The organism is Chitinivorax sp. PXF-14, assembly GCF_040812015.1.
Taxonomy (GTDB): domain Bacteria; phylum Pseudomonadota; class Gammaproteobacteria; order Burkholderiales; family SCOH01; genus JBFNXJ01.
In genome coordinates, this window is record NZ_JBFNXJ010000008.1 from 1 (window position 1) to 114,824 (window position 114,824).

A 114,824-nucleotide genomic window follows, 5' to 3' on the forward strand; every position below is an offset into this window, starting at 1 on the left:
ATGACGAGTCAAGCCAGAGTTTACGTTGCGCTAATAGCATCAGGTGGCCATCGACGCTAGCCAAGTCAATGAGGCAAAACCTGTCGACTTTGGCTCTCTGCACTACGGCCATGCCGCGATCAGTCGAGTTCATGGGAAAGCTGGGTGCCAGCCACCCCGGTGGCTTGATGGTGCAGGAAGGCCTGCGATCGACTGAGCACGCGCTGGGTGTCGATGAATTTCTTCACCGCCGTACGCCACTTGATGCCAGACTATCCTGTTATCGGTATAATCGCCGCCACTGATACAGGCTTCCTTATATCAGTTGTCACATCAGCCTGCTTCCTTGATGTGGTAATGCACTGAAAAAAAGAAAAATATTGTGTCGCCCATTGGTGGGTGACATTGGAAGCGGATCGTAATTGCCTGCATTCCTAATGCAGAAGCAGTATTTTTAGCTCCCTGTAGTTAAATGGATATAACTTTCCCCTCCTAAGGGAAGATTACAGGTTCGATTCCTGTCGGGGAGGCCAGCTTGGCTGGAGATGGATACAAAAAAAGCGGATCGATCGATCCGCTTTTTTCATTGGCCGAAGCCGCTTACGGCAGCAGGTGCTTGACGCCGTCGCGCTCTTCGAGCAGCTCGTTCAGCGTGAAGTCCATGCGTTCACGCGAGAAGGCGTCGACTTCCAGGCCTTCGATACGTGTGTATTCACCGTTTTCGCAGGTGACCGGTACGCCGTACATGATGCCTTCCGGAATGCCGTAGGACCCATCGGACGGAATGCCCATGGTGACCCACTTGCCGTTGGTGCCCAGCACCCAGTCACGGATGTGATCGATTGCTGCGTTGGCAGCAGAAGCCGCCGACGACAGGCCGCGCGCTTCGATGATCGCGGCGCCGCGCTTGCCAACCTTGGGAATGAAGGTTTCCTTGTTCCAGGCTTCGTCGTTGACCTTGGCCTTCAGCGATTGGCCGTTAACGGTCGCGAAGCGGTAGTCCGGGTACATGGTTGGGCTGTGGTTGCCCCAAACGACCAGGTTCTCGATATCGGCAACGGCAACGCCAGCCTTGGCGGCCAGTTGCGACAGCGCGCGGTTGTGGTCGAGGCGCAGCATTGCGGTGAAGTTCTTCGCCGGCAGATCCGGTGCGCTCTTCATGGCGATGTAAGCATTGGTGTTGGCAGGGTTGCCGACAACCAGCACCTTCACATCACGGCTGGCAACCTTGTTCAGGGCAGCGCCTTGAGCGGTGAAGATCTTGGCGTTTTCCAGCAGCAGGTCCTTGCGTTCCATGCCGGGGCCACGCGGACGGGCGCCAACCAGCAGGGCCACATCGACATCCTTGAATGCAACTTCCGGATCATCGGTACCAACCATGCCAGCCAGTAGCGGGAAAGCACAGTCTTCCAGCTCCATCATCACGCCCTTCAGTGCGGCTTGAGCCTTTTCCATCGGCAGTTCGAGCATTTGCAGGATGACGGGTTGATCCTTGCCCAGCATTTCGCCGCTGGCAATACGGAACAACAGGCTGTAACCGATCTGACCAGCTGCACCGGTCACGGCAACACGAATAGGACGCTTCATGTTAACTCCCGAGAATCTATGTGTTTCAGGTTGAGTAGGGGAAGTCCTGCGCGGCTGGCGAGCCTGCCAAGGCGGTGGCCCAATTTGGGCAACTGCCTGCAAACCCGCAACCAGAGCGGAGATCGGCGACAACATACGAAACGTACGCTGTGCTAAATCTTTTAAAGTCTAACATAAAGGAAAACCCGGATGTATGCCGATTGTTGCACTGCGATGAATGGATAATCTTGTGTCTTATATAAGACATGTGTAGACGGTCGAATGTCGTGGTGGTAAAAAGTACGCCATGAAACACGCCGCACCCCGCCGCGCGCCACTCTATCAACAGGTAAAGATACTGTTGCTGGAGGCGCTGGAGTCCGGGGAGTGGTTGCAGAACGATGTGTTGCCGAGCGAATTCGAATTGGCTGCGCGCTTCGAAGTCAGCCAGGGTACGGTACGCAAGGCTCTGGATGAACTGGTGACGGAGCGGGTGCTGTATCGCCGCCAGGGCAAGGGTACTTTTGTCGCGGCGTATCTTGACGAATGGGATCGTGCCGGCTTTGTGCTGTCTGGGTTCAATCGCACGCAGGAGGTTGAGAAGGTTCAGCCTGAATTGCTGACGTGCATGCGCGCTAACGCCAGCGAAGAGGTGTCCGAGGCGCTGGGCGTGAGGCGCGGCGCGCCGGTGGTGTTCGTCAAGCGTCTGCTGCGGCTGAATGGCCGGGTGATGGCCATGGATGACGTGGTGCTGCCTGGCGACCTGTTCGACGGCCTGGATAGCAGGAAGATTCGCCAGAACGGTGGTGCGCTGTATGAGCTATACCACCGTGTATTTGGTGTGCGGGTGGTGCGCACGCGAGAGCAGTTGCGGGCCGAGCCGGCCGCCTCCGATGAGGCGAGGTTGCTTGGGGTGGACAAGGGGTCGCCGCTATTGTGTGTGACCCGGGTTGCATATGCCGCCGAAGATAAGCCCGTCGAGTGGCGGCGCAGCTGGATCAACACCGAACAGCATGCCTACAGCAGCACTTGATGTGGATGGATGTAAGAGGCAACCCTGGTGCATTGCATCAAAAAAATGGCTTGAAGGCTATTTTACGGGTTAATGAGCATGGCGTTTTTTGCTAAACTTGCATAGTTTGGCCCGACTCTAGCCTGATTGTCGCGAAGGGGTGCCCACAAGGCGGACCGAAGCACGGCTGGCAGGGGTGGGTTAGCGCAGGAACAGCCCGTCTGGCTTGGGTCAGATGGGTTGGTACTTGAGAGGGAAGCTCGGTTTGCGGTTCGCTGCAGGCCGTTAAAAAGGGAATCAACGATGCAAAAACAAAGACCCAAGCACCTGGATCTGCCCAAGATCAGGTTGCCCATACCCGGGGTGGTGTCCATTTTGCACCGCGTCAGCGGCGCAGCAATGTTTCTGTCCATTCCATTCGTGATCTGTCTGCTGCAGGGCTCGCTGAGCTCGGCCGAACAGTTTCAAACTTTTAAGGCCGTTGTCGGCCATCCCTTGATCAAAGTCATTCTTCTCGGGTTGCTGTGGGCGTTCATGCACCACGCGGCGGCTGGCGTGCGTTTCCTGTTTCTGGATATGCACAAGGGCACCGAGCTGCACACTGCCCGGGCGACTGCCAAGGCTGTGATTTTCGTTAGCCTGGTGCTGACCGTCATCGTGGGGGCAATCCTATGGTAAACCGTGTAGTAGTGGGGGCTCACTACGGCCTAAGCGACTGGCTCGCGCAACGCATCACCGCTGTCGTGATGCTGGCGTATGCGGCCGGACTGGTATTGCTTCTGTTGTCGGCGGCAGGCCAGGACTATGAAGGCTGGAAGAACCTGTTCCAGCAAACCTGGGTGCGAACGTTCAGCACCGTGACGGTGATGGCGCTGCTGTTCCATGCCTGGGTCGGTGTGCGCGACATCTGGATGGATTATGTGCAGCCCGTCGGCATCCGCCTGACCTTGCATGTGCTGACCATCCTGTGGCTGGTTGGCTGTTTTGTCTATTCCGTTAAAGTGTTGTGGGGTGTGTAATGGCCGTCACTGTTCGTCAATTTGATGCAGTCATCGTTGGCGGTGGTGGTGCCGGTCTGCGTGCCGCACTGCAACTGTCCGAGGCCGGTCTCAAGACCGTCGTCCTCTCCAAGGTATTCCCGACCCGCTCCCATACCGTTGCAGCACAGGGCGGCATCTCCGCCGCATTGGGCAACGTGCAGGAAGACAAGTGGGAATGGCATATGTACGACACCGTCAAGGGGTCGGACTGGCTGGGTGACCAGGATGCCATCGAGTTCATGACCCGCAATGCGATCGATGCGGTGATCGAGCTGGAACACTTCGGCATGCCGTTCGACCGTGTCGATTCCGGTCGTATCTATCAGCGTCCGTTCGGCGGCCACACGGCTAACTTCGGCAAGACGCCGGTTCAGCGCGCCTGTGCCGCAGCCGACCGTACCGGCCACGCCATGCTGCACACGCTGTATCAGCGCAACGTCCGCGCCAAGACCCAGTTCTTCGTCGAATGGATGGCACTCGACCTGATCCGCGACAGCGAGGGTGACGTCGTTGGCGTGACCGCGCTGGAAATGGAAACCGGTGAGATCATGATTCTCCATGCGAAGGCCGTGTTGTTCGCGACCGGCGGCTCGGGCCGTATCTTCGCTGCCTCGACCAATGCTTTCATCAATACCGGTGACGGCCTAGGTATGACAGCTCGTGCCGGCATCCCGCTCGAAGACATGGAGTTCTGGCAGTTCCACCCGACGGGTGTGGCTGGCGCCGGCGTGCTGATCACCGAAGGCGTGCGTGGCGAAGGCGGTATCCTGCTGAACGCCAACGGCGAACGCTTCATGGAACGCTACGCGCCGAACCTCAAGGATCTGGCTCCGCGTGACTTCGTGTCGCGTTGCATGGCGCTCGAGGTGCTCGAAGGCCGCGGCGCGGGCAAGGAAAAGGATCACGTGCTGCTGAAGCTGGATCACCTCGGCCCGGACATCATCAAGCAGCGTCTGCCGTCGATCCGCGAAATCGCGATCAAGTTTGCCGGCGTCGACCCGATTAAGGAACCGATTCCCGTTATCCCGACCTGCCACTACCAGATGGGCGGTATTCCGACCAACTACCTGGGCGAAGTCGTGGCACCGAAGGGCGACAACCCCGAAGTACGCGTCAATGGCTTCTATGCGGCCGGTGAGTGTGCATGTACCTCGGTACACGGTGCAAACCGTCTCGGCACCAACTCGCTGCTCGACCTCGTGGTGTTCGGCAAGTCTGCTGGCAACAGCATGATCGACTACATCCGCAAGGAAATGCCGGCGCACAAGCCTCTGCCCGAGAATGCAGCCGATTTCAGCCTGTCGCGCGTCAATCGCATCGACACCCAGACCGGTGGCGAAGATGTTGCCGCAGTACGCACCGCGATGCAGAAGGTGGTCCAGGCACGTGCCGGTGTATTCCGTACCGACAAGAACCTGGCGCTGGGCGTTGCCGAGATCAAGGAAGTGGCAGAACGTGCCAAGCGCACCCAGATCAAGGACAAGAGCAAGGTGTTCAACATGGCTCGCGTCGAAGCGCTGGAAATGGAAAACCTCATCGAGGTTGCCGTTGCCACGCTGATCTCTGCCGAGGCCCGCAAGGAATCGCGCGGCGCCCACGCTCATGACGACTACCCGACCCGTGACGACGACAACTGGATGAAGCACACGCTGTACCACGCTGCGGATCGCAGCCTGAGCTACAAGCCTGTACACACCAAGCCGTTGACAGTCGAATACATCCCGCCGAAAGAGCGGACGTTCTAATCGGTTGGGAAGGATAGCAAGATGAAAGTCAAATTCAGTATTTACCGCTATAACCCGGACGTCGACGCCAAGCCCTATATGCAGGACTACGACGTCGAGCTTGAGCCGTCTGACAAGAAGCTGCTCGATGCGCTCATGCGTCTGAAGAGCATCGATGATTCGCTGAACTTCCGCCGCTCCTGCCGCGAAGGCGTGTGCGGCTCCGATGCGATGAACATCAATGGCAAGAACGGCCTGGCGTGCATCACCGATGTCGCCTCGCTGAAGCAACCGATCGAACTGCGCCCGCTGCCTGGGATGCCGGTCATCCGCGACCTGATCGTGGACATGACCCAATTCTTCAATCAGTACAATTCGATCAAGCCGTATGTACAAAACGACGAACCGGCCCCGCAGCGCGAACGCCTGCAGTCGCCGGAGGAACGCAAGGAACTGGATGGCCTGTACGAGTGCATTCTGTGCGCGTGCTGCTCCACTTCGTGCCCGTCGTTCTGGTGGAACCCGGACAAGTTCGTCGGCCCCGCCGGCCTGCTCGCCGCTTACCGCTTCATCGCGGATACGCGTGACCGTGCGACCAACGAACGCCTCGACAACCTCGAGGATCCGTATCGCCTGTTCCGTTGCCACACCATCATGAACTGTGTCGATGTTTGCCCGAAGGAGCTCAATCCAACGCGCGCCATCGGCAAGATCAAGGACCTGATGGTAAGACGCACGGTGTGAGTGGACTGAATCATGAGTGATTTGGACCGCATCCGCTGGCGCTCACGGCGGGGATTGCTGGAGCTGGACCTGATCTTGGAAAAGTTCGTGGCACAGTATCTGGACCAGCTATCCCCCGAGGAACTAGAGTCCTACAAGGATATCCTGTTCCTGCCCGACAACGACCTGCTTGACATGGCGAACGGCAAAACCGACCACCCTGACGGGCGTTTGCAAGCCCTGCTTGAAAAGATAAGAGCTTGCTGAAGTAGGACAGACGTCGAGACCAGATTTCGACGCTATAACGTAAAAAAACAGAATCGTCCGGGCTCGGGAGAGCCCGGCTTACAGGTTACTCTCAAGGAGCTTTACCACATGGAAAACCGTAAAGTCACGCTTTCGTATGAAGATGGAAAATCGATCGACTTCCCCGTGCTGCCCGGCACGCTGGGTCCGGACGTCGTCGATATCCGTACGTTCTCCAAGACCGGTATGTTCACCTTCGACCCCGGTTTCCTGGCCACTTCCGCTTGCGAATCGAAGATCACCTTCATCGATGGCGACCTGGGCCAACTGTACTACCGTGGCTACCCGATTGAACAACTGGCTGAACACAGCGACTTCCTCGAATCCTGCTACCTGCTGCTGAACGGCGAGCTGCCGAACGCAGAGGAAAAGAAGAACTTCGACTACACCGTCCTGCGCCATAACATGCTGCATGACCAGATCCTGTCGTTCTTCAAGGGCTTCCGCCGCGATGCACACCCGATGGCCGTGATGGTTGGCGTGGTGGGCGCACTGTCGGCGTTCTACCATGATTCGCTGGACATCAACGATCCGCATCACCGCGAAGTTTCGGCATTCCGCCTGATCGCCAAGGTGCCGACAATCGCTGCCCAGGCCTATCGCTACAACAAGGGCCTGCCGTTCTCGTATCCGAAGGCTGGCCTGACCTATGCCGAGAACTTCCTGCACATGATGTTCTCGACCCCGGTCTCCGAATACAAGGTGAACCCGGTTCTGGCCCGCGCGCTCGACCGCATCTTCATCCTGCACGCCGACCACGAACAGAATGCCTCGACCTCGACCGTCCGTCTGGCTGGCTCGTCGGGCGCCAACCCGTTCGCGTGTATTGCAGCCGGTATCGCTTGCCTGTGGGGCCCATCGCACGGCGGCGCCAACGAAGCCGTACTGAAAATGCTGGACGAGATCGGCTCGGTCGACAACGTTCCGGCCTTCATGGAAGGCGTGAAGAACAAGACGCACAAGCTGATGGGCTTTGGCCACCGCGTGTACAAGAACATGGACCCGCGCGCCAAGATCATGAAGCAGACCTGCGACGAAGTTCTGAACGAACTGGGTCTGCACAACGATCCGAAGTTCAAGCTCGCCATGGCGCTGGAAAAGATTGCCCTGGAAGACCCGTACTTCATCGAGCGCAAGCTGTACCCGAACGTTGACTTCTACTCCGGTATCGTGTTGTCGGCCATCGGCATCCCGGTTTCGATGTTCACGCCTATCTTCGCGCTGGCTCGTACCGTGGGTTGGATCGCACACTGGACCGAAATGATTGCCGACCCCGGCATGAAGATCGGCCGTCCGCGCCAGCTGTACACCGGCGCGGTGCGTCGCGACTACGTTCCGGTCGCAGAACGCAAGTAATCGCTTTGACCGCTGGCGGTCCATCGGGTCGCCAGCCTGGTTGCAGCATATGTGCGTGATCGAGTGGGTGCCTCTCCCCGACGTAGTCGGGGCCGTCTTGGTATGCCTGTCAGGGCAGGGCGCCGCTCACCCTTCGTTTTTGAAAAACGGAGGTCGTATGTAGCTGTTTGTTGAAATAATTTGAGATAAGCCTTGAAAGGGGCCTCCGCCATGATGAAAACCATGATGAGCAATTCCTACCTGTTTGGGGGGAATGCGCCGTTTGTCGAAGACCTATACGAACTCTATCTGGCAGACCCCAGCGCCGTCACGCAGGAGTGGCGGGATTATTTCGACAAACTGCAACAGCTCCCGGGCGCGGCGGACCGTGATGTTCCGCACCTGCCCATCCAGCAGTCCTTCGTTCAGCTCACCAAGCAACCTCGATTTGCTTCCGGTCAGAGCGTCGCCACCCAGCAGCAAGCCGCGCAGAAGCAGGTTCAAGTCCTGCGCCTGATCAGCGCCTACCGCATTCTCGGCAACCGCAACGCCAATCTCGATCCGCTCAAGCGTTACGACCAGGTCCATGTACCTGAGCTCGACCCGGCCACCCACGGCTTGACCGCCGAGGACATGGCAGTCACCTTCAATACCGGCTCGCTGCAAGGTATTGCCAAGCAGGCCCCGCTGTCCGAGATCGTCAGCGCGCTCAAGCAGACCTACTGCGGCAGCGTCGGCCTCGAATACATGCACATCATCAGCTCCGAGCAGAAGCACTGGATTCAGGAACGCTTCGAAGGCGTGCGTTCGCGCCCCGACTTCGATGCAACCAAGAAGAAGCGTATTCTGAAGAAGATCACTGCTGCGGAAACGTTGGAGAAATACCTCCACACCCGTTATGTTGGCCAGAAGCGCTTTTCGCTGGAAGGCGGCGAGAGCATGATCGCCGCGATCGACGAGCTGATCCAGTTCGCAGGTCAGAAGGGCGTGCAGGAAATGGTCGTCGGCATGGCTCACCGCGGCCGTCTGAACGTGTTGGTGAACACGCTGGGCAAGCTGCCGCGCGATCTGTTCTCCGAATTCGAAGGCAAGCACAGCGATGATCTGTCTTCCGGCGACGTGAAGTACCACAACGGCTTCTCGTCGGACATTCCGACGCCTGGCGGCCCGCTGCACGTGTCGCTGGCGTTCAACCCGTCCCACCTCGAAATCGTCAACCCAGTAGTCGAAGGTTCGGTGCGTGCCCGTCAACAGCGCCGTGGCGACCGTACCGGCGATCAGGTGATCCCGCTGCTGTTGCATGGCGATGCCGCATTTGCCGGCCAGGGCGTGGTCATGGAAACCCTGGCACTGTCCAACACCCGTGGCTACGGCACGGGTGGCACGATCCATTTCGTGATCAACAACCAGATCGGTTTCACCACCTCGGACCCGCGCGACAGCCGCTCCACGCTGTACTGTACCGACATCGCCAAGATGGTCGATGCGCCGATCATCCACGTCAATGGCGATGACCCGGAAGCGGTGGTATTCGTCATGCAGGCGGCACTCGATTTCCGCATGCAGTTCAAGAAGGATGTCGTTATCGATATGGTCTGCTTCCGCAAGCTCGGCCATAACGAGGCGGATGATCCGTTCGTGACGCAGCCGATGATGTACAAGAAGATCCAGAAGCATCCTGGCACGCGCAAGCTCTATGCAGACAAGCTGGCCAGCGAAGGCGTGATCGCCGCAGGTGATGCCGATGCGATGATCAAGAATTACCGTGATGCGCTCGACCGTGGCGAACACGTCGAGCAGACAACGCTGTCAGACTACCAGCGCAGCTTCGCGATCGACTTCGGCCAGTTCCGTGGCACGCACTGGGCGCACCCGGTCGACACGACCCTCCCGATGAAGGATCTGCAGCGCCTGTCCGAAAAGGTCACCACCATTCCCGAAGGCTTCAAGCTGCACCCTGGCGTGCAGAAGAACGTCGTCGAGGCGCGCCGCAAGATGGGCCGTGGCGAGCTTGCGCTCGACTTCGGCATGGCCGAGACCCTGGCCTACGCCTCGCTGCTCGAAAGCGGCTACGGCGTGCGCATTTCGGGTCAGGATACCGGCCGTGGCACGTTTACCCACCGCCACGCGGTGTATCACGACCAGGCTCGCGAGCGCTGGGATCAGGGCGCGTTCGTGCCGCTGCGCAATCTGTCGGATAAGCAGGCCAACTTCCTGGTGATCGATTCGCTGCTGTCCGAAGAGGCCGTGCTCGGCTTCGAATATGGCTATGCGTCGGCAGAACCGAACGAGCTCGTCATCTGGGAAGCGCAGTTCGGCGATTTTGCCAACGGTGCGCAGGTCGTCATCGACCAGTTCATCACCTCGGGTGAAACCAAGTGGGGCCGTTACTGTGGCCTGGTGATGAGCCTGCCGCACGGTTACGACGGCCAGGGGCCCGAGCACTCGTCCTGCCGCGTCGAGCGCTATCTGCAGATGTGTGCCGAGCACAACATTCAGGTCGTGATGCCTTCCACCGCGGCCCAATGGTTCCACGTGCTGCGCCGCCAGATGCTGCGCCCCTACAGGAAGCCCCTGATTGTCCCGTTGTCGAAGCGTCTGCTAAAAGCCAAGGAAGCGTCGTCGGATATCGCCGACCTCACCAATGGTGGCTTCAAGACAGTCATCGGTGAAGTCGATGCGACGATCGATGCCAAGAAGGTGAAACGCGTTGTCGTATGTTCAGGCCAGGTTTACTACGACCTCGTCAACGCACGTAAGGAACGCAAGGTGACCGATATTGCCATCGTGCGTCTCGAGCAGCTCTACCCGTTCCCGACCGATACCTTCCAGGAAGAGCTGGCCAAGTTCAGCGCAGCCAAGGAAGTGATGTGGGTGCAGGAAGAGCCGCGTAACCAGGGTGCCTGGCTGTCGATTCGCCATCGCCTGGAAGCGGGTCTCGGGCCGAAGCAGACACTGACCTACGCTGGTCGTCCGTCGTCTGCGTCGCCTGCGGTGGGCTATATGAGCAAGCATGTTGCACAGCTCAAGGCCTTCCTCGAAGACGCCATGACGCTCAAGAAATAAGCCACCAAAGTGATGCCAACACCGGGCCGAATACGAAGCGGCCCGGGCAAAGAATCAAGAATCGGAGATAACGATGCTAATCGAAGTTAAAGTTCCGCAACTCCCTGAATCCGTGGCTGAAGCTACCCTGGTGGCCTGGCACAAGAAAGAGGGCGAGTATGTCGAGCGCGACGAAAACCTGATCGATCTGGAGACCGATAAGGTCGTGCTGGAACTGCCGGCGCCGCAAGCTGGCGTGCTGGTGAAAATCATCAAGAAGGACGGCGAGAGCGCCGTCAGCAACGAGTTGCTCGCGCAGATCGATACCGAAGCCAAGGCCGGCGCTACCGCCCCGGCGGCTGAGGGCAAGGTTGCCGCAGCGGCTGCGGAAGTAGGCATCCCGGCCTCGGCTGTCGGCTTCGGCACGGCCGTCATGCCGGCCGCACGCAAGCTCGCCGACGAGCAGGGCGTGGACACCAGCAAGGTTGAGGGCACCGGCCGTGGTGGCCGTGTCACCAAGGAAGATGTGACAGCCGCCACAAGTGCCCCCAAGGCTGCGGCACCGGCTGCTGCCGCCCCGGCCAAGGCGCCACTGGCTGCCGCACCGGCTGTTCAGTTGTCCGGCGCCCTGGGTGATCGCCCCGAACAGCGCGTGCCGATGTCGCGCCTGCGTGCCCGCGTTGCCGAGCGTCTGGTGCAGTCGCAGCAGACTAACGCCATCCTGACCACGTTCAATGAAGTGAACATGGCGCCGGTGATGGAGCTGCGCAACAAGTACAAGGATCGCTTCGAGAAGGAGCACGGCATCAAGCTCGGCTTCATGGGTTTCTTCGTGAAGGCGGTCGTGCATGCGCTGAAGAAGTACCCGATCGTCAATGCCTCGGTCGACGGCAACGATATCGTCTACCACGGCTACTTCGACATCGGCGTGGCGGTTGGCAGCCCGCGTGGCCTCGTGGTGCCGATCATCCGTAATGCCGACCAGCTGAGCCTGGCCGAGGTCGAGAAGCAGATCGCCGATTTCGGCAAGCGTGCGCAGGAAGGCAAGCTCGGCATCGAAGAGCTGTCGGGCGGCACCTACACCATTTCCAATGGCGGCACCTTCGGCTCGATGATGTCGACACCGATCATCAACCCGCCGCAGTCCGCGATCCTTGGCATGCATGCCACCAAGGAGCGCGCCGTGGTCGAAAACGGCCAGGTTGTCGTGCGCCCGATGATGTACCTCGCGCAGTCCTACGACCACCGCATCATCGATGGCCGCGAAGCGGTGCTGAGCCTGGTCGCGATCAAGGAAGCGATCGAAGACCCGGCCCGCCTGCTGCTGGATCTGTAATACAGCCCTGAGCGGGGTGGTCACGAGCCACCCCGTGTTTTTCACCTGCTTATCAAACAGAGGGACCCATGTCCAAATCCTTCGACGTCGTCGTGATCGGCGCAGGCCCCGGTGGCTACGTGGCCGCCATCCGCGCAGCCCAGCTTGGCTTTTCCACCGCTTGTATCGACGAGAACAAGAGTGCTGCGGGCAAGCCGGCCCTGGGCGGCACCTGCCTGAACGTCGGCTGCATCCCGTCCAAGGCGCTGCTCGAATCGTCCGAGCAATTCCACAAGATCCAGCACGAAGCGGAAGTGCATGGCATCAGCGTGTCCGGCGCGTCGGTCGATGTGCCGAAGATGATTGCCCGCAAGCGCAAGATCGTCGACCAGTTCACCGGCGGTATCACCATGCTGTTCAAGAAGAACAAGGTGACCAGCCTGCACGGCCACGGCAAGATTCTCAAACGCGAGAACGAGAAGTGGTTGATCGAGGTGGCGGGCGACGCGGCTGAAGTCGTCGAGGCCAAGCACGTGATCATCGCATCGGGCTCCAAGCCGCGTTATATCCCCGGTATCGACGTCGACAACGTGGACATCCTCGACAACGTCGGCGCACTGGAACTGCAAGCCGTGCCGAAGCGCCTGGGCGTGATCGGCGCCGGCGTGATCGGCCTGGAAATGGGTAGCGTATGGAAGCGCCTCGGCGCCGAAGTGACGGTGCTCGAAGCGATGCCATCGTTCCTGGCCGCAGCCGACGATGAAGTGTCGAAGCTTGCTCTACGCATCTTCACCAAGGACCTGGGTCTCGACATTCAGACCGGCGTGAAGATCGGTGAGGTGAAGAAGTCCAAGAAGGGCATCAGCATCAATTACACCGATGCCGCCGGCGCTGCCCAGGCGCTCGAGGTCGACAAGCTCATCGTGGCCGTTGGCCGCGTGCCCAACACCGACGGCATCGCTGCGCCGGAAGTCGGCCTGCGTTTCGATCAGCGCGGCTTCATCGAAGTCGACGGCCACTGCCATACCGGTATTCCCAACATCTGGGCGGTGGGCGACGTGGTGCGTGGCCCGATGCTTGCGCACAAGGCATCGGAAGAGGGCGTGGCAGTTGCCGAGCGGATCGCAGGGCAGAAGCCGCACCTCGATTTCAATACCGTACCGTGGGTGATCTACACCGCACCGGAAATCGCCTGGGTCGGCAAGACCGAGCAACAGTTGAAGGCAGAGGGCGTCGAGTACAAGAAGGGCAGCTTCCCGTTTGCTGCCAATGGCCGTGCGCACAGTCTGAACGCGGCACAAGGCTTCGTGAAGATGCTGGCCGATGCCAAGACCGATCGCATCCTCGGCGTGCATATCGTTGGGCCGGTGGCGGGTGAGCTGATTTCCGAAGCCGTGGTCGCGATGGAATTTGCCGCGAGCAGCGAAGATATCGCCCGCATCATCCACGCCCACCCGAGCCTGGCGGAAGTCATGCACGAAGCCGCGCTGGGCTGCGACAAGCGCGCCATCCACAACTAATTCAGGAGCGAGGCGTGGGGCGCCGCAACAAGCGGTGCTCTGATCCTCACCCCTCAATCCTAACTCCTTTAAATACGAGGAATTTGCAATGAATCTGCACGAATACCAAGCGAAAGAGCTGCTGGCCAAATATGGCCTGCCGGTTCAACAAGGCATTCTGGCCAACACGCCGGAGGAAGCTGCCAATGCCTTCCGTGGCCTCGCTGGCAAGTTTGCCGTGATCAAGGCTCAAGTCCACGCTGGTGGCCGCGGCAAGGCCGGTGGCGTGAAGGTGGTAAAGTCGGCAGATGAGGCCGCTGAAGTGGCCAAGGGCCTACTCGGCACCCGCCTGGTGACTTACCAGACTGATTCCAACGGCCAGCCGGTACACAGCGTACTGGTGTGCGAGGACATGTATCCAGTTCAGCGCGAACTCTATCTGGGCGCAGTGGTAGACCGCTCCAGCCGTCGCGTGACCTTCATGGCCTCGACCGAAGGCGGCGTCGAGATCGAAGAAGTGGCGCACAACACGCCGGAAAAGATCCTCAAGGTAACGGTTGACCCGCTGGTTGGCCTGCTGCCGTTCCAGGCTCGTGAAGTCGGCTTCCAGCTCGGCCTGAACGATGACCAGATCAAGCAGTTCACCAAGCTGATGATGGGGGCCTACAAGGCCTTCGTTGACAACGATTTCGCCCTGTTCGAAATCAACCCGCTGGCGATCCGTGGCGATGGCAGCCTGTGCTGCGTCGATGCCAAGGTTGGTATCGACTCCAACGCGATGTTCCGTCAGCCGGCCCTGGCCGCTGCGCGCGACAAGTCGCAGGAGAACGAGCGCGAGCTGAAGGCTTCCGAATTCGACCTGAACTATGTCGCACTCGAAGGCAACATCGGCTGCATGGTGAACGGTGCCGGCCTGGCCATGGCGACCATGGACATCATCAAGCTCTACGGCGGCCAACCGGCCAACTTCCTGGACGTTGGCGGCGGTGCAACCAAAGAGCGCGTGATCGAAGCGTTCAAGCTGATCCTCGCTGACCCGTCGGTACAGGGCGTGCTGATCAACATCTTCGGCGGTATCGTGCGTTGCGACATGATTGCCGAGGCGATCATCGCTGCGGTGAAGGAGGTCAACGTGACCGTGCCGGTCGTGGTTCGTCTGGAAGGCAACAATGCCGAACTGGGCGCGAAGATCCTGTCCGATTCCGGCCTGACGCTGATCCCGGCGCAAGGCTTGGCCGATGCGGCACAGAAGATCGTTGCAGCGGTTAAAGCTGCCTAACCTCACCAGCATTAGGAGTTCGAAATGAGCGTATTGGTCAACAAAGATACGAAAGTGCTGGTGCAAGGTTTCACCGGCAAGAATGGTACTTTCCACTCGGAACAGGCACTGGCCTACGGCACCAAGGTAGTCGGCGGCGTTACCCCGGGCAAGGGTGGCACCACCCACCTGAACCTGCCGGTATTCAACACCATGCGCGATGCGGTCAACGCCACCCAGGCTGACGCTTCCGTGATCTATGTGCCGGCCCCGTTCGTGCTGGATTCGATCATCGAAGCCGTCGACGCCGGCGTGAAGCTGATCGTCACCATCACCGAAGGCGTGCCGACACTGGACATGCTGAAGGTGAAGCGCTACGTCGAAGCCAGCGGCTCGCGCCTGATCGGGCCGAACTGCCCCGGCATCATCACCCCGGGCGAGTGCAAGATCGGCATCATGCCAGGTCACATCCACAAGCCGGGCCGTATCGGCATTGTGTCGCGCTCCGGCACGCTGACCTATGAAGCCGTCGCGCAGACCACCGCGGCCGGCCTGGGCCAGTCGACATGTATCGGTATCGGCGGCGACCCAATCCCGGGCACCAGCCACATCGATGCGCTGCAACTGTTCCAGGACGACCCGCAGACCGAGGCGATCATCATGATCGGTGAAATCGGCGGCACGGCGGAAGAAGAGGCTGCCGAGTACGCCAAGGCTCACGTGACCAAGCCTATCGTCGGCTATATCGCTGGCGTGACGGCACCGAAGGGCAAGCGCATGGGCCACGCCGGCGCGATCATCTCCGGCGGCAAGGGCACGGCGGAAGAGAAGTTCGCCGCGTTCGAAAAAGCAGGTATCGCCTATACCCGCAGCCCGGCAGAACTCGGCTCGACCATGGTCAAGCTGCTGCAGGAAAAGGGTATGCTGTAAGCCAGTCTTACGGCAGGCAAACAGAGACAACGCCACCTTCGGGTGGCGTTGTTTTTTTGGGTGGCGGCTTGATGGCTGCTGAGCTATGAATCAATAGTCGTTCAAGGTGTTCGGGTAGCAGGCGTTCGAGGCAGGGCGAATCCAAGGAGTGCCGACATGAACAGGCGGTGGCTGGCCGCAGCATTGCTGTTGAGTGCGAATCAGGCCTGGGCGGACATCACGCCCATCTTCGACGAGAACCTGGAAGCGCAGGCAGGGCAGGAGGGCATTTCGATCATCCTGAACATCCGCGCGCACCTGGCGTCCATCCAGTGGTTTGACGATGGCGACATGCTGACCTTTGGGGATGTCGCCTTCGGTAGTGGCCCGCTGCAGCGCCGTGTGCCGGTGCTGGATCCCTCCGCGCCACTGGCGTTTCGCGCGGGCGGGATGGACTACCAGAATCCGATCGACTTTGCCGGCCCGATCCGAATCGATGCCATCTTGCTGGAGAGCGCAACATTCGAATCGACCTCTGCCAGCGGGACGCAGCTTACCCAAAGCTATGTGGACTGGTTCAGGCAGACTGCACAGGATATGAATCTTGCACAACCCGACGTCGTTACCGGCACGCAGACGATCATGATCGATCTGCCGCGCATCAGGCTCAGCATGCGCTTCGGTTCCATCTCGGTGGGGGCAAACGGCGCCTCCATGGGGGCGCTGGAAGTCAAGGCGCTGGAGTTGAGTCCGACGACCGTGGCAATCTGGCCGCATTGATCGCCAGGGCAAAAAAATACGCAGCAAGCAGAACTTGCGGCGTATTCCGGAATTTGGTGCCCAGGAGAGGACTCGAACCTCCACAGTGTTGCCACCGCTAGGACCTGAACCTAGTGCGTCTACCAATTCCGCCACCTGGGCAATTACATCTTGATCATACAGACCGGACACTCAAAAAACAGCTTTGGTGCCCAGGAGAGGACTCGAACCTCCACAGTGTTGCCACCGCTAGGACCTGAACCTAGTGCGTCTACCAATTCCGCCACCTGGGCCTGTATAATCGCTGCAGCGCAGTACTGCACACCGCAGAGACTGCGCATTATATAGAGGAAGTCAGCTTTGTCAAATAAAAAGTCAAAAGAACCGAATAATACAAATAATCCCGCCAAAGAAAGCCTGCGCCTCAATGACCCCTTCCTGGCACGCGAGCAGGCAAATTATCCAAATCCCCTGCCGAGCCGGGAATTCATTCTGCAGTTGCTGACGGACAAGGGCGTGCCGATGGCCGCCAATGAGCTCTCGGGCCTGCTCGACATCACCGAAGAAGAACAAGTGCTGTTCGAGCGCCGCCTGCGCGCCATGGAGCGCGACGGCGAGATCATGGTCAACCGCAAGGGCGCCATTTGCATGCCGGAGAAGCTGGAGCTGATCAAAGGCCGCGTGCAGGGACATGCGGACGGCTTTGGCTTTCTCGTACCCGACGACGGCAGCGCCGATCTGTTCCTGAGCCCCAAGGAAATGCACAAGGTGCTGCACGGCGATCGTGCCCTGGTGAAAGAGCTCGGAAAAGACTTCAAGGGCCGCCGTGAAGGCCGTGTGGTCGAAGTGATTGAGCGTGCCAACAAACGGTTGGTCGGCCGCCTGTATACCGAACGGGGCGTGATATTCGTCGTCGCGGAAGACAAGCGCATCAACCAGGACATCCTGATCGGGCCGGAGGACGGCGCCGGCGCGCAGGCCGGGCAAGTGGTCACGGTAGAGATACTGACCCAGCCTAACAAGTATGCCCAACCGATCGGCCGTGTCGTCGAAGTGCTCGGCAATTATGCCGACCCCGGCATGGAGATCGAGATCGCCTTGCGCAAGCATGACTTGCCATTCGAGTTCTCCGAGGCGGCCGAGGCACAGGCCAGGAAAACCCCGAAGAAGGTCCGCAAGGCCGACTGGAAGCCCGATGAAGGGCTGAAGCGGGAAGACATCACCGATCTGCCGCTGGTCACCATCGATGGCGAAACCGCCAGGGACTTCGACGATGCCGTGTATTGCGAGCCCGCCGGCAAGGGCTGGCGCCTCGTCGTCGCGATTGCCGACGTCAGCCATTATGTTCGCCCCGGCGATGCGCTGGATGTGGCTTCACGCGAGCGCGGCAACTCGGTCTATTTCCCTCGGCGGGTGATCCCGATGTTGCCGGAGGCATTGTCCAACGGCATCTGCTCGCTGAATCCGGAAGTCGAGCGCCTGTGCATGGTGTGCGACATGCAGGTGTCGGCGAAGGGGAGCATCAAGCGTTATCGTTTCTACCCGGCGGTGATGCACTCCAAGGCGCGGCTGACCTACACCAAGGTGTGGGACATGCTGCAGAACCCGAAGGGCAAGGACACCAAGCAGTACAAGAAGCTGTTGCCCCACCTCAACGATCTGTACACGCTGTTCAAGGTCTTGCTCGGCGCGCGCCAAAGCCGCGGTGCGATCGACTTCGAAACCACCGAAACGCAGATGGTGTTCGACGATCAGGGCAAGATCGAGAAGATCATCCCGGTGATGCGCAATGACGCCCATCGCCTGATCGAGGAGTGCATGCTGGCGGCCAACGTCTGCGCGTCGGATTTTCTGGAATCCAACGAGCACCCGGCGCTGTATCGCATCCATGAAGGGCCGACACCGGAGAAGCTCGAAAACCTGCGCGCCCTGCTGCGCGAGTTCGCGTTGACGCTGCCTGGCGGCGACGAGCCGCATGCCAAGGACTACGCCAAGCTGTTGCTGCAGGTCAAGGACCGGCCCGAGGCCGCGCTGCTGCAGACGGCCATGCTGCGTTCGCTACAACAGGCCGTTTACAGCCCAGACAACGTCGGCCATTTCGGCTTGGCCTATGACGGCTATACGCATTTCACCTCGCCGATCCGCCGTTACCCGGATCTGCTGGTGCATCGGGCCATCAAGGCTGTTCTGCGCAAGGACAAGTACAAGCCGGGCATGAAGTGGTCGGAGCTCGGCGAGCATTGCTCGATGACCGAGCGTCGCGCCGATGACGCCAGCCGTGACGTGCAAAACTGGCTCAAGTGCTACTACATGCGCGACCGGGTGGGTGACAGCTTCGATGGCACGATCAGCGCGGCTACCGGCTTTGGCATCTTCGTGCTGCTCGACGAGGTGTATGTCGAGGGCCTGGTGCATGTGTCCGAGCTCGGCAGCGACTATTTCCGCTATGAGCAGGCGCTGCATAGCTTGATCGGCGAGCGTACCGGTAAGCGCTACCGTCTCGGCGACAGGGTCCGGATCAAGGTGGTGAGGGTGGACATGGAGTCGAGCCGCATCGATTTCGTGCTGGACGAGCCAGTCGAGGAGCCCGCCCCGGAGACTCCGGCACGTCCCCGTCGCCCAGCCCGCAAGAAGCAGTAGTCGCCACCATCCACAGCTTTTGGGGAAAAAGCTGTGGATGGCTTGTGGGTAAATGGCGTAGCGAGCTGTCCGGGCACGGGATTTTCTGGGGTGCACATGAATTAATCAGCTCATGCTGATACACTAAAAGGCCTGAAAATCCAGCTGTGTCAAGCCTTGCTGTGTTCCGGACATGCCAGCCTTATCCACGGTTTGTCTGGACAGCCATGTGAACTGGCTGTGGATAGTTTTGCTAAGCATCTGGCAGGATTGGCTTTTCATCTGGCTGCTCAATAAACCGCCATCTCCATTCCCGCGCCATCAATCCAGTTGTTTCATGAGGCTATACGAGCAAGCCGGGCAGGCACTGCTGTGCCGTGACATCGATGCCAAGTTGGCGCAGACAGATGCACTTCATCGCGGCTGGCGGCTGGGGCGGGTCGAGCTCGAAGATGACTGCTCCGTCCATCCGGTCGACAACCCCGGCAGGCCCGAGCGGCCGTTGCTGGTGCATCCCAGCAAGGTCGAACGGCGCAAGCTCGGCTCGGTGGAGGGCCGGGCGGTGCTGATATACGACATCGCCCACATCGAGTTCAATGCGGTCAATCTGGTCCTGGATGCGGTTCATCGCTTCCGCGGTTTGCCGCCGGACTATTACGGTGACTGGCTGCGCGTTGCACAGGAAGAGGCCAGCCATTTCCGCTTATTGCGTAGCCGGCTGACTGCGCTCGGTTTTCAATATGGAGACTTTACCGCCCACGATGGCTTGTGGGCGATGGCCGTCAAGACCGCAGACGACCCACTGGCGCAGATGGCGTTGGTTCCCCGCATCCCGGAGGCGCGCGGGGCTCAATGTGATGCTTGGCATCAAGGCCAGGTTACGCAGGGTGGGTGACGCGGAAACGGCGGGCATGCTTGATATCATCCTGCGTGACGAGATCGGCCATGTGGCGATCGGTAACCATTGGCTCCACTATCTCTGCGAGTCGTGCGGGCTCGATCTGATCGAGTCTTTCAAGACGCTGCGCCGCGAACGAGGTGGCCCGGGTATCGTTGGCGAGTGCCCGCATCCAGGCTGGATTTGACGAAACGGAATTGAGGCTGCTGGCCGCTGGTTGCGCATAGAAAGAAAGCCGCTGGTGCGGCTTTCTTCGTGACGGGCTGATCAGGCGATCTGGTTCAGCCCCTTGGGGAGGGAGAACACCACGTTCTCTTCTACTCCCTGTAGTTCCGCCACTTCGCTCGCGCCAAGCTCGCGAATCCGGGTGATGACGGCCTGCACCAGGACTTCCGGTGCCGAGGCGCCGGCGGTCACGCCCACCCGTTGCTGGCCTACAAACCATTCCGGCTTGAGCTGGTCGGCGTTATCCACCATGTAGGCTGGGCGCCCCAGGTTCTCCGCCACTTCGCGCAGGCGGTTCGAGTTGGAGCTGTTGGGCGAGCCAAGCACGATGACCACATCGGCCTCTGCCGAGAGCTTCTTCACGGCATCCTGGCGATTTTGCGTGGCATAGCAGATGTCGTCCTTCTTCGGGCCGACAATCGCCGGGAAGCGCTGGCGCAGCGCGTCGATGACCGTTGCGGCATCGTCAACCGACAGCGTGGTCTGCGTGACATAGGCGAGTTTGTCGGCGTCGCGCACGGAGAGGTGTTCGACGTCGGCGGCGGTTTCGACCAGGTACATGCCGCCGTCAGCTTGTCCCATGGTGCCCTCCACCTCGGGATGCCCTTTGTGGCCGATCATCACGATCTCGAAGCCGTTTTCACGCATCTTCTTGACCTCGACATGCACCTTGGTCACGAGCGGGCAGGTCGCATCATAAACCTTCAGGCCGCGCGACTCGGCCTCCTGGCGGACGGCCTGGGAAACACCGTGGGCGCTGAAGATCAGTGTGCTGCCGGCCGGCACTTCGGCCAGATCCTCGATGAAGATGGCGCCCTTGCGCTTGAGGTCCTCGACCACGAACTTGTTGTGGACCACCTCGTGGCGGACATAGATGGGCGCGCCGAACTGCTGCAAGGCGCGTTCGACGATGGCGATGGCGCGGTCGACACCGGCACAGAAACCACGCGGGTTGGCGAGGAGAACCTGCATAAAGTCGTCTTGTCTTGAAAAATCAGTGGCTTATTGTAACGCGTGAGCCCGCCTTCCGGCGAGCCCACACGAAAGGCTTACTGTGGCTGCCGTTTCAGGCTATCGAGGACCAGCAGCACTGCGCCGACGGTAATCGCGCTATCCGCCACATTGAAGGCTGGCCAGAAATAGCTGCTGTAGTAGACCTGGATGAAGTCGACCACGTGGCCGTAGGCCACCCGGTCGATCAGATTGCCGAGCGCTCCGCCGAGAATCAGGCTGAGCGCCAGGCTCAGCAGCCTGTTCTCATGGTGCCGGCGCAATACCCAGACGATCGCGCCTGAGGCAACAACGGCGATCAGGCTGAACAAATGGCGCTGCCAGCCGCTCTCTTGTGCGAGAAAGCTGAAGGCGGCGCCCTTGTTGTAGGCAAGGACCAGATTGAACGACGGCAGCACGGGGATCACCTGACCGTAATGCAGGGCGCTATCGACCCAGAGCTTGGTCAGCTGGTCGAGAACGATCACGACCAGCGCCAGGGACAGCCACTTACGCATGAACACGAGCCTCTCCCTTGCCATGCAGATTGCTCACACAACGACCGCAGATCGCCGGGTGGGCGGCATCCTGCCCAACATCGGCACGATAGTGCCAGCAGCGCTCGCACTTTTGCTGCGCGCTCGCGTTGACGGTGATCTCGAGGGCCTCGCCTTTGTCGACGCGCGCTGCGGAGGTGATCAGTACGAAGCGCAGATCGTCACCAAGCGATGTCAGCAGATCGTAAAGCTCGCCGCCTGCGGTCACCGTGACTTCGGCCTGTAGCGACGAGCCGATGGCGCCCGCCACACGGACTTCCTCGATCTGCTTCTGCACCTGCGAGCGCAGTTCGCGCAGTTGACCCCAGCGTGCTTGCAGGCGCTCGCCGATGGTCACGTCCACCACCGGGAACTCATACCACGTATGCAGGAAGATGGAGTCATCGTGTTTGCCGGTGAGCCAGCTCCAGGCTTCTTCCGCGGTGAAGCTCAGGATCGGTGAGAGCAGTCGGACCAGGCTGTGGGTGATGTGATGCAGCGTGGTCTGTGCCGCGCGTCGAGCCTTGGAATCGACGCCCGAGGTATAGAGGCGGTCCTTCAGGATGTCGAGGTAGAACGCGCCGAGCTCTTCCGAGCAGTAGGCCGTCAGCTCCTGCACCGCATGGTGGAAGGCGTAGCGCTGGTAATGGCTGGCCGAATCGCGCCCGGCGAATTCAGCCAGACGCTCCTGCAGCGACTTGGCCTGCACGATTGCGTACTGGTCGATTTCGAGCAGCTGGTCGAAAGGCAGCAACTGTGTCTTGGCGTCGAAGTCGCTCAGATTGGCGAGCAGGAAGCGCAAGGTGTTGCGGATGCGGCGGTAGGCCTCGGTCACACGCTTGAGGATCTCGTCGGAGATGGCCAGATCGCCCGAGTAGTCCGTCGACGCAACCCACAGACGCAGGATGTCGGCGCCGAGCGTGTCGTTGACCTTCTGTGGTGCCACCACATTGCCCTTGGACTTGGACATCTTCATGCCCTGGCCATCGACCACGAAGCCATGCGTCAGCAGTTGCTTGTAGGGTGCGTGACCAAAGGTGGCGCAGCCGGTCAGCAGCGAGGACTGGAACCAGCCGCGGTGCTGGTCCGAGCCTTCGAGATAGAGATCAGCCGGGAAATCATCGCTCGGGTCGAGGCGGGCCATATCCTCGCGCTGCTTGACCACCGCGTAGTGGGTCGAGCCGGAATCGAACCAGACATCCATGGTGTCATTGAGCTTGCGGTACTGATCAGCCTCGTCGCCGAGCAGCTCTTTCGGGTCGAGCGCGAACCAGGCCTCGATGCCGCCAGTCTCGATGCGCTTGGCCACGGCTTCCAGCAGCTCTTGCGAGCGGGGGTGCAGCTCGCCGGTTTCCTTGTGCTCGAACAGGGTCATCGGCACGCCCCAGTAGCGCTGGCGCGATACGCACCAGTCCGGGCGGTTGTTGATCATCGCTTCGAGGCGGGCGCGGCCCCAGGCCGGGAAGAACTGTGTGTCCTCAACGGCTTTCTGGGCGCGGGTGCGCAACGTTTTGCCGTCGGCCACCTGCTTGTCCATGCCGATGAACCACTGGCTGGTGGCGCGGAAGATGACTGGGGTTTTGTGGCGCCAGCAGTGCGGGTAGCTGTGGTTGAGGCGCTTCATGACGAGCAGGGCGCCATGTTGTTCGAGCGCTTCGACAACGGTCTTGTTGGCGTCCCAGATCAGCTGGCCACCGAATTGCGGCAGGCTCGTCACGTACTTGCCATCCGGGCCAACCGGGTTGTTGACCGGCAGGTTGTAGTGCTGGCCGACCAGGTAATCCTCCAGGCCATGTGCGGGGGCGGTGTGGACCAGTCCGGTACCGGCCTCCAGCGTCACGTGCAGGCCGCAGATGATCGGCACTTCCTTGTCGTAGAACGGGTGCTTGAGCTTCAGGTGCTCGAGCGCGGCGCCCTTGCACTGGCCCACGACTTCGACCGATTCAAAGCCGTAGCGCTGGAGCGCAAACTCGGCCAGATCGCGGGCCAGGATCAGCAGGCCTTTTTCGGTTTCGATCAGGTCGTAGATAATTTCAGGGTGCACCGACACCGCCTCGTTGGCGGGCAAGGTCCACGGGGTGGTGGTCCAGATCACAGCATAGGCGGCTTCGCCATTGACGGACGCACCGAATGCCTGACGCAGGGCGGCATTGTCGACGACGCGGAAGGCGACGTCGATTGCCGGCGAATTCTTGTCCTGGTATTCAACTTCGGCTTCGGCCAGCGATGAACCGCAGTCAAGGCACCAGTACACCGGCTTGGCGCCCTTGAACAGGTAGCCATTGTTGTGGATGTGGCCGAGGGTGCGCACGATGTCGGCCTCGGTTCTGGTGTTCATGGTTTTATAGGGGTTGTCCCAGTCGCCCAGGATGCCGAGGCGGATGAAATCGGCCTTCTGGCGCTCGATCTGGCCCTCTGCATACTCGCGGCACAGCTTGCGGAAGTCATTCGGGTCGAGATGCTTGCCGTGCACCTTCTCGATCTGGTGTTCGATCGGCAGGCCGTGGCAATCCCAGCCCGGCACGTAGGGGGCGTCGAAACCGGCCAGGGTCTTGGATTTGACGATGATGTCCTTCAACACCTTGTTGACCGCGTGGCCGATGTGGATATCGCCGTTGGCATAGGGCGGGCCGTCGTGCAGGATGAACTTCGGGCGCCCCTTGGCGGCATCGCGGATCTGCTTGTAGAGCTGGCGTTGCTGCCATTGCTGGATCATGCCGGGCTCGCGTTTGGCGAGGTCGCCGCGCATCGGGAAGCCGGTATCGGGAAGGTTGAGCGTGTTCTTGTAATCAGCCATGGTTCAAATCCACATTGAATTCTGTTGTTTGCCGCTGCATGGGGCGGCGTGTCGCGGCAGCCGGGTCACCCTTGCTGCCGCGAGGCAAAATAGGCGCGTGTATTGGCCACGTCGCGCGCGATGGCATGCGTGAGCTCATCGAGGCCGTTGTATTTTTCCTCGTCGCGGAGCTTTTTCAGGAAATCCACGCGCAAATGCTCGCCATAAATACTGCGCTCGAAGTCGAACAGATTGACTTCGAGCGTGGTCCTCCCGTTGGCGGTGACGGTAGGGCGCAGGCCCAGGCTCGCCGCGCCCTGGTAGATGCGATCGTCGAGGCCATGGACCTCGACCACGAAGATGCCCTTCAGCGGCGGCTGGTTGTGCTTGACCTGGATGTTCGCCGTCGGAAAGCCGAGCGTACGGCCCAGCTTGTCGCCATGCATGACACGGCCGCTGATCGAATAGGGCCGCCCAAGCAGGTGGCCGGCCAGCTCGCAATCGCCGTTCGCCAGCGCCTCGCGTACGGCCGTGCTGGATACGCGCAAATCGCCGAAGGTAACGCTGTGCATGGCATCGGTAGCGAAGCCATGCACCTGGCCTGCGGCGGTCAATGTGTCGAAGTTGCCGGCGCGCTTGGCGCCGAAACAGAAGTCGTCACCGACCAGGACATAACGCGTGCCGATGCGCCGCACCAGTACATCGTCAACGAAGTCTTGTGCGGATAGGGAGGCAAATTCACGAGTGAAGCGGCAGACGAACACGCGATCAATGCCGAAGCCGGCTAGCAGTTCGAGCTTCTCGCGCAGGCTGGTCAGCCGGGCCGGGGCCGCGTCGGGCGTGAACAGCTCGCGCGGATGCGGCTCGAAGGTCATGACCGCTGAATGGATGCCACGCCGGGCCGCTTCATCAACGAGTTTCCGCAACATGGCCTGGTGTCCGAGATGGACGCCATCGAAGTTGCCAATGGTCAGCGCACACGGCGTGCCATCCGTCACAAAAGGCGAGCGAATTACCTGCATGAAATCCGTGAATATTCAAAGCCCGATGAGGGCCTGGAGCTTGCTCTCGGCTGTGGCAAACTGCGCCCAGCGAGCAGGCCCCAAAAATGATTCAAAAGGATTGAATTGTAACGGCTTGGGGGGAGGGGGTCCAGCCGGGCGCCGCTTACCAGCCGGGTGTCGGGCTGCGCGTCAGTGCGACTGCCACGATATAGGCGAAGGTCAATAGCGCCAGTGCAAACGCACCGGCCCTGACGGGCTTGCTGCGCCCACGTTTCAGCGCGACCATCCCCAGGCCGATGTAGGCGAGCAGTGCCAGCACCTTCGCTGTCAGCCAGGGCATGACGAAGGGGTACTGGTGAGACCAGACTGCCAGCGTAATCGCCGCCGTCAGCAACAGCGTATCGTTGATGTGCGGCGCAATCTTTACCCAGCGGCGCGTCAGCATCGGTGAGTCAGTCAGCATCCAGATGCCGCGGGTGATGAACAGGCTGATGCTGATGCCCGCGCAGAGCATGTGGATGTGTTTGATGGCGAGATAGCTCATGTCTATTTTTCTTGATCGTGATTGTCGTGTTCGCCCAGCAACTGCCAGACGGCTCGCTCGATGTGAATCCCGAGCGGGAAATGCTCGAGAAAATCGGCGCGCAGGTCTGGTGCGAACACATCGAGATAGCGATCGAGCATCGCCTGATCGGCAGCCTTCGCCCGGATGCGCAGGCGCCCCGCAGCACTTTCGAGTGTGATGCCGGCAAAGCAGTCGGTATCGAGCATATCGAGTACCGTCAGTTGCGCATGAGCCGACACCGCGTCGAACCATTCGTCTTCTATAGTGAGCGTCAGCTCGTAAATCAGCATGGCCAGCCCTGCAAACCGTATAATCGCGGAATTTAAGCGAAATCCGCTCATGCCTGCAAATCCGCGTTCATTTCTTGTCTACTGCCGTCCCGGTTTCGAGCGCGAAGCCGCGTCCGAACTGGTTGAGCAGGCTTCCATGATCGGGCTCGACGGCGAGGCAAGCGCAGAAGAAGGGCAGGGGTTCGTCTCCTGGCAAGGCCAGGGGGTAAACCCTCGCCGCATGCAGGAGCTTCGTTTCGATCAACTGATCTTCGCACGCCAACTGCTGCAAGCCTACGATTGCTTGACACTGCCGGAACAGGACCGCTTGTCGCCACTCCTGGCCGCCATCGCCGAGATTCCCGACAAATTCTCGGATGTCGTGTTCGAAGGCCCGGATACCAACGACGGCAAGGCGCTGTCGGGCTTCTTCAAACGCTTTCAGCCGAAACTGATCGAGTCGCTGCAGGCGGCAAAACGTCTGGCCGAACCGAGCAAGGCGGCACCCAGGTTGCACCTGTTCTGGCTCGACAAGCAGCACTGCCTGCCGGCCTTGAGCTACCTGCACAACCGCAGCGAATGGCCGATGGGGATCCCTCGCCTCAAGATGCCGCACGAAGCCCCGAGCCGATCCACGCTCAAACTCGTCGAAGCCCTGCACACCCTGATGAGCGACAACGAGTTGCGCGAGCGCATGCGGGCAGGGCAGCGCGCGGTCGATCTGGGCGCCGCGCCGGGCGGCTGGACCTGGCAGCTGGTCAACCGTGGGCTGAAGGTGATCGCCGTCGACAACGGCCCACTCAAAGGCAGCCTGGTCGACGATCCGCTGGTCCAGCACCTGCGCGAGGATGGGCTCAGGTATCGACCACGCAAGGCCGTAGACTGGGTCGTCTGCGACATGGTGGAAAAGCCGTCCCGCATCGCCCAGCTCATCGCCGGCTGGCTTGCTGACGGTGCGGCTCGCCAAGCGATCTTCAATCTGAAACTACCGATGAAAAAGCGCTATGACGAGGTTCATCGGTGCTTTGCCATCATTGATGACATCCTGGATCGCGCTGGCCTGTCCTATATCTTGCGGGCAAAGCAGCTGTATCACGATCGCGAGGAAATCACCTGTTTCCTCGCCAAAAAATAGCCTGTACGCCACGCCTGCGGCGGATATACTGACGCGGAAAGCGCATCAGAGCTCACCAACAATATCAAACCAACCACAAGGGGATACCGCTATGTTTAAGGAATTCAAAGAGTTTGCCATGCGTGGGAACGTCGTCGACCTAGCCGTCGGTGTCGTGATCGGCGCTGCATTCGGCAAGATTGTCGACTCCTTGGTCAAAGACATCATCATGCCGCCCATCGGCCTCATCCTGGGCAAGGTCGACTTTTCCAACATGTTCCTGACGCTCAAGGACGGCAGCAAGCTCGCCGGCCCCTACGAAACACTCAAAACAGCTCAGGAGGCCGGCGCCGTCACACTGAATGTTGGCCTGTTCGCCAATGCGCTGGTCAGTTTCATCATCGTCGCTTTTGCCATCTTCCTGGTAGTGAAGGCCATCAATCGCCTGAGGCGTGAAGAAGAAGCCGCACCCGAAGCGCCGGCGCCAACACCAGAAGACATTGTGCTGCTGCGAGAAATTCGGGACAGTCTCAAGAGCAAATAACGCAGGAATTAGTGTGTGATTGGTGAGGCCGCCACTTGGCGGTCCCGCCGTGAAATGTGGCGGTTGGGAATGATTTCAATAGTTCGCATAATGTATATTATGTCAAATCGCCAATCAAGAATTCGCCGCGCTTCGATTTTATATTTTCCCGCGCCTTCGGCGACAATGCACGCTGGAGGCGTGGCACGGGCTGTACCTGCGGCTTGGTTCTCCAGGTTCCTCGCACACGCAACATCTCTCTTGAAAATGCAGGCGTCCACTTGGGCGATGTTCTGACTCGACAATGCCAGATACTTGTTGCGGAGGGTAAGTAATCGCTAGCTGCAGGCGCAATACCTGGCGATGGGATTGGTGCTTGCAAGATATACTTTAGCCATTGAAGACCAGGCGATTCACAAATGGGCGATACACCGATGGGGTTGGCGGGCGGTAAGTTTGAGCTGAGAGGTGCTGTGTGGATGCTGGTGGGTGGGAAAAACTTCGGCGGCAAGGGTCGTATCGAGTTGCTGGTCAAGATTGGCGAATATGGCTCGATTGCGCAGGCGGCGAAGGCCATGAGAATGAGCTACAAGGCCGCATGGGACGCGGTCGATACCATGAACAACCTGGCGGGGGCTGCATTGGTGGAGCGTTTGGCCGGCGGAAAAGGTGGCGGCGGCACGCGTTTGACGCAACGCGGTGAGCGGCTGGTGGCGCAATTCAAGCTCATCGAGCATGAGCATCGTTGTTTTGTCGAGCGCTTGAGTCAGCGGCTGCAAGAAATGAGCGATGATGGTGAGCCTGTCAGATTTTCTATGTGCAAGAGGTCATGAGATGATTCTGAAAGGAGCCCCTCATGCCCACCATGCCCGCTAAGAAGACCAAGAAACCCAACTCCCCAGGCTCATTCCTGACGAGCTGATCGACCCGCTCCTGGCGCAGGTCGACGGCAAGGATGCCGAATCGATTCTCGGCGAATCGGGCTTGGTCGGCCTCCTCACCTGGAAACAGGCGGCCAATCAGTTCGCCATTCTGTTCGGCGAGCGTTTCACCAACGCCCTAGGCTGAGATTTGCTTAACCGACCTCAGCACACAGAATTTCTGACACCTCCTCCTCCCCTTTTTTTGGTGTGGCGGCAAAAATCAAGTAGCCAGCCCCTCCCCTGCTTCCAATATTCTCTCATCGTCTACAAGACTTGATTTTTATCAAACAATAAGCGATATATATTGGCTTATATTTCGGTCATGTCGGCCACCACCTAGCGGGGTGGCTGTGGCTGCAGTAATTCCGACCATTGGCACCGGTCTTATGGACAAGTGGCATGTAGCAGAATAGCGCTCGGGAAGGGGGTGATGCCAGAAATGGCAGCGCTCATTGCATCGGTGTGATGACCGAGGCCCTGCTTGGGATAATATTGCTTCGTTTATCGTTATATAAAAAAAGATATAACGATATTTAAAACGGAAATTTGAGTACATTCATGAAACAGATCGCTCGCTTACTTGAGGAAACTTACAGGCCGCCCGTACAGCTTTCCCAGTCTTCGGTGCGGGTGATGCCGCGCATCCGTCACAAGATCTGGGAGTTGCCGCCTACCTGCCATTGCCCACTGGTCGGCACCTGCCTGTCAGTTGACGATTTGCGCCAACTGGCAAGGCGCGCAGGCCTGGATACCCAGGACATGTCCGACTATCTGTTGCATTCCGTGGTGGTTGACCTGTGCGGTAGCAGGTCTGAAGTTGCCGAGCTGCTCCAGCGCAGCCTCGACCAACGCTACACCCTCTCCATTCGACGGTTCGCCAAGGCCAAGTGTGGCAACGAGATCCTTGCGCTGTGGCGACAGGCGGTTGACGACGGGAATATTGCCGGAAGCCTGTGGGCCGCCTGGACGCACCCCTGCATTGGCGACGAGGAAGGCGGCGCCATCTACGGCGATGTCCACATGCTGTCGCATCAGCTGGGTGCGCAGGAGCGTTCGGAACGGCGGCGCTTACTCGCCGTAGAGCAAAAGAACACGCATTTGCACGACGAAGTCTCCTGCCTGCGGGAGCGTCTCGTTAGCTCTCAACTCGAGCAGAAACGTTGCGCGGAATTGCTCAATGCCAGCAGGGCTGAAGTTGACAGGCTGGCGACCCAGATCAAGTTCAACGAGACCGCGCTGCTGACGGTGAGCCAGACCGATGCATCGAACAGGTCGCTTGAACGACGCAACGAGGCGCTCAGTATGCGTCTGACGTTGATGGAGCAACGTCATGCCACACAATTGCGCCAGATCGTGGAACTGGAAAGCGAGCTTGCGCGTTCGCGTGAAGCGCAACGGCTTGCCAATGCGGTAGCCAAAGCCGCGCCGATAGCGGAAATCGACACGCCACGCGATACGCCGGCGCACCCAGATGCGGCGCTTGATATCGATCTCTCCGGCCGTCGCATACTCTGCATCGGAGGGCGTCCCGGTGCTGTCGACCACTATCGCAGGCTGGTTGAAACGAGTGGCGGGTACTTTATCCACCACGACGGCGGCCAGGAAGAAAATGCACATCGACTGGATACGTTCGTCAGCAGCGCCGATGCTGTCATTTGCTTTGCCAGCCACGTATCGCATTCCGCTTACTGGCGGATAAAAAGTGCCTGCAAGCAGCGCGGGCTCGACTGCCTGTTCCTGAGATCCGGGGGGATCACCAGCTTTGCCCGTAGCCTGGATGGTCTGGCCGAGGCATTTGCCGGAACCTGCGCTGCGCCAGCCAGGCACATGAATTCACAACGAAATGGGGTGCACGCCTTGCAGAATGCGTGACCTGTGTTGATTGGCGACGCAGGCACTATAGACGTGCAGGGAAAGCCGAAACGGCGGCGCTATTTTCCGGTTTTGGACTGCGAGAAACAATCGGGCAGCCTCGTGAGAGAGCATGCCATTTTTTTGTCAACCGTTATATACAAGTAAATATTGCGCTGCCGTAGAGCAGCAAATACAAAAACCCCGCAACGACGGGGTGAGGAGACATATGAAAGACCTGACGACACACCCCAGGAGATCATATGTTATTTGGCAGGACAAAAAAGAATCCGATCAAGCTCCCTGAGCACGGTGCCGTCGAGTGGAAGTATGCTACCTGCGGCTATTGTTCCACCGGCTGCTCGATCGAAGTCGGCCTGAACGCCGAAGGCAAGGCCGTCGCGTCGCGCGGCGTGGCCGATGCCGACGTGAACCGCGGCAAGCTCTGCGTGAAGGGGCTGGTCGAGCACCGGCTGTTCGACACCGCCGGGCGCGGCATGTACCCGATGAAGCGCAAGCACTGGTCCGACCCGTGGGAGCGTACGACTTGGGACGAGGCATTCACGCTGCTGCACGACGGCATTCGCGGCATCCAGGCCAAGTATGGGCGCGACTCGGTGGCCGTCATCTCCACCGGCCAGATGCTGACCGAGGAGTTCTACACGCTGGGCAAGCTCACGCGCGGCCTGATCGGCACCAACACCTATGACGGCAATACCACGCTGTGCATGGCATCCGCTGTGTCGGGCTACAAGCGCTCGTTCGGCTCGGACGGCCCGCCCGGCTGTTACGACGACTTTTCGCATACCAATTGCCTGATCGCCTGGGGCTCAAACCTGCCCGAGCAGCACCCCATCATCTATTACCGGATGAAGGATGCGCAGGAGAAACGCCACTTTCCGCTGATCGTGGTCGATCCGCGCCTGACTATGCTGGGCCAGAATGCCGATATTTACCTGCCGCTCACGCCGGGTACGGATGTCGTGCTGCAGAACGCGATGATGCACGTCATCTTCAAAGAGGGGCTCGAAGACAAGCGCTACATCGAGGCCAACACCAACGGCCTCGAAGAGCTCAAGGCCGAGGTGGCCAAGTGGGACCCGACCACGGCATCGAAGGTTTGCGGCATCAATGAAGAAACCATCCGCGTCGTTGCCCGGCTGTTTGCCAAGGCCAACCCGGCGATGTGCATCTGGACCATGGGCATCAACCAGTCCACGCACGGCTCGGATGGTGTCGTCGGCATCAACAACCTGTGCCTGATCACCGGCAACGTGGGCCGCCCGGGCGGCGCGCCGCTGTCGATCACCGGCCAGTGCAATGCCATGGGCACACGCGAATGGTCGTCGGCATCCGGGCTGCCTAACTACCGGCTGCTTGAGTACGAGAAGGATAGGCTGGAGATCGCCAATTTCTGGAATATCGACCCCGAGTTCCTGCCCAAGAAGGTCGGCCCGAAGCAGACCGACATCTACCAGGTGATGGAGGCCGGCGCGATCAAGGGTATGTGGCTGGTGGCCACCAACCCGATGACCTCGCTCCCCAATACCTCGCGCGTGCGCAAGGCGATGGAACAGCTTGAATTCTGCTGCGTGCAGGACTGCTACACCGATACCGAGAGCGCCCAGTACGCCACCCTGTATCTGCCTGCCGGCACGTGGGCGGAGAAAAACGGCGTGATGACCAATACCGAACGGCGCATCAACCTCGTCAACCCAGTCGTGCCGTGCCCGGGCGAAGCCAAGCCCGATCTGTGGATATTCAACCGTGCCGCCGAGCGCTTCAATACCGAAGGCCGGGTGAAGTTTCCGGAAAAGGCGGCGGATATCTTTCTGGAGATGCGCGAGATCTCGCGCGGGCGCTTGTCCGATATCTCCGGCATGGATCATGCGCTGCTCGAAAAGAGCCGCGGCATCCAGTGGCCCTACACCGCCGAGCAGGTGGCCCGTGGCGAGCCGCCACCCAAGGGTGGCAAGCGGCTCTACACCGTGGACGGCACCTTCCGCTATCCCGATGGCAAGGCCAAGCTGATCGCCCTGCCCTTCGTGGTCAATTACGAGGTGCCCGACGACGAGTATCCGTTCTGGCTCAATACCGGCCGCCTGATCGAGCACTGGCACGGCCGCACCAAGACCGGAAAGATCGGCAACAACAACAAGTTCAGCCCGATCCCATTCATCGAGATGAACCCCGATGCCGCCGGCGAGCTCGGTGTGCGCGAGGGCGAATACGTGCGACTGGTGTCGCGCCGCTCCGATGCTGTGGTGATGGCCAAGCTGACCAGCCGGGTGCGCAAGAACATGGTGTTCCTGCCCTTCCATTTCCACGACTGTGCCAACCGGCTCACCATCGCCAACCTCGATCCTCACTCGCGGCAGCCGGCCTACAAGCAGTCCGCCGTCCGCATCGAGACCATCGCCAACCAGTACGAAGCGGCGATCTTGAGCAAGGAAATGCGGACGTTTTGAGCCTGATTCCAGGCCCGCATCAATCGTGACAAGCAGGCACGGCCGCCGGCAACCAGCTGGGCGGCCTGGCGCTGCCGCGAAATTAGGTCGTAGGTCAGACTTCAGTCCGACCTGCAAAAACCGCATATTTTCGCGGCAGTAAGGCGACCGGCGAGTTCACGGTTGATCCGGAATTGGGATAACCCGCGCAACAGCGCGCCTACGATCAAGAGCACATTCAATATCATGTTTCAACGCCGAGAAAACGAACCCGACTATGCCTGTCTCAAGGACAGGCCGAGCAAATCACACAACACCTGGGGCAAGTCGATCGAGACGGTACCCGATGACGACCCTCGCCGGGGCAAAAGCCTCAACATCAATGGCGATAACTGGGTCAGCGATAACCCCAACCGCTACAAGCAGCACGGTTTTTACTTCAACGCCGACAACTGCATCGCCTGCCATGCCTGCGAGGCGGCCTGCTCCGAAAAGAACGACAATCCGGCGCACCATGCCTTCCGCTCGGTCGGCTTCGTCGAGGGCGGCAGCTTTCCGAACATGACGCGGCTCAACATCTCGCTGGCCTGCAACCATTGCGACGATCCGGCCTGCCTCAAGGGCTGCCCGACACGGGCCTACACCAAATTCGCCGAATACGGTGCCGTGTTGCAGGACCCCAACATCTGCTTCGGTTGCGGCTACTGCACTTGGGTCTGCCCCTACAACGCGCCGCAGCTCGACCCGCTCAGGGGCGTGGTGAGCAAGTGCAATATGTGCGTGGATCGGCTTGAGGTGGGGCTCAAACCTGCCTGCGTATCAGCCTGCGTCGGCAAGGCGCTCGACTTCGGCGTGGTCGAAAACGTCCCGGATGGCCGCATCCAGTCCAAGATAGCGATCCCCGGCTTTCCCGACCCCAACATCACGCACCCCAATGTGCGTTTCCAGCAGGTGCGCAATCTGCCGCGCGACATGCACCGCGTCGACAGCATGCCGATCCGCTATCACCGCAACGAAGAAACCAACCATTACCAGCCGATGCTCGACCCCAAGCACGGCTTCGAGCGCGACTGGAACCTGATCAAGCTGCTGACCTCGCACGAAATCTCGCACGTGGCCTTCACCTTGACGGCACAACTTGCCGCCGGCGCCTTCGTGCTGCTAGCGGCGCTGGGCCCGCTGCTGGCGCCACTGCGGGCGCTGCACGGCAGCATGGCGTGGCTGCCGCTGCTGTCCGTCATGTTTGCGCTGCTGATGTACGGCATGCTCAAACTCAACCTGCACCTGGGCAAGCCTCACCGCTTCTACCGTGGCTACTACGGCCTGCGCTATTCGCCGGTATCCAAGGAGATATTCGGCGTGACCGTGTTCACCGTGGGGCTCAGCGGCTACCTGGTATGGGCGCTGGTCAAGACGGCCGGCGCCACCATCGCGGGCTGGCTGGGGCGCGTCATCCCGATCGAGTGGTTCAATCACCCAGCGGTGAACATCCTGCAGTGGTGCTGCGTCGCCGTGGGGCTGGCGGGCATCGGCTACGGCGGCTTTTACATGATCCGGCTCTACCGCATCAAGGCCCGCCCCTACTGGAACCACTGGCACACCGACGCCAGCTTCGTCGGCTCGGCGCTGTCGCTGGGCGCGCTGCTGCCGCTGGCAATCGCCTGGCCGTTTGGGCTGATGAGCGACGCACTGTTGCAGATCATGGCCGCCGTATCGGCCCTGGGCTTGGCGCTGGAAGGCAGCGCCCTGCTGGCGCACGCGCGCGATCTGCGCGATGCCAAGAGCGAAGGCGCCGCGTCGTTCTACATTCAGACCACCAAGTACGGCTATTCCTACCTGTTGCGCAATGGCTTGCTCGGCGCGGCGCTGTGTATGGCCGTGGGGCTGGCGCTCATGCCCGAGATGCGATGGTTCCTGCTGCCGCCGCTGTTCGCGCTGGCGCTGTCGCAGTCGGTGATCGGGCGGGCGCTGTTTTTCGCAGCGGTGATCCCTACCACCATGCCGGGCGCCTTCTTCTGGCGCAACCCAGGCTTTGTCGAGCACGCACGCGAAGTCGGCCTGGCCGACATGCCGCAGGTCGGGGTGGCCTATGAGCACCATCATCCGTTCAAGATCGGCGAATTGCTGGATACGATCAGGACCACGACCTGGCGGGAAATGCTCGCGCAGACGAAGCGCGTATTTACCGGGTGAGCGGGCGCCAACGGCGCAAGGTGGATTTACGCAACGCCGTGAGCGATGCCCGTACTTGCTGTATGGGTAATTGATCGGGATCAACGTATATCCAGAACTGTCTGGTGCGACGCTATATTAGATAGTATATTCCGCGTCACGACTTGGTCATGACGAGCGAGGATCGAGATGATTGAGCGTCCGGAAATGAAGATCGCCGCGATTGTCCACCGCGCAGCGCGGCGAAATGCAGATCAGCTGCTTGCGGAATCTGCCATGGCGCTGCGCCGGCACGGTTATCGCGTACGCGGGTTGTTGCAGACGGATATAGCGCCAAGCGGTGGCATGGGCAAGCGCATGCTGCTCACCGACGTCAGCAATGGCAGGGCCTTCCCGATTTCGCAAGACCTCGGCGTCGGCTCGGCCGCGTGCTGCGTCGATCCGGGCGGAATTGCCGATGCCAGCGTCGTGCTGCGCGACGCCTTGCATGACAAGGCCGACGTGATCGTCGTCAACCGCTTTGGCTCGCTCGAAGCGTCAGGGCAAGGCTTGAGCACGGAAATGCTGGCACTGATGAGCGCGGGCATACCGCTCGTTACCGTGGTCGAAGAGCGCTTTGTCGACGCGTGGCGGTTATTCACTGGCTCGGCGTCGATCGAGCTCGCACCCCGGGCCGGATTGCTGCGTGCCTAGCTTGCCAGCGTCGGGCTGCACACGACATGGATGGACACGGCTTCAGACGTAGCCGATCCGCAACAGATGCAGGGGAATGAACGGATATGACCATTGCCGCAATCGATTTTGGCCGCCTCTATCGCGATCACTTTGCCGCGGCCTCGCATGCGCCCAAGCCGGCGAGCGCCTGGAATTCGCGCGCCAGCGGCATCGGCCTCAAAGACCTGCAGAGCCCCTATGCCGACGCGTTCATCGCGCGCATGGATCTGTCGGGGGCAAGTACTCTGCTGGATGTCGGCTGTGGCGCAGGCACGATCTGCCTGCCGCTCGCCAGCAGGCTGCAGCGGGTCTATGCGCTCGATTACAGCGACGCCATGCTGGGCGTATTGCGGGATCACGCTGCGAGCCTCGCGCTGGGCAACGTCGAGACCCTGCACAAAGCCTGGGCCGACGATTGGGACGACGTGCCGCCCTGTGACATCGTGGTCGCCTCGCGCTCTACCGTGGTCGAGGACATGGAATCTGCGCTGCGCAAATTGAACGGCAAGGCCTTGCGCCGCGTCTATCTGACCAACCTGGTCGGCGGCAGCTTCATCGACCCGGCCATACCGGCAATGCTCGGTCGCAAGCAGCCGCCCCTGCCGGACTACATCTACATCGTGAACATCCTTTACCGCATGGGGGTCCACCCCCGGCTCGATTACATCGAAAGCGACAAGCTGCCGGCCAGCGCCGGCGATTTCGCGAGCGTGGCCAGGCAGGTGTCGTGGTCACTTGGCGAGTTGTCGGCCGATGAGCTCGACAGGCTGCGCGACTGGCACGCCGGCAGCGCGTCCAGGGTGCCACCCGCCCCGGCGATGCGCTGGGCCTTCATTTCCTGGGACACGACGCCAGGCTAGGCACTTCTCCATCTATCCGAGCATTTTTTTGAATGCCGCTATATACGAAACAACACACCGAGGAGTGATTCATGCAACCAGTCGTCGACACCCTCGCCGCAACACCGGTGCAGCGAGATCAAATCCACCTGCCAGCGCATTTCGATAAACAGGATGTGCTGGAACTCTATCGCCGATCGGCTGATCCGGCGTTCGCCAGTGAGCTCTTCCGGACGGCAAGCCAGTTGCGCGATAGCCATCTCGGCCAGCTCCCCTGGTGGTCTGCCGGCATCTCTGCCATCACGCCGTGTAAAGTCGAGCCGCTGTGCACCTACTGCACGTTCTTCACCCATCGGGCGGCGGCAACGAGCGACATCGTCGCGGCGGCCAAAGCCATCGTCGACATGGGCATCCGCCACCTTCACCTGTCCGGCGGTACGCGGGTGGTGGCCGGCGACGACCCCGCATCGGGATTCGACGAACGGCTGATCGAGATCGTCGCGGCCATACAGGCCGAGCTGGAAGTGGAGATCGAGGTCAACGTCGGGCCATCCCTGACGCGCGACGGCGTGCGCACCCTGAAAGCGCTGGGCGTGGCCGCCATCACCAGCTCGCTGGAGATGCTGAATCCGGCCGTATTTGCGCGCTTCAAGCCCGGCGACAGCCTGAGCGGCCGCATCCGCCTGATGGAAATCTGCGAGGAAGAAGGCATGCCCATCCGCTCGATGATGCTGGTCGGGCTGGAAGATACCGACGAAGACCGGATCGACCACCTGTTGTTCCTGCGCCGTTTCTCGATGCTGCGCCACCTGCGCCTGTCGCGCTACATGCCGTTTCCCGGTGCTTCCGCCGGGGGCGTGCGCTGCTCGCCGTGGCCGATCGCCAGGCTGACGGCGATTGCCCGGCTGATGTTCCCGTCCATCGATCTGGGCCTCGCCGCCGGCAACAGCCCGGATGACATCGCGCTGTGGTGGCTTGCCGGCGGCGGCAACCAGGTGCTCGGCGCCAGCGCCTCGATGAAGGACCCCCGCAGCAAGCAGGGTAGCGAAGCACGCTCCATCTCGGTGGGAGAGCGCATCGTTGTCCACGACAACATGCGCCAGATCACTCGTTACTTGGGCGAGCTTGGCTTGACGCCGACATTCACACCCGTAAACAACTGACAAACAAGGGAATCTGATGCGCAGTTCACATCAACCAACAGCTCTCGCGGTAGCCATCGCCGCCATCTATGCCATGACGCCGGGGCTCGGCTGGGCTGCCGACGCCGTGTTGCCGGAAGTCACCGTCAATGGCGCGCCGTCCGACGGCAAAGTGTTCACCTCCGACCCGCAGCCGACACCCAAGAGCAGCATCGGCAAGGCCGGCCTGACTCTGTTTGGCGGCCCGGCCCAGACCAGCCTCTATGCGCCGATGAATCAGCTGCCCTCGACCATCGTCGAAAGCCCCGATCCGTATGGTCTGAGCTTGACGCGGAACATCAACATCCGTGGCAAGGGCGATTTTCACGTCACCCGCAACGTCGAAGGCCTGCCACTGTCCGGGATCGTCGGCGGCGCCGATCTGTTTGACCTGGAAAACGTCGAGCAGCTCGAGGTCTATCGTGGCGGCATCGCGGCAAACCAGGGCTTGGGCGTGTCCAACGCAACCGGTGTGGTCAATCAGCAATTGCTCGCCCCGCGCAACCGTTTCGGCGTCTTGGGCAAGCAGGCCGTCGGCTCGTACGACTTCCGCCGCACCTTTGTACGCCTGGACTCGGGCACGCTCGCCAGCAGCGGCACCCGCGCCTTCCTGTCAGCCTCCAACAGCGCCAGCGACAAATGGAAAGGCGGCGGTGACACGATGCGCAACAACGCCATGCTGGGCATCAGCCAGCAGCTGGGCGAGCGCGTCCAGGTGGACCTCGACATGGTCTACAACAAGTTCAAGGGGAACACCTATCGTTCCTTGAGCTATGCCCAGCTGCAGTCGCTGAGCGACAACTACAAGTATGACTACAACACCTCGCTGACGGGCAACGCCGCCGCCGACGTCAACTATTACGATTTCAACCGTGCCCAGTATGAAAACTACGCGGCACTGGCCAATATCGACGTCAAATTGTCGGACTCGCAACATCTCCTGCTGAAGCCCTACTACTGGAAAGACAACGGGATCTCGTATTCCGCCAGCGGATCGACCGTGCAGATCTGGCATCAGCAGAACGACAACGTCGGCAGCGTGCTCGAATACCAGGGGCGCTATGGCGTGGGCACGGAGCTCATCGCGGGCTACTGGTTCCAGGCGATGCAGCCGCCCCCGCCGCCGACAGACCAGATGAAATACACGGTCAATGCCAATGGTGGCCTGACCTACGCAGGCTGGGCAACGCTGGCCAAGATCGATCGCTTCAAATTCAGCAGCCCTTACGTCCAGGCGACCCAGAACATCGGCCAGACGATCGTCAGCGGTGGGCTGCGCTATATGGATCTCGGCGCGCCGCAGATGCGTTACTACAAGACCGCCGGGCTGCCCGACGTCTCGTATGACCAGATCTGGGGGTACAACCCGACGCTGGATGCCAATGCCGCCGTCGCGGCAAAACATCATCGGGCGCTGCTGCCCAATATTGGGGTGCGCCAGGAAATCAGCTCGGCATGGAGCGCCAGCGCGTCCTATAGCCGCAAGTTCGGTCGCCCGGACTGGGGGCCGCAAGCCAGCAACTACATCAGCAATGAAGCTGCGTTTGTTGCCAAGGGTGTGACGCTGCAATCGCTGGTTGATGGGGTCAAGCCCGAGCTGTCGGATCAGTTCGACATCAGCGTGCCCTACAGGAATGGCGGGCTGACCGTCGTGCCGACGCTGTTCCTGGCGAAAAACCAGAATCGCCAGGTGATGGTGGTGGACCCGGCGCTGGGCGGCCTATCCTATTACCGCTCGACCGCGAAGACCACCGGCTACGGCGTCGAGCTGGAAGGCGGGCTCGATCTCGGCAGCACCTGGTCGATTTTCGGATCGGGAACACTGGCTTCCGAAACCTACGATCAGGACACGCCGACACTGGCTGGCGGCGCGACGATGGGAACCAAGGGCAAGCAGATTCCGAACGCCCCGAAGCTCATGCTCAAGGGCGGCTTCACCTATCGCTGGCAGGACCTCAGCGTGTCGCCGCTCATGCGCTACGTGGGGTATCGCTATGGCGACTCGACGCAGACCCAGAAGGTGGGCAGCTATTCCGTGTTCGACCTGAACGCCGGTTACGGCTTCAGCAAGGCGGTCCGGCTCGACCTGACGGTAGCGAACCTGTTCGACAGGAAATACATCTCGGAGATCTCGACCAACGACTTCAACCTGAATGGCGCAACGGCGTACTATGCCGGCGCACCGAGAACGGTTGCCGCAACAATCAGCGCGCAGTACTGAGGCGGCCGTCATGCTTCGAGAACGCGCGATGGCGACACTTGTCCCGCCGGATGCAGGCTTGCTGAGGCAGCGGCTCCGCCTCCGCCGCATGCTGCCCTTGCTGGTGGCGGTGCTTGCCATCGCCGTGGTGTCGATGGGGCTCGGCCACTATCCGCTCGCGCCAGGCGCCGTGCTCGAGGTTCTCTGGTCGGCCTTGACGGGCACCCCGTCGACGCAGCCGCCGGCAGCAGGCAACGTGCTGCTGGCGGTGCGCCTGCCGCGGGTGCTGGCTGCGCTGCTGGTCGGCGCGAGCCTGGCGGCGGCGGGTGCGGCCTACCAGACCCTGTTTCGCAATCCGCTGGCCTCGCCTGCCCTCCTCGGCGTGTCTGCCGGGGCGGGCTTCGGTGCGTCGCTGGCGATGCTGCTGCATGGCAGCGCCCTGCTCGTGCAAGGCTCTGCCTTTGCTGGCGGCATCGCCGCCGTGGCCGCTGCACTGCTCATCGCGAGCCGGCTGGGGCGCGGCTCGGCCCTGGTGCTGATCCTGTCCGGCCTGATCATTTCTGCGCTGTTCCAGGCGCTGACCTCCTCGCTGAAATACGTCGCCGATCCGCTCGATACCTTGCCGGCGATCGTGTTCTGGCTGCTCGGTGGCCTGGGGCGGGTGTCCATGGCCGATCTGGCGTGGGCCGCACCGTTCTCGCTGGCCGGGATAGCCATCATGCTGCTGCTGCGTTGGCCGACGCAGGTGCTCGAAGCCGGCGACGAAGAGGCCCGCACGCTGGGGATCAGGGTCCAGCCGGTGCGGCTGCTGATGATCGCCGCGGCAACGCTGACCACGGCGGCGGCAGTCAGCATCTCCGGCGTCGTTGGCTGGGTGGGGCTGCTGGTTCCGCATCTGGCGCGGCTCGTGGTTGGCCCTGCCTACACCGTATTGTTGCCGGCATCGATCCTGACCGGCGCCGGCTACCTGCTGCTGGTGGATGATCTCTGCCGTACCGCATTCCGCTTGGAGCTACCGCTCGGCATCGCCACCGCGGTGCTTGGCGCCCCCGTGTTCGTGGCCGTGCTCCTTCGGGCGAGGCGCCAATGGTCCTGAAAGTAAACGGGCTGACATTCCGCCATGGGCCAGGCCAGGCCGTGCTGCTCGACGGCATCGACCTGGCCGTTGAAGCGGGCCAGGTGCTGTGTTTGCTCGGGCCCAACGGCTCAGGCAAGACCACCTTGCTGCGCTGCATTATCGGCGGGCTCGCGGCGGAGCGCGGCGACATCCGCATCGACGGCGAATCGGACATGGCGCCGCGCCTGCTCGCGCGCAGGCTGGCCTATGTGCCGCAAGCCAGCGGCGACAGCGGCCTGTCTCTGCTCGATACGGTGCTCATGGGGCGCACCCCGCACCTGCCGGCGCTGGCATTGCCGGGGCGGCACGATATGTCGCTGGCGCTGCACGCCCTGGAGCGTGTCGGCATTGCCCATCTGGCCGCGCGGCCATTCAACCGTGTCAGCGGCGGCGAGCGCCAGCTGGCCCTGATCGCCCGCGCCCTGGCACAGGCCCCGCGCCTGCTGGTGATGGATGAGCCGACCGCCAGCCTCGATCTCGGCAATCAGGTGCGCGTGCTGCGCACCATCCGGCATCTGGCCTCGGAGGGCATGGCGGTGCTGGTGAGCTCGCATCAGCCCGAGCACGCCTTGCTGCTCGATGCGCATGTCGCCGCGCTCCGCGCTGGGCGGATCGTGGCGGCTGGCACGGCGCGCGAGGTGCTGCAGCCGGATACGCTGACCCGCCTCTACGGCACCCCGATAGACATCGTCGCCCGGCACGGCGTGACGGTGGCTTGTGTTCCACGGCTCTGACACGACAGGGATCTCATCTTGCTGAAGCAACTCGTTGTACTGATCATCGTCCTGCTCTGTGCCCAGGCACAGGCGGCGCCGATGCGAACCTTGCAGGACATGGCGGGCGACCGCGTCGAGGTCCCCGTGACGGTGCGGCGGGTGGCCACCATCGGCGCGGTGCCGGTGCTCAACAGCCTGGTGTTCGCCGTGGGCATGAACAACACGCTGATCAACGGGCTGCCGGACTTCGCCAGAAAACCGCGCTGGTCGTATCAGGCTGTATTTGCGCCGCAAACCGCCAGCCTGCCCTCGATGCAGAACAGCGACCGCACGGCGAACGTGGAGGCGCTGCTGCAGGCGGCGCCGGACGCCGTCCTGACCATGGACCGCGCCGGTGCGGAAAGCCTGCGCCGGATGGGCATTCCGGCCATCTACATCGCCTGGCGCCAGCCGCAGGACGTGAAAGCCGCCGTGCAGTTGCTGGGCTCGCTGTTTGACCAGCCGCAGGCGGCACAACGCTACGCGAGCTACTTCGACGCGACCCTGGCACGCGTCAGCCGGACCTTGCAGCGAGCCAATCCAGCGCGGCCGCGCGTGCTCTATTTCAGCCCGGCAACGCTCACCCAGCCGCATCTCGTCGCCGAATGGTGGATACGCGCCGCCGGCGGAAGCAGCGTGACCGACGACGGCCGCACCATCGAGTCGCGCAGCTTCACGCTGGAACAGATGCTGGCCTGGGATCCGGACATCCTCATCGTCTCCGGCCATGAAGATGCCGAGGCGATACGCCGCGAACCGCGCTTCGCCGGCATGCGGGCCGTGCGCGCCGGCCGGATCCTGGTCGCGCCCTGTGCGGCCCATACCTGGGGCAACCGTACCGCCGAACAGCCGCTGACTGTCCTGTGGGCGGCAAAGCATTTCCATCCAGCGCTGTTTGCCGACCTGAATCTGGAAACGGAAACCCGACGCTTCTATCGCGAGATATTCGGCGTCACCCTGTCCGCCGCCCAGATCAACGAAATACTGGCGGGAGGACCGCGCGGTGCTCCCGCCCTTCAGTAGTGTTTCTTCTTAATGTCGAGAGAGAGGTTGTGTATGGGTTGCTCGAAAGAAAACATCGCACTCGTCGACGCCAGCATGCCGACGTCGGTTGCCTGGCTGCATGACATCGTTGACGGGTTCAAGGCGTTCCAGGTATTGCGGGCCGGGTTTCAGGCCGGCTTGTTCGACTGGCTGGAACAGCACGGCCCGGCAAGCAAGGCGGATATCGCCAGTGCCCTGGGCCTGCGCGGCGCGCACCTCGGCGCCTTGCTGCAGACGATGGAGGAGCTGGGCCTGCTGGATTCGAGCGAAGGCGGCTACTCGCTGGCCGCCGGTATGAGTGCCGTATTGTGCCAAAGCAGCCCATGGTGCCAGGCCGGCGTGCTTGAAGCGCTGCTTAGGCCTGCCAGCGGCTGGCACGATATGGGGCGGTTCCTGTCCGAAACATGGCAGGCCGCACCGGCGCCGGCCGCGCCCTCGCTCCTGCTGCACCCCTTGTTCGCGGAAGCCCAGCGGCTGGTTGTGCGCTATGGCCAGCGCCAGCTGGAACGCAGCAGCGACGCGCCGATGCGCACCTTGCTGTGCTTCGACGGCAGCGACGGCCTGTTCGCGGTCATGCTTTGCCAGCGCTTTCCTGATCTCGACGTCACCATCGTCGTGCAGCCGGAAGCCATCGCCAGCACCGAGGCCGCTGTGGCGACTTGCGGCTTGGCCGATCGTTGCCGGGTTCAGGCCGGCACGCCGCTCGAATCGCCTGTCGACGGGCAATATGACCAGATCGTGCTGTTCCATAGCCTCTACGCGGTGCGCAAATCGGTAGCCGCCGCATTGGCCGCCGTCGCGGGCCGGCTCGCGCCCGGCGGCGAGCTGTGCAGCGCCCACTGGTTCTGCCAGGAGGCCTGCAAGGCGGCACCGGGTGGTTTGCGCGATCTGGACAAGGCCGTGATCACCGATAGCCATCCACTCTGCGGCGTCGAACGTTTCTGCCCGCGCCTGGAAGAAGCGGGCCTGGCGCAGGCCGAACAAGCCGACCTGGCCGGCGCATTCGGCACTACCAAGCTGCATTTCGCGCGCCGCCCGGCCAGCGCGTGACAGGGTCGCCATGCCAATTGCCCCCTGGCCTGACAGGCATATCCCAACCACCTTGCTGGCGGAGCTGCACGCGGCGGTGCTGGCGCGGCTCGGCAGCGATGCCCAGTCGCTGCGTATTGCCCGCGCCGTGCTCGGCATCTTCTTTACCGGCGTCAAGCTCGACAACGGCGCCGGGGGCCTGTGCGCCACGCCGGTCAAGAGCGTGCCGGAGGCCGTGTGCTGCCCCAGCTCGGCCAAAGCCATGCCGACGCCCGGCAAGATTGCCGGGCGCCTGGCAACGCAGGTGCTCGACGATCTTTACCGGCCGCAGGATTTGCGCCGGGCGCTGGCGATCGCCACGCTCAATGCCTTGGCGGAGACGCTATGGATGCGGGACGGCCCGCCGGCGGGCATCGATGTCCGCGAGGGCGACGCCTTCAGCGCTCTTTCGCTCCAGCCGGGGCAGCGGGTGGCCTTGGTCGGCGCCTTTCCACCCTATATGCGCGAGCTTCGCCGGCGCGGCCAGCCATTCAACGTGCTGGAGCTCGATCCGGCGACCTTGAAGCCCGAAGAGCTGCCCTACTATATTCCCGGCGAACGGGCGCCCGAGGTCATCCCTCATGCCGATGTTTTCATCACTACCGGCACGACCTTGATCAACGGTAGCCTGGATGGCCTGTTGCGGCTGTTGTCGCCGGGCGCCCAGGCGGCTGTCATCGGGCCGACGGCAACACTGATCGCGCATCCCTACGCGGCCAGAGGCGTCACTGTCGTCGGTGGCACGCGCGTCGTTGCGGCCGACGACCTGCTCGATCTGCTGGCGGAAGGCGGCTCCGGCTATCACTTCTTCGGCAAGACGGTCGAGCGCGTCACGCTCTGCCTGACTACGCCATGATGCCGCTGCCGGCGGAAGAATGCTTCCTGGGCAGCGCCGTGCCACGGCCGGCGCGAGAGGAACAGCGGCTGCGACCGCGCCAAGCCGTGCAGTGGCTCGCCGTCGCCATGGCCCATGCCGCCGTGGCGGGCATGATCTGGCAAACACCGGCCGCACCGCAGTCCGCGCGCGAATCGGTGATCCAGGCAACGCTGATTTCGCCCAGGCCGCCAGCGCCGCCACAAGTACAACCGCCGCTGCCTGTCCCCGTCGCGCCCAGGCCCGAGGCGAAGCCCGCCACGGCGAAACCGGCGGTGCAACAACGCACCGTCGAACGTCCGGCCGAGTCATCGCTGCTCGCCGCGCAGGAGATGCCGGCAGGCGCGAGCGCCATACCGGCGCCAGCGGCACCGGCTGTTGCCAGTGCGCCCAGGGAACCTGCCGCGAGTGTGCCAGACACGCCGCCCGCCCAGCCGACCCCGCCCGTGTTCGACGCAGACTATCTCGACAACCCGGCGCCACCCTATCCGCAGGCATCGCGCCGCTTCGGCGAGAAGGGGGTCGTGCTGCTGCGCGTGCTGGTATCGCCCGCGGGGCGGGCCGAGCGCGTCGAGATCAAGCAGTCTTCCGGGTTCGTGCGGCTCGACTCCGCCGCCAGCGGCGCAGTCGCCGGCTGGCGTTTCGTCCCCGCCAGGCGCGGTGAACAGAGCGTCGCCGCCTGGGTATTGGTTCCGATTTCCTTCGTTTTGTAATGTGAGTTACACCATGGATGATTCTGCTCTCGGCTTTGCCCACTTTCTTGCCCAATCGGACAATGTGGCACGCTTCATTTTGCTCACGATGCTGCTGGCCTCGGTGGCCACCTGGGGCATCCTCATCGATAGCCTGGTCGGCCATTGGCTGCAGCGCCGGCGCGGCACGCTCTTTCTGGCGCGATTCCGCAACGCGCGCAACCTGCTGGAAGTGGCCGATGGATTGAGCACGGCTGCCGGTAGCCCCTACGCTAGGCTCACCCGCATCGCGCTCGATTCGGCCAGCCATTACGGCGTGCACGATGCCAGCCACCTCGATGCCGCCGGCGGCCTGACGGAATTCCTCACGCGCACCTTGCGGCAGGGAATCGAGGACGAAAACATGCGCTTCGAACGTGGCCTCACCCTGCTCGCCTCGATCGGCTCGACCGCACCGTTCGTCGGCCTGTTCGGTACGGTATGGGGCATCTACCACGCCTTGCTGGCGATCGGCCAATCCGGGCAGGGTACGCTGGACAAGGTGGCCGGCCCGGTCGGCGAAGCGCTGATCATGACCGCGATCGGCCTGGCCGTCGCCATCCCCTCGGTGCTCGGATACAACGCGCTGACCCGCAAGAACCGCCTGGCGCTCAGCCGCCTCGACGCCTTCGGGCACGATCTGCTGACCATGGTGGTGACCGGCGCGCCACTGTTGCGGAGCAAGCACATGAATGCACGCAACGATACGGGAGCGGCATGATGGCATTCGGGACACTCAATTCCGGCGCGGGCGGCGGGCGCCCCGTCGCCGAGATCAACCTGATCCCCCTGGTTGACGTCATGCTGGTTCTACTTGTGGTGTTCATCGTCACCGCGCCATTGCTGACTCACGCCGTCAAGCTGGAATTGCCGCGCGCCAGCAGCCGGCCCAACACCTCGTCGGCCAAGCACATCGAGATCGCCTTGCAGGCGAACGGCACCCTGTACTGGAACGGCACCGCGATCACGCGCGCGGAGCTGGAGCAGCGTGCCGCACAGCTCGCCCTACAGGCGCCGGATACCGACATCCACCTGCAAGGCGATGCCAGCGTGCCCTACGGCGATATGGCAAAGACCCTCTCCGCTCTTGCGCGACATGGCTTGTCGCGGGTCGGCTTTGTCACCGATCCGTCCAACTGAGCTGCGCTCGGGCTGCAGCGACACGCAGCCTGCCTGACAAGGGCTGGCCCGATGGCCCGGCCCGCCACGCGTGCATGGCTGTTCCCTTTGTGCTTGCGCCATGGCGGCGTGGCAAGCCATCGCCAGCCTTCACTCCGCCGCGGATTGACCACGCGCAGCGTGTTGCACCCCACCTGCCCCGCAGCACGGTGGCCGGGTGCGCCCCGGCGCTGTTTCAACGATTGTCTGCCCGCCTGGCAGCCCCATCTCGGTGAATGGCGGGCCCAGCTTGCCTCTTGCCTGTGCATGACGGCATGGCGGGCTGGCTGATACCCCCTGAAGCGGCCGCATGGCGCCGTAAATGACGCCGGTGGGCGTACATGGCCCGCTTTTTGCTCTTCGTTATATATGTTTGGATATAGCGAATGTGGGGGTGGTGCAGATGAACGCCAACAAGACCGTCAAGTCCGTCTGCCCCTATTGCGGGGTTGGCTGCGGCATTGTCATGGAAGTTGCCGGCCCGCGCGTGATCAAGGTGTCGGGCGACAAGCAGCACCCGACCAATTTCGGCCGGCTGTGCACCAAGGGTAATACCTGCATCCAGGCGATCGCCGAATCGGGCCGGCTCGAGCACGCCTATCTGCGCGGCAAGCGCCAGCAGGAGCCCGCGCGGGTCGCCATGGAGGTGGCCATCAAGGAGACGGCGCGGCGCCTCAAGGCCATTGTCGGCACCCATGGGCCGGATGCGGTGGCGCTCTACGTGTCGGGGCAGATGTCGCTCGAGGCGCAGTATCTCGCCAACAAGCTGGCCAAGGGCTTCATCGGCACCAACAATATCGAGTCCAACTCACGCCTCTGCATGGCGAGCGCCGGCAGCGGCTACAAGCTATCTCTGGGCTCGGACGGGCCGCCGGGCTCGTACCAGGACTTCGACCGAGCGGACCTGTTCTTCGTCATCGGCGCCAACATGGCGGACTGCCATCCGATCCTGTTCCTGCGCTTGATGGACCGGGTCAAGGCCGGCGCGAAACTGATCGTCGTCGATCCGCGCCGCAACGCGACGGCAGACAAGGCCGGGCTCTATCTGCAGATCAAGCCGGGCACCGATCTGGCGCTGCTCAACGGCCTGTTGCACCTGCTGGTGAAGAACGGCCACACCGATGCGGATTTCATTGCCGAATTCACGCAAGGCTGGGAGGCGATGCCGGCCTTCCTCGACGATTACGCGCCGCACAAGGTGGCCGAGATCACCGGCATCCCCGAAGCCGATATCCGCCAGGCGGCGGACTGGATCGGGGCCGCCCGCGAGTGGATGAGCTGCTGGACCATGGGGCTCAACCAGAGCACGCATGGCACCTGGAACACCAATGCGATCTGCAACCTGCATCTCGCTACCGGCGCCATCTGTCGCCCCGGCAGCGGGCCCTTCTCGCTCACCGGCCAGCCCAACGCGATGGGCGGGCGCGAGATGGGCTATATGGGGCCGGGCCTGCCGGGCCAGCGCTCGGTGCTGGTGGACAAGGAACGCGCCTTTGTCGAGGACTTGTGGGGCATTGCCCCCGGCACGCTGCGCCCCGAGTCGGGCGGCGGCACCATAGCCATGTTCGAGGACATGCAGGCCGGCAGGATCAAGGCGTGCTGGATCATCTGCACCAACCCGGTGGCCACCGTACCCAATCGCAAGAACGTCATCGCCGGCCTCGAGGCCGCCGAGCTGGTGATCACGCAGGATGCCTTTCTCGATACCGAGACCAACCGCTTTGCGGACATCCTGCTGCCCGGCGCGTTATGGGCCGAGGCAGAGGGCGTCATGATCAACTCGGAACGCAATATGACGCTGATGCAGCAAGCCGTCGAGCCGCCGGGCGAGGCGCTGGCCGACTGGCAGATCATCGCCCGCGTGGCCTGCGAGATGGGCTATGCGCATGCCTTTACTTACGGCAGCGCGGCAGATGTGTTCGACGAGCTCAAGCTGGCCTGGAACCCCAAGACCGGCTACGACATCCGCGGGGCAAGCCATGAGCGGCTGCGCCAGTCCCCGCTGCAGTGGCCCTGCGCGCCCGGCCCGGCGCATGACCGCAACCCGCTCCGTTATCTCAACGACGGCATCAGCCAGACCCTCAGAACCCGCGAAGACGGCAGCCAGCCGCTCATTGCCTTCGCCACCGAGAGCGGCAAGGCGGCCTTCCTGCCCAGGCCCCACATGCCGCCAGCCGAGATGCCGGACGCCGACTTCCCCTTTGTGCTCAACACCGGCCGGCTGCAGCACCAGTGGCACACGATGACCAAGACCGGCAAGGTGCCGACACTGAACAAGCTCAACCCGTGGCCGTTCGTCGAGATCCACCCCGACGATGCGGCCGTGCTCGGCATCCGCGACAAGGATCGCGTGGAAATCCGCTCGCGGCGCGGCCGTGCGCTGCTGCCCGCGCAGCTCACCGACCGCGTACGGCCCGGCAACTGTTTTGCGCCATTTCACTGGAACGACGTATTCGGGGACGATCTGGCGATCAACGCCGTCACCGCTGACGCCGTCGACCCGATCTCGCTGCAACCCGAATTCAAGTTCTGTGCCGTCGCCTTGCTGCGCGCCGCAGAAACCCCCATCCAACAGTCGGCGACTGGTGCGGACGACGGCGTCCCGCCACGCGCCAGCGCAGGCCCGTCGCCCCATGCCAACAAGGAACTCACCATGAAGCAGATCGATGCGCTGGCCAGCCTGCTGGACCTCGATGCCGCGCCCGCCCTGGCGTTGGCGCCGCATGAACAACGCTATATGCAAGGCTATCTGAGCGCGCTTCGTACCGAGGCTGCGCGCGAGGCCGGCGGCGTGCCGGTATTGCCGGCCACGGCGCCATTCGAGGCGGGCAAGCGCCTGATGCTCGACGGCATGCTGGCCGGGCTGTTTGCCCGCACCTGGCTGGCCGATGACGGGCTCCAGGCCCCGGCCCTGCCGGAGCCGGCCAGTGACGCCAGCGCGGCGGCGAAACCGCGGGTCGCCATCGTGTGGGCCTCGCAGACAGGCAATGCCGAAACCCACGCTGGCCAGTGTGGCCAGCGGCTCAAGGCCGAGGGCTACGATGTCACGCTGGCCAGCATGGACGCTGTCCATGCGTCCGACCTGGCCACGTTCAGCCACCTGCTGCTGTTGACCAGCACCTTCGGTGATGGCGATCCACCCGACAACGGCAGCGCCTTGTGGGCTGCCCTGCAGGCCGATGGCGCCCCACGGTTCGCGCAGACGCGGTATTCGGTGCTGGCGTTGGGTGACTCGAACTATGACCAGTTCTGCGGCTTCGGCCGCAAGCTCGATGCGCGGCTGGCGCACCTCGGCGCCCAGCGGCTGTGCCCCAGGGCCGACTGCGAGCCGGACTACCAGGAAACAGCCAGAGCCTGGCTGGATGCGGTAGTCCAGGCGCTTGCGGTCCCCGCCCTGCAAGCGCCTGCCAGCCCAGTGCCGGTGCTGGCCGGCGCCGTCGAACCTGCCGGGCTGCCTGCTACCGCCGAGGTGGCCGGCTACAGCCGCAGCCAGCCGCTACGCACGCGGCTCGTGCAAAATCGCCTGCTCAATGCGGCCGGCGCCGAGAAAGAAACCCGGCAATATGCCTTTGACCTTGCCGGCAGCGGTTTTCACTATGAGGCAGGCGATGCGCTGGGGGTCTGGCCCACCAACTGCGCCAACCTGGTCGGTGACATGCTGGGCGCCCTCAAGCTGCCGGCCGCCAGCATCGTGCGGGTCAAGGGCCACGGCGAGCTTGCGCTGGGCGAGGCATTGTCACGCCACCATGACATCACCCGCATCACGCCCGAAGTATTGCAGTTCGTACATGAGCGCACCGGCAGCGACGAGCTCGCCGCACTGCTGCAGCCGGACAACAAGGAGGCGCTCAGGCAGTGGCTGTGGGGCCGGCAGCTCATCGACCTGCTGCGCGCCTTCCCGGTTGCCGCCAGCGCGGCCGACTGGCTGGCCGTGCTGAAACGGCTGCAGCCGCGCCTGTATTCGATCTCGTCGAGCCCGAAAACGACACCGGGGCAGGTCCAGCTCACCGTATCCACCGTGCGCTATGGCTGTGAAGGCAAGCTGCACGGCGGCGTCTGCTCGACCTTCCTGGCCGACCGGGCGGCCGAGGTCGAGGTGCCGATCTTCGTGCAGCAGTCGGCGCATTTCCGCCCGCCCGCCAACCCGAACGCACCGATGATCATGGTCGGCCCGGGCACCGGCATCGCGCCGTTCCGTGCCTTTCTTCAGGAGCGGCGGGCAACGGGCGCACCGGGGCGCAACTGGCTGTTCTTCGGCGAGCAGCGCGCCGCAACCGACTTCTATTACCGCGACGAGTTGGAAGGCATGCAGCGTGATGGCCTGCTGCATCGGCTCGATACCGCCTTCTCCCGCGACCAGGCCGACAAGGTTTACGTCCAGCATCGCATGCTCGAACACGGCGCGCAGCTTTGGGCCTGGCTCGAGGAAGGGGGACATTTCTTCGTCTGTGGCGACGCCAGCCGCATGGCTCGGGATGTCGATGCCGCGCTCAAGCAGGTGGTGCAGGCCCACGGCGCGATGAGCGCGGACGACGCGGCGGCTTATGTCGGCAGGATGGCGCAGGACAAGCGCTATGTCAGGGACGTGTACTAGCGCCAGATGGGGCGTGGCATGCGCCCGGACCTGTACAGCGGATGGGGGGCGCTCGCAGTACGCCTGCGGGCTTTTCCCGGGCGCATGGGGTGTTGGCCGGAGGCGAGCCAGGGCGCGCTTGATCCACACCACTGCCCTGCCCGCTCAAATGCTTAAGCGCCAGCTAAGTTTTGGGCAATACCATGGCTGCTTTCGAATTCAGTCACGGTGCCGGGGCCTGCACGATTGGCAGGAAGGCCCCGCGCACGTCGGCACGGGTGAAGACCGCCATGAACATGCTGGAAACCTACAATCGGCAGCTATTTCTTGCCATCAATGCCGGGCCGGATACCCCGCTATCCGTCATCCACCTGACCGCGTTCCTGGCGGACGACGCGATCTTCCTGCTGCCCGTCCTGCTGGCGGGGCTATGGCTGTGGGGCCGCTTGCCCAAGCGCGAGCTGGTGGTGCGGGCAAGCTGCGTTACCTTGCTTGCCTTGGGCCTGAACCAGCTGATCATCCTGCTGTGGCCGCATCCACGGCCATTCATGATCGGGCTTGGCCATACCTGGCTGGCCCATGCGGCGGAATCCTCGTTTCCGAGCGACCACACCACCGTCTTCGCCGCGCTCGCCGTCACCTGGCTCATGGGCGAGCTGGCCTCGCTGGGGATCGTGATCCTCGGCGTCGGGCTTGGGGTGGGCTGGGCGCGCGTCTATCTGGGCGTGCATTTTCCGCTTGATATCGTGGGCGGGCTGATGGTTGCCGGCTGCAGCTACGCCTTGCTGATTCCCGCATGGCGCCGATTCGGCCCGACGCTGACGCTGCGGGTGCAAATGCTGTACCGGCATCTCTTCGCCCTGCCGATTGGCGCAGGGTGGCTGAAAGCCTAGCTGGCGCTGTCTCTCGCTGCCGCCGTGAGGCCGCGGCCCGGCGTTGCCGTGGCGCCGAGCCTGGCGGGTGGCCGCCCCGCGGGTAGCCGCCCCACAATTGGCCACCCCGGCAACAGACCACCCCACTGATGGTGCGCTGGCGCGCGGTGCCAGCGGTGAAACTGCGGCGCGACGATATCCAGATGATCGATATGGCTCGCAAAATTCCTTGTTAATGGAAATTAAATCCATTATATTGGATTAATGAATGTCGATTCCCTCATCGCCAAACGCGTCCGCGACCTGCGCAAGCAGCGCGGCCACACGCTGGACAAGCTGGCCGAGCTGAGCGGCGTCAGCCGCTCGATGATCTCGTTGATCGAGCGCGAGGAAACCAGCCCGACGGCCGCCGTGCTCAACAAGCTGGCCGATGCGCTCGGTGTCACGCTGGCCTCGCTGTTCGCCGACGAAACCCAGGGCACGGCGGAGCTGCCGCTTGCCCGCTTCGCACAGCAGCCGGTGTGGCAGGACCCCGCCTCCGGCTATGTCCGGCGCCAGGTGTCGCCGGGTGGCTACGCATCGCCGATCGAGCTGGTCGAGGTGATGTTCCCGCCCGGCGAGACGGTGGCCTTCGACAATCCGACGCGGAACATCGCCACGCACCAGCAGGTCTGGATGCTCGAAGGCGCGATGGAGATCACCACGGAAGAACGGACATGGCAGCTCCACGCCGGCGATTGCCTGGCGATGGTGCTTGGCCAGCGCATCGTCTTTCGCAACCCGACCGGCGAGCCGGCGCGCTATGCAGTCGTGCTGACCAGCCTGGCATTTACCTCAAGGAGACCGTGATGAGCGAGCCCACCATCGTGCGCTGCACGTTCGAGCGACATGCAGACGCCATCCTGGACATTTTCAACGACGCGATCCTGAATTCGACCGCCTTGTACGACTACAAGCCGCGGCCGCCCGAGAGCATGGTGACGTGGTTCGACGCCAAGCGGGCCGGCGGTTTCCCGGTGATCGGCATCGAGGACGAAGACGGCACGCTGCTGGGCTTCGGCAGCTACGGCACGTTTCGCGGCTGGCCCGCCTACAAGTACACGGTGGAGCATTCGGTCTATGTGCACAAGGGCCATCGCGGGCGCGGGCTTGGCCGCGTGATCATGCAGGCCCTGATCGCGGCGGCCCGGCAAAACGGCGTGCACGCCATGATGGGCGGCATCGACGCGACGAACGCCGGCAGCATTGCGCTGCACGGGCAGCTTGGCTTCAGGCACGTTGGCACCTTGCCCGAGGTCGGCTTCAAGTTCGGCCGCTGGCTCGATCTGGCCTTCTATCAGCTGCTGCTGGAAACACCGGCCCACCCCGTTGACGGCTAAGCCGCCCGGCGCCGTGGCCATGAAGCGAGGCCAGCTGCAGGTGCGGCGCCAGCCGGCATCACTCAACCGGGCAGGCCTGCGCGCTGCCTGACCGACCGGCGGGCCTCGTCCAACATGCGGGTTGACCGCTCGTCATCGGCGATGCCACGTACGATCGCCATGGCGCCAACCATCTCGAACAGGATCGACGCCGCCAGCACCTCCGGCTCGGGCTGCGCCAGTCGGCGCAGCGTGCCGGCGATCTCCGCGATCATCATCTGTATGCCGACCTCGAAGCGTTGCCTGGCGGCAGGCGTCATGCGTGCCACGTCGCCGGACAGGGCGACGGCTGGGCATCCCTTGTCGCGCCGGTCGCGGTGCAGCGGGCTCAGGTAAAGGTCGATGTAGTCACCCATGCCCTTGACAGGGTCGGCATTGGCAATAACCTTGTGCAACGCCGCCATCCGTTCTTCGAACATGTAGTCGATCGCCTCGACAAGCAGCGCATCCTTGGACTTGAAGTGGGCATAGAAGCCCCCGTGCGTCAGCCCGGCCTTGGACATCAGCGTGGCCACGCCGATCTTGTCCGGCCCGTACTGGCGAATGGCCTTGGCGGCCGCCATCACCACCTTGCGGTGCGTCCGCTGTTTATGTTCCGGGTCGTAGCGCATGGCGATTCCATCGATTCGATGATGACCATCATATTGTGGCTGCCAGCCGCCGCCAAGCGCCCTGAACACCGCGACCGATGCCCGGGCCAGCTTGCCTTGCGCCATGGCGCCGCAGATTGGAGATCTGTCGCTGGGTGTATCACCGGCGCTTCGATCGGATTGGGAATGCCGTGACTATTGGGCCATGGTGCGAGCGCGGTCAGTCACAACTCGCATCATGGCGCTTTAGCATGATCATCGTCATGCAACTTGGGCAGGAGGGGCGCACTTGCACATCGCTGGTGACGATAATATGATGACCGTCATATTATTGGCGTCTAATGCACTGGAACCTGTATCAAGCGACGATCACCAAGAACGCCGCCTGCCCCCTACCCATCAAGGATCGTTTGCCCATGACCACGCTCTCGCAACTCATCGACATTTTCTCGCCGACCACCCCGTTCACCCCACCCGCCAACTGGTTTCAAGGGCGAACCGCCTACGGTGGGTTGTCCGCCGCCCTGGCGCTGCAGGCGGTACTGGCTCAGCCCGACGGCGAGATGCCATCGCTGAGGTCGGCGCAGATCACTTACATCGCGCCGATGGCGGATGGGCTGACCTTCCAGGTACAAGCGCTGCGCCAGGGCAAGTCGGCTAGCTCGGTGGCGGTTGATTGCCTGGTCGACGGCTCGATTGCGTTGCGCGCCGCCTTCATCTTCGCCAACGCCCGCCAGAGCCGCTACCACCACGAGCTCACCGTCCGCCCCGAGGTCCGGGCACCTGAAAGCTATGCGCCGCCGCCCAGCAAGGCGCCGCTACCAATATTTTTCAGCAACTTCGACATACGTTTTGTCAGTGCCGCGGTGCCCGGCTCCGGCTCGGATACCCCCGAGCTGCTGGCCTGGGTCAGGCTCAGGGAGGCTGCTGGCGTGGCGCCGCAGGTGGCGCTGCTGGCGCTCGGCGACTGCCTGCCGCCTGCGACCATGGCCTGCTTCACCGAGCCGGCCCCGATCAGCTCGATGAACTGGACCGTCGATTTCGTGCAGCAGCCGGCCGATACGACGGGCTGGTTCCTGCTGCGCTCGCGTAGCCTGCACGCGGGCGAGGGCTATTCCTACCAGCTGATGGAGGTGTGGGACGAGGCCGGCAAGCTGGTGATGATAGGCAGCCAGACGGTTGCGATCTTTGCCTGAGATGGGGAGCAGGCATCGTGGTTAGACGGCGCTCGACCCTGCTGCCGATGTTCCCGGCCAGGTGCGGGCCGTAGGCCACCTGCCCGCCGTTCGGGCGATGGCAAATCCGCCATCGCGTTCGCAAGCCGGCGATGAGCTGTGGTACATTGGGCCCCATGTCGTGGGCCAAGTGGATCATCATTTGCTGGATTGCCGTCTGCGTGCCGGTGGGCACGGTCATGGCGGCGCTGATGCCATGGTGCATCGACGGCAAGCCCGCGGCCGTGTCGCAGGCATCCATCGACCAGCACGCGCACATGGCGCATGAGGCCAAGGCTGGCACCCATTCCCACGATGGCAAGTCCAAGTCGCATCAGGCCGCCTGCGAGAAGTGCGATCTCTGCAGCCAGGCCGCGCTCGATACGCCGGTGCTGCAGCTCCCGCCGCTGCCGCAGGCCCCGCAGTTCAACGCCCGCCTGGTGGCGTTGTCACCCCAGCACGTCCCCCATCCGCTGTACCGACCTCCTTTAGCCTGAGCCCCGCCGCCCGCGCGCCAATTGCCGCCGGGTTGTCACTTGTCGCGTGCCGTCTGTCCGCGAGGCACGCTGTCGCGCCATCCATCGGCGTGAATCAGGTTTCACGAGGTTTTCATGTACACCATTTCCCCACGCCGAGCGTGGGTCGGACCAGAGCGCGCCTTGCGCATCGGCCCGACTGGCACGGCGTCACTGGCAGGCAGCGAGGCTAGCGGCTCGCCACGGCTTGACCTGAGTCAACGCCGGGCGCCGCGGCCCGCCTATACTGGGGGCTCATTCTCGCGCCCCCGACCCGATGCGGATCCTCAGAAAACACCTGCGCCAGCTCTGCTGCCTGATGGCCGCAGGATGGGTGTTTTCGCTCGCGCTGGCGGCGCTGCCGGGCTGCTTGCAGGCCGAGGCACTGGGCCAGCCCGGCCCAGTGGCGACCATGGCTGCGCGCCATATCGTCGGCGACGGCCACCCTGCGCATCCCGCACATTCCAACAGTGCGACGGCTGCCTGCACGAAGCACTGCGACGATGCCCAGGCCGGCACGGTCAAGCTACCGCCAGCCGACACGCCACTGGCCGCCGTATTCGTGTTGCTGGCCTACGGCCTGATGCAGTTCGCGCTGCAGTTGCGCGTGCGGCCCGCCAGGCCATGCTGGCCCGCCAGCTGGGCCGTGGTGGCCGCCCCGCCCGCTACCATCCGCTTCCACCGCTTCAACGATTAGCCCTGCCCTCCCGCCCGGGCCACACGCTGCTCACCCTGGAGCGCCGCGCCTGGCCGGGTACTGCTATTCCGCTTTCCCTTTACTCAGTGTTTCAACCGACAGGAGTGTTGTCATGAACAAGCCACTAGCCATTGTTACGTCTCTTGCCTTCATGCTGGCTGCCGGTGCGGCCTTTGCTGTCGATGAGCATCATCCCGAGCCGGCGAAGCCCGCCGCCACCGCCAAGAGCAAGACGGCCAAGCCAGCGCCATCGGCTGCGCAGATGGACGAGATGATGAAAAAAATGCAGGACATGCACGACAGGATGACGGCCGCCAAGACGCCCGAAGAACGCCAGCAGCTGATGAATGATCAGCGCAAGCTGATGCAGGACGGCATGGCGATGATGAAGGGCACCAGCGGCATGGGCTGCCCGATGATGGATGGCAAGGGCGGCGGCATGATGATGGGTGGCGACGCCATGGGCAAGCGCATGGACATGATGCAGCTGATGATGGAAATGATGATGGACCGCGAGGCGGGCACCATGCCCATGGCCAAGTAAGCCATCCAGTCAGGATACGATATTGATGAATAGACGCGATTTTCTGGCCTCACTCGGGGGCCTCTCCCTCCTCGGCCTGGCGCCGGGCCGCGCCCAGGCTGGCACCATGCACGCCATGGCGCATGCCGTGGCCGCGCCGGTCGAGCTGGCGCCGCTCGATGCGCTGCCCGGCGGTGCTCCGCTTGGCGCGCTGACCCGGCTGGCCAATACCAGCGGCCAGCCGGGCCTGTTCCGCGCGACGCTGCGCGCGGCTCCGGTCAACATGCCCTTGATCGCCGCCGGCCAGACCGAGTTCTGGGCCTACAACGACGGCCTGCCCGGCCCGCTGATCGAGGTCAGCGAGGGCGATACCGTCGAGATCCTGTTCGAGAACCGGCTGCCGCGGGCGACGACGGTACATTGGCACGGCCTGCCGATCCCGCCCGAGCAGGACGGCAATCCGCAGGATCCGGTGCCGCCCGGCGGCCAGCGCCGCTACCGCTTCACGCTGCCCGTCGGCAGCGCCGGCACCTACTGGTATCACCCGCACCCGCATGGCGACACGCCGGAGCAGGTCTACCGCGGCCTCGCCGGGCCCTTCGTGGTGCGCGCCAAGGCCGACCCGCTGGCCGGCATCGCCGAGCGCCATGTACTGATCTCCGACCTCAAACTTGCCCGCGACGGCAGCATTGCGCCCAATGATGCCAATGACGAGATGAACGGCCGCGAAGGCCAGTTCGTGCTGGTCAACGGGCAGCATCGGCCGGTGATCGTTTTCGATGCGGCCGGGCGCGAGCGCTGGCGCGTGTGGAATGCCACCAGTGCGCGCTACCTGCAGCTCACCCTGCCGGGCGCCACGCTGACGCTGGTCGGCACCGATGGCGGGCTGCTGGAGAAGCCGCAGGCCGGCCTCGGCGAGCTACTGCTGGCGCCGGGCCAGCGCGTCGAGCTGATCGTCGATGCCGGCACGGCGGGCGGCATGGCCGAGCTGGTCGCCGCCCCCTATGCGCGCGGCAAGATGGGCGATGTGGCGCCGGACCAGCCGGTGCGCCTGCTGAGCGTCGATTTCGGCAGCCCGCGGGCCACAGTACCCGCGCCGCTGCCCGCCACGCTGGCCCGCATCGATGCGCTGGGCAAGCCACGGGCCGGGAAGCGCGTGGTGTTCAGCGAACGGATGTCGATGGCCGGCGGGCAGCACAGCATGACCTTCCTGATCAACGGCAGGCTGTTCGACATGAAGCGCATCGACTTCGTCAGCCGTGCCGGCCAGGTCGAGCTGTGGGAAATCGCCAACGAGGCTGACATGGATCACCCCTTCCACATCCACGGCACGCAGTTCCAGGTGGTCGAGCGCGTGCAGGATGGCAAGACGGTGAAGGCGCCTTACCGCGCCTGGCACGACACCATCAACGTCAAGCCCGGTGAGACCGTGCGCATCAAGCTGGTGCAGCACTTCAAGGGTATCCGCATGTTCCATTGCCACATTCTCGAACACGAGGGCGCCGGCATGATGGGACAGCTCAGGGTCGTGTGAGCCCGTATCAAACCGTCAGGGCCGGCTGCCGTGCCGGCCATTGCTGAAAACAGGAGTGACAGATGAGCAAATTACGTACCTTCTTTGCAACCCTCGCGCTGGTCGCACCATTGGTGCAGGCCGCCACGCCGGTAACCCTCTACAAGAGCCCGACCTGCGGCTGCTGCGAGGCCTATGTGAGCTACCTCAAGGCCAACGGCTTCGATGTCGAGGCGATCAACAGCAACGACATGGACCGCATCAAGCAGGCGCACCGTGTCGGCAACCTCAACAGCTGCCACACGGCGCTGATCGGCGGCTACGTGGTCGAGGGCCATGTGCCGGTCGCGGCAATCCAGAAACTGCTGCGTGACAGGCCGAAACTCGTCGGCATCAGCGTGCCGGGCATGCCGGCGAACTCGCCCGGCATGGGCGAGATGAAGCCCGGCACGCTGACTGTCTACGCCATCGCGCAGCAGGAACGCGCCAAGCCTGCCGTGTTCTCCGTCGAATAAACCCACCACCATCAAGGAACGTCAAATCATGCGAAATACAGTGAAACTGGCCATTGCCTGCGCCATGCTGAGCCTGGGCTGGGCCGTGGCCGCGCCGAGCGGCACCGTCTACACCGCCAACGAGCGCGATGGCTCGGTCAGTCAGGTCGACCTTGCCAGCGGGCAAGTCGTCACCGTCAAGCTCGACATCGTGCCGCACAATGTACAGGTGTCGCCGGACGGCAAATGGCTGCTGGCCACCGGCATGCCCGCGCATGGCGGGCACCAGGGGCATGGCGGCCATGGTGGCGGCGGTGGGCTGCTCGAAGTATTCAGCACCACCGGATTCGATCAACCGCTGTTCACGCTGCCCGCCGGCGATCACCCGGCCCACGTGGTGACGGATCAGGCCGGCAAGCGCGCCTTCGTGACGGATTCGGCAGCCGACGAGGTGCAGGTGTTCGACCTCGACACGCGCAGCCGCGTCGGCGCGGTCAAGACCGGAAAATTCCCGCACGGCCTGCGGCTGAGCCCCGACGGCAAGACCTTGTACGTAGCGAACATGAAGAGCAACAGCGTGTCGGTGATCGACACGGAGCGCGCCGCCGAGGTCGCCCGCATCCCGGTCGGCAAGGCGCCGGTGCAGGTCGGCTTTGCGCCGGGCGGCAACGAAGCCTATGTCTCGCTGAGCGGCGAAAACCGGCTCGGCATCATCGACACCGCCACGCGCAAACTGGTCGCCAAGCTGCCGGTCGGCCGCCTGCCCATCCAGATGTACGCCACACCGGACGGCAAGCAGCTCTATGTCGCCAACCAGGGCAGCACCAGTCAGCCCGACGACCGGGTATCGGTCATCGACCCGGCCGCCCGCAAGGTCCTCGCCACGCTGACCACCGGCAAGGGCGCGCACGGCGTGGCGATCAGCCGCGACGGCGCCTATGCCTTCGTCAGCAATATCGAGGCGGGCACCTTTTCGGTCATCGACACGGCAAGCAGGCAGGTGATCGCGACGCACCATGTCGGCGCGGGCCCGAACGGCATCAGCTATCGGCCGGACTGAGCCTGGTGCAGCCCGCCCCTCTTCCCGCATGACGAAGGCCGCCATCCGGCGGCGCCCCCGGCGGCCCGCACGGGCCGCCTTCATTGGGGCATGAGGGCCGGCTCTGGGACGTGAGCAGGTGTCGATGGCTTGCCCGAGCCATCTAAGGTCAGGCTCGATTGCGGGGTGGCCGCGCTAATCCGCGGCCGTCTCAACATCGTAGTAAATCGACAATGGGGATAGCGCGCCCCTGGCGGCCTGGGGCCTGATGGTGCGCGACTGGGTGAACAGGAAATGCAGGAAGGGCAGCCACTCCGTCTGCATCGCGAGTGACGATGCCCCCCGGCTCTGGCTCAACGCGTCATGCAGGCGCAGCAAATGGGCCGCCAGCAGCGGATCTTCGATCATCGTGCCCGCGAGCTCCGGCTCGCAGCTGGTGCCCGTCAGCTCTTCGGCGATGTCGCGCAGCAGATTGGCCGACACGCGAAACGTCTTGAGCGTATAGGGCTCCCCGCCGCTGCTCACGCCGTCGTGAATCTCGCCTGGCGGCATCAGCGAAATGCGCCCGGGCCCGAGCAGCACCGCCTCGCCGTTCACACATTGCCGTTGAATGCCACGCGTCACCAGCCCGACATGGTAGTCGAGATGGCAGTGGCGATCGAAGCTGAACGCCGAGAAATATCACTCCCCCAGGACCAGCCCCGGTACATCGGCGATACGTTGGTACTGGATGTCGTCTTTCATGTCGGGAGCCATTCTCCCTCCCGCTTGGGGGTCGAATGGCGACATGGCCAAAACACTATCGTAGCGCAGCTTGGCCCCTTGGCAGTGTCAGCCGCGCGTTGCCATCTAAGGCCCCGGCGGTGGGCTGTGATGGCCTCCCCACGCGGGCCCGAGAATGTCAATAAATAACCCATGATTGTCAACGGCAACTCTGTCTGGGATGGGCGCCAGCCGGCAAACTTGGCGCCATAACCACACAATACCCGCCAGACGATAGGGCGCGGATTGAACACCCAAGGAGACACATGTCAACGACGCTTTCCCGCCGGACCTTCCTCAAGGCCGGCATTTTCGGGGGGCTGGCACTCGTCACGGCGGGCGGTATCTACCGCCTCACGCATGCAGCCGACACGCCACGCCATTTCACGCTCGATGCCGATGCCCGCGCCATCCTCGCGGCAGTGGCACCGGTGATCCTGGCGGGTGCGATCAAGCATGGCGAGCCCGATGTCGAGGCCGCCGTCGAGCGCACCCATAAGACGATCCTGGCCTTACCGCTGGCGACGCAGAAGGAAATCCAGGACCTGTTCGCGCTGCTCGCGCTGACGGCCACACGGCGCTTTCTCGCCGGCCTGTCGGCCGACTGGGCCGATGCCCCGCCGGCGGAGATCGCTGCCTTCCTGCAGCGCTGGCGCGTACACAGCCTCGGCACGCTGCAGACCATCTACCACGCGCTGCACGATCTCGTGATCGGCGGCTGGTATGGCGACGAATCGACCTGGGACGCCATCGGCTATCCCGGCCCGCTCAAAGCACTCAGCTGAACAAGGCAGACACCATGACCACGAGCCCCATTCCAGATCCCATCCAGACCGGCCTTGCGTCCGGCTGGCAGGTCATCGACGCCTCCACGCTCGATGCCGACCGTCAATTCGAAACCGATGTGGTGATCATCGGCACCGGCGCCGGTGGCGGCGTGACTGCCGACATTCTCAGCGAGGCAGGCCTGAAGGTGTTGCTGATCGAAGAAGGACCGCTGAAGTCGTCGAAGGATTTCAAGATGCGCGAGGCGCAAGCCTACCCTGCCCTGTACCAGGAGTCGGCGGCGCGCAAGACCAAGGACAAGGCGATCAACATCCTGCAGGGCCGCAGCGTCGGCGGCTCGACCACGGTCAACTGGACCTCGAGCTTCCGCACGCCGGAGAGCACGCTGCATCACTGGCAACAGCACTTCGGCCTGACCGGCTACTCGCCCGAGGCGATGGCGCCGTGGTTCGCGCAGATGGAGCAGCGGCTGCACATCGCCCCGTGGGCCGGCACGCCGAACGAAAACAACGATCTGCTGCGGCGCGGTGCGGATAAGCTCGGCATCCACACCGCCGTCATCCCGCGCAACGTGAACGGGTGCTGGAACCTGGGCTACTGCGGCATGGGCTGCCCGACCAATGCCAAGCAATCGATGCTGGTGACCACCATCCCGGCGGCGCTGTGGCGCGGCGGGGTGCTGCTGACCCGCACGCGCGCCGAGAAGCTGGTCTTCAAGGGCGACAGCGCCGACAGCCTGTCCTGCGTGGCGCTGGGCGCGGATGGCCTGGCACCGACCGGCAGGGCCATCACCGTGCGGGCCCGCCACTACATCGTGGCCGGCGGCGCCATCAATTCGCCGGCCCTGCTGCTGCGCTCCGGCGCGCCGGACCCGCACCAGTTGCTCGGCAAGCGCACCTTTCTGCACCCGGTGGTGCTGTCGGCAGCCTTGTACGACCAGAAGGTCGAGGCGTTCTCCGGCGCGCCGCAGTCGATCTATTCCGATCACTTCCTGAAAACGGCGGCGGTCGATGGGCCGATCGGCTACAAGCTGGAGGTGCCGCCGCTGCACCCCCTGCTGATCTCGGCCACGCTCGGCGGCTTTGGCCAGCACCATGCGCAGCTGATGCAGCAGTTCTCGCAGCTGCAGGTGACCATCGCGCTGCTGCGCGACGGCTTTCATGAGGACTCGATCGGCGGTACGGTCGAGCTGCGCGATGACGGTTCGCCGGTGCTTGATTACCCGATCAGCGATTTTGTCTGGGACGGCGCGCGGCGCGCATTGCTGACGATGGCGGAAATCCAGTTCGCGGCCGGTGCGCGGGCGGTCTACCCCGGGCATGAAATGGCCGATGGCTACACGAGCTGGCAGAGCGCCAAACAGGCCATCGGGGCGCTGTCCTACAAGCCGCTGCTGACGAAGGTCGTGTCGGCACACGTGATGGGTGGCTGTACGATGTCAGACGACATCAAACTCGGCGTGGTGTCGTCAACGGGCCGCTACCATGGTGTACGCAATCTGTCGGTGCACGATGGCTCGCTGTTTCCGACCTCGATCGGCGCCAACCCGCAGCTGTCGATCTACGGCCTGAGCTGCCGCCTGGCCAGCCAGTTGGCGCAGCAGCTGACCGGCAGGCCGGTGACGCCACTGCAGCCGGCCTAGCGGTGCCATGCGGCTGCGGGATGAGTCAGCGGGGTGCGCTGCCGCCCGCGGCTTGCAGGCGTCCGGCATGGGTGTAGATCACCAGGTTACCGCTACGTGCAAAGCCGGCCAGCGTGACCGCGGTTGTATCCGCAAGCCGCACAGCCAGCGCCGTCGGGGCCGATACCGCCGCCAGAATGCCGGCGCCGATCGAGGCGGTCTTGAGCACCATCTCGTAGCTGGCGCGGCTGGTGACGATCACCGCGCCGCGCTGGCGATCTTCGTTGCCGCTCGCCAGTGTGCCGGCCAGCTTGTCGAGTGCATTGTGGCGGCCGACATCCTCGCGGACCCAGGCCAGCGTGCCGTCGGCACGCAGCCAGGCCGCCGCATGGGTGGCGCCGGTATCGCGCAACAGCGCCTGGCGCCTGTAGAGGGCGGCAAAGGCGGCGTCGAATACGGCCGGTTCGAAGCTGGCCGTGCTGGTGACGGGCGCCGGCAGGCGCAGCACCTGGTCGAGCGACTCGCTGCCGCACAGGCCACAGCCGGTGCGGCCCGCCAGCGCACGGCGGCGTGCCTTGAGCCCGGCAAAGGCGGCATGGGCGATGTCGAGCCGCACGGTCACGCCGTTATCGGCTGCCTCCACCTCGATGCCGTAGATATCGCCGATGCTGTCGATAATGCCTTCGCTGAGGCTGAAACCGATCGCGAAGTCTTCCAGGTCGGTCGGCGTCGCCAGCATCACCGCATGCGAGATGCCGTTGTATTCGAGCGCGACCGGCACCTCTTCGGCCAGGCGGTCATCCTCAGCCGTCATCGTGCCGCCGCGCCAGCGCCTGACCGCGACGGTGCGCTGCGCCGGCGCATCCTCGATACCAGCGCCGCTGTTTTCGCTTGGCATGTCCCGCTTCATCCGTCGTCCCCCGCTTGTCCGCAGGCCTGGTTTTCAACACCTGCGGCCATGCTTTATTTGTATGCCTTCGTTGACGATTGGCAAGCCAAGTCTATGCTGACAGGGTCGACATCCCGCCATGAGTTGGGGTGTTGTTCCGGGGCCGGATCGGCTCACGCACCTTCTGGGAGGCAATATGGCCAAGCGACGCGATGTGCCGGGCATCCGGCCTTACGACGGCCCCGCAGGCGGCTGGGGCGCGCTACGCGCGACGGCGCAGGCCATCCACGACCAGATGGACGCAGTCAAGGCGCCGATCACGCTGCTGCGGATAAATCAGCCAGACGGCTTCGATTGCCCCGGTTGCGCCTGGCCTGACAAGGAGCACCGCTCTACCTTCCAGTTCTGTGAAAACGGCGCCAAGGCGGTCACCTGGGAGGCGACCAACAAGCGGGTGCCGCCGGCGTTCTTCGCCGGCACCACGGTATCGGCCCTGCTGGCGCGATCCGACTACGAGCTGGAAGACCTGGGGCGGCTGACGCACCCGCTGGTCTACGACCGCGACCGGGATACCTTCCGCGCCGTCGCCTGGGAAGACGCCTTCAGCCGGATCGGCGAGATCCTGCGCGGGCTGCCGCCCGATCAGGTCAATTTCTACACCTCCGGCCGGGCCTCGAACGAGGCGGCCTTTCTCTACCAGCTGTTCGCACGCGAATACGGCACCAACAATTTCCCCGATTGCTCGAACATGTGCCACGAGGCCACCAGCGTCGGCCTGCCGCGCTCGATCGGCATCGGCAAGGGCACGGTGTCGCTGGATGATTTCGAGCATTGCGATCTGATCATCTCGATCGGCCACAACCCCGGCACCAACCACCCACGGATGATGGGCACGCTGCATGAGGCGGCGCGCCGCAATGTACCGATCATCGTCTTCAACCCGCTGCGCGAGCGCGCGCTCGAACGCTTCGCCGACCCGCAGAACTGGCTCGAAATGGCCACCTACGGCTCGACCCGGATCGCCTCGACCTATTACCAGGTCGACGGCGGCGGCGACGCGGCCGCCCTGATCGGCATCATGAAGGCGCTACTGGCGATGGATGCCGAGCACGGCGGCGTGCTGGACCACGATTTCATCGCCGCGAACACCGAGGGTTTCGAGGCCTTCGCCGCCGAGCTGGAATCGACGACCTGGGCGGAGATCGAAAAGGCCTGCGGGCTCGCGCGCGCCGATCTCGAACAGGTGGCGGCGCTTTATGCCGCCTCGAATGCGACGATCGTCACCTATGGCATGGGCGTTACCCAGCACAACAAGGGCACGGCCAATGTCCGCCTGATCGCCAACCTGCTGTTGCTACGCGGCAACTTCGGCAAGCCCGGTGCCGGGATCTGCCCGCTGCGCGGCCACTCCAACGTGCAGGGAAACCGCACGGTGGGCATCACCGAGTGCCCGTCGCCTGCTTTCCTGGCGCGCATCGAGCAGGTATTCGGCTTCAAGCCACCCGAGGCCCCCGGGTATCACGCCGTCAGTGCGATGCAGGCGATGGTAGACGGCCAGGCCAAGGCGCTGATCTGTTTAGGCGGCAATTTTGCCGTCGCGCTGCCCGACCACGAGCAGTCGTTCGCCGCGATGGGCAAGCTCGATCTCAGCGTGCATGTCGGCACCAAGCTCAACCGCTCGCATCTGCTGGTGGCCAAGGAAACCTACCTTTTCCCATGCCTGGGGCGGACCGAGCTCGACGTGCAGGCGAGCGGCCCGCAGGCGGTGACGGTGGAGGACTCGATGTCGATGGTCCACGCCTCTTCCGGCAAGCTCACGCCTGCATCGGAGCAGCTGCGCTCGGAGCCGGCGATCGTCGCCGGTCTCGCCGTGGCCACGCTGCCCGACAGCAAGGTGCCCTGGCTCGAGATGATCGCCGACTACGACAAGATCCGCGATGCGATCGAGAAGACCGTGCCGGGCTTCGACAACTACAACGCGCGCATCAGGCAGCCCGGCGGGTTCCGCATGCCGCTGCCGCCGACCGAGCGCAGATGGACGACCCCCTCGGGCAAGGCGGTGTTTTCCGTTTACGGCGGCGTGGGTGAAGACGCCGGGGTGTTCGGCGCCGATAAGGTGCTGCGCCTCATTACGCTGCGCAGCCACGACCAGTACAACACCACGATCTACGCGATGGACGACCGCTATCGTGGCGTATTCGGACGCCGCGACGTGCTGTTCATGAACGAGGCCGACCTGGCCGCGCGCGGGCTCGAGCACGGTGACCTGGTCGACATCGAGACGGTCACGCCGGGTAGAAAGCTGCGCATGGAGAAGGTCACGGCCATCGCCTACAGCATCGCGCGGGGCTCGGTCGGTGCCTACTACCCCGAGGCCAACGTGCTGGTGCCGCTCGATTACATCGACAAGGATAGCGGCACGCCGTCCTACAAGTCGGTGCCCGTGCATGTGATGCGCTCGACAGCCCCGTGACGTAGCGGGCGGCATGCCAGGCTTCGCGCCAGGCAGCCCCCTGGCCGATCCGGTCCACGGGGGTGACGGCCCCTAGCTGACGGTCGAAACCGCCGGTGTTTCCGTCTTCATGAAACAGGCTGCGATCACCGCCACCGCAAACACCGCCGCCAGCAGCAGGAAGCCCTGCGCATAAGCGGTATGGATGCCGGGCGGCGTCGTGCCGTACAGCGTTTCGCGCCACTGGACGAAAACCGCGACGATCGCCACGCCCATGACACCGCCGAGCTGCCGCGCATAGCTCGTCACGACGGCGGCCTGCCCGAGCTGATGCGGCGCGAGGTGGCGCAGTGTCGCCAGGTTCAGCGCCGGCAGGATCAGCCCGAGCCCGATGCGGCCCAGCACGGTGGCCATGATGATCTCGCGATACGGAATGTTGCCGCCTCGCGCCGCGAACACCAGAAACGACACGCCGAAGGCGACCAGCCCGATCACGGTGATCCATTTCGGCGAGTAATCGTCCGCCATTCGGCCCGCCAGCGGCAGCATGACGACCAGCGCGATGCCCGACGGCACGAGCGCGATGCCCGCGGCGGCAGCCTTGAACGCCAGCGCGTTCTGCAGGAAGACCGGGATCAGGTAGGTCGAGCCAAACAGGCCGAAGCCGTAGGCGAACGCGACGAGCGCGCCCATCGCGAAGGTGCGCTGCGCAAACAGCGTCAGATTGATGATTGGCGCCGGGTGGCGCCTGGCGTGCCGATGGTAGAGCAGCACGGCAGCCAGCGCCGTCGCCCCCTGTGCGATGGTCCACGGCGACGACAGGCCGCTGTGCTGCAGGCTCGATACCCCCTCGATCAACGCGATCGCGCCGAGCGTGAGCCAGCCCAGGCCAAACCAGTCGAAGGGGCTGGGCTTGGCCGCTCTCGGCGCCGGCAACAGGTAGAGCGCGGCCAGCGCGGCGATCACGCCAAACGGCGTGCCCAGCAGGAAGATCGATTCCCAGCCGTAGCGGTCCAGCATGATGCCTGCCAGCGACGGCGCCACGGCGGGTGTCAGCGCGATGCTGAAGATCAGTATCCCCGACGCCCTGCCCTGGATTTCCGGCGGGAACAGCCGCATCAGCGCCAGCGCGCCCATCGGCTGCAGCACACCGGTAGCCGCGCCCTGCACGATGCGAGCCGCGACGACGAGCGCGAAGGTCGGCGCGAAAAAGCCGGCGACGCTCGCGGCCGTCAGCGTGGCCAGCGCCAGCAGGAAGACGACGCGGAAGCCCAAGCGGTCGAGCAGCCACGACGTCGGCAGCATCGCCACCGTCATCGCGGCCAGAAAACCGGTCATCGCCCATTGCACCTGGTCCTGGCCCAGCCCGAAATGCCGCGTCAGCGCCGGGACAGCGACATTGAAGCTGGACGTGCAGAGCACGCCGGCGACTGTGCCGATGCCGAGGATGAACAACACCATCCACTTGTAGCGCGGCCCGTAGCGCTCGGTGAGCGCATCGAAGCTGGCGGGTTGAGGGAGCAAACGCATGGGGCGGATACCGCACTTTCTGAATTGACGGGGCTGGCACGGTACGGCTGCGATCACCCGCCATTGCCACCATCCGGCCATTATCGCAAAAACGCCGGCGGCACGCCCATGGCGCGCGCCGCGGCTTGCCTGACGCGATGGGCGGCATCATCCATCTTTTGTGGCGTGCTGGACGTGAAGGTTCAATCGTCTGCCATTTCGCACGGAACTCGACTCGCCACCGGCAGGCAACACGCTTGCCAAACGGCACCTGAGCGTCTGGCAGGTACCGTTTGGCCCGCTGGAAACGCCGCAAACCATCGCCCGGTTAGCGCCTATACTGGCTGAGCAGGCCGGCCTGCTTTCGTGGACGGCGGCCGCCCCGCCGCCAATAGGGATCGAATGGCGGGCGGTGCGATCGGCAGGCCCCGTTTCCACCGATATGCCTGCCACGCCGCAGCCAGGTGCCCCGGCCACACACGGCACCGCAGGCCGGCAGCGCGCCAATGCCCCACCCCAGCAACCATAACCGTGCATTAACCCTCTGGAGAATCACCATGGCACTGCGCATCAACGATCTCGTTCCCAACTTCAGCGCTGACACCGATCAGGGCGCCATCACCTTCCATGACTGGATAGGCAACGGCTGGGCCATCCTGTTTTCCCACCCCAAGGACTTCACCCCGGTCTGCACCACCGAATTCGGTGCCGTCGCCCACCTGGCGGACGAATGGGCCAAACGCCGCACCAAGGTGATCGGCGTGTCGGTGGACGGCGTGGATGCCCACAAGAGATGGAAAGGCGACATCGAAGGCTACGCCGGCACCAAGGCTGGCTTCCCGATCATCGCCGACGAAGGCCTGGCGGTGTCGAAGGCATTTGACATGCTGCCGGCCGAGGCCTACCTGCCCGATGGCCGCACCGCCGCCGATACTGCCACCGTGCGCTCGGTATTCATCATTGGGCCGGACAAGAAACTCAAGCTGTCGATGACCTACCCGATGTCGGTCGGCCGCAACTTCGCCGAAGTCCTGCGCGCCCTCGATGCCCTGCAGCTGACCTACAACGCACCGCTCGCCACACCTGCCAACTGGATGGTAGGCGAAGACGTCATCGTCGCCCTCGCGCTCAACGACGATCAGGCCCGCGAGAAATACGGCAAGATCGACATCAAGCTACCTTACCTGCGCACGACGGCGATGCCGAAATAAGTCATCGTTGGGAGCGGGCCGGGTTTGCCAGTCAGCGCCGGCGCGTTCTTGGCTTGGTTTGGCGTCAGCTGCGGCGATGACGATGGGGAGTCCGCGACATGCCCGAGCCCGTACGCGCATTCAAGCTCGATGACCAGGCCATAAGCGCTTTCACGATTGGCGCGAAGCCTTATCCGGCATTGTCTGGCATGGGGCAAGGACGCCAGTCAACACCGCGTTCGTCGATCATGGTGTTGACTCGTTAGGCCCCCGCCACACATTACCCTTGGAGCTCGCTGATGAAGCCCACCGAACCCACGTCTGCCGCCGAGCGCGCGCTTCGTCGCTGCGATGAGCTGATTGCCTGGTACGAAAGGCAAAAACGTACACAACGCCTACTCGACAATACGCTCCAGACCTTGGTTGTTCTGGCTGCCGGCACAACGGCCTTTGCCGCTGCGATCGACGGCCTGGAGAAGTGGGCCGTGGTGCTGCCGGCGGTGGTGACAACCGTTGCAACGGGGTTGAGCACGACGTTTCGCTTTAGAAACAAGTACGTCAACTTTGCCTCTGCCGCAGAGCGGCTGAAGTGGGTGAAGTTGCGCTACGCTGTCCGCACCGAACGTGACCCCAAGGATGCGAAGTCACTCGAAGACCTGGTAAACAATATGGAAGCCATCGTCTCCGCCGAGCTGTCCGAGTGGCGGGAGGGGCTTCTCACTGGCAACATCGCGGGGAAGCAGATCGAGCAAGCAGCCAAATAGTGCCGTGCTCCGCAGCCCCTTACCGTCTCTGCCCCGCTCATGGAGCCCTTTTATGAAATGGTGTTTGGTTTTTCTCGTTGCGCTCCTTTCGCTTGCTGCGCATGGCGCATGGATTGACCCGACAGGCAAAGCGATTCCAGACACGGAAAGCATGCGCAGCGCCGGTGACTTCGGCGTGCAAATCGTGCTGACGGCGGATGAAGACCGGTTTCGCCAGGCATGGAACACCTCAAAGACGCCACCGCGTCTGAGTACGACCAACACCGTACGTCTTGGCGCCGCTGTCTCGGCGCTCCTCATCTTTCATGGCTGCGCCCCGGACGCCGAGGGTGTTTGCGACGTGGTAGTCGAATTCGTTCTCGAAGACGCGGATGGCAAGAAAACACCTGCTGGTGGCGGCCCCGTCTGGATCGGAAAGCCGATGCAGCAACGATTCTTGCAGCTCGGCCAGGCGAGCATGAGCGTGGGTTTTGACAAGACCGACCCTGTCGGCGACTACAAGATTACGGCGAACGTCAAAGATCGCGTGTCTGGCCGATCACTTTCCGTCGTGTCCCGTTTGAAAGTGACTAAGTGAGCCATTAGGCCGTGCGGGCCCCGGCATTCCATCGCATCTTGCACATAGGCATATCAACGGAGGCAAACAATGGCACGTGTCCGCGTTGAAGGTTTCACCATTTCGCTCGACGGGTACGGCGCCGGCCCGGATCAAGACCTCGACAACCCGCTCGGCGTGGGCGGGACGGAGCTGCACCAGTGGCTCATCCCGACCCGCACCTTCCTGCGGGCCCTGTTCGGCAAGGACGGCGGCACGACCGGCGTCGACGATGATTTCGCCGCCCGTGGCTTTGACCGTGTCGGGGCCTGGATACTCGGTAGGAACATGTTCGGCCCGATTCGTGGCGACTGGGCGGACAGCAACTGGAAAGGCTGGTGGGGCGACAATCCGCCGTATCACGTGCCCGTCTTCGTCCTGACCCATCATGCGCGTGCCCCCATCGAGATGGAAGGCGGCACGACCTTCCACTTCATCACGGGCGGCATGCACGAGGCGCTCGACCGTGCACGCGAGGCCGCGGCCGGGCTGGACGTGCGGATAGGCGGCGGGCCGGCCACCATCCGGCAATATCTGCGCGAGGGCCTGATCGATGAGCTGCACATCGCGATCTCGCCGGTGCTGCTCGGCCGAGGGGAGCCGCTGTTCGAAGGGTTGGACTTGCGGACGCTGGGCTACGAGTGCGTTGAATCCGTCGCATCGGAGAAGGCTACGCATGTCGTGCTGCGGCGCACAGCGCGCACAGGCGCTTGAGCACACGTTGAAGGCCGATGCACCTGTCCGGGCGCAGCCTTGGCTCGAACGACAAGGGCTTTCCCATCAATCGTTAGTCGATTGCCTTCCCTCTTCCACTGACGGTCGTGCATCGCTGGCGATGCGCGGCCGCAGTTGGGGACGATCCCCTCCTCACCTTCATGCGATGCCTGCGAGAACTGGCCGCATCCCGTCAACCCGCCTTGCGCGCCTGCTGCGCCTTGCCATATTCGGACGGCGGCACGCCTTCCCAGCGCTTGAAGGCGCGGCGGAAATTCGCCAGATCGGTGTAGCCGAGCGTGTAGGCGATCTCCTGGATGCTGATATTGCCGGCCTTCAGGTGCTCTATCGCGCGTGTCCGCCGGACATCCTCCAGGATGGCCTTGAACGATGTCCCTTCCTGCAGCAGGTGGCGGTGCAGTGTGCGCTGCGTCATGTAGAGCAGGCGCGCGGCGACGGCAAGTGACGGGAAATTGCCGTTTGCCTCCAGCAGCAGCCGGCGCACGCGGGTGCTTAGCGAGGCCGAGCGCGTGAGCTTTTCGAGCTCGCGCTGGCAGATCGCCACGGCTTCGGCAAAGGCGTTCGGGTCGGCCATCTTGAGCGGCTGGTCGACCTCGGCCAGCGGGAAGGCGTAGCCAGCCCAATCCTGGCCGTAGCGCACCGGGCAGGCGAACATCTCATCCGCCAGCGCCGCGTAGTCCGGCGCGGCAAACGGGAAGGCGACGACGCGGACCCGGCAGGCGCCGGCACTGACGGCTTCGAGCAGCCGCGCAAAGGTCAGTACGACGGCTTCGAGCACCGGCCGGGCGATATCGTCGAGCGGCAGTTTCTCTTCGAAGACGAGCCGCATCTCGTCGCCATGGGCCATATGGCGGACGTTGACGAGCGTGGTGCGCACCGGCAGGTAGCGCTCGATCAGCTCGAATGCCTCGCGCAGCGTGCCGCTGTTCATTGCCGCATAGCCGAGAATCCCGTGGGCGTTGGGCGGCAGCCTGGCGCCAACCAGCAGGCCCAGCGCGGGCTCGCCGGTGATCGCGAGCGCGTCGCGTACCAGTTGCTGCACCTGCGGGAACGCGGGCTGCAGCGATGGATCAATCAGCTGCGCCAGCGTCATGCCGTTTTGGGCGAGCCATTGCCCGACATCGCCTCCACTCGCCTGGATCTGTTCGGCGATCTGGCGGATGTAGAAACCAGGCAAGGGATAGTCGGATCCAGACATGGGGGGCGAAAGATGGTGGGATGACAAATTGTCAATAAATGACCCGTCAATGTCAATCCGCCCTCTCTCGGTGGGCTGTGTGGGCACCATAACATCGGGTCACCACAAACCACAAACCACATACCACAAAGAAGGAGATCCCATGCTGACAACAAGATCCCGCCAGGGGCCCAATACCGCCCACATCAATGGCCGGCCGATCACGGTGGCGCCGGACGAAACGCTGCTGCAGGCCGCGCTGCGCGAAGGCATTGCCTTTCCGCACAGCTGCCGCGTCGGCGGCTGCGCCAACTGCAAGTGCAAGCTGGCCGAGGGCAAGGTCAAAGAGTTGACCGAGACCACCTATATCCTCAGCGACGAGGAGCTCGACCAGGGTTTCATCCTGGCTTGCCAGAGCGTGCCGCGCAGCGATGTGCGCATCGAAGTCGACCTGGCGGGCGCAGTGCCGCGCCAGCAGGTGAGCGGCAAGGTGGTGGGCCAGAGCAAGCTGACCCACGATATCACCCGCCTGCAGGTGCAGCTCGACACGCCGCTGGACTACCAGGCCGGCCAGTTCGCCGATATCAGCATCGGCTCGCTGCCGAGCATCAGCCGTAGCTACTCGTTCGCCACCCCGCCGCAGGCCGATGGCCGCGTGGAATTCTTCGTGCGCAAGGTGCCGGGCGGCGTGTTCTCGACGGCCATCAATGAGCGCGAGCTGATTGGCGAAACCGTCCGTGTGGATGGCCCCGCAGGCGACTTCTGGCTGCGCGAAGGGCGTACCCCGCTGCTGCTGGTGGCGGGAGGCAGCGGCCTCGCACCGATCCTGGCGCTGTTGCAGCAGGCCGCGCAGGACGGCTGCTCGCGGCCGGTGGCGCTGCTGTTCGGCGCCCGCACCGAGCGCGACCTGTATGCGCTCGACGAGATCGAGGCCATCCGCCGCAGCTGGCGCGGTGATTTCCGTTTTGTGCCGGTGCTCTCCGAAGCTGGCCCCAATGACGGCTGGGCCGGCGAACGCGGGCTGGTCACCGATCACCTGCAACGGCATCTCGCCGACGGCGCGGACGTCTATCTGTGCGGCCCGCCGGTGATGATCGATACGGCGGAGAAGCGGCTGCAGAGAGGTGGTGTCGGGCCAAAGCGCATCCATGCCGACCGTTTCCTGACACGGCAGGACACACCAGCCAAGAGCCAGCCGGCACGCCAGGCAGCGCCTGTCTTGCCCAAGACTTCGGCGGCGAACGACGCGGGGCTGTTCGATTACCTCAAGTACTTCCTGTTCCATGGCATCGCCATGCTGGCCGTGCTGTGCATCCTGGCCGGCGGCCAGTACACCACTTATGGCCTGCTGACGGTGCTCGGCTTCTACTTCATCGGCGACGCGATCGCCGGCGACGATCTGTCCACGCCAAACTACCGCCACCCCGGCATATTGACGGTGCAGCTGTGGCTCGCGCTGCCGCTGTTGTCGCTGATCGTGTTCTCCGCAGTCTGGAGCGTGAGCCCGGGCGATCCGCTAGGCTTTGGCGCCATGATCAGCGGGCTCAGCGGCATCGATGTGCTGGCGCTGCGCAACGCGACCGGCATCGGCCACCATGTGTCGGCCATCCTGCTGACCGGCCTGATGATCGGCATGATCGGCACCATCACCGCCCACGAGCTGACGCACCGCACTTGGGACCCGATCTCGATGCTGGTCGGCCGCTGGCTGCTGGCATTCAGCTTCGACACGGTCTTCGCGATCGAGCACGTGTACGGTCATCACCGTTATGTCTCCACCGAGCATGACCCGGCCACCGCGCCGCGCGGCCGCAATGTCTACTACCACGTGCTGGCCTCGACCATCATGAGCAACGTCAGCGCCTGGAAGATCGAAAAGCGCCGCCTGCAGCGCCGTGGCTATGGCCTGTTCTCGTACCACAACGCCTTCCTGCGCGGCCACCTGATGAGCGTGCTGCTGTTGCTGGGCGCCTGGTACATCGGCGGGCCGGTGGCTGCGGGCTTCTTCACCCTGTGCGCATTGTGGGGCAAGGCATTGCTCGAAATCGTCAACTACATGGAGCACTACGGCATGGTGCGCAATCCGGAGACACCGGTGCAGCCGCGCCACTCGTGGAACACCACCCGCCGCATCAGCTCCTGGTCGATGTTCAACCTGACGCGCCACTCGCACCACCACGCCCAGGGCGAGGTGCCCTACCAGGACCTGAAGCCGTTCCCCGATGCACCGACCATGGTCGGCGGCTACCTGACCACCATCCTGGTGGCGATGATCCCGCCGCTGTGGCATGCGCTGATGACGCCGAAGGTGCTGGCCTGGGACCGCGATTACGCCACCGAGGAAGAGCGCCAGCTGGCGAAGCGCGCCAACCAGCGCAGCGGCATCAGCAGATTGCGGGCGGCAGCCTGACAAGGTTGGCCAGCCCCCGGCAAACCGCAGTCCAAGCTTGACCCGACCCGCCCGGTCATACAGCCGGGCGGTTTTTTTCATGATGGCGGCGCCGTGCTTATCCATCGTGGCCGCCAGCCCCGCGCACGGCTGCGCTGCAATGCCCCCATCGGCCACGGGCGGCACCTGCGGCGGCAGGTGCACTCGTCCGGCACGGCGAGCTGTGCTATGTTGGCGGCGCCCGTCATCCACCCCGCCCTATTCCTCATGAGCAGCCGTGCCACGCGCCCAAGCGGAACGCCGTTGTGGGTTCAGATCGAAACCACACTCCGCGACGACATCCTCAAGCGCCGGCTGCATGGCCGGCTGCCCAACGAGCAGGCGCTGGCCGAGCGTTTCGAGGTCAATCGCCACACGGTGCGGCAGGCGGTGCAGGCGCTGCAGGCCAAGGGCCTGGTGCGCATCGAGCATGGCCGCGGCACCTTCGTCCAGGAAGAAATGATCGACTACCGGCTCGGCCGGTCGAGCCGCTTCTCGCATAGCCTGGCCAGCCAGCATCTGGTCAGCGACGTGGCGGTGCAGTCCTGGGCCGAGATCGCGGCGGCAGGCGACGTGGCCGCGCTGCTCGGCGTCGAGCCCGGCACGGCGCTGCTGCGCGTCGAATCACACGATCTGGCGGATGGCCGCGTGGTCAGCGTGTGCACGCAGTATTTCCCTCTGCCGCGCTTTGCCGGTTTCATCGAGGTTTACGGCGCTTGCGGCAGCGCAGCCGAGGCCTTTGCCCGCTTCGGCATCGGTGCGTTCTCCCGCACCATGAGCCGCATCAGCGCGCGGCTGCCGCGCCCCGAGGTGGCGCGCGCGCTGCAGCAAGGCAAGACCCAGCCCGTGCTGTATGTCGAGAGCGTCTATGCCGATGCGGCGGGGACGCCGATCGAATACGGCATCACGCGCTTTGGCGGCGACGCGGTGCAAATCGTCGTGGAGCCAGACTGAATGGCTGTTAGCGCCGGACATCTAGATGTCACCGGCTTGTAACATCTGCCCCGTATCCTGCGTGTCATCCACCAACGCAATGGGGCATTCGACATGTTGTCTCTCTCCCGCATCACCGCCGCCGTGCTCGCACTGGCTGCCTCTCACGCCTTCGCCGACGCCACGCTGACCGTCTACACCGCGCTCGAAGCGGACCAGCTCAAGGCATACCAGCAGAAATTCGAAGAAGAAAACCCGAGCATCAAGATCAAGTGGGTGCGCGACTCCACCGGCATCATCACCGCCAAGTTGCTGGCCGAAAAAGCCAACCCGCAGGCCGACGTGGTGATGGGCGTCGCGGCCTCGTCGCTGCTGGTACTCGAAAAGGAAGGCATGCTGCAGGGCTACGCGCCTAAGGATGTCGGCAAGCTCAGCAAGGGCTATGTCGATGACGCCACCCCGCCGGCCTGGGTCGGCATGGACGTGTGGGCTTCGACCATCTGCTTCAACACTGTCGAAGCCGCCAAACAGGGCCTGAAGAAGCCGGAATCGTGGAAGGACCTGCTCAAGCCTGAATACCGCGGCAAGATCGTCATGCCCAACCCGGCCTCCAGCGGCACCGGCTATTTCGACGTGACCGCGTGGCTCAAGCTGTACGGCGACAAGGAAGGCTGGAGCTATATGGACAAGCTGCACGACAACATCGCGCAGTACACCCATTCGGGCTCGAAGCCGTGCAAGCAGGTGGCTGCTGGCGAGTTTCCGGTCGGCATCTCGTTCGAATACCGCGCGGCCAAGCTGAAGGAAGGCGGCGCGCCGATCGATCTGGTGTTCCCGAAGGAAGGCCTGGGCTGGGATGTCGAAGCCACCGGCATCATGAAGGGCACCAGGAATCTCGATGCCGCCCGCCGCCTGGCCGACTGGTCCGCTTCGCGCTCGGCCAACGAGCTGTACGAGAAGAACTTCGCCGTGGTGGCCATGCCTGGCGTCGCCAAGCCGAACGCCTTCATCCCGGCCAATTACGAGCAGATGCTGATCAAGCAGGACCTGCGCTGGTCCGCATCGAACCGCGACACCATCCTGGCCGAATGGACCAAGCGCTACGACGCCAAGTCCGAGCCCAGGAAATAAGCGCCCGCCGGGCCTGGCGCCCGGCCCCTGTTTCAATGGCGGGCGCCTGCGCCCGCCCATCGCGTTTGCACCATGAACCCTAACGTTATCGAATCGCTCGACGCGCTCTCTGCGCTATACCTGGGCCAGGGCCAGTCGCGCTACGGCGGCGAGGCCGTCAGCCAGCTTGCGCATGCGCTGCAGTCGGCCCACGCGGCCGAGGCGAGCGGCGCCGCGCCGTCGCTGATCGTCGCCGCGCTGCTGCACGATGTCGGCCACCTCGTCGCCGGCCAGGGCAATCACGATGTCGCCAACGGCATCGACGATCACCATGAAGCCGTCGGCGTCAACGCCCTGCGCGCGCTGTTCGGCGACGAGGTGCTGCAGCCGATCGCGCTGCACGTGGCGGCCAAGCGCTACCTGTGTGCACTGCACCCTGATTACCTGGCGCTGCTGTCTGACGCCTCGCGCCAGTCGCTCGCCCTGCAGGGTGGGCCGATGACGGCGGACGAGGCTGCTCGCTTCAGTCTGCGGCCATATGCCGCCGAGGCCATCGGCCTGCGCCATTGCGATGACGCGGCCAAGGCGGTCGATGCGATCACGCCCCCCTTCGAACACTACCTGGCCATGGCGGCAACGCTGCTGAAACCTGCCCAATGAAAAACGATCTCGCCTTCCTGCTCTCCAAACCCCAGGCCGCGCCCGGCGCCGGGCACGATGCCGGCTACCTGCGCATCAGCGGCCTGCACAAGCGCTTCGGCCAGCACACGGTGCTGAAGGGACTCGACCTCGGCATCGGCAAGGGCGAATTCGTCTGCCTGCTCGGGCCCTCCGGCTGCGGCAAGACGACGCTGCTGCGGCAGATTGCCGGGCTCGATCAGCCCGATGCCGGCGCCATCGTCATGCAGGGCCGCGACATCACCCGGCTGCCGCCGAGCCAGCGCGACTATGGCATCGTGTTCCAGTCCTACGCGCTGTTTCCCAATCTCACCGCGGCCGAGAACATTGCCTACGGCCTGCGCGGCCGCCGCGAGGACCGTGCCCGGCGGGTGCGCGAGCTGCTCGCGCTGATCGACCTGGAAAGCATCGAACAGCGCTACCCGGCCCAACTGTCGGGCGGGCAGCAACAGCGCGTCGCACTGGCGCGGGCGCTGGCGACCTCGCCCAGCCTGCTGCTGCTCGACGAGCCGCTGTCGGCGCTCGATGCCCGGGTACGCGAGCATCTGCGCGGCGAGATCAAGTCGCTCCAGGAAAAACTCGGCATCACCACGATCATGGTCACGCATGACCAGGAAGAGGCTCTGCTGATGGCCGATCGCGTGGTGGTGATGAATGGCGGCGCGATCGAGCAGGTCGGCAGCCCGCTCGATGTCTATCGCGAGCCTGCCAGCCGCTTCGTGGCCGATTTCGTGGGCCAGGCCAACTGGCTGGCGGCCACAGTGAGCGGGCCGGGCCGCGTCAGCTTCGGCCACGAGGACATCATGGTCGCCACATTGCCGCAGCTAGCCTCGGGTTCAAAGGTCGAGCTGTTCCTGCGCCCCGAGGACGTGACGCTGCACGCCCACTGGCCGGCCACGCCCGACGCGGTGCTGGCCGACATCGTCAAGCTCGAACTGCTTGGGCCGATCTACCGCGTCCACCTCGCGGTGCCGGCCTGGGGCTCGCAGACGGTGCGCGCCGACATCACGCACGCCCAGTTGCACGGCCTCGCGTTGACGACCGAGCGGCGGGTCCCCGTGTCGCTCGATGTCGATCGGCTCAAGGTCTTTCTGCCGCAGGGGGCAGCATGTTGACCGCCCTGCACTGGCCCGCGCGCCCCCTGGCCTCGTCCAGCGAGCGCGCCGCCGGTTGCCTGGCCTGGCTGCTGCTGCTGGCCATGGTGGTGTTCATCGCGCTGCCGCTGGCCGCCATACTCGGCAAGGCGCTGACCGGCGAGCACGGCGAATTCGCGGGCGCAGGCCCGATCCTCGCGACGCTGGCGCAGCCCGGCCTCGAGCGTGTGATCTGGAACAGCCTCAAGGTGGCGCTGACGACGACCGCGCTGGTCGTGCCGCTGGCTTACCTGTTCGCCGCCGCCGTCACCCGCACCACGATGCCGCTCAAGCCGCTGTTCCGCGTCACGGCCCTGCTGCCGCTGCTGGCGCCGTCGCTGCTGCCGGGCATCTCGCTGGTCTACCTGTTCGGCAACCAGGGCATGCTCAAGACGTGGTTCCCCGATGGCGGCATCTACGGCTTCACCGGCATCGTCATGGGCGAGGCGTTCTACACCTTTCCCTACGCGGTGATGATCCTGCTGACCGCGCTGGCGGTCGGCGATGCACGGCTCTACGAAGCGGCCACCACGCTGGGCGCCGGCCGCATCCGCCAGTTCCTCACCGTCACCCTGCCCGCGACCCGCTATGGGCTGGTGTCGGCAGCGCTGGTGGTGTTCACGCTGGTCGTCACCGATTTCGGCGTGCCCAAGGTGATCGGCGGGCAGTACCCGGTGCTGGCGGTCGAGGCCTACAAGCAGGTGATCGGCCAGCAGAATTTCCCGCGGGGCGCGGTGATCGGGCTGATGCTGCTGGTGCCGGCGATCCTGTCCTTCCTGGTCGACCGCCATCTGCACCAGCGGCAGACGGCGCTCGTCACCGCCAAGGCGCAGCCCTTGCGGCCCGCCGGCGGCTGGCTGATCCGCCTGCTGGCGACGGCCTGCTGCAGCGTGCTGGCGCTGTGGCTGGTGGCGATGCTGGGGACCGCCATCGCCGCCGGGTTCATGAAGCTGTGGCCTTACAACCTGGCGCCGACACTGGCCCATTTCGACTTCGACGATGTCGATGGCGGCGGCTGGCTGGCGTTCTACAACAGCCTGAAGATGGCGCTCGGCACCGCCGTGGCGGGCAGCGTGCTGGTCTTCCTCGGCGCCTGGTGCAGCGAGAAGCTGCGCGTGGCCGGCACGGCCCGCCGCACGCTGCACGCGCTGGCGATGCTGCCGATGGCAGTGCCGGGGCTGGTGTTGGGCCTGGGCTACATCTTCTTCTTCAACCCGGCCAACAACCCGCTCCATGGCCTGTACGGCACCATGGCCATCCTGGTGTGCTGCTCGGTTGCGCATTTCTACACGACCGCCCACCTGACCGCCGTGACCGCGCTGAAGCAGCTCGACCCGGAATTCGAATCGGTCGCCGCGTCGCTGAAAGTGCCGGTGTGGCTGACGCTGTGGCGCGTCACGCTCCCGGCCTGCCTGCCGGCCATGCTGGAGATCGCGCGCTTCTTCTTCGTCTCGGCGATGACCACGGTCTCCGCCGTGATCTTTCTGTACACGCCCGACACCGCGCTGGCATCGGTCGCGGTGATGAATATGGACGACGCCGGCGACACCGCCGCGGCGGCTGCGATGGCGACGCTGATCGTTGTCTGTTCCGGCGCCGTCTGCCTGCTGCTGGCACTGGTGTCGCGCGGCATCCTGCCGCGCAGCCAGCGCTGGCGCAGCACCGAACGGCACTGAACGGCAATGGCCGGACAGGCAAACCCAACCGGGCCGCGTGCCCGGTTTTATTGAACACAAAAAGTCATCTAGATGTCAGGAGTCATCATGCGAGACCCGATTCTGCTTACACCCGGCCCCCTCACCACCACGCTGCGTACCAAGACCGCCATGCTGATCGACTGGGGCTCGTGGGACCGCTCGTTCAACGAGCTGACCGCCAGCGTCTGCGCCGACCTGCTGGCCATCGTCAATGGTGCCGCGAGCCATGTTTGCGTGCCCTTGCAGGGCTCGGGCACGTTTGCCGTCGAGGCCGCGATCGGCAACCTGGTGCCGCGCCACGGCAAGCTGCTGGTGATGGTCAACGGCGCCTACGGCAAGCGCATGGCGCAAGCGGCGGAAATCATCGGCCGCCAGGTCGTCACCTACGAAACCGCCGACGACACGCCGCCCGATCCGCGAGAACTCGCCCGCAGGCTGGCCGCCGACCCGGCCATCAGCCATGTCGGCCTGATCCACTGCGAGACCAGCACCGGCATCCTGAACCCGCTCGACCAGATTTCCGGTGTCGTCGCCGCAGCCGGGCGCGCGCTGATCGTCGATGCAATGTCCTCGTTCGGCGCGCTGCCCATCGATGTCGGCAGCCAGCCGATTGCCGCGCTGATCGCCTCCAGCAACAAGTGTCTCGAAGGCGTGCCGGGCATGGGCTTCGTCATCGCGCGCCAGGATGCCCTGCAGGCCAGCCGCGGCAACAGCCATTCGCTGGCAATGGACCTGCTCGACCAGTACGAGTACATGCAGAAATCCGGCCAGTGGCGCTACACCCCGCCCACCCATGTCGTCGCGGCCCTGCGCGCGGCGCTCGACCAGTACCGCGAAGAAGGCGGCCAGCCGGCGCGGCTGGCACGTTATGCGCACAACTGCGAGCGGCTGGTATCCGGCATGCGGCGCTACGGCTTCCGCCTGTTCCTCGATGCGGGCCTGCAGGCGCCGATCATCGTGACCTTCCACGCGCCGGCTCACCCCGACTACCAGTTCAAGCGCTTCTACGAAGCCGTGCGCGAGAAAGGCTTCGTGCTCTACCCCGGCAAGCTGACGCAGCTCGACACCTTCCGCGTCGGCTGCATCGGCGCCATTGACCACGCGGAAATCGACCAGGCTGTTTCCGCCATCGCCCAATCGCTGGTCGATCTCGGCTGGCACACCGAAAACGAGGAATGACCATGTCCAACACCTACCAACATCTCGAAGCCGTGATTTTCGACTGGGCCGGCACCATCGTCGATTTCGGCTCGTTCGCGCCGACACAGGTGCTGCTCGACGTATTCGGCAGCGTCGGTGTGCCGATCAGGCTCGAAGAAGCGCGGGTGCCGATGGGCCTCGCCAAGTGGGACCACATCCAGGCGCTGGGCCGCCTGCCCGGCGTCGCCGCGCGCTGGCGCGACAAATTCGGCGACGCGATGCGCGACGCCGACGTGGACCGGCTCTACCGGCAGTTCATGCCGCTGCAGGTGGCGCGCGTCGGCGCCTATTCGCAACTGATCCCGGGCGCGCTCGATGCCGTGGCAACGCTGCGCGGACGTGGCCTGAAGATCGGCTCCTGCTCGGGCTACCCGCGTGTGGTCATGGATGCCTTGCTGCCGCTGGCCGCCGCCGCGGGCTACACACCCGACCACACGGTCGCGACCGACGACCTCAGTCCCGGCGGCCGGCCCGGCCCGTGGATGGCGCTGGCCAACGTGATCGAGCTCGGCGTGCGCGACGTGCGCCATTGCGTGAAGGTGGACGACACCGTGCCGGGTATCGAAGAAGGCCTGCGCGCCGGCATGTGGACCGTGGGCCTGGCCGCCAGCGGCAACGCGGTCGGCCTGAGCGCGGCGCAGTGGCAAGCGCTCGACGACACGGCGCGCGAGCAGCACCGCGCCCCGGCCGTGGCCGAGTTGCAGGCGGCGGGCGCGCACTATGTGATCGATACCGTCGGCGAGCTGCCGGCCATCCTCGATCTGATCGAAGCCCGGCTGCAACGCGGCGAACAACCCTAGGCCAGCGACATGAGCGACACCTTCCGCCCCTTCTGGCTCGCCCAGGCGCTCGCGCTCGACGACGCACCGCCGGCCCCGCCGGCAACCGGCCCGCTCGATGTCGACGTGTGCATCGTCGGCGGCGGCTACACCGGGCTGTGGACCGCCATCCAGGCCAAACAGGCGCGGCCGGACTGGCGTATCGCCGTGATCGAGCGCGACATCTGCGGGGCCGGCGCCTCCGGCCGCAACGGCGGCTGCATGCTGACCTGGTCGACCAAGTTCCTGTCGCTCCTGGCGCTGTTCGGCGAGAGCGAGGCCGTCAGGCTGGTGCGGGCATCCGAACAGGCGGTCGGCGACATGGCCGACTTTTGCCAGCGCCATGGCATCGACGCGGAGATCCGCCTCGGCGGCGCCGTTTACGCCGCCAGCAACGCTGCCCAGACCGGCGCGCTCGACCGGGTGTTTTCAGCGCTGTCGCAGCATGGCATCAATCGCTGGCGCGCCCTGACATCGGCCGAATGCCTGCGCCAGAGCGGCTCGGCGCGGCTCTCTGGCGGCGCGGCGAGCGATGCCGCCGGCACGCTGCAGCCGGCCCGGCTTGTGCGCGGGCTGCGCCGGGTGGCGCAGCAGCTCGGCATCGGGATTTACGAACACACGCCGATGCTGACGCTGCAAGCGGGCCAGCCCAGCCTCGTCACCACGCCACAGGCCCGCATCGAGGCCAGGCAGGTCGTGCTGGCCATCAATGCGAGCATGGCCACCGCCTTTCCGCAGTTCGCGCGCAGCATCGTGCTGGTGTCGTCCGACATGGTCGTCACCGCCCCGCAGCCAGCCGTGATCGAGGCGCTGGGCCTGGGCCGCGGGCAGGCGGTATGCGACCTGCGCACCTTCGTCCATTACTGGCGCAGCACGCCGGACGGCAGGCTGATGCTCGGCAAGGGCGGCAACGACATCCCCTTCGGCAACCGCCTGCGCCCGGGTTTCGACCAGCCTAGCCGCCACAGGGGGCAACTGGCGCGCGCGCTGCGGCACTTCTTCCCAGCCCTGTCCGATACGCCGATCGATGCGAGCTGGAATGGCGCGTCGGACCGCTCCGCCACCGGCTTCCCGTTCTTTGGCCGGCTTACGGGCCCGGGGCAGGTGCATTACGGCTTTGGCTATTCAGGCAACGGCGTGGTGCAGAGCTACCTCGGCGGCCAGATACTGAGCTCGCTGCTGCTCGGACGGGACGATGCCTGGACGCGCTCCGGGCTGGCCCGCGGGCCGCTCGCCCTGTTCCCGCCCGAGCCGCTGCGCTGGTGCGGCGCGACGCTGGTGCGCAACGCCATCCGGCGCAAGGAGATCGCCGAGGATGAAGGCCGCCCACCCGCCCGGCTCGACCGCTACCTGTCGCGCTATGCGAGCATGGCGGCCAAGGCTGATTAGCTGGGCCGTAGGCCATGCGGCCATGGGTCGCTTGCGCAAGCAGCCCATGGCCGCGCGGCGGTCAAACCTTTTTCAGGAATTCCGATTTCAGCTGCATAGCGCCCACGCCGTCGATCTTGCAATCGATATTGTGGTCGCCTTCGACGATGCGGATGCTCTTTACCTTGGTGCCAACCTTGATGACGAGCGACGAGCCCTTTACCTTCAGGTCCTTGATCACCGTCACGCTGTCGCCATCCTGGAGCGGCGTGCCGTTGGCGTCGAGCACCACCTTGGCCGTCTCCGTGGCTTCGGGCTCGGCCTGCTTGCCCCATTCGTGGGCGCATTCCGGGCAGATGTACAGGCTGCCGTCTTCATAGGTGTATTCGGAGCCACACTGGGGGCACGGGGGGAGACCGCTCATGGATTGCCTTCTTCTGTTGCTGGTTGTAACGATGGCGCGCGAATGCCGCACGCCCTTTCCTGCCGCTTGTATCCTGGTCGGGCCACGTTGGCCCGGCCGCACTGCCTGCGCCGGCAAGCCGGGCCAGATGCGGGATCCGGCCCTCATGCTGCCTAGCGGGCCGGCCATGCCAGGTCGCAGCAAGCACATCCAATTATAATATGATTAACATATCGGTATCGAGCGCACAGCGCCGATCTGGCACGGTGCCGTCAATCAAGCCACCGTTTCAGCCTTGAAGCGGCCTGTCATCGAGCGGCAGCGGCTCGCACGGCGTCACACATAGCCGAGCCCGATCCCGTGCAGCACGGCGCGGACGCGTTCGCGCATGCTGAGCTTGGAGAGGACGCTGGGGCCGTGTTCTCGATCGTGCCTTCGCTCGGGCCCAGCGCCTCGGCAATCTCCCGATTGTTGAAGCCACCCGCCACCATGCGCAGGATCTCGATTTCCCGGTTGGTCAGCGGGTCGGGCAGCGTCAGACTCGGGAAACGCGTTTCCGCATGCCGCAGCTCCTGCACGGCGCGCTCCGTGATGGCGGTGCGGAATAGCGTCTGGCCAGCGGCAACGCTGCGAATGCCATCGGCCAGGTGTTCGAGCGAGATGTCCTTGAGCAGGAAGCCCTTGGCGCCATGGCGGATGCCGTCGAGCCATGCATCGGCGGCGGCAGCCGGCCCATGTCATGCCGCGCCCGTAGCACCTCGATGCCTGAGCTCCGCGGCATCCGAATATCGAGCAGCACGACACCGGCCTGCACCTCAGCGATCGTGGCCAGCGCCTGTTCGCCGTCGGTGGCCCCGGCGACGACGCGGATGTCGTCGGTCAGGTTAAGCAGGCAGCGGATGCCGCTGCGAATCAGGGTCTGATCATCGATCAGCACGATCGCTAATCATGCCTATCCCTTCTGGCCGGGTAAGCGGATGTCGATGCTGCGAGAGTCCGGGGCCGCGGCGACACGTATCTCGTCGCCCAATTCACCAGTTCGTCACTGTTGCCGGGTAGCACCGCGCGGGGTACTGCTCAGGCCCCGCCGGCCTGCTCGCCACCGCCATAGCTCACGCCGTGCCGCGCGAGATAGTCACGGATCAGCTGGCGCACCACTTGCGACGGCGTCAGGTCCTGGGCCAGGCAAAGCTGCTCGAATGCCCGCTTCTTTTCCGGATCGATCAGGACGGTCAAACGCGCGGTCTTGCTTTCCATGAGGTATCTCGAATCTTGAAAACAGCCCGCATGATAATTAAATCGTCCTGCATCCGCAGCTGTTTGTGCCTGGCTGACAGATCGTGCCCGATTGCCTAAATTGAAGGCTGGAGCACACAGCATGAGGAGCCAAGCAATGGCAGTCTATCAACAGAGCTACCCGAACTCTTGCGGGGCGTCGTGCCTGCTGTGCGCGGCATTCGAGCTCGGGGTGCCCACCATTCCTCAGAATCCGGCCTACCTGCTGCTGGCGGCGGCAGCAACGCCGCTCGCGCTGACCCAGGCCTGCGAGACCCAGCTCTATCAGGTGACCAGCAACAACCCGGGCAATATCAACCCGGCCGGCTGGGGCTACAGCATGCCGTCTGACATCGTGGCCTGTGCGAGATTCCTGGGCCTCAAGGCATGGGCGGTGGCCTACGGCACCTGGAGCGTCACCGGGCTGAAGATCGGCTACAGCGACGAACTGGCCGCGTTGCGCGCCATGAATGCGCTGCACGAGCCCGGTGGCAGCAAATCGTTTTACAAGCCGCTCGGCCATCAGCGGGAACTCAAGATCCTGCTTGGTAGAGGCCGCCACAATTTCGGCGGCCTGCACTATGTGATGGTGCGCCCCGACGGCACGGTGATGGAGCCCGGGGCCGGCGCGAATTACCCGGATGTCGCCCAGGCAAAAACCGCAGTCAGCATGCATGGAACGGGTCTCTCCGTCTTCGTGCAGGCCTGAGCTCGAGCCACTGCGCCCATGGCCGCTGCGCGGGCGATCTGTCGCTGCTGGCGCGACGGGCATCAAGGCCTTCCAGCCGGCCTGCCGATTCCGGCGTGATGGCGCCAAACTCATGTAAAATGGCGGGTTTTACGCATCCAGTAGCTCGCATGTCGACAGATATCATTGCGCGGGAAGTTGCCCGACGCCGCACCTTCGCCATCATCTCCCACCCCGATGCCGGTAAGACGACGCTGACCGAGAAGCTGTTGCTGTTCTCGGGCGCGATCCAGCTGGCGGGCACGGTCAAAGGCAAGAAGACCGGCAAGTTCGCCACCTCGGACTGGATGGAAATCGAAAAGCAGCGCGGTATTTCCGTCGCGAGTTCGGTGATGCAGTTCGACTACCGCGAGCACGTGATCAACCTGCTCGACACCCCGGGTCACCAGGATTTCTCGGAAGATACCTACCGCGTGCTGACTGCGGTCGATTCGGCGCTGATGGTGATCGACGCGGCCAAGGGCGTGGAGGAGCAGACCATCAAGCTGCTCAATGTATGCCGCCTGCGCAATACGCCCATCGTCACCTTCATGAACAAGTATGACCGCGAGGTGCGCGATTCGCTCGAACTGCTCGACGAGGTCGAGAGCATCCTCAAGATCCAGTGCGCGCCGATCACCTGGCCGATCGGCATGGGCAAGACCTTCCGCGGCGTGTATCACCTGCTCAACGACACGATCATGTTGTTCGAGCCGGGCAAGGACAACGCCAGCCAGCAGGTCAGCGAAGTCATCAAGGGCATCGACAACCCGCGCCTCGACGAGCTGTTCCCACTCGAGATGGAACACCTGCGCATGGAGATCGAGCTGGTCAAGGGCGCGTCCCACCCGTTCGACCTCGATGCCTTCCTGGCCGGCACGCTGACGCCTGTATTCTTCGGCTCGGCTATCAACAACTTCGGCGTGCGCGAGATTCTCAACGCCCTGGTCGAATGGGCGCCGGCCCCCGGTGCGCGTGACGCCACGGTGCGCGACGTAGCGCCGGACGAAGCGCCGTTCTCGGGTTTCGTGTTCAAGATCCAGGCCAATATGGACCCGAAGCACCGCGACCGCATCGCCTTTCTGCGCGTGTGCTCGGGCAAGTTCGAGCGCGGCATGAAGATGAAGCACCTGCGCCTGAACCGCGATATCGCGGCATCGAGCGTGGTGACCTTCATGGCATCGAGCCGCGAGCAGGTCGAAGAGGCCTACGCCGGCGACATCATCGGCATTCCCAACCACGGCAATATCCAGATCGGCGACAGCTTCACTGAAGGCGAGGCGCTCAGCTTTACCGGCATCCCCTTCTTCGCTCCCGAGTTGTTCCGCAGCGTTCGCATCAAGAACCCGCTCAAGATCAAGCAATTGCACAAGGGTCTTCAGCAATTGGGTGAAGAAGGCGCGGTACAGGTCTTCCGTCCGGCTTCGGGCGGGGACCTGATCCTCGGCGCCGTCGGCGTGCTGCAGTTCGAAGTCGTCGCCTCGCGCCTGCAGGCCGAATACGGCGTCGATGCTGTGTTCGACAGCGCCTCGATTCATACCGCGCGCTGGGTCAGCTGCGAAGACTCGCGCATGCTGGACGACTTCGAGAAGAATCTGGCGATGAACGTGGCCCGCGATGCGGCGGATAACCTGACCTACCTCGCGACGTCGCGGGTCAACCTGGCGCTGATCCAGGAGCGCTGGCCCAAGATCCAGTTCCATGCGACACGCGAGCACGCCGCCAAGCTCAACTAAGGCGGGTGCGTTCAAGCGCATCGAAAAGGGCCGCATCAGCGGCCCTTTTTCTTGCTGCAGCGTGGAGCCTTACTGCTGCGACATGCGCTCGATCACCTTGATGATCGCGGACGAGTCGAGCTCACCCTCCCCCAGTCCCAGCAAGCCATTGATCAGTTGTGTAGTCTGGCTGCTGATCGGCAGCGACAAACCGAGCTGCCGCGCTGTGTCGAGCACGATGTGCATGTCCTTCTGGTGCAGGCGGCTCTTGAAGCCCGGCTTGAAATCGTGGTCGAGCATGCGCTTGCCGTGCACCTCGAGGATTTTGCTGCCGGCGAAGCCGCCCATCAATGCCTCCCGCACCTTGGCGGCATCGACATCGTTGCGGCGGGCAAAGGTGATTGCCTCGGCCACCGCAGCGATCGTGCCGGCCACGACGATCTGATTGCAGGCCTTGGCTACCTGCCCCGCCCCGCTCTCGCCGACATGGACGATATTCTTGCCGAGCACGTCGAGCAGCGGCTTGGCCCGTTCAAACGCCGCCTGCGGGCCGCCGACCATGATCGACAAGGTGCCGGCGATCGCACCGGCTTCGCCCCCCGACACGGGGGCATCGAGCAGCGTGATGTCTTTCTCGGCCAGACGCAGCGCCATCTGGCGTGTCTGCACCGGCAAGATGGTACTCATGTCGATGACGATCTGGCCCTGCCGCGCTGATTCGGCAATGCCGCCCTTGCCGAGCAGGACCTGCTCGACATCTGGGGTATCCGACACATTGAGGAAAATGATGTCGGCGACGGCCGCCAGCGCCTTGGGACTATCGTAGGCCACGGCGCCGGCATCGGTCAGCGGCTGGGTTGACTCGGTACGACGGGCATAGACATGCAGGGAATAGCCTGCCTTGATCAGATTGAGCGCGGTGGGGCGCCCCATGATGCCGAGCCCGATATAGCCGACTTGAGGTAGGGTCATGTTTGATCCTTGGTATTGCTGTCAGTGGAAGGAGTGTCCGGGAGCGACAGCACCGGCGCGGGGCCGGCGCCACCATTCTCGAGAAAATAGATGAAAGCGAGCAACTCGGCCACCGCGCGATACAGCTCGGGCGGAATATGCTGGTCGAGGTCGACCTGCATCAGCAAGGACACCAGCTCCGGGGATTCATGCACGAATACGCCGGCCTCGCGCGCGCGCTCGATGATCATCTCGGCCAGCAGCCCCCGCCCCTTGGCGACGACGCGCGGGGCTGTCGAGCCGGCCTGGTAGGCCATGGCGACGGACATCTGGCGCTGTTTCTGCGGGTCCATGCTCAACTGCCCGCCGTGTCGACCACGCTACCGCTCAGCTTGAGGCCGGCGGCCTGCAGTTGGGTGTCGAGCTTGCCGACGTGGCTGCGGATCTGCTCGGCCGTACCTTGCCGTGCCACCTGGAAATTGACCGAGACGGACTGCCCATGCAGGCTGACCCCCACCACGACATCACCGAGGTGGGGCATCGATAGCTTGAGCCGCGAATACCATACGCGTTCACCATCGGCGTTACCGCCCTCGCCTGGCTGTGTTGGCTGCTCCTCGACCAACCACTCCATCGGCTGGTTTGGCCAGGCCTGCCCCTGCCACAGCACCTGGCGCGTATCGAGGATGTCCAGCTGCTGCTGCACGATGTGGCGGAGCTGCGGCGCAAGATCAGCGGCATTCAGGCCGGGGGCCGGCTCCTTTTGCGCATGAACAGCGTCCGGCAACAACAGGGTGGCGGAACGCACACTGCCTGTTTGTGCCGATTCAGTTGCGCCTGCCGCTGCGCGGGCAGGTTCTGCCGTACTCGATGCTTTATCTGCTCCGGCGACTTGCGCCGTCGTCGAGGCGGTGGAAGGCGGGGCTTCCTGCCTGGCTTGCGGCTCGGCCTGCAGCGCCTGCAAGGTGCGCTGCCCGGTAACCCATTCCGCCTGATGTGATTCGTAAAAGAACCCGCTCTTGGCCAATTCCTCGTGCAGGCTGTCGGCCAGCTTGCCCGTGTCGGGTGCTGCCGCATCGATCAATGGTTGACTGGAAACCGCGGCAGGTGAGCCGCCCTTCTCTGCCACGCTGTTGATCAGCGAACCGAGAAATTTTGCCGTATCGCTGAATTTGACTTCGGGTTGCGCGTTGCCGAGCAAGGTCGCCAGGTCCTTGGTCAGCGCGAAGGTCGGACGAGGGTCGCCCTGGATGAAGGTCAGATCCAGGGTCTCGCCGGCCTGCGTGTTGGCCGGCAGATTCATGTCCAATACCTGGTTCTTGATCAATACCTCGAACCGGCCATTGGGCAGGCTCGCCATCACGAACGCGGGCAAGCGCTCGCCAGGGCTGAAACGGGAGGTTTCCCCGTCAGCCGGCTTGTCCTGAGCGGACTCAACTACGGTCGGCGTATAGCGTTTGACCAGCAGATTGAGCTGGCTGAGCCCATCGTTATGGATCATGCGGAATCAAAGCGATACAGCGCAATTATCAACTCGGCCTCTCCCCGCGAGATGCCGCATTGGCTGGAAAGCGTTGCTGCGTCCATGCCTTGGCGCGCCAGCTCGACCGCCTGGGCGTAGGGGGTGACAACGGAGACCGGTGAGGATGGCGTCTCTTCCGCTCGCGGCGGTTGCGATGCCAGTGCGACAAACGCCCGCTTGAGCTGGCTCAACTCGGATTCGAGGCTGGCGATTCGCTGTTCCAGTTCATCGCTTGCTTGCGCGGCAGGCGCCACGCCGGCCTTGTCCCTGTTGCGCTTGCTGGTGCGCAGGAACATCAGCCATTCAGCTACATAGATGCCGAGCACGATGGCCCCGGCGACCAACAACTCACGCCATGTGACGACAATCGCATTCATCACGAATCTCCATACCCATGCAGAAAGCAAGCCTGCACTTCAATCATACACATCCCGGACGTGTGTCGATGTAACGTTTGCGGCTGGCAGGTATGTCTCAATCGTTAACTATCTGTAGGCATTGGACAGACGACGCTCGTTATGGGCACTGGATATGATGCTTTCCATCTCGCGCATCCAAGCGGCAGACAATTTCGAGATACGCTTATCCGTCTCAAGGATGGCCCCAATATGAGCCGCGATCTCTTCCCGGCCGGCATCGTCTAGGCTCGCATCCGGCGTGACGGCCAGCTGGCCGAGCATTGCCGCGCGCTGTGCCTCGAGTTCGAGCAGGGTTTGCCACTGCTCCACCTCGGCTGCAGCGAGCATGCGTTCTGTCAACTGGCGGGTTTCGGCGTAAAGGCGAACTAGCTCGTTCATGGCTAGGCCTTGCCGTAGCTCAGCGCCCCGCGCTCGCCGTTGGGCTGGCCGCCTGGCGGCGGGCTGGACTCCGGCTGGTTTGCGCCGGGGGCGATCTGCGCCCAGGCGGAACGCAGCTGGTTCAACAAGGACGAAACTTCGTCCAGTGCCGTCACGTCGTTGCCGATATTGGCTGCCAGCAGGCGGTGGGACATGTACTCGTAGAGCGCGTCCAGATTCAATGCAAGCTCACCCCCGATATTCTTGTCCAGGCTCAGCCGCAGCCCCTCCTCGATGATCGAGATCGCCTTGGAGAGCGAATTGCCCTTTGCTGCAATGTCCTTCGCTTCCATCTGGGCGCGCGCCATCGAGATCGAGGTCAGCGCGCCGTCATACAACATCAGAATCAGTTTGTGCGGCGAGGCACTCGATACCTCGTTTTCCAGTGCCTGCTTGGTGTATGCATTAAGTGCAGAACGTGGATAGCCAGTCATGATGTTGGTCGCAATACTTATCAACCCAGAGCTGCGAGTTGTTTGGTCAGGTAGGCACTGGTCTGGCTCAGGCTGCCGAGCATCACGTCCAGCGCGGTGAATTGGTCGCGATAGCGTTTTTCCGTGTCGGCGAGCCGTCGGTTGACGTCATCGCGCTGAGAGCCGATATCCTTGATACTCGCATTCAAGCCATCGGTACGCGCTGCAAGCGTGCCTTTGGTTGCCAGCACATTGGTCAACAGGGTATCGAGCTGGGATGCGAATCCACGGGAAAAGCTGATCGTCCCTCTATCGCCGGTTGCCGCGCCGCCGGTTACGGTGACGGCCAGGCCGGAGGATGCGCCGGTCGAGGATGTCAGCTTCTGACCGCTGCCCGCCGCAGAGTTCCCGCCTATTGTACCAGCGACATCGGTGCCCGTGGTTGCCACCGGGCTGGCGCCGAACAGGGCGGCGGCCGTCCCCGAGACAGAAAATGCGGAGGTCGAGCCGTATAGGTCCGACGTGCCGGTCAACGTAAAGCTGCTGGCGTCCCCCGTGCCCTTGATGGTCACGGTGTTTCCGCTCAAGTCTGAGCTGCCGTTGATCTTGGTCTGAATTTCAGATGCCAGGTCCGCGGCGCTGACATAGGCCCGTGGCGTCAGCGTGACGGTTGTCGTCTTGCCATTGAGCGACACGCTCAGCGTATCGTTGACGCCGGCATTGACCTGCAGGCCCGAGGTCACGGCCCCGCCTGTCAGTGTTCCTTGCGTTGCCAGGCCAGTCAGCGTGAGAGCGTAATTCCCGGCGGTAGTCGCGGTGGTCGAGCCGGTATACGAAACCAGGCTGTCCGTCGTGCTGCCGGCCGTCGAGAAAAGCTCGAGCACATCGTTGTAGCTGGCATCCATGGCCTTCTGCAGCTTGGTCGAATCGACCTGCAGCGTGCCATCCTTCTGGAAAGCGACGCCTACCTTGGCCAGCGAGTTATACGAGGCGTTCACCCCCGGGACGGTGGCGGAAAACACCTGACGCATCTGGTACTGGATGCTGCGAATCGTGCTATCGCCAACCAGTGGGCCCGTCTTGGCGCCGGTCTTATCGAAAAACGTGACGTCGTCGAGGGTCTTTTTCGTGTCGTTGAAGGCTTTGACAAACGTGCTTACCGCATTGGCCAGCGATCCGGTCGTCGTCGTCACACTCACCTTGGTGGGCGTGCCGACATTAGTTTTCAGCAGGTTCAGCGTGACGCCCGAGATGGCGTCGGTAATCACTGTCGATGGTTTCGAAATCGCAATCCCATCGACCTTGAGCTCGCTGTTCTGCGCAGTGACGGTCTCCTGCAGCGCTTGCGAGCCGGCCGGATCCTGCGACAGCAGGCTGGTCAGCCCGGCATCGCCCGACACGCTGATCTTCATGCTGTTGCTGGCACCCGAGTTGCCTACCGATAGCGCCAGGCGGTACGGCGTATTGCTGCCGTCGTTGACGATCGTGGCGCTGACACCGATGCCGGCCTTGTTGATTGCGTCGCGAATACCTTCAAGCGTGTTGTTCGACGAGTTGATGGTGACCGACTTGATGCCGCTGCCGCTACTCGTGAAAGAAGAACCCGTGTACTTGCCGGTGGTGCTGTCGAACGTGCCGCCCGAAATCGTGCCGAAATCGAAAATCAGCGTGCCGGTACCAATGACCGCGGTGGACGATGCCTGGCCCGCGGTAGCCAGTTTCTGAGCCTGCGCCAGCTTGCTGACTTCAATCGAATAGGAGCCATTGCTGGCCGATGAGCCGGCCGTCGCGGTGACCGAATCGGTAGCTGACGACGAAGCCGACTTGGTCGCCTGGAATTTTGAGGCATCCGTCAAACCCTGGACTGCGGTCTGCAGGCTGCTCAAGGCGCCCTTCACCGAGCCATACGCAGAAATCTGCGACTGAAAGCTCGCCTCTTTCTTGGCAAGATCGGCCAGCGGCTGCTGTTCGATTGCCATCAGTTGGCTGACGATACTGTTGACGTCCAGATTCGACCCAATGCCTGGCGACGAAATGGCCATGACATGTCTCCTTCCACAATTTCAGGCGCTTGCCGAGTTCACCGTGATCGGTGCCGATTTCCAGCGACACCTACCAGGACCTATCCGATGGCTGTATCAAGCCTGCTGTCTTACGAGCAGCCCCTTGAGTCGGTCGATGCTTTCGGCGATCTTGATCATTTCCTCGGAAGGTATCTGACGAATCACTTCCTTGGTATCCGTGTTGATGACTTTGACGACATCAATCCCGGTGGAATCATCGACCGTGAATTTCAATTCACTGGCGTAAAGATTCACCACCTTGTTGATATTTTCCGTCGCCTTCTTGAGCTCATCGCTGTTGACACCACGCTTGTCGGCCGCGCTCGCTTCAACAGCCTTCGCCACGCCGCCGGTGCTGCTGGTTTCCGCGCTCTGCTGCACGCGGGCACCGCCAGCATTTGCGGTGGTGTCGTACGGTAGCGTCCCGACCTGTGTCGAAAGAGTCAGTCCTTGTACGCTCATCTTGTAACTCCTTTACGGCACAAAGCCCGGCCGGATAGACCGACCGGGCAACCTGAGTTTAGGCGCTAACCGCTTACCTCAGCAGTTGGAGTACCTGTTGCGGCAGTTGGTTCGCTTGAGCCAACATCGCGGTACCGGCCTGTTGCAGAATCTGGTTACGGCTCAGGTTTGCCGTTTCCGATGCGAAGTCTGCATCGCGAATCCGCGAGCGGGCTGCGCTCAGGTTTTCAGACGAAATCTGCAGGTTACCGATCGCCGATTCAAAGCGGCTTTGCAGTGCACCGAAGTTTGCGCGCTGTCCGTTGACCACTGCCAGGGCGCTATCCACGATACGCAGGGCTTGCGTTGCATTCGAGACGTTACTTACATCCAGTGTAGACACAGACTTCAGTGTAGATGTTACCTGGCTGCCCGCAGCGACTGCCGCACCGAAGACCGAGGCACCCAGCGCCGCACCCGACGTCGATACGGTGTAGGACTTGTCGGAATCGAGCAGTACTTGGCCTGCGACGGTCATCGCACCCGATGCGCCGGTTGCCAGTACGGCACCCCCACCCGATACGGCGCCCGCGTTACCGCCCGATGCGACGGCCAGCGTGATGTTGTCGCCCGCATCGGAAGTCAGCACCACACCCGTACCCGTGCTGTTCAGCGCTGCAGTCACACCGGTCTTGGACGACTGGTTGTTGAACTGTGTCACGGCATCGGCCAAGCCACCAGCAGTACTGGTGTTGGTAACGTTGAAGGTAACAGTCTGGCCGCTGGCATTGTTGCCGAAGGTGTTCAGCGTGTAACTACCGGTCGCGCCGAAGGCCAGCGTGGTTTCGGTGCGGGCCGAAGCACGAACACCGGTCTGGGTCTGCTGGTTGATCTTGTCGGCGATATCCTTGGCCGAATCGGTATTCGCTACCGAAATCTGGCCGCTGGCGGCGCCACCCTGGATCAACACGTTACCCGACGTGGTCACGGCTGCACCGCTGACCGGGCCGGATGCGCCAGCCAGGTAAACACCCGACGACGACGCAGTGGTCGAGCCGACTTGGTTCGAGCCGTAAGCCGTGGTGCGGAAGTTAGCTGTGGTGGCGGTGATGGTCTGGTTGGCGTTGGCACCGACCTGGAACACCGACGAAGCTTGCGAGCCGTCGAGCAGCTTCAGGCCGTTGAATTCGGTGGTCTGCGAGAAGCGGTCCAGTTCAGAAGTCAGCTGGCCGACTTCCGCATTGATCGCCAGGCGGTCGGATGCGGAGTTGGTGGCGTTGGCGGACTGAACGGCCAGTTCGCGTACGCGCTGCAGGATGTCGCCCATCTTGGACAGCGCGCCTTCGGCCGTCTGCGAGAGGGAAACACCGTCGTTTGCGTTGCGGCGCGCTTGATCCATGCCGCGGATCTGTGCGGTGAAACGCTCGGAAATCGCCAGGCCTGCGGCGTCGTCTTTTGCGGAGTTAATGCGCAGACCGGACGACAACCGTTGCAAAGACGTGCTCAGACTCGAGCTAGAAGAGGTCAGGTTCCGCTGCGCGTTGAGAGACGCAACGTTGGTATTGATTACTTGCATGATGTGACTCCTACCGATCTGTTGGTTTGAGGTACCGGGCCTGGTTTTGCTGCTTGCATCACCGTAACAACCGGACCTTGCTCTCTATATCGTGCAGCTTCAGAAAAACTTTAGCATTTGCTAACACACTTTCCTGCGGATGCCGCCCGCTGCCGGGCATGCTCCTGATATCGAATCGCTTGCGGAGAACTTTAGGGTGATCTGCAAATAAATTTCACCCTGCCGTTCTCAGGGAAGCCAGGCCTTGAGCCAATCGGCGCAATGGTCCTCCAGCAGCCAGCTGTGCTCCACCGCCTGTTTCAACACCATACCGCGTTGGGCCAGTGCGTTGCGGTCAGCCAGGTGTTCCCGGATCGCACCGACCCAATCGCGGAAGCGGTTCTTGACGCGCGTCACGGGAAGATCGCACTGATACGGAACGATGTCGGTACAAATCACCGGGTAGCCCAGCACACCGTATTCCAGCAACTTGAGGTTGGATTTCGACTCGTTGAACGCGTTCAGCTCGAGCGGCGCCAGAGCCAGGTCCAGGCCGAGGCTTGCCAGCTTGGCGGGATACTGGTCGACCGGCACCCCCGGCAGGAACTCGCAAACATATGGCCGCAGGAACTCCGGGCACATGCCGAGGAACACCCAATCCACCTCGTCAGCCAGCTCCTTGACGACATCGACGATCAGCTCCAGGTCGCCGGAGTGGCTGACGCTCCCTGCCCAACCGACTCGTGGCTTCTTGCCTTGAGCACGCGGCACCTTGAGGCTGCGCCAGCGATCGCCGTCGATGCGGTTCGGCACCACGCGGATATCGTCGTTGTAGCCACGCATGGCATGCGCCAACGGCTCGGTCGATACGATGAAGCGGTCGCACAGGCCGATTGCCTCGCGCAGCCACCTGACCGTGTCGGCCGGAATCTCGCCTCTGTGCAGGCTCTTGACCGGGACATTGGTAATCAGGTCGTCGAGTTCGTAGACCATGAACGGTTTCAGTATCTTGCGCGTATCGCGCATCCGCTTGACCTGGTTCTCGTAGATCTGGCGCTGGAACACGATGGAATCAGGCGCCAGTCGCAGGCGATCGGAAGGATGCAGGAGGTCGAAGCCGACGAGTGTTTCCGCCAGGTTAAGGCGCTTCATCATGTCTGCCGGCTGCAGCATGCGATAGAAACCGCAGCCGGTCGTGTCGGCAGGGTGCACCAGCACCCGCGGCAGCGGTTTCCAGCCCAGCGGCTGGCGTTGCAACACGGGGCGATGCTCTTGCACGAACGGCTGGCCGACAGACGCCAAATTCGGGTTGTATGCCGGGTCCCGCGCGAATTTCGGCAGCCAGCGCTCAAGTAGCGGCTCGATTCCCGCCGCGTTGTCGTCAAGGCCGACCCTGTCCGCCGGCAGCTGCCGACCGGTTTCGGCCCAGTCCAGGCTGCCCGCGATGCCTTCGCACATCATGCTGACGTATGGCGTCCACAGCAGCGACAGCCCGGCCTCTCCCAGGCGCAAGCCAAGATCGACTTCAGCCGCGACGCCATAGCCTGGCGCAAAGCCGCCCAGCTGTTCGAACTGCTCGCGGCGAATCAACAACATGCCGCCAGACAAGGCCGAGAACGACTGGGCAACATGTGCGCGGCCCAAGGGGCCTGCATCATCATGCGACAGCCCGGCAAAGGCCGGGGCATAGCCACCGTCGATGCCAAGAATCAAACCGCCGCCATGAATCTTGCCCTGCCCGTTCAGCAAGCGCGGGGCAACGGCGGCCACACCGGGGCGCTGCAGCTCGCCCAGCAGCTTGTCGAGCCATTCGCCGTCGAGCGGCAGGCAATCGAAGTGCATGAAGCCCAGCACTTGGCCGCGTGCTTCCCTGGCGAGCAGGTTATGCAGCTCCGGCAACGATGCCCGCGCCTCATAGCGGAACACGCGGATGCGCGGGTCCCCCATTGCATCGAGCCCTTGCAGGAAGGCCAGTGCCGCCGAATCGTTGCTGCCGTTGTCGAGCAGCAGGATTTCAAATTCGGGATAGCCGGTGTGCGCCAGCAGGCCCTCGATGCAGCGCTGCAAGCGCGGCAGGTCGTCCCGCACCGCGATCAGCAGCGACACCATGCCGGGACGCTGGCCTTGCCAATGCCAACGGAAGCTGGCGGCGTTCCAGCCGGCCTCCAGCGTGGCCGGCAGGCCAGTACGCGCCAGCGCCCTATTGCCGGCGCGGTGGGCGGCGGCAAGCTGATCGGCAAGCGGCTGCCACCCTTCGGGGTGACGGTGGTAAAGCACCGCAGGCAGATGCCCAACCGCCGTCTTGCCCCACTGCTGCCAGCATTGCAGCGCCAGCTCGACGTGCTCCGCCCCGGCCAGCTCGGCAGTAACGAGCGCCAGCAGGCTGCTGCGGCGGACGGCGCACAGGCCGCCCAGGTAAGGCGAAGACAACAGGTACTGCGGATCGAAATCGGGCTTGAACACCGGCTGGCCGGATTCGCCATCGGCCACGATCATGTCTTCGTCGGTATAGATGAACTGCCATTCCGGGTGACGGCGGATGTTTTCGACCAGCTGCAGCAGCGCCTGCGGCTCGAGTTGATCACCCGCGGTCAGCCACGCCAGCCAGTCGGCATCGCTCTGCTGCGCCACTACCCGCAAGCCGCCCGACAGCGCGCCATTCACCTGTAGCCAGTGGAAACGGTCCCCCAGCGGCACGCCTTGCGGTGCCGGCAGCGGCGACAGCACCCACAGCGAAATCTCCTGGTACAGCTGTGCCCCGAGGCTCTTGACGGTGGCGGTCAGCCTGTCGTCGGCCCCCTGCGGCAGATAGATGGCGACGGCCACCTTGGCGCGATCCGTCCACTCCGCCAGCAACTTGTCGTACTGTCTGGCCTCGGCCTCCTGCAGGCGGCAGCGCTGCAGGTACTCGATATAAGGGTTGTTCGCGTGATACGGCCGGATATCGTCATTGAGCGCCCCCACCCCGGCATTGATATAGAACTGCAGCGAGCACAGCTCCATCAACTCGTCCTTGCCTACGTCGGCAAGCGTCATGCGCCCGAGTTCGACATTGAGCTTGTCGTGCTGCTTGTTGGCCTGGAAAAAGGCCGCCAGCCGCTGGTCGATGCCATAACGCAGGGAATTGACGTGGTAGCCGGTCTCGTGCAGGAAGCGGCGGAATTCCTTGAGCGTGAAGAAGCGGATATGGGTGATGTCGAGCAAGCCGGCCGCATCGTAGCGCCAGAAGCCGGCGGCGAGGTCCTCCATCAGCTTGAGGTTGCGCACATTGGGAATGCTGATGATGACCTGCGCGGTGATCGACAGGTAAGGCTGCAACGCCACCATGACCGCCCACGGGTTGTACATGTGCTCCAGCACATCGGCCAGGATCACGCCATCGAGCGTGCCCTTGGCGATGCCTTCGCGCTCCAGATCAAATTCCTCGAACTTGCCGACCAGTACCCGGTCCAGGCGCTCGGCGGCCACTTTGGCGGCAGCACGGTTGGTCTCCACTCCCCACACCTGGCATTTCGGGTATTTCCGCTTCAGCAACTCGCCCGTCCCGCCGGCGGCGCAGCCGATGTCGAGCACGATCTTCGGGTTGTTGCTGAACATTTCCACCAGGTCGGCACGGGCGCCGCCGTGGTAGGCCGTCGCATCGATTTCCTCGACGTCGAGGTACTGTTGCCACACATATTGCTGGGCGGATTGGACCGCAACATGGCGGGCCTTTTGCTCGATCAGCACAGCCAGGCGTTCCGCGGCCCGGCCATCGTTGCCCTGGTTGAAGTAGTCGCGGCGGCTGCGCGCCTGCTCCAGCAACGCCTGCCTGTATGCCGGATCGCCGATGAGCTTGCCCAGCGCGGCCCCCAGCTCGCCGGGCTCGACCGACAGTACGCCGTCGTCCGCACCGAAACCACCGCCGGCGATCGCGCCGAAATCACTGACCAGATTGACGGCCGGGACATCCGCCAGGATGGCCTCGATCGACAGATTGGAATCCAGCGAAATCATCACGTCGGCAGCAGCCACCCAGTTACGGGCGTCATCCATCGCGTAGTGGACCTGTTCGGACACCCCGTGACGGTGTGCAATACCGGCCAGCCGTTGCCGGCGCACATCCGGCGTGTCGCCGACGACACGGTCCTTGATGATGAGCAGGGTGTCCGACACCCCGCCCCGCAGCAGCTCGGCCAAGGCGCGGCAGGCCATGTCGGCCTGCTCGCCGAAATCGCGCTGATCCAGGGCACTCAGGTAGGCATTCCAGCTCGTCCCGAACACCAGCCAGCGCGCCTTGGGATCAATGCCGTGTTGGGCCGCCAGTTGCTGGCGTACGCTGTCGCGTTGCCGGAGCAGCTCCGGATACGCGTCCCAGGCCGGGTTGCCGATCGGGTGCAGGCGTTGTGGCGCCACGCCCAGGTCGATGAAGAACTCCGCGCTGCGGCGGCTGAATACCGCGATGTCGTCAGAATGGTTGTCCTCGCCGATATAGTCTCGGCCCAGGCCGGTGCCATGCGCGACCTGCAGGATGGGGATCTCATGACGACGCGACCACAGCGCGAGCAGCTTGCTGTCGCGCAGGACATCCTCGTTGACCAGCGTGATCTCGATGTCGTATTCGAGCATCGCCTGCTCAAGCAGGCTCAACCATTGGTAAACCACGGGCAGATCGCGCCCGGCTTCGCTGCTCAGCACCGCCAGGGCACCAGCGGGCAGTCCAGCCACTTCGCACAGCGACGCGCCGACCGGCCCCTCCAGTTGCGCCAACAGCGGGGCGGCAAAACCCGCATCGCTGGCAAGCCCCTGCATGGGCAGCAAACGAGCCTCCGAGCCGGCGGCGACGATGGCGTCAACGACCGTCTTGCTGGCCAGATAATCCGGGATCAGGATGACACGAGGCTTGCCGGCCAGATAGCGGGTCAGCGCAGGCAGATTCTTTTCCCACAGCGCATAGATCAGTGCGGTCTTTTTCATTCGGCTTTTCCGTTAAACGCGCCAAGGGTACGGGCCAGGAGCTGGCGTTGCAGTTCGTATTCAAGTCCGGAAGCGAGGTCCAGGCCAAAGGCCTGGGCCAGCGGCGCCATGGCCGGCTGGCGGTGCCAATCGCGCACAAAGTGCTGCACCCGCCGATCGACACCTTCGGCCGCTGCCCAGCGCGCCAGCGACGGGCCGTTGCGCGGCGCCAGGTCTTGCCAATCCACCGCATCCGGCCTGCCGAAGCAGGTCGACAGCAGGAAATAAGCGACGGTGCGATTACGCAGGCGATCAAGATGCTGGTCGAACGCCTCGCGCCACGCAGCCGGGGGCAACGCCAGCCGGTCGCCCAACTCTTCGAGACGGACCGGTTGTCCCAGCAGGCGGCCGACCAGGGCGCGCTCACCGGCCAGCCAGGCGGCGTTGGCAGCGGGGTCGGCACGGTTCTCCAGCGCCACCATATAGCGGCCGGTGACGATGCTGGTCAGCCTGCCGAACCATTCCCGGTCGAGGAACAAGGCCATCTCCAGCAGTGCATCGTCCTGCGCCAGCCAGGAAAGCTGGCGCAGCCACCAGTGTGTTTCCTGCAAGGGCTTGTGAAAAGCGCTGTGGCGATATTCACCGCTGAACAAGGCACCATAGGGTGCCGTAGCAACCACCGTCAAGCCGACCTCATCGGCGGCGCTGACCAGGCGCTCCAGGCTCAGATGCATATTGAACCGATCTGCGCCAAGCGCGATCAGGTCATCGACCGACACGGCTCCGCCGCGTGAGAAGCTCAGGTGATCAAGCGCATAGATGTCGAACACCAGCCGGCCACCGGGGCGGATGACACGCTTCCACTCCCTGAGCACCTCCTCGACGTGGGGAAAGTGCGTCATTACATTGAGCGATACCAGGCTGTCGAAACGGGCATCGGGAAAAGGCAGGGCCTTCACGTCACCGGGTACCAGCGTGACGGGCAGCGCGCCAGCCTGGCGGCGGCACTCGTCGAGCATGGCCTGCGAGCTGTCGGTGCCGGTGAGCTTGAATCCCTTGCGCGCCAGCGGCAACGACGCACGGCCGGTGCCGATACCGACGTCGAGCAGCTCGGTGCCAGTCAGAAAGCGTTCGCACAATTCCGTCTCGATCCGGTTCTTCAGGCGGTTGCTGCCGGTGTTCTCTTCCATGCGCTTGGCGTACCAGGCCACCATGTCGCGGTTTTTCCACGCATCGGTCTTCCAGTCGATCAGCTGTTTGTTTTCCATCATGCTTTCCTTGATTCTTTCAGACACCGGGCCGCAGGTGGCGGCCGAGGACGAATGCTTCGGCCGCCTCGCAGCCGATGGTGGACCCGCGCCAGCGGGCCAGATGCTCGACGCCGCGCAAGGACCGGGGATGGGGCCAGTCGCGTAACTCTGCCTGGTAGGCGGCCAGCGCGGCCAGCTTGGTGTCCAGCGTGGCGGCAATATCGACGAACCAGTTGGGCTGGAAGGCCGGCGCCGAGCCGGGAGGCTGCCATTCGGTCGACGATGCAACCTCGAAGAACAGCAGGCTCTCTACCGGGTGGCCGGGCTGCGGCCGGCATGCCGCCACCACGGCCTCGTGGATGCGCCGATGGTCGATATTCACGTCACCGATCCAGTGGCTGTAAACCGTGCGCGGGCGATGCTCGGTGACCAGTTGCTCGATGGTCTGGGTAACGGCCAGCCGGGCGACGGTATCCATGCTGTTGTCGGGGTAGTCGAACAGACTCAGGCTGCTCACCCCGAGCAAGCCGTTGGCGCGCTCGGCCGCCGCGTGCAGCCCGGAGACCTGCTCTGCGGTCGGCTCGCCGCGGCTATATAGCCCCTGCGCCAGAATCGCGACATGAACCTGATCGCCGGCGGCGACATGGCGCGCGATCGTGCCGCCGCAGCCGAGCACTTCGTCGTCGGGATGGGCGGCCAGGACCAGGATGGAATCAGGCATGGGGCCTCCTCGCTACCACGTGCCAGAACGCAAGCCGTCCGCCGTCTGTGGGCACGATCCGCTCGAGCCGTTTGTGTTCGAGAAACAGTAGTTCAAATTGGCTGAACAGCTGGCGCATATGCGGCTCGTCGGAGAAATGCACGCGCCCCAGGCCGGCGAAGGGGCCAGCGACAAAGTCGCGCCGGGTATAGGCATCCTCAGCCGGAAGGCCGGCAGCGAAGTCGCCATGCTCGGTCGAGAACCAGTCCACGCCGATGAACAATCCGCCGGGCTTCAGGCTCGTATGGGCCATCGCCAGTGTGTCGGCAATGGCGCGGGTGGTGTTGTGCGTCACGGCGGCGCGGTCGACGATGAGATCGAAGTCCCGCCCGAACGGCTGGCCCAGCGTAAAGTCTGCAACGGCGATGTTGTCACGCAGGCCAGGAAACTGCTCGTGCAGCCGCGCAACCACGGTGGGGCTGCCGTCAACCGCGTGGTATTGCGCCCCGAGCGACATGAAGAACGGAATATTGGCCCCTGCCCCGCAGCCGAGCTCCAGCACCCGGCTGGCCGGCCCAAGCTGCTTGCAGTGCCGCCGAACCAGGCTGACAAGGTCGGACCAGGGCCAGACCGACAGATGGGTCAGCTCTGCGAAACGCGATTCCCATTCGGGGGAGAAACTCATGCTTTCCTGCCTGCCACAGGGCTTGCTGCACAATTCATCCACCAGTCCAGTATCCCCATATAGGGCAGGAAATCGCCCCACAATTGCGGGTAGACCGGATGCGGATAGTGTTGGTATTCAATGGCGATGCCGGCATCCTGGAAGTCTGCCTCGACGAGGTAATCCCTGCCCAGCGCGCCGGATAGATAGTGGCTGGCCTGGAACTGCCGGCACAGATCGAGTACCAGATCCGACTTGCGGCTATCGATCGCCAGTTCGCTCGATCTCACCAGGCGGGTGGAAATCGAGAACTCATCCAGCCAGAACTGCAACTGGCGCCAGCACAGTTCGGCCAGGTTCGATTCAGGCATGGCCAGCAGTGCCTGCCACTTGGGAAAGCACTCGGCAAAACGCGGTGCTTTCCGATAATTCATCTCCACAGCCTTCAGGTGCTTCTCCCGCCAGGGCTGGCTATCGTCCACCAGCGTCTCGCGCAGGGTACTGGAGGTGTGTCCCTTCAGTTTCACCGGGATCGTCAGCCACTGCGCGCCTTGCGCAGTCTTGATGCGATTGCGGTTGATGAAGCTGTTTTTCTCGAACTGCACGGTATCGAGAAACACGAACACATCGGCGCGGGCGATCTTGTCGAAGTAACCCAGCCAGGGCAGGTAGGCAGGTTGATGCGCGGACAAGGTCATGCCCTCAGTCATCGACCGGCTTTCCCGCGGCCTTCAGCCTGTCCCGATAGTAGCCGGCCCGAATCTGCATCGGGTTGCCATGCACCAGCGAATACGGCGGAATCTCCCCTGCATCGACGACCGTGCCGGCCGCCACCACCGTATGGTGGCCAATGCGCGCACCGCCCTTGATCAGGCAATGCGAGCCGATGAATACATGGTCGCCGATCTCGATGTCGCGGCGCTCGATCTCATCGCTCAGGCCGATACAACGCCGGTGCGAATCGGCGCCGTTGATCGCCACGAAGGAGGCAATGTCGCAGTCGCGGCCGATCACCACCTTCACGCCCTTTGCGTTGACCTCCGACATCGCGCCGATGAAGGTCCCCTCGCCGATCTCCGGCTCACCGTTGATCCAGACCAGCGGATGGAAGCGGTTGCCCTTGAAGGTGGTCAGCCGGCTGAACCAGGCCTGCAATTCTTCGTCGCTTGGCATCATGCGCGCATGTCTCCCAGCGCCAGTTTCTCGCCACGCCGTATCGACCGCGCCGCGATCAGGCCGAGCACCTGATCGATCATGGCCGGCGGCAGCCCGCCACCGGGCCGGCGCAGGCCGACATTGGTGCTATCCAGCCGTTGCCCAGCCTCGATATCCTTCAGTGCGACCACGCTGCGCCGCGCCAGCACGCGCATGTCGAGCTCATCCTGGGTGGGCCTGATGTAGGGCGAGCCGAGCAGCGTGTGGGCCTGATGAATGGCTTGAATCCAGTCGCGCAGGCCATCCGGCTCCTCCGAGAACCAGTGATCGGGGCCCGGCAGGTTGTGGTCGAGCGTGAAGTGCTTTTCAAAAATCCGGGCCCCCAGGGCTGCCGCCACCATCGCGGCCGCCGCGCCCTGGGTATGATCGGAAAACCCGACGAGCAAGCCGGGAAAAGCCTGCTGCAAAGTGGTGATCTTGGCGGCATTCACGTCCGCCGGCGGGGTTGGATATTGCGAGGTACACAGCAGCAGTGCCACCGGCTGGCCACGGAACCAGCCGCTGGCTTCGAGCGCCAGATGCACGTCGGCGAGATCGCTCATCCCGCACGACAGGATCATTGGCAAGCCGGCCTCCGCATAACTGCGCAGCAAGGGCAGGTTGCTGAAGTCGTCCGAGCCGATCTTGACTGCCGGCACGCCTATCGTCAGCAACAGATCCAGGTCGGTCCGGTTTTGCGGCGTCGAAAAGAAGGTGATGCCCAGCGCTTGGCAATGCGCCTTGATCTCCGCCCACTGCGCCGGAGCGAACTCGTAACGGCGGAACATGTCGAGCATGGGCTCGGTGACGGATTGGCCCTGCGAACGATAGGTAAAGGTCTGCCCGGGGTCGCCGCAGAATTCCTCGGCCTTGAAGGTCTGGAATTTGACGGCATCGGCGCCCGCAGCCTTGGCCGCCGCCACCATCTGCTTGGCCAGCTCGATGCTGCCGTTGTGATTGATGCCGACTTCCGCAATGCAGTAGGGCTCAGAATCGCGGCTGATCTGCCGATCACCGATATGGAAGGCGCTAGACATGGCGGCCTCGCTGTTTCAACATGCTTCCCCTTCGCCCAGCTCGTCCGGCTGGTGTCTTATCAATGTTCTTCCGTATTGCCTGACGGCGCGCCGGGCTCAGGCCGGCATCGCGGCCAACAAGGCTTCGCAGACCCGCTGCGCGCCTGCACCGTCGACCAGCTCCCAGGCCTTGCTGGACATCCTGCTCAGGCTTGCCGAGTCGAGTGCACGCAAGGCGCTGAGGTAGTCGTCGCTGGTCAGTATTTCGGCCCAGCCGAGGGTACAAATTGCGCCGTAGGCTTCCAGCGCCGCCGTGGCTTCGCGCTGGTTGTCCGCCATGATGCTGACCAATGCTGGTGCACCGACCGCGCAGCGCTCCCAGCTTGCCGAGCCACCGGCCCCCAGCACCAGATCGGCTGCCGCGAGTAGCCGCGCCATGTAATCGATCTGGCAATGGTAGCGCCAATGGTGCTGGGCGCAGAATGCGGCAATCTCGGCGCGCCCCGGATGGGCAGCCCCCACCACCACGTCCACCTCGATGTCGGTACGCCATTGCGCGAGCGCCACCAAGGCTTTCATGGTCTCGCCCTTGTCGTCGCCCCCAGTATAGAACACCACGATGCGATCGAGCCGCCCTGCCCTGGGTGCGGTTGTCTGCCGCGCGCGCGCGAATTCGGGCCGCAGCAGCGCAAAGCGCGGGCCGAGCAAGGCCAGGGTGTCGGGCGGCAACAACCCGTCATAGCGGGCAAGCGGGTCCTGGTGGAGGTTCTGGTCGATCAGCACATCGCAGTCGTGACTACGGTTGGCGATGTCGTCGATGACGGCGAGGCTCCGCACCTGGCCCCGAACCGAGCGCTCCCAGCCGGCGTCGAGCGCATACGCGTCGACGATCAGCAGCCCTGCCGGCTGGTGGCCGAGCTCGGCGGCGCACAGCGCGGCATCCTGCTGCCAATCGAGCGTCGATGGCAGCCGGCAGAGCGCGAACCCCTGCTGCTCGATCAGCGCCAGCGGCGCCCCGGGCAAGGCCCGGCTGAAAAACCGGACGGCATGCCCGCGTGCGGCGAACTCCGCGGCCAGGGTCAGGCAGCGCATGATATGGCCGGTGCCGATGTCGAGCCCGCCGTCGGCGCGAAATGCAACGTTCAAGCGCCAAACCCCGCGTGGTTGGCAACGGCCAGGGCCAGTTCGTAGTCGTCGCGCGTATCGATGTCGATCGAGCGATGAAACGGCATCAGATGGCCACGCATGCCCGGCCCGTAGAATTCCCTGTCGCGCAGAAAAGTGTCGACCGTCACCGCGTAGGTGCTACCATTTCCGGCCAGCAGCGTGCCGATGCGCTCTGAGCGCAGATTGGCGAGCGCCGGCCACATCGGGATCAGTACCCCCTGCTCGTCCTGTTTCAGCGCCTGATGCGGGTAGTGGCTGAACGTGGTTACTGCGACGGCATAGTCGCAGCGCCCAGGCTCGATCAGCCCAACCGTTGCCGCGATATCGTCAGCCGTGCGCAGCGGTGCCGTGGCGTAGCAGCAGCACAGCAGCTCGTATTGGCGGCCGGCCTGCGCTTCACGCGCCAGCAAGTCGATGCATACTTCGGCAACCGTCGACTGGTCGGTCGCCAGATCGGCGTGGCGCATGTCGACCTGCGCCCCGGCGGCATGGGCAACGGCTGCGATCTCATGGTCTTCGGTCGATACCACGACGCGGTCGAACAGGGCCGTCGCCAGGGCCGCCCTGACCGTGTACGCAAGGATGGGGGTGCCGCGAAAATCGAGGATGTTCTTGCGTGGCAGACGTTTCGAGCCGCCACGCGCCGGAATCACGGCAATGCGTTTCATGGCGGATCAGTCGGCGAGGTCGGTGAGCTTGAGCGCGTGTCCGGCCGGCAATGCATGGACCAGTTTCATGTCGACCAGCCGTTCATACATGTCCGGGCCGATGCCGAAACCCGGGCGGCGGAACTCGACCTCGGCCTCCCCCAGACGCTGGCCAGCCTGCGCCGGCGCCTTCAGGTACACACTGCGGCGTACGCGCTGGCGCTTGGTGAGCTCCTCCGCATGCATGATCCGGCGGTGCCCCCCAAGGGCGACTTCCACATCGCGGATGGTGCGGATGAAGCCGCGCATCTCGTGCGGCTCAAGCGAAAAGATGTGCTCGACGCTGCGCGTGGCGCGGTCTTCGGTGATGGTTTTCTCGAGCAGATTGGCACCGAGCGCGAGCGCCGCGACATCCATCTCCCAGCCCGGCGTGTGGTCGGAAAACGCCACCGGATACGGAAACAGCCGCTTCAGGGTGGTGATGATGTTGAGATTGATGCTCGACAAGCGGGCCGGATAGCCGGAGGGGCACTGATGGATGATGATATTTTCGTTACCCTCGGAACGGATCACATCCACCGCCGCTTCGACCTCGCCGAGCGTCGCGCTGCCGGTGTCGAGCTGAATGCACATGCCGGTGCGGGCTGCCTTGCGGATCAGCGGAAAATGGTTGACGTCGGCCGATGCGATCTTGATCGAGGCGCAGCCGAGGTCTTCCAGCAAGGCAATATCTTCGTCGAACGACACCGTGGAGAAGAACGCCAGGTTGAGGCTGTCGCAATAGTGCTTGAGCTCGCGCCATTCGTGCTCCTGCAGACAGCGCCGGCAAAGGATCTCGTACAAGGACTCTTCGACGGTTTCCGTCTGGCCGCTGGCGCGGTCGACGAGAACCTCGTAGGAAAAGGTCAGCTGCTTGTCCGCGCACAGCCTGTCCGGGTCGAATATCTGGAATTTGACCGCATCGGCCCCCGCTTCGGCGGCGAGCTTCACCAGGCGTTTGGCGGATTCCAGGCTGTTATGGGTAGGGCCGGCTTCATAGGTGATGAAGCACGGCTCGCTATCTCCGACGTGACGATTGCCAAATGACACACTCATGCTGCTGAACTCCTCTCGATGGCGCCGAGCAGCTGCTCGACGACGTAATCCTGTTCGCTCTCCGTCAATCGCGGGTGCAAGGGCAGCGTAAGTGCCCGCTCATAGTAGTTTTCGGCTGCAGGGAAGTTACCTTGAGCAAAACCGAGCGCCTGGTAATACGGCTGCAGATGAACGGGAATGTAGTGGACGTTGACACCAATGTCGGCCGCACGCAGCGCATCGAACACCACCCTGCGCTGGCCGGCGTCGGCCAGCAACACCACGTAGAGATGCCAGGCGGGGCGGCCATGAGCCACGACGGGCAGCGTCAGCCGCGCGCCGGCCAGACGCTGGTTGTAGCGCGCGACGAGCGCACGGCGACGGGCGACAAAGTCGTCGAGGCGGGCAAGCTGCGACAAGCCCAGCGCAGCCTGCATGTCGGTCATGCGGTAGTTGTAGCCGAGTTCGAGCTGCTGGTAATGCCACTCACCGTCCGCGGCCTGCGTCATGGCAGCCGGATCACGGCTGATGCCATGGCTGCGCAGCAAGCGCATGCGTTCGGCCAGCTCGGGACGATTGCACAAGATCATGCCGCCTTCCCCGGTGGTGATGAGCTTGACCGGATGAAAACTGAATACCGTGCAATCCGCATGACTGCCATTGCCGATCTTGCCGGCTTCATCATCGCCGCCAATGGCATGCGAGGCGTCTTCCACGATGGCGAAACCGTAGCGGTCTGCCAGGCGGCGGATCTCAGCCATGTCGCAGGACTGGCCGGCGAAATGGACGGGTGCGACGACCTGCGGCAGACGCCCCGTCTGCTCGGCCTCGGCCAATTTCGATTCGAGCGCGCGGGCACAGAGGTTATAGCTGTGCGGGTCGATATCCACGAAATCGACATCGGCCCCGCACATCCGGGCCGCGTTGGCCGTGGCCACGAAGGTGTTCGGTGTCGTCCACAGCCGCTTGCCGGGCGCCAGGCCCAAGGCGAGATAGGCCAGGTGCAGGGCGGATGTGGCGCTGTTGACGGCCACAGCGTGGCCCGCACCACAGTACTGCGCCACCGCGGCTTCGAAGGCCGGCACCGCCGGCCCCTGCGTCAGCCAGTCGGAACGCAACACCTCGGCGACAGCGGCAAGATCGGCCTCGCTGATGTCCTGGCGGCCATACGGGATCATGCCGTTGCCTTATCCAGCGCGGCGATGTCCGCCTCGTCGAGAAAATGCGGATTGGTCTCGGAGCTGTATTCGAAATCGTCTGCCACGCCCTGCCCCTGTTCACCGATCTGGTTCAGCAGGTAGTTGACTTCGGCCGTGAACGAGATGGTTGGGCGAATCACGTAGTGATCATGGAATTCCAGGGTCTGGAAAGCCGCATCACGCGGCACCATCAGCTCGTGCAGCTTTTCGCCAGGGCGGATGCCGACCAGCTTGTGCGGCAACTGCGGTGCCATCACCCGGGCTAGGTCCACGATCCGGATGGAAGGAATCTTGGGGACAAAGGTTTCGCCGCCGTGCATCCGCGCAAAGTTACGCAACACGAACTCCACGCCTTGTTCCAGCGTGATCCAGAAGCGAGTCATGCGCGCATCGGTGATCGGCAATTCAGTTGCGCCATCGGCGATCAGCTTGCGGAACAAGGGCACCACTGAACCACGCGACCCCACCACGTTGCCATAGCGCACCACGGAGAAACGTGTCTTGTGGCCGCCTGCGATGTTGTTGGCCGCCACGAACAGCTTGTCGCTGAGCAGCTTGGTCGCGCCATACAGATTGATCGGGCTGGCCGCCTTGTCGGTCGACAGCGCAATCACCTTTTCCACGCCGTTTTCGATGGCGGCGTTGATGACATGCTCGGCGCCCGAGACGTTGGTACGGATGCACTCGGTTGGATTGTATTCCGCCGCCGGCACCTGCTTGAGCGCTGCGGCATGCACCACGTAGTCGATGCCACGCATGGCCTGCTTGAGGCGCTCGCCATCACGCACATCGCCAAGGAAGTAGCGCATGCACGGGGCGTTGAACTCCTGCTGCATCTCGTACTGCTTGAGTTCATCGCGCGAGAACACGACGACGCGGCGCGGTTGATAGCGTTCGAGCAGCATGCGAATGAATTTGCGCCCGAAGGAACCGGTGCCGCCGGTGATGAGAATGGCTTTGTTATCGAACATCTGTCTCCGAGCCTTCTTCTGTTTTGTCTTTGGTGGTGTTGCCCTGCGCTATTGCTGCGTGTTGGCGCTCGGCGTCAGCATGGCGTTGATGTGCCCCAGCAGGATGCGCCGGCAATTGGCCAGCATCCCAGCCCAGTCGCCGGGTTTGGCCTGCATGTGGCTGACCACGCCGGGATACCAGCGCGAGCGGTTGCCCGGCCCTTGCCAGCGCCATTCCGCCGCGTGCGGCAGCATGGCCCAGGCGGCGATGTCGAGCGCACCGGCCAGGTTCAGCACGGCCGTGTCGACCGAGATCAGCAGTTCGACATTGGCCAGCAGCGCCGCGCTGTCTTCAAAATCGTGGATGTGATCGCTCAGGTCGAGCGTCCGGCCATAGCGGGCCAGCGTGGCAAACTCATCGCGGCGGTCGATCTGCAGATTGACGAACGTCAACATCGGGACGTCGGCAAACATGGCGGCGAACTGTTCGATCGGGCAGTCGCGCTGCCTGACGCCGGCGGCGTCGGGGTTGCCAGCCCAACGCACGGCAACGCGCACCGAGTCGCGATAGGGATCGAGCAAGGCCTTCCATGCCGTCAGCTTCGGTTCGCCGGCTTGCAGATATGGGGTCAGGTTGGGCACGCTGTCGGCGGTGGTGCCGAACAGGGCGGGCAGGCTACCGAGTGCGATCTGCCAGTCGCACGGTGGCGGGGTCGCGCCGACGGGCACGAATTCGATGTCGGGAAAGCTGTTGCGGAACAGGCTGAGCAGGGATGCCGGCGCCTCGACGACCAAGCTCACGCCCTGGCCCGCAATCAGCGGCAGATAGCGGCTGAACAGGATGGCATCGCCCTGCCCTTGGTCGTTGTAGACAAAGACACGCTTCCCCTGCTCGATCTGCCCCGTCCAGCGCGGCTGAGTCAGCGTCGGCTGCACGCTCAGACGTGGGTCGAGCCGCCATTCGAACGCCTGCCAGCCAGCCGTGTAGTCCCCTGCTGCCAACAAGCTCAGAGCCAGTTGCTGGTGCGCCTGGATCAGACTCGGGTCGAGCGACAAGGCACGGCGGTAGCCGTCGGCAGCCAGCTGGAACTGGCCGAGCTGGCGATAGGCCTCGGCCAGGTTGAAATGGGACAAGGCCTGGTCCGGCTTCAATTCCGCGACCTTGGAAAGCGCCACGATGGCACCGTTGATCTCACCGAGATCGAGACAGGTCAGCCCTGCCCGCTCCAGCAGTTCGAGTGCGTCCGGCTGCAACTGGGCCGCCAGCCCAAGCATCGCCACGGCCTCGTCGTAACGGCCCGCCGCGCGGTAGAGCTCACCCAGATTGCTGGCGTAGCGGGCATTGTCGGGGGCTTTCTGATGGCAGAACTCCATCGCCTGGATGGCGTTGCTGGTTTCGCCAAGCTGAAACCAGGCGAGGCCGAATACTTCCAGCGCATTCAGATCATGGGGATCGTGATCGAGCGCGGCGGTTGCCTGCTCGATCGCGTCCTGCCAGCGCCGCTCGTTGTAGGCAGCTGTCGCGGCATCGAATGCGGGATTCATACTCATTCCTCTAACGGCAGATTGTCAGCAAACAACACATCGGCAAAGCCGAACTGGCGCAGGTCGCGGATGCGCATCGGGTACAGGATGCCCCACAGGTGGTCGCATTCGTGCTGCACCACCCTGGCGTGAAACCCGTCTACGGTACGCTCGATCGCACGTCCCCACTGATCCACGCCCGCATAGCGCAGATGACTGTAGCGCGGCACCTGCCCGCGCAGGCCCGGCACGGAAAGGCAGCCTTCCCAGTCTTCTTCCTGCTCGTCGCCAAGCGGCGTCAACACCGGGTTGCACAGCACCGTATACGGCACCGGCTCGGCATCCGGATAACGCGGGTTGGTCCGCGGTTCGCGGCTGCCGAAGATCACTACCTGCTGGCTCACACCGATCTGCGGCGCGGCGATACCTGCGCCATTGAGAGCCTTCATGGTGTCTTCCAGGTCGCGCACCAGGGCATGCAATTCGGGCGTATCGAACTGTTCGATGGGCTGCGCCCGCTGCCACAGCAGAGGCTCGCCCATCTTGAGCACGGGTTTAATCGGCATCGTGATCGACTACATATTCCAGGACGTTGCGAACATTGACGAGCGCCTGCGTGACCACACCGTCGATGGCGTTCCAGTCTATTCCTCGCCCGCCCGGATCGCGCCCGGCAGCAAAGTTGGCGACTACGCCGAGAGCTGCGTATTCGAGCCCCAACTCACGCGCCAGGGCGGCCTCGGGCATGCCCGTCATGCCGACCATATCGGCACCATCGCGCTGGAGCCGGTTGATCTCGGCGGCCGTTTCCAGCCTGGGCCCTTGCGTCGCGGCATACACGCCGCCGTCGATTGCCGGACTGCCCGCCACCTTGGCGGCCTTGAGCAGGCGGCGGCGCAGCTTATCCGAATAGGGCTCGGTGAAATCGATATGGGTCACCGGCTTCTCTCCACCTTCAAAATAGGTGAATTTGCGGCTGTAGGTGTAGTCGATGATCTGGTCAGGTACCACCAGCGCACCGGGCACCAGGTCCTCGCGGATACCGCCGACCGAGGCGATGGCGACGATGCGCTTGACCTTTTGCGACGCAAGCGCCCAGATATTGGCGCGGTAGTTGATTTCGTGCGGGGGGATGGTGTGGCCGTAACCGTGCCGTGCCAGGAACACGACATTGTGCTTCTTGATGTGCCCGAAGGTCAGCGCGCCGGAAGGCTCGCCATAAGGCGTGCGGATCACCTGCCGATGAGTGATCTCGAGATTGGCGAGCTGGGTCATGCCCGTGCCGCCGATAATCGCAAGCATTCGATCTCCTCAATATTCTGATCGTTTGCAGGATTATCGGCGGTTTCTCACCGGAGCGCCAGTAGCGGCGCGGGTTGCCGCGTTTTCGGCGGCTTAGTTGGACCAGTCGCAGTGATGTTCCTTGAGGAAGGCCGAGAACTCGGGGCCGACCTCCGGGTGCTTCAGGCCATACTCGATCGTCGCCTTCAGGTAGCCGAGTTTGGAGCCGCAGTCATAACGGACGCCCTCAAACTCCTGGGCGAACACCGCCTCGTATTTGAGCAGTGCGGCGATGCCGTCGGTCAGCTGGATTTCGCCACCCGCGCCTGGCTGCACATTGAGCAGCATGTCGAAGATGCGCGGCGTGAGAATGTAGCGGCCGACCACGCCGAGGGTGGACGGCGACTCTTCGGGCTTGGGCTTCTCGACGATCGAGCGCACGCGGTGAACATCGGGCTTTTCTTCATCGACGGCAACGATGCCGTAGGAGCTGGTTTCTTCGCGCTTGACGTTCTGCACGCCAAGGATCGAGCAATGGCAGCGGTCGAACTCCTCGACCATCTGCTGCATGACCGGCTTGTTGGCGTCACACAGGTCGTCCGCGAGGATGACGGCGAACGGCTCATTGCCGACCACCGGCTGCGCGCACAGCACGGCGTGGCCGAGGCCCAGTGCCTCCGGCTGGCGAATGTAGACGCAGGTAATGTTCTTGGGGATGATCGAGCGGACGATATCGAGCATCTTCTGCTTGTTGCGCATTTCGAGCTCGGTCTCGAGCTCGTAAGCCTTGTCGAAATGATCTTCGATCGAACGCTTGTTGCGACCCGTGATGAAGATCATCTCGGTGATGCCCGCGCGCACCGCTTCTTCGACGGCGTACTGGATCAGCGGCTTGTCGACGATCGACATCATCTCCTTCGGGCTCGCCTTGGTGGCGGGCAGGAAACGAGTCCCCATACCGGCGAC

101 protein-coding genes, 3 tRNA genes and 3 pseudogenes (1 of these 107 running past the window's edge) are annotated in these 114,824 nt (G+C 63.5%); 65 read left to right on the forward strand and 42 right to left on the reverse strand.

Translation table 11 applies throughout. The features are described from left to right. The first annotated feature begins 437 nt into the window (after positions 1–437). A tRNA-Arg gene (locus ABWL39_RS11080) sits at positions 438–512 on the forward strand. Between the two features lie 67 nt (positions 513–579). Here ABWL39_RS11080 and ABWL39_RS11085 read toward each other — a convergent pair. Beyond that, entirely contained in the window at positions 580–1,566 is a 987-nt protein-coding gene (locus ABWL39_RS11085; RefSeq protein WP_367790546.1) for a malate dehydrogenase, read from the reverse strand. Positions 1,567–1,852: 286 nt separating this feature from the next. Between ABWL39_RS11085 and ABWL39_RS11090 the strand changes: the two genes are divergently transcribed. The 13 genes from ABWL39_RS11090 (at position 1,853) to ABWL39_RS11150 (ending at position 16,491) form a co-directional block, all read left to right on the forward strand. Next, entirely contained in the window at positions 1,853–2,578 is a 726-nt protein-coding gene (locus ABWL39_RS11090) for a GntR family transcriptional regulator (RefSeq protein WP_367790549.1), read from the forward strand. Positions 2,579–2,860: 282 nt separating this feature from the next. Beyond that, entirely contained in the window at positions 2,861–3,235 is a 375-nt protein-coding gene (gene sdhC, locus ABWL39_RS11095; protein WP_367790553.1) for a succinate dehydrogenase, cytochrome b556 subunit, read from the forward strand. Then, positions 3,229–3,576 carry a succinate dehydrogenase, hydrophobic membrane anchor protein gene (sdhD, locus tag ABWL39_RS11100; RefSeq protein ID WP_367790556.1) on the forward strand — a complete coding sequence of 116 codons (348 nt, stop codon included), beginning with the start codon at positions 3,229–3,231 and terminating at the stop codon, positions 3,574–3,576. The genes sdhC and sdhD overlap by 7 nt, the downstream gene beginning before the upstream one ends. Continuing rightward, a complete protein-coding gene (gene sdhA, locus ABWL39_RS11105) occupies positions 3,576–5,342 on the forward strand; it encodes a succinate dehydrogenase flavoprotein subunit (protein WP_367790559.1) in 1,767 nt (588 codons plus the stop codon). Before sdhD ends, sdhA begins: the two co-directional genes overlap by 1 nt. Before the next feature lie 21 nt (positions 5,343–5,363). Then, positions 5,364–6,065 carry a succinate dehydrogenase iron-sulfur subunit gene (locus tag ABWL39_RS11110; RefSeq protein WP_367790562.1) on the forward strand — a complete coding sequence of 234 codons (702 nt, stop codon included), beginning with the start codon at positions 5,364–5,366 and terminating at the stop codon, positions 6,063–6,065. 12 nt (positions 6,066–6,077) lie between these two features. Then, positions 6,078–6,311 (forward strand): succinate dehydrogenase assembly factor 2, encoded by a 234-nt coding sequence (locus tag ABWL39_RS11115; RefSeq protein WP_367790565.1) that lies wholly within the window; start codon positions 6,078–6,080, stop codon positions 6,309–6,311. 108 nt (positions 6,312–6,419) lie between these two features. Continuing rightward, a complete protein-coding gene (gene gltA / locus ABWL39_RS11120; RefSeq protein ID WP_367790568.1) occupies positions 6,420–7,706 on the forward strand; it encodes a citrate synthase in 1,287 nt (428 codons plus the stop codon). Positions 7,707–7,916: 210 nt separating this feature from the next. Beyond that, positions 7,917–10,751, forward strand: coding sequence for a 2-oxoglutarate dehydrogenase E1 component (locus ABWL39_RS11125; RefSeq protein WP_367790571.1), 2,835 nt, complete (start codon positions 7,917–7,919; stop codon positions 10,749–10,751). A gap of 73 nt (positions 10,752–10,824) precedes the next feature. Beyond that, positions 10,825–12,066 carry a 2-oxoglutarate dehydrogenase complex dihydrolipoyllysine-residue succinyltransferase gene (odhB, locus tag ABWL39_RS11130; protein WP_367790574.1) on the forward strand — a complete coding sequence of 414 codons (1,242 nt, stop codon included), beginning with the start codon at positions 10,825–10,827 and terminating at the stop codon, positions 12,064–12,066. Positions 12,067–12,134: 68 nt separating this feature from the next. Continuing rightward, a complete protein-coding gene (gene lpdA, locus ABWL39_RS11135; protein ID WP_367790577.1) occupies positions 12,135–13,565 on the forward strand; it encodes a dihydrolipoyl dehydrogenase in 1,431 nt (476 codons plus the stop codon). An 88-nt stretch (positions 13,566–13,653) separates the two neighbouring features. Next, entirely contained in the window at positions 13,654–14,823 is a 1,170-nt protein-coding gene (gene sucC / locus ABWL39_RS11140; protein ID WP_367790580.1) for an ADP-forming succinate--CoA ligase subunit beta, read from the forward strand. A gap of 24 nt (positions 14,824–14,847) precedes the next feature. Further along, positions 14,848–15,732, forward strand: coding sequence for a succinate--CoA ligase subunit alpha (gene sucD / locus ABWL39_RS11145; RefSeq protein WP_367790583.1), 885 nt, complete (start codon positions 14,848–14,850; stop codon positions 15,730–15,732). 156 nt (positions 15,733–15,888) lie between these two features. Continuing rightward, positions 15,889–16,491: a DUF6160 family protein gene (locus ABWL39_RS11150; protein WP_367790586.1), complete on the forward strand. Its 603-nt coding sequence runs from the start codon at positions 15,889–15,891 to the stop codon at positions 16,489–16,491. Between the two features lie 54 nt (positions 16,492–16,545). On the opposite strand, the gene ABWL39_RS11155 is transcribed toward ABWL39_RS11150, so the two are convergent. Together ABWL39_RS11155 and ABWL39_RS11160 are read right to left on the reverse strand one after the other, a co-directional pair. Then, a tRNA-Leu gene (locus ABWL39_RS11155) sits at positions 16,546–16,632 on the reverse strand. 44 nt (positions 16,633–16,676) lie between these two features. Beyond that, positions 16,677–16,763 (reverse strand) — tRNA-Leu (locus tag ABWL39_RS11160). Between the two features lie 67 nt (positions 16,764–16,830). On the opposite strand from ABWL39_RS11160, the gene rnr reads away from it, so the two are divergent. The 3 genes from rnr to ABWL39_RS11175 all read left to right on the forward strand — a co-directional run bounded on the left by rnr (position 16,831) and on the right by ABWL39_RS11175 (position 20,174). Next, complete coding sequence (gene rnr, locus ABWL39_RS11165) at positions 16,831–19,110, forward strand: ribonuclease R (protein WP_367790589.1); 2,280 nt, start codon at positions 16,831–16,833, stop codon at positions 19,108–19,110. Positions 19,111–19,318: 208 nt separating this feature from the next. Beyond that, positions 19,319–19,984, forward strand: a complete 666-nt coding sequence (locus ABWL39_RS11170; RefSeq protein WP_367790592.1) for a ferritin-like domain-containing protein — start codon at positions 19,319–19,321, stop codon at positions 19,982–19,984. Continuing rightward, on the forward strand, positions 19,947–20,174 hold the full coding sequence (locus ABWL39_RS11175) for a DUF455 family protein (RefSeq protein ID WP_367790595.1): 228 nt from the start codon (positions 19,947–19,949) through the stop codon (positions 20,172–20,174). The genes ABWL39_RS11170 and ABWL39_RS11175 overlap by 38 nt, the downstream gene beginning before the upstream one ends. An 80-nt stretch (positions 20,175–20,254) precedes the next feature. Here the strand turns inward: ABWL39_RS11175 and ispH are convergent, their stop codons facing one another. The 4 genes from ispH to ABWL39_RS11195 all read right to left on the reverse strand — a co-directional run bounded on the left by ispH (position 20,255) and on the right by ABWL39_RS11195 (position 25,488). Next, complete coding sequence (gene ispH, locus ABWL39_RS11180; protein WP_367790598.1) at positions 20,255–21,184, reverse strand: 4-hydroxy-3-methylbut-2-enyl diphosphate reductase; 930 nt, start codon at positions 21,182–21,184, stop codon at positions 20,255–20,257. Positions 21,185–21,261: 77 nt separating this feature from the next. After that, the gene (gene lspA, locus ABWL39_RS11185; RefSeq protein ID WP_367790601.1) at positions 21,262–21,720 is read right to left on the reverse strand and encodes a signal peptidase II; all 459 of its coding nucleotides are present in this window, start codon (positions 21,718–21,720) and stop codon (positions 21,262–21,264) included. Next, positions 21,713–24,535, reverse strand: coding sequence for an isoleucine--tRNA ligase (gene ileS / locus ABWL39_RS11190; RefSeq protein ID WP_367790605.1), 2,823 nt, complete (start codon positions 24,533–24,535; stop codon positions 21,713–21,715). The genes lspA and ileS overlap by 8 nt, the downstream gene beginning before the upstream one ends. A 65-nt stretch (positions 24,536–24,600) precedes the next feature. Then, a complete protein-coding gene (locus tag ABWL39_RS11195; RefSeq protein WP_367791046.1) occupies positions 24,601–25,488 on the reverse strand; it encodes a bifunctional riboflavin kinase/FAD synthetase in 888 nt (295 codons plus the stop codon). Here ABWL39_RS11195 and ABWL39_RS11200 point away from each other — a divergent pair. After that, the gene (locus tag ABWL39_RS11200; RefSeq protein WP_367791058.1) at positions 25,399–25,626 is read left to right on the forward strand and encodes a hypothetical protein; all 228 of its coding nucleotides are present in this window, start codon (positions 25,399–25,401) and stop codon (positions 25,624–25,626) included. The two genes, ABWL39_RS11195 and ABWL39_RS11200, sit on opposite strands and share 90 nt — an antisense overlap. A gap of 55 nt (positions 25,627–25,681) precedes the next feature. On the opposite strand, the gene ABWL39_RS11205 is transcribed toward ABWL39_RS11200, so the two are convergent. After that, complete coding sequence (locus tag ABWL39_RS11205; protein ID WP_367790608.1) at positions 25,682–26,062, reverse strand: SirB2 family protein; 381 nt, start codon at positions 26,060–26,062, stop codon at positions 25,682–25,684. Positions 26,063–26,064: 2 nt separating this feature from the next. After that, positions 26,065–26,373 (reverse strand): hypothetical protein, encoded by a 309-nt coding sequence (locus tag ABWL39_RS11210; protein WP_367790612.1) that lies wholly within the window; start codon positions 26,371–26,373, stop codon positions 26,065–26,067. Here ABWL39_RS11210 and rlmM point away from each other — a divergent pair. From rlmM to ABWL39_RS11320, 22 genes and pseudogenes are all read left to right on the forward strand, one after another. Then, complete coding sequence (gene rlmM / locus ABWL39_RS11215) at positions 26,372–27,487, forward strand: 23S rRNA (cytidine(2498)-2'-O)-methyltransferase RlmM (RefSeq protein WP_367790615.1); 1,116 nt, start codon at positions 26,372–26,374, stop codon at positions 27,485–27,487. The genes ABWL39_RS11210 and rlmM overlap by 2 nt on opposite strands. A 91-nt stretch (positions 27,488–27,578) precedes the next feature. Next, complete coding sequence (gene mscL, locus ABWL39_RS11220) at positions 27,579–28,010, forward strand: large conductance mechanosensitive channel protein MscL (RefSeq protein WP_367790618.1); 432 nt, start codon at positions 27,579–27,581, stop codon at positions 28,008–28,010. A 413-nt stretch (positions 28,011–28,423) separates the two neighbouring features. Further along, positions 28,424–28,783 (forward strand): annotated as a pseudogene (locus tag ABWL39_RS11225) (winged helix-turn-helix domain-containing protein); the annotation flags it as partial. Positions 28,784–29,470: 687 nt separating this feature from the next. Further along, positions 29,471–30,784 carry a DUF2325 domain-containing protein gene (locus ABWL39_RS11230; RefSeq protein WP_367790621.1) on the forward strand — a complete coding sequence of 438 codons (1,314 nt, stop codon included), beginning with the start codon at positions 29,471–29,473 and terminating at the stop codon, positions 30,782–30,784. 242 nt (positions 30,785–31,026) lie between these two features. Next, the gene (locus tag ABWL39_RS11235) at positions 31,027–33,231 is read left to right on the forward strand and encodes a molybdopterin oxidoreductase family protein (protein WP_367790624.1); all 2,205 of its coding nucleotides are present in this window, start codon (positions 31,027–31,029) and stop codon (positions 33,229–33,231) included. A gap of 225 nt (positions 33,232–33,456) precedes the next feature. Then, positions 33,457–35,403 (forward strand): DmsC/YnfH family molybdoenzyme membrane anchor subunit, encoded by a 1,947-nt coding sequence (locus ABWL39_RS11240; protein ID WP_367790627.1) that lies wholly within the window; start codon positions 33,457–33,459, stop codon positions 35,401–35,403. Positions 35,404–35,571: 168 nt separating this feature from the next. Further along, on the forward strand, positions 35,572–36,075 hold the full coding sequence (locus ABWL39_RS11245; RefSeq protein ID WP_367790630.1) for a DUF2478 domain-containing protein: 504 nt from the start codon (positions 35,572–35,574) through the stop codon (positions 36,073–36,075). An 86-nt stretch (positions 36,076–36,161) separates the two neighbouring features. Then, on the forward strand, positions 36,162–36,956 hold the full coding sequence (locus ABWL39_RS11250; RefSeq protein ID WP_367790633.1) for a class I SAM-dependent methyltransferase: 795 nt from the start codon (positions 36,162–36,164) through the stop codon (positions 36,954–36,956). Between the two features lie 71 nt (positions 36,957–37,027). Beyond that, positions 37,028–38,098, forward strand: coding sequence for a radical SAM protein (locus ABWL39_RS11255; protein WP_367790636.1), 1,071 nt, complete (start codon positions 37,028–37,030; stop codon positions 38,096–38,098). Positions 38,099–38,114: 16 nt separating this feature from the next. After that, complete coding sequence (locus ABWL39_RS11260; RefSeq protein ID WP_367790639.1) at positions 38,115–40,337, forward strand: TonB-dependent receptor; 2,223 nt, start codon at positions 38,115–38,117, stop codon at positions 40,335–40,337. Positions 40,338–40,365: 28 nt separating this feature from the next. Then, positions 40,366–41,412, forward strand: coding sequence for a FecCD family ABC transporter permease (locus ABWL39_RS11265; protein WP_367790642.1), 1,047 nt, complete (start codon positions 40,366–40,368; stop codon positions 41,410–41,412). Then, positions 41,403–42,167 (forward strand): ABC transporter ATP-binding protein, encoded by a 765-nt coding sequence (locus tag ABWL39_RS11270; protein WP_367790645.1) that lies wholly within the window; start codon positions 41,403–41,405, stop codon positions 42,165–42,167. The genes ABWL39_RS11265 and ABWL39_RS11270 overlap by 10 nt, the downstream gene beginning before the upstream one ends. Before the next feature lie 18 nt (positions 42,168–42,185). After that, on the forward strand, positions 42,186–43,211 hold the full coding sequence (locus ABWL39_RS11275) for an ABC transporter substrate-binding protein (RefSeq protein WP_367790648.1): 1,026 nt from the start codon (positions 42,186–42,188) through the stop codon (positions 43,209–43,211). A gap of 33 nt (positions 43,212–43,244) precedes the next feature. Then, on the forward strand, positions 43,245–44,282 hold the full coding sequence (locus tag ABWL39_RS11280; RefSeq protein ID WP_367790651.1) for a methyltransferase dimerization domain-containing protein: 1,038 nt from the start codon (positions 43,245–43,247) through the stop codon (positions 44,280–44,282). Positions 44,283–44,292: 10 nt separating this feature from the next. Next, the gene (locus tag ABWL39_RS11285) at positions 44,293–45,156 is read left to right on the forward strand and encodes a DUF364 domain-containing protein (RefSeq protein WP_367790654.1); all 864 of its coding nucleotides are present in this window, start codon (positions 44,293–44,295) and stop codon (positions 45,154–45,156) included. After that, a complete protein-coding gene (locus tag ABWL39_RS11290; RefSeq protein ID WP_367790657.1) occupies positions 45,153–45,887 on the forward strand; it encodes an energy transducer TonB in 735 nt (244 codons plus the stop codon). Before ABWL39_RS11285 ends, ABWL39_RS11290 begins: the two co-directional genes overlap by 4 nt. Before the next feature lie 13 nt (positions 45,888–45,900). Then, positions 45,901–46,626: a MotA/TolQ/ExbB proton channel family protein gene (locus ABWL39_RS11295; protein WP_367790660.1), complete on the forward strand. Its 726-nt coding sequence runs from the start codon at positions 45,901–45,903 to the stop codon at positions 46,624–46,626. Beyond that, positions 46,623–47,045 (forward strand): ExbD/TolR family protein, encoded by a 423-nt coding sequence (locus ABWL39_RS11300; protein WP_367790663.1) that lies wholly within the window; start codon positions 46,623–46,625, stop codon positions 47,043–47,045. The genes ABWL39_RS11295 and ABWL39_RS11300 overlap by 4 nt, the downstream gene beginning before the upstream one ends. 421 nt (positions 47,046–47,466) lie before the next feature. After that, positions 47,467–51,657, forward strand: a complete 4,191-nt coding sequence (locus tag ABWL39_RS11305) for a sulfite reductase subunit alpha (protein ID WP_367790666.1) — start codon at positions 47,467–47,469, stop codon at positions 51,655–51,657. Positions 51,658–51,926: 269 nt separating this feature from the next. Further along, positions 51,927–52,529 (forward strand): phosphatase PAP2 family protein, encoded by a 603-nt coding sequence (locus tag ABWL39_RS11310; protein WP_367790669.1) that lies wholly within the window; start codon positions 51,927–51,929, stop codon positions 52,527–52,529. A gap of 243 nt (positions 52,530–52,772) precedes the next feature. After that, positions 52,773–53,357: a helix-turn-helix domain-containing protein gene (locus ABWL39_RS11315; protein WP_367790672.1), complete on the forward strand. Its 585-nt coding sequence runs from the start codon at positions 52,773–52,775 to the stop codon at positions 53,355–53,357. Next, the gene (locus ABWL39_RS11320; protein WP_367790675.1) at positions 53,357–53,887 is read left to right on the forward strand and encodes an N-acetyltransferase family protein; all 531 of its coding nucleotides are present in this window, start codon (positions 53,357–53,359) and stop codon (positions 53,885–53,887) included. The genes ABWL39_RS11315 and ABWL39_RS11320 overlap by 1 nt, the downstream gene beginning before the upstream one ends. A 62-nt stretch (positions 53,888–53,949) precedes the next feature. Here ABWL39_RS11320 and ABWL39_RS11325 read toward each other — a convergent pair whose 3' ends face one another. Next, positions 53,950–54,537, reverse strand: a complete 588-nt coding sequence (locus tag ABWL39_RS11325) for a TetR/AcrR family transcriptional regulator (protein ID WP_367790678.1) — start codon at positions 54,535–54,537, stop codon at positions 53,950–53,952. Between the two features lie 395 nt (positions 54,538–54,932). On the opposite strand from ABWL39_RS11325, the gene ABWL39_RS11330 reads away from it, so the two are divergent. The 7 genes from ABWL39_RS11330 to ABWL39_RS11360 all read left to right on the forward strand — a co-directional run bounded on the left by ABWL39_RS11330 (position 54,933) and on the right by ABWL39_RS11360 (position 60,532). Continuing rightward, positions 54,933–55,712 (forward strand): thioesterase family protein, encoded by a 780-nt coding sequence (locus tag ABWL39_RS11330; RefSeq protein WP_367790681.1) that lies wholly within the window; start codon positions 54,933–54,935, stop codon positions 55,710–55,712. A 155-nt stretch (positions 55,713–55,867) separates the two neighbouring features. After that, on the forward strand, positions 55,868–56,227 hold the full coding sequence (locus ABWL39_RS11335) for a hypothetical protein (protein ID WP_367790684.1): 360 nt from the start codon (positions 55,868–55,870) through the stop codon (positions 56,225–56,227). Positions 56,228–56,522: 295 nt separating this feature from the next. Then, a complete protein-coding gene (locus tag ABWL39_RS11340; protein ID WP_367790687.1) occupies positions 56,523–56,942 on the forward strand; it encodes a hypothetical protein in 420 nt (139 codons plus the stop codon). 112 nt (positions 56,943–57,054) lie between these two features. Further along, entirely contained in the window at positions 57,055–57,486 is a 432-nt protein-coding gene (locus ABWL39_RS11345) for a hypothetical protein (RefSeq protein ID WP_367790690.1), read from the forward strand. A gap of 25 nt (positions 57,487–57,511) precedes the next feature. After that, positions 57,512–58,999, forward strand: coding sequence for a multicopper oxidase family protein (locus ABWL39_RS11350; protein ID WP_367790694.1), 1,488 nt, complete (start codon positions 57,512–57,514; stop codon positions 58,997–58,999). 62 nt (positions 59,000–59,061) lie between these two features. Then, on the forward strand, positions 59,062–59,493 hold the full coding sequence (locus ABWL39_RS11355) for a DUF411 domain-containing protein (protein ID WP_367790697.1): 432 nt from the start codon (positions 59,062–59,064) through the stop codon (positions 59,491–59,493). Between the two features lie 28 nt (positions 59,494–59,521). Next, positions 59,522–60,532: a cytochrome D1 domain-containing protein gene (locus ABWL39_RS11360; RefSeq protein ID WP_367790700.1), complete on the forward strand. Its 1,011-nt coding sequence runs from the start codon at positions 59,522–59,524 to the stop codon at positions 60,530–60,532. Between the two features lie 174 nt (positions 60,533–60,706). Here the strand turns inward: ABWL39_RS11360 and ABWL39_RS11365 are convergent. Next, positions 60,707–61,174, reverse strand: a pseudogene (locus tag ABWL39_RS11365) (AraC family ligand binding domain-containing protein); the annotation flags it as partial. Between the two features lie 365 nt (positions 61,175–61,539). On the opposite strand from ABWL39_RS11365, the gene ABWL39_RS11370 reads away from it, so the two are divergent. Together ABWL39_RS11370 and ABWL39_RS11375 are read left to right on the forward strand one after the other, a co-directional pair. Then, a complete protein-coding gene (locus ABWL39_RS11370) occupies positions 61,540–62,058 on the forward strand; it encodes a hypothetical protein (protein WP_367790703.1) in 519 nt (172 codons plus the stop codon). Between the two features lie 14 nt (positions 62,059–62,072). Continuing rightward, positions 62,073–63,701 (forward strand): GMC family oxidoreductase N-terminal domain-containing protein, encoded by a 1,629-nt coding sequence (locus tag ABWL39_RS11375; protein ID WP_367790706.1) that lies wholly within the window; start codon positions 62,073–62,075, stop codon positions 63,699–63,701. A 25-nt stretch (positions 63,702–63,726) separates the two neighbouring features. Here ABWL39_RS11375 and fdhD read toward each other — a convergent pair whose 3' ends face one another. Then, complete coding sequence (gene fdhD, locus ABWL39_RS11380) at positions 63,727–64,578, reverse strand: formate dehydrogenase accessory sulfurtransferase FdhD (protein ID WP_367790709.1); 852 nt, start codon at positions 64,576–64,578, stop codon at positions 63,727–63,729. A 187-nt stretch (positions 64,579–64,765) separates the two neighbouring features. On the opposite strand from fdhD, the gene ABWL39_RS11385 reads away from it, so the two are divergent. Next, positions 64,766–67,042 carry an FdhF/YdeP family oxidoreductase gene (locus ABWL39_RS11385; protein WP_367790712.1) on the forward strand — a complete coding sequence of 759 codons (2,277 nt, stop codon included), beginning with the start codon at positions 64,766–64,768 and terminating at the stop codon, positions 67,040–67,042. A gap of 72 nt (positions 67,043–67,114) precedes the next feature. Here ABWL39_RS11385 and ABWL39_RS11390 read toward each other — a convergent pair whose 3' ends face one another. Then, positions 67,115–68,551 carry a DHA2 family efflux MFS transporter permease subunit gene (locus tag ABWL39_RS11390; RefSeq protein ID WP_367790715.1) on the reverse strand — a complete coding sequence of 479 codons (1,437 nt, stop codon included), beginning with the start codon at positions 68,549–68,551 and terminating at the stop codon, positions 67,115–67,117. Positions 68,552–69,087: 536 nt separating this feature from the next. Between ABWL39_RS11390 and ABWL39_RS11395 the strand changes: the two genes are divergently transcribed. The 4 genes from ABWL39_RS11395 (at position 69,088) to ABWL39_RS11410 (ending at position 71,793) form a co-directional block, all read left to right on the forward strand. Further along, on the forward strand, positions 69,088–69,741 hold the full coding sequence (locus tag ABWL39_RS11395; protein ID WP_367790718.1) for a peroxiredoxin: 654 nt from the start codon (positions 69,088–69,090) through the stop codon (positions 69,739–69,741). 278 nt (positions 69,742–70,019) lie between these two features. Continuing rightward, positions 70,020–70,484 carry a DUF4231 domain-containing protein gene (locus ABWL39_RS11400; RefSeq protein ID WP_367790721.1) on the forward strand — a complete coding sequence of 155 codons (465 nt, stop codon included), beginning with the start codon at positions 70,020–70,022 and terminating at the stop codon, positions 70,482–70,484. Positions 70,485–70,536: 52 nt separating this feature from the next. Beyond that, positions 70,537–71,061 (forward strand): hypothetical protein, encoded by a 525-nt coding sequence (locus ABWL39_RS11405; protein ID WP_367790724.1) that lies wholly within the window; start codon positions 70,537–70,539, stop codon positions 71,059–71,061. Between the two features lie 69 nt (positions 71,062–71,130). Continuing rightward, positions 71,131–71,793: a dihydrofolate reductase family protein gene (locus ABWL39_RS11410; RefSeq protein ID WP_367790727.1), complete on the forward strand. Its 663-nt coding sequence runs from the start codon at positions 71,131–71,133 to the stop codon at positions 71,791–71,793. A 193-nt stretch (positions 71,794–71,986) separates the two neighbouring features. On the opposite strand, the gene ABWL39_RS11415 is transcribed toward ABWL39_RS11410, so the two are convergent. Further along, a complete protein-coding gene (locus ABWL39_RS11415; protein ID WP_367790729.1) occupies positions 71,987–73,012 on the reverse strand; it encodes an AraC family transcriptional regulator in 1,026 nt (341 codons plus the stop codon). 142 nt (positions 73,013–73,154) lie between these two features. On the opposite strand from ABWL39_RS11415, the gene ABWL39_RS11420 reads away from it, so the two are divergent. From ABWL39_RS11420 to ABWL39_RS11460, 9 genes are all read left to right on the forward strand, one after another. Next, complete coding sequence (locus ABWL39_RS11420) at positions 73,155–75,401, forward strand: fatty acid desaturase (RefSeq protein ID WP_367790732.1); 2,247 nt, start codon at positions 73,155–73,157, stop codon at positions 75,399–75,401. Positions 75,402–75,647: 246 nt separating this feature from the next. Beyond that, the gene (phnF, locus tag ABWL39_RS11425) at positions 75,648–76,373 is read left to right on the forward strand and encodes a phosphonate metabolism transcriptional regulator PhnF (RefSeq protein WP_367790735.1); all 726 of its coding nucleotides are present in this window, start codon (positions 75,648–75,650) and stop codon (positions 76,371–76,373) included. Positions 76,374–76,466: 93 nt separating this feature from the next. Continuing rightward, positions 76,467–77,483, forward strand: coding sequence for a putative 2-aminoethylphosphonate ABC transporter substrate-binding protein (locus ABWL39_RS11430; RefSeq protein ID WP_367790738.1), 1,017 nt, complete (start codon positions 76,467–76,469; stop codon positions 77,481–77,483). 72 nt (positions 77,484–77,555) lie between these two features. Continuing rightward, positions 77,556–78,122: a phosphonate degradation HD-domain oxygenase gene (locus ABWL39_RS11435; protein WP_367790742.1), complete on the forward strand. Its 567-nt coding sequence runs from the start codon at positions 77,556–77,558 to the stop codon at positions 78,120–78,122. Continuing rightward, on the forward strand, positions 78,119–79,255 hold the full coding sequence (locus ABWL39_RS11440) for a putative 2-aminoethylphosphonate ABC transporter ATP-binding protein (RefSeq protein WP_367790745.1): 1,137 nt from the start codon (positions 78,119–78,121) through the stop codon (positions 79,253–79,255). The genes ABWL39_RS11435 and ABWL39_RS11440 overlap by 4 nt, the downstream gene beginning before the upstream one ends. Continuing rightward, positions 79,249–80,949, forward strand: coding sequence for a putative 2-aminoethylphosphonate ABC transporter permease subunit (locus ABWL39_RS11445; protein WP_367790748.1), 1,701 nt, complete (start codon positions 79,249–79,251; stop codon positions 80,947–80,949). The genes ABWL39_RS11440 and ABWL39_RS11445 overlap by 7 nt, the downstream gene beginning before the upstream one ends. Positions 80,950–81,036: 87 nt before the next feature. Further along, positions 81,037–82,149 carry a 2-aminoethylphosphonate--pyruvate transaminase gene (locus ABWL39_RS11450; RefSeq protein WP_367790750.1) on the forward strand — a complete coding sequence of 371 codons (1,113 nt, stop codon included), beginning with the start codon at positions 81,037–81,039 and terminating at the stop codon, positions 82,147–82,149. A gap of 2 nt (positions 82,150–82,151) precedes the next feature. Then, positions 82,152–82,970, forward strand: coding sequence for a phosphonoacetaldehyde hydrolase (gene phnX, locus ABWL39_RS11455; protein WP_367790752.1), 819 nt, complete (start codon positions 82,152–82,154; stop codon positions 82,968–82,970). A gap of 9 nt (positions 82,971–82,979) precedes the next feature. Continuing rightward, positions 82,980–84,377 carry an FAD-dependent oxidoreductase gene (locus ABWL39_RS11460; RefSeq protein ID WP_367790755.1) on the forward strand — a complete coding sequence of 466 codons (1,398 nt, stop codon included), beginning with the start codon at positions 82,980–82,982 and terminating at the stop codon, positions 84,375–84,377. A gap of 61 nt (positions 84,378–84,438) precedes the next feature. Here ABWL39_RS11460 and ABWL39_RS11465 read toward each other — a convergent pair whose 3' ends face one another. From ABWL39_RS11465 to ABWL39_RS11475, 3 genes and pseudogenes are all read right to left on the reverse strand, one after another. Continuing rightward, positions 84,439–84,780, reverse strand: a complete 342-nt coding sequence (locus ABWL39_RS11465; RefSeq protein WP_367790758.1) for a zinc ribbon domain-containing protein YjdM — start codon at positions 84,778–84,780, stop codon at positions 84,439–84,441. A gap of 315 nt (positions 84,781–85,095) precedes the next feature. Beyond that, positions 85,096–85,699 (reverse strand): annotated as a pseudogene (locus ABWL39_RS11470) (response regulator). 137 nt (positions 85,700–85,836) lie between these two features. After that, positions 85,837–86,016, reverse strand: a complete 180-nt coding sequence (locus ABWL39_RS11475) for a ribbon-helix-helix protein, CopG family (protein ID WP_367790761.1) — start codon at positions 86,014–86,016, stop codon at positions 85,837–85,839. 136 nt (positions 86,017–86,152) lie between these two features. On the opposite strand from ABWL39_RS11475, the gene ABWL39_RS11480 reads away from it, so the two are divergent. Further along, complete coding sequence (locus ABWL39_RS11480; protein ID WP_367790764.1) at positions 86,153–86,743, forward strand: hypothetical protein; 591 nt, start codon at positions 86,153–86,155, stop codon at positions 86,741–86,743. A 149-nt stretch (positions 86,744–86,892) separates the two neighbouring features. Beyond that, complete coding sequence (locus ABWL39_RS11485; RefSeq protein WP_367790767.1) at positions 86,893–88,497, forward strand: peptide chain release factor 3; 1,605 nt, start codon at positions 86,893–86,895, stop codon at positions 88,495–88,497. Between the two features lie 69 nt (positions 88,498–88,566). Here ABWL39_RS11485 and ABWL39_RS11490 read toward each other — a convergent pair whose 3' ends face one another. The 25 genes from ABWL39_RS11490 to galU form a co-directional block, all read right to left on the reverse strand. Next, on the reverse strand, positions 88,567–89,448 hold the full coding sequence (locus ABWL39_RS11490; protein WP_367790770.1) for a 2-hydroxy-3-oxopropionate reductase: 882 nt from the start codon (positions 89,446–89,448) through the stop codon (positions 88,567–88,569). Beyond that, positions 89,445–89,780 (reverse strand): EscU/YscU/HrcU family type III secretion system export apparatus switch protein, encoded by a 336-nt coding sequence (locus ABWL39_RS11495; protein WP_367790773.1) that lies wholly within the window; start codon positions 89,778–89,780, stop codon positions 89,445–89,447. The genes ABWL39_RS11490 and ABWL39_RS11495 overlap by 4 nt, the downstream gene beginning before the upstream one ends. 2 nt (positions 89,781–89,782) lie before the next feature. Next, positions 89,783–90,928, reverse strand: a complete 1,146-nt coding sequence (locus ABWL39_RS11500; RefSeq protein WP_367790776.1) for a flagellar hook-length control protein FliK — start codon at positions 90,926–90,928, stop codon at positions 89,783–89,785. After that, positions 90,925–91,326 carry a DUF2802 domain-containing protein gene (locus ABWL39_RS11505; RefSeq protein WP_367790779.1) on the reverse strand — a complete coding sequence of 134 codons (402 nt, stop codon included), beginning with the start codon at positions 91,324–91,326 and terminating at the stop codon, positions 90,925–90,927. Before ABWL39_RS11505 ends, ABWL39_RS11500 begins: the two co-directional genes overlap by 4 nt. A gap of 108 nt (positions 91,327–91,434) precedes the next feature. Further along, the gene (locus tag ABWL39_RS11510; protein WP_367790782.1) at positions 91,435–91,746 is read right to left on the reverse strand and encodes a flagellar protein FliT; all 312 of its coding nucleotides are present in this window, start codon (positions 91,744–91,746) and stop codon (positions 91,435–91,437) included. 2 nt (positions 91,747–91,748) lie between these two features. After that, on the reverse strand, positions 91,749–92,219 hold the full coding sequence (gene fliS / locus ABWL39_RS11515) for a flagellar export chaperone FliS (protein WP_367790785.1): 471 nt from the start codon (positions 92,217–92,219) through the stop codon (positions 91,749–91,751). A gap of 20 nt (positions 92,220–92,239) precedes the next feature. Continuing rightward, on the reverse strand, positions 92,240–94,240 hold the full coding sequence (fliD, locus tag ABWL39_RS11520; RefSeq protein ID WP_367790788.1) for a flagellar filament capping protein FliD: 2,001 nt from the start codon (positions 94,238–94,240) through the stop codon (positions 92,240–92,242). Between the two features lie 96 nt (positions 94,241–94,336). Beyond that, entirely contained in the window at positions 94,337–94,723 is a 387-nt protein-coding gene (locus ABWL39_RS11525) for a flagellar protein FlaG (RefSeq protein ID WP_367790791.1), read from the reverse strand. A 73-nt stretch (positions 94,724–94,796) separates the two neighbouring features. Further along, positions 94,797–96,281 carry a flagellin gene (locus tag ABWL39_RS11530; RefSeq protein ID WP_367791049.1) on the reverse strand — a complete coding sequence of 495 codons (1,485 nt, stop codon included), beginning with the start codon at positions 96,279–96,281 and terminating at the stop codon, positions 94,797–94,799. A gap of 225 nt (positions 96,282–96,506) precedes the next feature. Then, the gene (locus ABWL39_RS11535) at positions 96,507–101,213 is read right to left on the reverse strand and encodes a glycosyltransferase (RefSeq protein WP_367790795.1); all 4,707 of its coding nucleotides are present in this window, start codon (positions 101,211–101,213) and stop codon (positions 96,507–96,509) included. Continuing rightward, complete coding sequence (locus tag ABWL39_RS11540) at positions 101,210–102,463, reverse strand: class I SAM-dependent methyltransferase (RefSeq protein ID WP_367790798.1); 1,254 nt, start codon at positions 102,461–102,463, stop codon at positions 101,210–101,212. The genes ABWL39_RS11535 and ABWL39_RS11540 overlap by 4 nt, the downstream gene beginning before the upstream one ends. 16 nt (positions 102,464–102,479) lie before the next feature. Then, positions 102,480–103,163: a PIG-L deacetylase family protein gene (locus ABWL39_RS11545; RefSeq protein WP_367790801.1), complete on the reverse strand. Its 684-nt coding sequence runs from the start codon at positions 103,161–103,163 to the stop codon at positions 102,480–102,482. Then, positions 103,156–103,827, reverse strand: a complete 672-nt coding sequence (locus ABWL39_RS11550) for a class I SAM-dependent methyltransferase (protein WP_367790805.1) — start codon at positions 103,825–103,827, stop codon at positions 103,156–103,158. Before ABWL39_RS11550 ends, ABWL39_RS11545 begins: the two co-directional genes overlap by 8 nt. Continuing rightward, positions 103,824–104,516, reverse strand: a complete 693-nt coding sequence (locus ABWL39_RS11555) for a WbqC family protein (protein ID WP_367790808.1) — start codon at positions 104,514–104,516, stop codon at positions 103,824–103,826. The genes ABWL39_RS11550 and ABWL39_RS11555 overlap by 4 nt, the downstream gene beginning before the upstream one ends. Next, positions 104,509–104,982 carry a DapH/DapD/GlmU-related protein gene (locus tag ABWL39_RS11560; RefSeq protein WP_367790810.1) on the reverse strand — a complete coding sequence of 158 codons (474 nt, stop codon included), beginning with the start codon at positions 104,980–104,982 and terminating at the stop codon, positions 104,509–104,511. Before ABWL39_RS11560 ends, ABWL39_RS11555 begins: the two co-directional genes overlap by 8 nt. After that, positions 104,979–106,037, reverse strand: coding sequence for an N-acetylneuraminate synthase family protein (locus ABWL39_RS11565; protein ID WP_367790813.1), 1,059 nt, complete (start codon positions 106,035–106,037; stop codon positions 104,979–104,981). The genes ABWL39_RS11560 and ABWL39_RS11565 overlap by 4 nt, the downstream gene beginning before the upstream one ends. 96 nt (positions 106,038–106,133) lie before the next feature. Beyond that, a complete protein-coding gene (pseG, locus tag ABWL39_RS11570) occupies positions 106,134–107,162 on the reverse strand; it encodes a UDP-2,4-diacetamido-2,4,6-trideoxy-beta-L-altropyranose hydrolase (protein WP_367790817.1) in 1,029 nt (342 codons plus the stop codon). Next, positions 107,159–107,851 (reverse strand): pseudaminic acid cytidylyltransferase, encoded by a 693-nt coding sequence (locus tag ABWL39_RS11575; RefSeq protein WP_367790821.1) that lies wholly within the window; start codon positions 107,849–107,851, stop codon positions 107,159–107,161. The genes pseG and ABWL39_RS11575 overlap by 4 nt, the downstream gene beginning before the upstream one ends. Positions 107,852–107,857: 6 nt before the next feature. Further along, the gene (locus tag ABWL39_RS11580) at positions 107,858–108,925 is read right to left on the reverse strand and encodes an N-acetylneuraminate synthase family protein (protein ID WP_367790824.1); all 1,068 of its coding nucleotides are present in this window, start codon (positions 108,923–108,925) and stop codon (positions 107,858–107,860) included. Beyond that, entirely contained in the window at positions 108,922–110,082 is a 1,161-nt protein-coding gene (gene pseC, locus ABWL39_RS11585; protein ID WP_367790827.1) for a UDP-4-amino-4,6-dideoxy-N-acetyl-beta-L-altrosamine transaminase, read from the reverse strand. The genes ABWL39_RS11580 and pseC overlap by 4 nt, the downstream gene beginning before the upstream one ends. Then, on the reverse strand, positions 110,079–111,074 hold the full coding sequence (gene pseB / locus ABWL39_RS11590) for a UDP-N-acetylglucosamine 4,6-dehydratase (inverting) (RefSeq protein WP_367790830.1): 996 nt from the start codon (positions 111,072–111,074) through the stop codon (positions 110,079–110,081). The genes pseC and pseB overlap by 4 nt, the downstream gene beginning before the upstream one ends. A 48-nt stretch (positions 111,075–111,122) precedes the next feature. Continuing rightward, a complete protein-coding gene (locus tag ABWL39_RS11595) occupies positions 111,123–112,598 on the reverse strand; it encodes a tetratricopeptide repeat protein (protein WP_367790833.1) in 1,476 nt (491 codons plus the stop codon). A gap of 2 nt (positions 112,599–112,600) precedes the next feature. Beyond that, the gene (locus ABWL39_RS11600) at positions 112,601–113,143 is read right to left on the reverse strand and encodes a peptide deformylase (RefSeq protein WP_367790837.1); all 543 of its coding nucleotides are present in this window, start codon (positions 113,141–113,143) and stop codon (positions 112,601–112,603) included. After that, positions 113,133–113,879, reverse strand: a complete 747-nt coding sequence (locus ABWL39_RS11605) for an S-methyl-5'-thioinosine phosphorylase (protein WP_367790841.1) — start codon at positions 113,877–113,879, stop codon at positions 113,133–113,135. Before ABWL39_RS11605 ends, ABWL39_RS11600 begins: the two co-directional genes overlap by 11 nt. 93 nt (positions 113,880–113,972) lie before the next feature. After that, on the reverse strand, positions 113,973–114,824 hold the 3' portion of the coding sequence (gene galU / locus ABWL39_RS11610; RefSeq protein WP_367790844.1) for a UTP--glucose-1-phosphate uridylyltransferase GalU. 30 nt of this gene lie beyond the right edge of the window; 852 of the gene's 882 nt are visible here — the last part of the coding sequence; its start codon lies off the right edge, out of view; it ends in the stop codon at positions 113,973–113,975.

Coding starts and splice junctions, on each gene's coding strand:
- ABWL39_RS11085 (WP_367790546.1), bottom strand. CDS start 1,566: ATGAAGCGTCCTATTCGTGTTGCCGTGACCGGTGCAGCTGGTCAGATC.
- ABWL39_RS11090 (WP_367790549.1), top strand. CDS start 1,853: ATGAAACACGCCGCACCCCGCCGCGCGCCACTCTATCAACAGGTAAAG.
- sdhC (WP_367790553.1), top strand. CDS start 2,861: ATGCAAAAACAAAGACCCAAGCACCTGGATCTGCCCAAGATCAGGTTG.
- sdhD (WP_367790556.1), top strand. CDS start 3,229: ATGGTAAACCGTGTAGTAGTGGGGGCTCACTACGGCCTAAGCGACTGG.
- sdhA (WP_367790559.1), top strand. CDS start 3,576: ATGGCCGTCACTGTTCGTCAATTTGATGCAGTCATCGTTGGCGGTGGT.
- ABWL39_RS11110 (WP_367790562.1), top strand. CDS start 5,364: ATGAAAGTCAAATTCAGTATTTACCGCTATAACCCGGACGTCGACGCC.
- ABWL39_RS11115 (WP_367790565.1), top strand. CDS start 6,078: ATGAGTGATTTGGACCGCATCCGCTGGCGCTCACGGCGGGGATTGCTG.
- gltA (WP_367790568.1), top strand. CDS start 6,420: ATGGAAAACCGTAAAGTCACGCTTTCGTATGAAGATGGAAAATCGATC.
- ABWL39_RS11125 (WP_367790571.1), top strand. CDS start 7,917: ATGATGAAAACCATGATGAGCAATTCCTACCTGTTTGGGGGGAATGCG.
- odhB (WP_367790574.1), top strand. CDS start 10,825: ATGCTAATCGAAGTTAAAGTTCCGCAACTCCCTGAATCCGTGGCTGAA.
- lpdA (WP_367790577.1), top strand. CDS start 12,135: ATGTCCAAATCCTTCGACGTCGTCGTGATCGGCGCAGGCCCCGGTGGC.
- sucC (WP_367790580.1), top strand. CDS start 13,654: ATGAATCTGCACGAATACCAAGCGAAAGAGCTGCTGGCCAAATATGGC.
- sucD (WP_367790583.1), top strand. CDS start 14,848: ATGAGCGTATTGGTCAACAAAGATACGAAAGTGCTGGTGCAAGGTTTC.
- ABWL39_RS11150 (WP_367790586.1), top strand. CDS start 15,889: ATGAACAGGCGGTGGCTGGCCGCAGCATTGCTGTTGAGTGCGAATCAG.
- ABWL39_RS11175 (WP_367790595.1), top strand. CDS start 19,947: ATGCTTGGCATCAAGGCCAGGTTACGCAGGGTGGGTGACGCGGAAACG.
- ispH (WP_367790598.1), bottom strand. CDS start 21,184: ATGCAGGTTCTCCTCGCCAACCCGCGTGGTTTCTGTGCCGGTGTCGAC.
- lspA (WP_367790601.1), bottom strand. CDS start 21,720: ATGCGTAAGTGGCTGTCCCTGGCGCTGGTCGTGATCGTTCTCGACCAG.
- ileS (WP_367790605.1), bottom strand. CDS start 24,535: ATGGCTGATTACAAGAACACGCTCAACCTTCCCGATACCGGCTTCCCG.
- ABWL39_RS11200 (WP_367791058.1), top strand. CDS start 25,399: ATGGATGCCACGCCGGGCCGCTTCATCAACGAGTTTCCGCAACATGGC.
- ABWL39_RS11205 (WP_367790608.1), bottom strand. CDS start 26,062: ATGAGCTATCTCGCCATCAAACACATCCACATGCTCTGCGCGGGCATC.
- rlmM (WP_367790615.1), top strand. CDS start 26,372: ATGGCCAGCCCTGCAAACCGTATAATCGCGGAATTTAAGCGAAATCCG.
- ABWL39_RS11210 (WP_367790612.1), bottom strand. CDS start 26,373: ATGCTGATTTACGAGCTGACGCTCACTATAGAAGACGAATGGTTCGAC.
- mscL (WP_367790618.1), top strand. CDS start 27,579: ATGTTTAAGGAATTCAAAGAGTTTGCCATGCGTGGGAACGTCGTCGAC.
- ABWL39_RS11230 (WP_367790621.1), top strand. CDS start 29,471: ATGAAACAGATCGCTCGCTTACTTGAGGAAACTTACAGGCCGCCCGTA.
- ABWL39_RS11235 (WP_367790624.1), top strand. CDS start 31,027: ATGTTATTTGGCAGGACAAAAAAGAATCCGATCAAGCTCCCTGAGCAC.
- ABWL39_RS11240 (WP_367790627.1), top strand. CDS start 33,457: ATGTTTCAACGCCGAGAAAACGAACCCGACTATGCCTGTCTCAAGGAC.
- ABWL39_RS11245 (WP_367790630.1), top strand. CDS start 35,572: ATGATTGAGCGTCCGGAAATGAAGATCGCCGCGATTGTCCACCGCGCA.
- ABWL39_RS11250 (WP_367790633.1), top strand. CDS start 36,162: ATGACCATTGCCGCAATCGATTTTGGCCGCCTCTATCGCGATCACTTT.
- ABWL39_RS11255 (WP_367790636.1), top strand. CDS start 37,028: ATGCAACCAGTCGTCGACACCCTCGCCGCAACACCGGTGCAGCGAGAT.
- ABWL39_RS11260 (WP_367790639.1), top strand. CDS start 38,115: ATGCGCAGTTCACATCAACCAACAGCTCTCGCGGTAGCCATCGCCGCC.
- ABWL39_RS11265 (WP_367790642.1), top strand. CDS start 40,366: ATGGCGACACTTGTCCCGCCGGATGCAGGCTTGCTGAGGCAGCGGCTC.
- ABWL39_RS11270 (WP_367790645.1), top strand. CDS start 41,403: ATGGTCCTGAAAGTAAACGGGCTGACATTCCGCCATGGGCCAGGCCAG.
- ABWL39_RS11280 (WP_367790651.1), top strand. CDS start 43,245: ATGGGTTGCTCGAAAGAAAACATCGCACTCGTCGACGCCAGCATGCCG.
- ABWL39_RS11285 (WP_367790654.1), top strand. CDS start 44,293: ATGCCAATTGCCCCCTGGCCTGACAGGCATATCCCAACCACCTTGCTG.
- ABWL39_RS11290 (WP_367790657.1), top strand. CDS start 45,153: ATGATGCCGCTGCCGGCGGAAGAATGCTTCCTGGGCAGCGCCGTGCCA.
- ABWL39_RS11295 (WP_367790660.1), top strand. CDS start 45,901: ATGGATGATTCTGCTCTCGGCTTTGCCCACTTTCTTGCCCAATCGGAC.
- ABWL39_RS11300 (WP_367790663.1), top strand. CDS start 46,623: ATGATGGCATTCGGGACACTCAATTCCGGCGCGGGCGGCGGGCGCCCC.
- ABWL39_RS11305 (WP_367790666.1), top strand. CDS start 47,467: ATGAACGCCAACAAGACCGTCAAGTCCGTCTGCCCCTATTGCGGGGTT.
- ABWL39_RS11310 (WP_367790669.1), top strand. CDS start 51,927: ATGAACATGCTGGAAACCTACAATCGGCAGCTATTTCTTGCCATCAAT.
- ABWL39_RS11315 (WP_367790672.1), top strand. CDS start 52,773: ATGAATGTCGATTCCCTCATCGCCAAACGCGTCCGCGACCTGCGCAAG.
- ABWL39_RS11320 (WP_367790675.1), top strand. CDS start 53,357: ATGAGCGAGCCCACCATCGTGCGCTGCACGTTCGAGCGACATGCAGAC.
- ABWL39_RS11325 (WP_367790678.1), bottom strand. CDS start 54,537: ATGCGCTACGACCCGGAACATAAACAGCGGACGCACCGCAAGGTGGTG.
- ABWL39_RS11330 (WP_367790681.1), top strand. CDS start 54,933: ATGACCACGCTCTCGCAACTCATCGACATTTTCTCGCCGACCACCCCG.
- ABWL39_RS11335 (WP_367790684.1), top strand. CDS start 55,868: ATGTCGTGGGCCAAGTGGATCATCATTTGCTGGATTGCCGTCTGCGTG.
- ABWL39_RS11340 (WP_367790687.1), top strand. CDS start 56,523: ATGCGGATCCTCAGAAAACACCTGCGCCAGCTCTGCTGCCTGATGGCC.
- ABWL39_RS11345 (WP_367790690.1), top strand. CDS start 57,055: ATGAACAAGCCACTAGCCATTGTTACGTCTCTTGCCTTCATGCTGGCT.
- ABWL39_RS11350 (WP_367790694.1), top strand. CDS start 57,512: ATGAATAGACGCGATTTTCTGGCCTCACTCGGGGGCCTCTCCCTCCTC.
- ABWL39_RS11355 (WP_367790697.1), top strand. CDS start 59,062: ATGAGCAAATTACGTACCTTCTTTGCAACCCTCGCGCTGGTCGCACCA.
- ABWL39_RS11360 (WP_367790700.1), top strand. CDS start 59,522: ATGCGAAATACAGTGAAACTGGCCATTGCCTGCGCCATGCTGAGCCTG.
- ABWL39_RS11370 (WP_367790703.1), top strand. CDS start 61,540: ATGTCAACGACGCTTTCCCGCCGGACCTTCCTCAAGGCCGGCATTTTC.
- ABWL39_RS11375 (WP_367790706.1), top strand. CDS start 62,073: ATGACCACGAGCCCCATTCCAGATCCCATCCAGACCGGCCTTGCGTCC.
- fdhD (WP_367790709.1), bottom strand. CDS start 64,578: ATGCCAAGCGAAAACAGCGGCGCTGGTATCGAGGATGCGCCGGCGCAG.
- ABWL39_RS11385 (WP_367790712.1), top strand. CDS start 64,766: ATGGCCAAGCGACGCGATGTGCCGGGCATCCGGCCTTACGACGGCCCC.
- ABWL39_RS11390 (WP_367790715.1), bottom strand. CDS start 68,551: ATGCGTTTGCTCCCTCAACCCGCCAGCTTCGATGCGCTCACCGAGCGC.
- ABWL39_RS11395 (WP_367790718.1), top strand. CDS start 69,088: ATGGCACTGCGCATCAACGATCTCGTTCCCAACTTCAGCGCTGACACC.
- ABWL39_RS11400 (WP_367790721.1), top strand. CDS start 70,020: ATGAAGCCCACCGAACCCACGTCTGCCGCCGAGCGCGCGCTTCGTCGC.
- ABWL39_RS11405 (WP_367790724.1), top strand. CDS start 70,537: ATGAAATGGTGTTTGGTTTTTCTCGTTGCGCTCCTTTCGCTTGCTGCG.
- ABWL39_RS11410 (WP_367790727.1), top strand. CDS start 71,131: ATGGCACGTGTCCGCGTTGAAGGTTTCACCATTTCGCTCGACGGGTAC.
- ABWL39_RS11415 (WP_367790729.1), bottom strand. CDS start 73,012: ATGTCTGGATCCGACTATCCCTTGCCTGGTTTCTACATCCGCCAGATC.
- ABWL39_RS11420 (WP_367790732.1), top strand. CDS start 73,155: ATGCTGACAACAAGATCCCGCCAGGGGCCCAATACCGCCCACATCAAT.
- phnF (WP_367790735.1), top strand. CDS start 75,648: ATGAGCAGCCGTGCCACGCGCCCAAGCGGAACGCCGTTGTGGGTTCAG.
- ABWL39_RS11430 (WP_367790738.1), top strand. CDS start 76,467: ATGTTGTCTCTCTCCCGCATCACCGCCGCCGTGCTCGCACTGGCTGCC.
- ABWL39_RS11435 (WP_367790742.1), top strand. CDS start 77,556: ATGAACCCTAACGTTATCGAATCGCTCGACGCGCTCTCTGCGCTATAC.
- ABWL39_RS11440 (WP_367790745.1), top strand. CDS start 78,119: ATGAAAAACGATCTCGCCTTCCTGCTCTCCAAACCCCAGGCCGCGCCC.
- ABWL39_RS11445 (WP_367790748.1), top strand. CDS start 79,249: ATGTTGACCGCCCTGCACTGGCCCGCGCGCCCCCTGGCCTCGTCCAGC.
- ABWL39_RS11450 (WP_367790750.1), top strand. CDS start 81,037: ATGCGAGACCCGATTCTGCTTACACCCGGCCCCCTCACCACCACGCTG.
- phnX (WP_367790752.1), top strand. CDS start 82,152: ATGTCCAACACCTACCAACATCTCGAAGCCGTGATTTTCGACTGGGCC.
- ABWL39_RS11460 (WP_367790755.1), top strand. CDS start 82,980: ATGAGCGACACCTTCCGCCCCTTCTGGCTCGCCCAGGCGCTCGCGCTC.
- ABWL39_RS11465 (WP_367790758.1), bottom strand. CDS start 84,780: ATGAGCGGTCTCCCCCCGTGCCCCCAGTGTGGCTCCGAATACACCTAT.
- ABWL39_RS11475 (WP_367790761.1), bottom strand. CDS start 86,016: ATGGAAAGCAAGACCGCGCGTTTGACCGTCCTGATCGATCCGGAAAAG.
- ABWL39_RS11480 (WP_367790764.1), top strand. CDS start 86,153: ATGGCAGTCTATCAACAGAGCTACCCGAACTCTTGCGGGGCGTCGTGC.
- ABWL39_RS11485 (WP_367790767.1), top strand. CDS start 86,893: ATGTCGACAGATATCATTGCGCGGGAAGTTGCCCGACGCCGCACCTTC.
- ABWL39_RS11490 (WP_367790770.1), bottom strand. CDS start 89,448: ATGACCCTACCTCAAGTCGGCTATATCGGGCTCGGCATCATGGGGCGC.
- ABWL39_RS11495 (WP_367790773.1), bottom strand. CDS start 89,780: ATGGACCCGCAGAAACAGCGCCAGATGTCCGTCGCCATGGCCTACCAG.
- ABWL39_RS11500 (WP_367790776.1), bottom strand. CDS start 90,928: ATGATCCATAACGATGGGCTCAGCCAGCTCAATCTGCTGGTCAAACGC.
- ABWL39_RS11505 (WP_367790779.1), bottom strand. CDS start 91,326: ATGAATGCGATTGTCGTCACATGGCGTGAGTTGTTGGTCGCCGGGGCC.
- ABWL39_RS11510 (WP_367790782.1), bottom strand. CDS start 91,746: ATGAACGAGCTAGTTCGCCTTTACGCCGAAACCCGCCAGTTGACAGAA.
- fliS (WP_367790785.1), bottom strand. CDS start 92,219: ATGACTGGCTATCCACGTTCTGCACTTAATGCATACACCAAGCAGGCA.
- fliD (WP_367790788.1), bottom strand. CDS start 94,240: ATGGCCATTTCGTCGCCAGGCATTGGGTCGAATCTGGACGTCAACAGT.
- ABWL39_RS11525 (WP_367790791.1), bottom strand. CDS start 94,723: ATGAGCGTACAAGGACTGACTCTTTCGACACAGGTCGGGACGCTACCG.
- ABWL39_RS11535 (WP_367790795.1), bottom strand. CDS start 101,213: ATGAAAAAGACCGCACTGATCTATGCGCTGTGGGAAAAGAATCTGCCT.
- ABWL39_RS11540 (WP_367790798.1), bottom strand. CDS start 102,463: ATGATGGAAAACAAACAGCTGATCGACTGGAAGACCGATGCGTGGAAA.
- ABWL39_RS11545 (WP_367790801.1), bottom strand. CDS start 103,163: ATGCCTGATTCCATCCTGGTCCTGGCCGCCCATCCCGACGACGAAGTG.
- ABWL39_RS11550 (WP_367790805.1), bottom strand. CDS start 103,827: ATGAGTTTCTCCCCCGAATGGGAATCGCGTTTCGCAGAGCTGACCCAT.
- ABWL39_RS11555 (WP_367790808.1), bottom strand. CDS start 104,516: ATGACTGAGGGCATGACCTTGTCCGCGCATCAACCTGCCTACCTGCCC.
- ABWL39_RS11560 (WP_367790810.1), bottom strand. CDS start 104,982: ATGATGCCAAGCGACGAAGAATTGCAGGCCTGGTTCAGCCGGCTGACC.
- ABWL39_RS11565 (WP_367790813.1), bottom strand. CDS start 106,037: ATGTCTAGCGCCTTCCATATCGGTGATCGGCAGATCAGCCGCGATTCT.
- ABWL39_RS11575 (WP_367790821.1), bottom strand. CDS start 107,851: ATGAAACGCATTGCCGTGATTCCGGCGCGTGGCGGCTCGAAACGTCTG.
- ABWL39_RS11580 (WP_367790824.1), bottom strand. CDS start 108,925: ATGAGTGTGTCATTTGGCAATCGTCACGTCGGAGATAGCGAGCCGTGC.
- pseC (WP_367790827.1), bottom strand. CDS start 110,082: ATGATCCCGTATGGCCGCCAGGACATCAGCGAGGCCGATCTTGCCGCT.
- pseB (WP_367790830.1), bottom strand. CDS start 111,074: ATGTTCGATAACAAAGCCATTCTCATCACCGGCGGCACCGGTTCCTTC.
- ABWL39_RS11595 (WP_367790833.1), bottom strand. CDS start 112,598: ATGAATCCCGCATTCGATGCCGCGACAGCTGCCTACAACGAGCGGCGC.
- ABWL39_RS11600 (WP_367790837.1), bottom strand. CDS start 113,143: ATGCCGATTAAACCCGTGCTCAAGATGGGCGAGCCTCTGCTGTGGCAG.
- ABWL39_RS11605 (WP_367790841.1), bottom strand. CDS start 113,879: ATGCTTGCGATTATCGGCGGCACGGGCATGACCCAGCTCGCCAATCTC.